The following is a 92,723-nucleotide window of genomic DNA, read 5'->3' on the forward strand; positions in this document are numbered from 1 at the left end:
TCGCGGCACACGCCGGTGGCGGGGCCGAGGAGGCGGGCCTGCGCGGCGCGCAGCCCGGGCCAGCGTTCCAGCACGCGGGCGGTGGCGTTTCGCGCTTCCCGGAGCCGGGCGATGTCGGCCTGGAGCGGGTCGGCCGGCGGGCGCGAAGGCGCGCCCGCCGCGGCGAACCAGGCGGCGAGCCATTCGTAGAGGGCCTCGTTGTCGGCGCGGCTGGGCAGCAGGTCGAGGACGGCCGGCAACTCCACGGTCGCGCCGTCGAAGCGGGGCGCCTCCAACCGCTCCGCGGCGCCTAGGCCGAGGCGCTGGCGGAAAGACAGGCGGTGGCGCGAAACGGCGTGCCCCGCCGCCATCAGCCGCACGCCGCCCGCCCCGCCGAGGGCGCGGAACATCACGCCGAGCCGGCCGCGCACCTCTTCCAGCCGCACCGCGGCGTACGGGTGCCGCGGCCAGCTCGCGGCGTCGCCGACGAGGCGGTGCCACTGCTGGCCGACCGTCTCCTCCGGCTCGAAGAAGGGCAGGGCCACGGCGCCGTGGCCCGTCAGCCGAGGGTGATCTCGGCGACGCGGAGCAGCGCCTGCTTCACGTCGGGCTCGTCGGACAGCGGCTCGATCATCGCGGCGCGGATGGCCTGGGCGGGTTTCATGCCGCCGGCGATCAGCGTGGCGCAGTAGACGAGCAGGCGGGTGGAGACGCCCTCCTCCAGGTCCTGGCCCTTGAGGTCGCGCAGCGCGCCCGCCAAGCGCACCAGGGGCACGCAGCGGTCGCGCGGCAAGCCGCTCTCCTGCGAGACGATCGCGGTTTCGGCGTCCGGCGGCGGGAAGCCGAAGTCGAGGGCGAGGAAGCGCTGGCGCGTGCTGGGCTTCAAGCCCTTGAGCACGTTCTGGTAGCCGGGGTTGTAGGAGACGACGAGCATGAAGCCGGGCGGCGCTTCCAGCAGCTCGCCGGTGCGCTCCAGCGGCAGGACGCGGCGGTCGTCCGTCAGCGGGTGCAGCACAACGGTGACGTCCTTGCGCGCCTCCACCACCTCGTCGAGGTAGCAGATCGCGCCCTCGCGCACGGCGCGCGTCAGCGGCCCGTCCACCCAGACCGTGTCGCCGCCCTTGAGCAGGTATCGCCCCGTCAGGTCGGCGGCGGTGAGGTCGTCGTGGCAGGCCACCGTGTAGAGCCGGCGGCCGAGGCGCGCGGCCATGTGCGCCACGAAGCGCGTCTTGCCGCAGCCCGTCGGCCCCTTCAGCAGCAGGGGCAGCCGGTTGCGGAAGGCGTGCTCGAACAGCGCGACCTCGTCGCCTACCGGCGCGTAGAAGGGCACGGCGGCCGGCGGCGTCCCCGCCGCCTGCCCGCTGACCGCGGCGCTCACTCCGCGGGGGCCGGGCGCGGGGGCGCCGCTTCCATGCGCGCCGGCCGCTCCTCGCGCACCGGGCCGAGGACCGCCCAGATGTAGAGCAGCGCGGCCACCACGACGATGGCGCCGGCGCCGAGGCGCATCCAGTAGAACAGCACGAGTTGCTCCTGCACCTCCATGTAGAACATGCCCATCACCCGTTGCAGGTGGACCTGCACCACCCCGGCGAAGGTCAGCACGATCGTCATGAAGAACATGGCCGAGGTCATCAGCCAGAAGCTCCACATGTTGAGCACCTGGTTGTAGGGCTGCCGGCCGCGCAGGTACGGCATGGCGTAGGTCATGATGGCCAGGTTCAGCATGACGTAGGCGCCGAAGAAGGCCAGGTGCCCGTGCGCCGCCGTGATCTGGGTGCCGTGGCTGTAGTAGTTCACCCCGTGCAGCGTGTGCATGAAGCCCCACACGCCCGCGCCGAAGAAGGCGCCCACCGTGCAGCCGAGCGCCCAGAGCAGCGCCGCCTTGTTCGGGTGGTCGCGCCGCCCGCGCCAGACCATGGTGAAGGTGAACACCACCATGGCGAAGAAGGGCGCGATCTCCAAGGTGGAGAACACGCTGCCGATCCACTGCCAGTAGCCCGGCGCGCCTATCCAGTAGTAGTGGTGCCCGGTGCCCAGCAGCCCGGAGAAGAGCGCGAGGCCGACGATGGCGTAGAGCCACTTCTCCACCACCTCGCGGTCCACGCCGGTCATCTTGATGACCAGGAAGGCGAGGATGGAGGCCATGACCAGCTCCCAGACGCCCTCCACCCAGAGGTGGATGACGTACCACCAGTAGAGCTTGTCCACGGCGATGTTCTCGGGGTTCCAGATGGCGAAGAGCCAGAACACGGCGATCCCGACCATGCCGAGCAGCAGCACGCTGGTGATGGCGGTGCGGCGGCCCTTCAGCACCGTCATGCCGATGTTGTAGAGGAAGATCCCCGCCACGGCGACGATCGCCCACTTGACCCAGAGCGGCTGCTCCAGGAACTCGCGCCCGCCGTGGATGCCCATCAGGTAGCCGGCCACCGAGGCGAGCGCCCCCGCCATCAGCAGCCCGAACTGGACGTAGGCGAGGAGCGGGCTTTCGATGTCGCGCTCCGCTTCCTCCGGCACCAGGTAGTAGGCGGCGCCGAAGAAGCCCATCAGCAGCCACACCACCAAGGCGTTGGTGTGGACCATGCGCAGGATGCTGAAGGGCAGCGTCTCGGCGAGGAAGTTCGGCATGGCGTAGACGGTGGCGGCGAGCAGGCCGAACAGCACCTGCACGGCGAAGAGCGTGAGGGCGCCGACGAAGTAGACGTGGGCGACCCTTTGGCTGGCGTATTTCATGGTGGCTCCGATCCCGTCAGCCGGCGTCGTTGGGCGGCCAGCCCTGGGTGTTGATCTTGCTGACGAACTCCAGGAAGTCGGCGAGGTCGTTCAGCTCCTGCTCCGTCAGGTTGAACTGCGGCATCTGCCGACGGCCCGGTACGCCGCTCGGCTGCGACGCCATCCAGGCGATGAAGGTGGCGCGCGCTGCGTCGCGGTCCTCGTGCCCGCCGTAGCGCTTCCACACGTTGCCGAGCTCCGGCGCGAAGTAGGCGCCCTCGCCGAGGAGCGAATGGCAGTTGATGCAGGAGTTGCGCTCCCACACGTGCTTGCCGCGCACCACGCCCTCGCTCATGGCCGACACGGGCGCGCTGGTGCTGTTCATGTACATGTGGCTGTGCACCGTCAGCGCGACGAACACCACGAGGAAGAAGGCTGACCCCCCGTAGAAGATGTTTCGCGTCGCGGACTTCGTCAGGCGCTCGGCCATCGCATCACCCTTCCTGCAAATCCGGGCGGGCGGCCCGGGGATTCGTCGGCGGCTTGGCCGCTCCGTGGGGACGGCCGGGCGCTTCGCCGGAGTCTTCGGTCACGCCGTTCGAGGGACATCAGGCGAGCCATCGCGGCGCGACGCCGGCGTCCGAAACGACGGCCCGCGCCGCGCCGGCCCGCCGCAGCAGGGCCGCGGCCTCGCCGGGCGGCAGCACCGTCATGGCCGTCGCCAGCGCGTCCGCGAGCGTGGCACTCGGCGCGACCACCGACGCGGCGCGGTCGGCGGGCGGGCAGCCGCCCGTCCGCGGGTCGATAATGTGGTGGCGGCGCGCGTCCGCGGTGAACGGGCCGCCGCGGCCGGCGGATGTCGCGACCGCCGCCTCCTCCAACCCGACTCCCAAGCCCGCTCCCGGCGCGGCCGGGTGGTCCAGGCCCACGCGCCAAGGCAGGCCGCCCGGGCCCGACCCGGAGCCGCGCAGTTCGCCGACATCCACCAGCGCGTCGGGCATCCCGGCGTCGCGCAGCAACCCGGCGACCCGGTCCGTGATGTAGCCCTGGGCGATGCCGTTCAGTGTCACGGCCATGCCTGGCCGCGCCAACCTGACACCGGCAGCGCCCACGTCGACGCCGCGGTAATCCACCAGGGCCCTCGCGGCCGCGAGGGCGGCCGGCGGCGGGTCGTCGGCGTGCCGCGCGTGGAGGAGCCAAAGCGGCTGGATCGTCACGTCGAAGGCGCCGCCCGTGAGGTCGCCCAACCGCAGCGCCTCCGCGAGCAGCCGCCGCATGTCGAGCGACGGCCGCTCCAGCCGGCCGTCGCGGTTGAGGCGCGACAGCGCGGACCAGGGGCGGAAGAGGCTGAACTCGTCCTCCAGCCGCCCGATCTCCGCGACCGCCGCGCCGAGCGCGGTTCGCGCGGCCGCCGGGTCGCTGTGCAGCAACAGCACCTTTGCTTCGGCGCCGAGCGCGGAGCCGCGCCATTCCGCGGCCGCCGGCGCCCGCCGCGTCGCGCCGCGCCCCGTCGCCGCCGCGATGCCGCCCACGGCGGCGCTCGCGGCGAGAACCCGCAACGCCCGCCGGCGCGGCAGCCGGGTGGGGGGCGCGGCGCGCGACCCAGTCACGGCCTGCCTCCGGCCCCTACGGCCGCCAATCCGCGCAGCTTGATCTGCAAACGGACCGCCGGGCAGGCCTGCTCGTCGTAGTAGAGGGTCTGGCATTTCAGGCAGTTGATGCACTCGTTGGGATTGATGCGGCCTTCCGGATGGATCGCCTGCACGGGGCAGCTCCGCGCGCACAGTTGGCACGGCGCGCCGCACTGCTTGTGCCGCTTCAGCCAATCGAAGACCCGGATGCGCGCGGGCAGCGCCAGCGCGGCGCCGAGCGGGCAGAGGTAGCGGCAGAACATGCGCTCGATGAAGAGGCCGCCCGTCAGCAAGGCCAGGGCGTAGGCGACGAAGGGCCAGGGGCGCTGGAAGTGCAAGGTGATGGCGGTTTTGAAGGGCTCGACCTCCGCGGCCGCGACGGCCGCTTCGATCGGGCCGAGGGAAAGGCCGAGCAGGACCAGGAAAACGATGTACTTCGCCGGCCACAACCGCTCGTGCAGCGCGAAGGGCACCGTCACCTGCGGCACGCGGAGGCGGCGCGCGACGAGGTTCAGCAGCTCCTGCAACGCCCCGAAGGGGCAGAGCCAGCCGCAGAACACGCCCCGCGCCCAGAACAGCAAGGAGGCGGCGACGAAGGCCCAGAGCACGAAGCCCAGCGGATCGAGCAGGAAGGGCTCCCAACTGAAGCCCGTGCTCAGCGCCGCGGCGAAGGAGATGAGGTTCACCACCGAGAGCTGCGCGCCCGCGTACCAACCGAGCCAGCCTAGCGTGAAAGCGAGCCCCGAAAGGCGGACCGCCCGCCACAGCCGCGGCCGCCGCGCCAACGGGTTCTGCAGCAGCACCACGGCGCAGACCGCGAGCAGAGCAAGGGCGAGGACGGCGAGTCGCCCCGATCGCAGTTCCCATGCCCGGTGCCACGGCGGGGCCGCGGCCCCTTCGTGGTCCTCCGGCGCCGCCTCGGCGGGCGGGGCCGGGCGGAGGTGCCGTTCCGGCAAAGCGTAGGGCAGGGCGAAGAGCGCGAGGGCAGGACCGCCTTCCGGGCGGCGCTCGGACACGGCCAGCTCCAGGCGCCAGGGCAGGGCCGGGTCGAAGCCGCTCTCGGGCGGGAGGACGAAGACCGCGGCCTCGCGCGGTTCCGGCGCACCAGCGGCGCGGATGCGTTCGACCTGTCGGTGCTGGGCGGCGACCAAGCCGATGGTGCGCTCGCCCTGCGCGATCTGGACGCGGTCGAACGCGCCGGTCCGGACCCAGGAGGTGCCCTTGAAGGAATACGCGCCCTCGCCCGCGACGAAGACGAGGTTCGACCCGGGCGCGGCGTCGGCGAGCAGCCGCGCGTGCTCCGCTTGGCCGAGGAGGTTGGCGCCGATCTGCGCCGGCGTGGCGAGCGCCGCGTAGAGCGTCGCGTAGTTCGCGTCCGGCGGCAGCAGCGCCGCCGCCGGGTTCGGCGCGCCGGCGCGCCGCAACGCTCCGGCCGCCTCGGCGGCGGTGATCCGCAGCCGCGCGACGGAACCGGCCGCGCGCAGCTCTTCCCAACCCTCCGGCCGGAAGGCATCGAGTTCGAGGCGCGCGGCGCCGCCTCCGGCGCCCAGGGCGCAAGGGAGGCCGCGCGCCCGCGCCACCGCCCGCGCGGCGCCGAGGATGGCGTCGTGCAGCGCGAAGGAGCTGATGGTGGCGCGGCTGATCGCCTGCACCGACTGGCCCTCGGGGGCGGCGCCGATGCGGACGCGGCGGGCGGCGTCGAGCCCGGCGTATTGGCGCACGAAGCCCGCGAGCGCGTCGGCGCCGACGCCGATCATCAGGATGGGCTCGTGCTGCTCCAGCAGTTCCGCGCCCGCGATGCGGCAGTCGAGCCCCAGCCCGACCAGCACATCCAGCGGCCGCGCCCCGTAGCCGCCGCCGGCGGTGACCTGCTTCGTCGAAAGGAGGTAGCCCAGCAACTCGCCGCCGCGGTACGCCGGCGCGGCGGGCGGCGCGCCCTCGGGAGCGCCGAAGCGGTCCGCCCCCGGGAAGGCGGCGCGCGGACCGGGATCGCTCGGCGCCCCGGCCCCGCCGAGCAGGAGGACCAGCAGCACCAGAACGAAGGCCCGGCTCGGTTCGGAAGCTCGGTGGTTGCGCACGCGCCGCTTCGCCGTCCTGGAACGCATTTCGGCCCGGTCCACTCGGGCCGTTGTCAGTATTGGGCAGTTTGGGCCCCGCGTATTTGCGCCAGGACAAGAACCGCCGGCGGGATTCGTGCGTAGGCTCCGTCCTCGTCGTTCGACACGCGGGGATGGAACACGATGCGCCTGCGCCAAACCCTCTGCCTGACCACCGCGGCAATCGCGCTGTCGGCCGGGCTTTCGGCCTCCGGGCTCCAGGCCCAGCAGCAGCAGCCGCGCCAAACGGCGCCGCAGGGCCCGGCGGCGGCGCCAGGGGCGCCCCCGACGCAGCCTGGCGCCGGTGTGCCGGTGCCCCCGGCGGCGGCGCAACAGCAGCAGCGGCCGCCCTTCGCGGCGGCGGCCCCGCAGGGCGGGCAACGGCCCCCGGCGTCGCCGCAGCCGCAGCAGGCGCCGTCGCAGCAGGCTGCGCCCGCCGCGCCCGGCGGCCAGCCGGGGGCGCAGGCCGGACCCGTGCCGAGCGCGCGCGAAACCCACACCACGACGCCCGGGGGGCAGTACCAGCCGAGCCTCGACATCCTACAGCAGGCGCCGATGCAGCAGCCCGGGACGGTGCCGGGCATCCCGACCCTGACCGCCGAAGAGTTCGCGGAAGCGCGGCAGATCTACTTCCAGCGCTGCGCCGGCTGCCACGGCGTGCTGCGGCGCGGCGCCACCGGCAAGGCGCTGACCACCGACCTCACCCGCGAGCGCGGCCTGGAAGCGCTGAAAGACTTCATCAACTTCGGCTCGCCCTCCGGCATGCCGAACTGGGGCACCTCCGGCGACCTGACCGACCGGCAGATCGACGTGATGGCCCGCTTCCTGCTGAACGAGCCGCCGCAGCCGCCCGAGTTCGGCATGGAGGAGATCCGCGGCACCTGGAAGGTGACGGTGCCCGTGGAGCAGCGCCCCACCTCCAAGCAGAACAACATCAACATCGAGAACCTGTTCTCGGTGACGCTGCGCGACGCCGGCCAGGTGGCGCTGATAGACGGCGACACGAAGGAGATCATCAACGTCGTCACCACGGGCTACGCGGTGCACATCTCCCGCTCCTCCGCCTCCGGCCGCTACCTCTACGTCGTGGGCCGCGACGGCAAGGTGAACCTGATCGACCTGTGGATGCGCGTGCCCGACTCGGTCGCCGAGGTGCGGATCGGGCTGGAGGCGCGCTCGGTCGAAACCTCCAAGGCGCAGGGCTTCGAGGACCGCTACGTGATCGCCGGCGGCTATTGGCCGCCGCAGTACGTGATCATGGACGGGCCGACGCTGGAGCCGCTGCGCGTGGAATCCACCCGCGGCTACACCTACGACACCCAGGAGTACCACCCGGAGCCGCGCGTCGCCTCCATCGTCGCCACGCACGGCCGGCCTGAATGGGTCGTGAACGTGAAGGAGACGGGCAAGATCCTGCTGGTGAACTACGAGGACCTGAAGAACCTCAAGGTCACCAGCATCAACGCCGAGCGCTTCCTGCACGACGGCGGCCTGGACCGCAGCGGGCGCTACTTCCTGGTGGCGGCGAACGCCCGCAACAAGGTGGGCGTGGTGGACACCCAGGAGGGCCGGCTGGTGGCGCTCGTGGACGTGAGCGTCACGCCGCACCCGGGCCGCGGCGCCAACTTCGACCACCCGCGCTTCGGGCCGGTCTGGGCCACCGGGCACCTCGGCAGCGACGTGGTCTCGCTGATCGGCACCGACCCCATCCGCTTCCCGCAGAACGCCTGGAAGGTGGTGCAGGAGCTGAACGGGCAAGGCGGCGGCTCGCTCTTCCTCAAGACGCACCCGCGCTCGCGCAACCTCTACGTGGATACGACCCTGAATCCGGAGCCGGAGATCGCCTCCTCCATCGCGGTCTTCGACCTGAACGACCTGAGCAAGCCCTACGAGGTGCTGCCGATCGGCGAGTGGTCCGGCATCACCGAGGGCCAGCGCCGGGTCGTGCAGCCTGAGTTCAACCGCGAAGGCACCGAGGTCTGGTTCTCGGTCTGGAACGCGCAGCAGCAGGAGTCCGCCATCGTGGTGGTGGACGACCGCACGCGGCGGCCGGTCAAGGTGATACGCGACAAGCGCTTGGTGACGCCGACGGGCAAGTTCAACGTCCACAACACGCAGCGCGACGTGTACTAGCGGCCGCCGCCTTGCCGAGGGCCGTCCGATCCACGCGACGAGGTGCGCCATGCCGGAGGGGATGATGGAAGCGGGCCGCATCGCCGGCGGCGCCGTACGCCTCGTGGGCGCCGGGCCCGGCGACCCGGACCTTCTGACGGTCCGGGCGCGCAGGCTGGTGGAAACGGCCGAGGCGGTGGTCTTCGACCGCCTGGTGGCCGAGGAGATCCTGGCCCTGGTGCCGGAGGGCGCGCTGCGCCTGGACGTGGGCAAGGCGCCGGGCCGGCACCGGATGACGCAACCGGAGATCAACGGGCTGCTGGTGGACCTCGCCCGCAGCGGCCTGCAGGTGGTGCGGCTGAAGGGGGGCGATCCCTTCACCTTCGGCCGCGGCGGCGAGGAAGCGGAACACCTGCGGCGCCACGGCGTCGCAGTGGAGGTGGTGCCGGGCGTCACCTCGGCGGCCGGCTGCGCCGCCGCGATCGGCGTGCCGTTGACGCACCGCGGCTTGGCGCACGGCGTGCGCTACGTCACCGGGCACTGCCAGGGCGACGCGGCGCTGGACCTCGATTGGGCGGGCCTCGCCGATCCCGACACCACGCTGGTCGTCTACATGGGCTTTTCGCAGATCGGCGAGATCGCGGCGCGGCTGGCCGCGGCGGGCTTGCCGCCGGCGACTCCGGTGGCGGCCGTGCAGAGCGGCACGACGCCGCGCCAGCGCCACGCGGTCGCAACGCTCGGGACCGTCCAGGCGGCGGCGGGGGCTTTGGGCGGCGGCGGCCCGGTGCTCTTCATCATCGGCCGGGTGGTGGCGCTCGCCCCGGCCGGGGCGCCGCGCCATGCGCTGGCCCTCGCCTAGGCGCGCCGCCTTGCCCGCCGCCCTCCTCGCGCCGCTGCTGGCCGCCGCCGGCGCTGGCATCCCGGAGGCGCGGCAGGGCGAACTGCGGCACCTGCTGCTGCACGACTGCGGCTCCTGCCACGGGTTGACCATGCGGGGCGGGCTCGGCCGGCCCCTGCTCCCCGAGGCGCTCGCGGACCGCAGCGACGCGGCGCTGGCGGAAGTGATCCTGCACGGCATCCGTGGCACCGCCATGCCGCCCTGGCGCGGCGAGCTGACACCCGAGGAGGCGCATTGGATGGTGCGGGAATTGCGCAGGGGAGGCGCGGCGCATGGCGAGTAGGAGAGGCGTCCTGGGCGGGCTGCTCGCCGCCGGCGCGTTGGCGGGCGGCGACGCGCGCGCCCTGGCGGCGGAGCGCGGCACCGGCGATCTCGGCATCGTCGTCGAGCGCGCTTCCGGCAGCGTGCAGGTCGTGGAAACGACGGGGCGCACGTCGCTCGGCCGCATCGCCGGCCTCGGCGACCTGTCCCACGCCTCGGCCGTGTTCTCGCGCGACGGGCGCCACGCCTTCGTCTTCGGCCGCGACGGGGGCTTGAGCAAGCTCGACCTGCTGCGCGGCGTCGTGGCCAAGCGCGTCGTGCAGGCGGGCAACTCCATCGGCGGCGCCATCTCCGACGACGGGCGCCTGGTGGCCGTCGGCAACTACGAACCGGGCGGCGTGCGGGTCTTCGACACCGAGGCGTTGGCGCCGGTCGCCGACATCCCGGCGGCCTACGGCCCGGGCGGCACGGCGCGGTCGAAAGTGGTGGGGCTCGCCGACCTGCCCGGGCGGGGCTTCGCCTTCAGCCTCTTCGACGCCGGCGAGATCTGGATCGCCGCCGTCCCGCCGGACGGCCCGCCAGAGGTGCGGCGCTTCCGCGACGCCGGCCGCCAGCCCTACGACGGCTTCGTCACCCCGGACGGGCGGCACTACATCGCCGGCCTGTTCGGCGAAGACGGGCTGGCCCGCATCGACCTGTGGCGGCCGGAACTCGGCGTGCGGCGCGTGTTGCAGGGCTACGGGCGTGGCGAGGAGCCGTTGCCCGTGTTCAAGATGCCGCACCTGCGCGGCTGGGCGGTGGCGGGCGAGCTGGTCTTCCTCCCCGCCATCGGCCGCCACGAGCTGCTGGCGGTGGACCGGCGGGACTGGACGGAACGCGGGCGCGTTCCCACCCACGGCCAGCCGGTCTTCGCCGTGGCGAGGCCGGACGGGCGGCAGGTCTGGGTCAACTTCGCGCATCCGCGCAACGACGTGGTGCAGGTGGTGGACACCCAGAGCCTCCAGGTCGCGCACGCCTTCACCCTCGGCCGCGGCGTGATGCACCTGGAGTTCACGCCGCGCGGCGAGCAGGTCTGGATCTCGGTGCGCGACTCGAACCGGGTGGAGGTGTTCGACACGCGGAGCCTCGCGCGCCTCGATTCGCTCCCGGCCGAGAGCCCGAGCGGCATCTTCCTCACCGCCCGCGCGCAGCGGATCGGGTTCTAGCCGTGCTGCCGCTCGACGACACCGACCGCCGCCTGCTCGACGGCTTCCAGCGCGACCTGCCGCTGGAGCCGCGGCCCTTCGCGGCGATCGCCGGCGACCTCGGTCTGGCGGAAGCCGAGGTGATCCGGCGCCTCGCCGCCTTGCAGGAGGCGGGCGCGGTGTCGCGCGTCGGGGCCGTGGTGCGGCCGAACACCGCCGGGCGCAGCACCCTGGCCGCGATGGCGGTGCCGGAGGACCGGCTGGGGGAGGTGGGCGCACTGGTCGCCGCGCTGCCCGAGGTGAACCACTGCTACGAGCGCGAGCACCGCCTTAACCTCTGGTTCGTCGTCACCGCCGCCGACGCGGAGGGTGTCGTGGCGGCGTTGGCGCGGGCGGAGGCGGCGACGGGCCTCCCCGTCCTCGACCTGCCGCTGGAAGCCGAATACCGCATCGATCTGGGATTCCCCCTGCGATGGACGTGACCCCCGGGGAACGCGCGCTGCTCGCCGCCCTCGCGGACGGGCTGCCCCTGGAGCCGCATCCCTTCGCCGCGCTCGGCGAAAGGTTGGGGCTGACGGAAGCGCAGGCGCTGGACGCCCTGCGCGCGCTGCGCGACCGCGGCGTGGTCCGCCGCTTCGGCGTGGTGGTGCGGCACCACGAGCTGGGCTACCGCGCCAACGCCATGGTGGTCTGGGACGTGCCCGACGCGGCGGTGGACGCGGCCGGGCGGGCCCTGGCCGCGGCGCCGGACGTCACGCTCTGCTACCGCCGGCCGCGCCGGCTGCCCGACTGGCCTTACAACCTGTTCTGCATGATCCATGGCCGCGGCCGGGACGCCGTGCTGCGCGCGGTGGAGCGGGCGGCGTACGCGGCGGGGCTGGCGGCCGTGCCGCGCGAGGTGCTGTTCAGCGGAAAGAGGTTCAAGCAGCGCGGCGCGGTCTTCGGCCCGGCCCGAACCGGAGGAGCGGCATGGACGAACTCGACCGCCGCATCGTGAACGCGCTGCAGGGCGGCTTCCCGATCTGCGAACGCCCCTTCGCGGCCGCCGCCGAGGGCCTCGGCACGGACGAGGCGACGCTGATCGCGCGCCTCCGGGCGATGCGGGAGGAGGGCGTCCTGTCCCGCTTCGGCCCGCTCTTCAAGGCCGAGGGCTTGGGCGGCGCCGTCACCCTCGCCGCCATGGCGGTGCCGGAGGAGCGCTTCGAGGGGGTCGCCGCGCTGGTGAACGCGCACCCGGAGGTGGCGCACAACTACGCGCGCGACCACCAATGGCTCAACATGTGGTTCGTGCTGGCGACGGAGGACGAAGCCCGCGTCGGGGCCACGATCCGCGCCATCGAGGCGGAAACGGGCCTGCCGGTGCTGAACATGCCGCGCGAGGCCGAGTACCACGTCGGCCTGCGGCTGGAAGCCTGAGCCGGATGGACGCCGCCGACCGCAGCATAGTCAGGGCGACTCAGGGAGGGCTGCCGCTCGAACCGCGCCCCTACCACGCCGTCGCGGCGGCCGTCGGCCTGGAGCCGGCCGAGGTGATGGGGCGGATGGAGCGCATGCTCGCCGAGGGCGCCATCCGCCGCATCGGCGCGGTGCCGAACCACTACGCGCTGGGCTACCGCGCCAACGGCATGGCGGTGTGGGACGTGGACGACGCGCGGGTGGACGCGCTCGGCGCCAGGATCGCCGCGCTCGGCCTGTCCAGCCATTGCTACCGGCGGCCGCGCCACCCGCCGCATTGGCCTTACAACCTGTTCACCATGGTCCATGGGCGCGAGCGCGCCGAGGCCCTGCGTGCGGTCGAGGCGATAGCCGCCGTGCTTGGCCCGGCGGCGCGGGCGCACGAGGTGCTGTTCAGCACCCGCATACTGAAGAAGACCGGGCTGCGCTTGGCCGGCTAGGAGAAGGCGATGCTGAGGCTGTCCCAGTTCATGCGAGACCTGGCCGCGCCGGAGGGCGCCGCACCGGCCGCCCCGTCCCGCGCCCGGCCGACGGCCCGGCCAGGGCCGCCGCGCCCGGTGGTGATCTGGAACCTGATCAGGCGCTGCAACCTGAATTGCCGGCACTGCTACTCCATCTCCGCCGACGTGGACTTCCCGGGGGAGCTCTCCACCGCCCAGGTCGGCGCGGTGATGGACGACCTGCGCCGCTTCGGCGTGCCGGCCCTCATCCTCTCGGGCGGGGAACCGCTGCTGCGGCCGGACATCTTCGAGATATCTGCTCGCGCCAAGGCGATGGGCTTTTACGTTGGGCTGTCCTCCAACGGCACAGCCATCGACGCCGCGACGGCCGACCGGATCGCCCGGATCGGCTACGACTACGTCGGCATCAGCCTCGACGGGCTGGAAGAGACGCACGACCGCTTCCGCCGGCAGAAGGGCGCCTTCGCCGCCTCCCTCGCCGGGGTCCGCCACTGCCGCGACCGCGGGCTGAAGGTGGGGCTGCGCTTCACCGTCACGCGCGACAACGCCGCCGAGCTGCCGGCGCTGCTCGACCTGGCCGAGGCGGAAGGGGTGCACAAGTTCTACCTCTCGCACCTGAACTACGCCGGCCGCGGCAACCGCAACCGGGGCGACGACGCCGAGCACGCGATGACGCGGGCCGCCATGGACCTGCTCTTCGAACGCTGCTGGGACCAGGCCCGGCGCGGGGTGGAGCGGGAGGTGACGACCGGCAACAACGACGCGGACGGCGTCTACCTGCTGCACTGGGCGCGCCGGCGGGTGCCGGAGCGGGCCGGGCGGCTGGAGGCCGCGCTGCGGCGCTGGGGCGGCAATTCCTGCGGCGTGAACATCGCCAACATCGACAACCTCGGCAACGTCCACCCGGACACGATGTGGTGGCACCACAGCCTGGGCAACGTGAAGGACCGGCCCTTCTCCGAGATCTGGTCCGACCTGTCGGAGCCGCTGCTCGCCGGGCTGCGCGCCCGACCCCGCGCCGTGGCGGGCCGTTGCGGCGCCTGCCTGCACCTCGCCATCTGCAACGGCAGCAGCCGCGTGCGGCCGTTCCGCGCCCACGGCGACGTTTGGGCCGAGGACCCGGGCTGCTACCTGACCGACGCGGAGATCGGGCTGGAGCCGGCGGAGGAGGGCGCGGATGCGCTGGCCCTGGCCTGACCCACGGGCGGCGGCGCTGCTCGCGCCGCTGCTGATGACGGCCGCGCCCGCTGCGGTGGCGCGGCCCGACGCGGCGACGCTTTACTCCCAGCGCTGCGCCGCCTGCCACGGGGCGGAACGGCTCGGCGGCCGGGGTCCTGCGCTGCTGCCCGAGAACATGGGCCGGCTGCGTCCGCCCCAGGCCGGCGCGGTGATCGCCCGCGGCCGGCCGGCGACGCAGATGCCGGGCTTCGCCGACACGCTCTCCCCGCCCGAGATCGAGGCGTTGACCGCCTTCATCTACAGCCCCGCGCCCCCCGACCTGCGCTGGGGCGCGACGGAGATCGAGGAAACGCGCAGCGTCCTGGTGCCGCCCGAGCGACTGCCCGCGCGCCCGGTCTTCGACGCCGACCCGCTCAACCTGTTCGTCGTGGTCGAGACGGGGGACCACCACGCCACGGTGCTGGACGGCGACCGCTTCGCGCCGATCCACCGCTTCCCGACCCGGCCGGCGCTGCACGGCGGGCCGAAATTCTCGCCGGACGGGCGCTTCGTGTACCTGATGTCGCGCGACGGCTGGGTGACGAAGTACGACCTCTACTCCCTCCAGCCCGTGGCCGAGGTCCGGGCCGGGGTGAACAGCCGCAACGTCGCGCTGTCCAGCGACGGGCGCTTCGTGGCGGTGGCCAACTACCTGCCGCACAGCTTGGTGCTGCTGGACGCGGGCGACCTGTCGGTGAAGCGGGTGGTCCCGGCCGTGGCGCTGCGCGGCGGCGCCACCTCCCGCGTCAGCGCGGTGTACGACGCTCGGCCGCGGCGCAGCTTCATCGTGGCGATGAAGGACATCCCGGAGGTCTGGGAGGTGTCCTACGACGACAACGCGCCGCCGGTCTACACCGGCCTCGTCCACAGCCACGAGAAGGGCATGGTGGAAGGGCTCGCCGCCTCCGCCGGCCTCTTCGCGCTCCGCCGCATCGCGGTGGAGGAGCCGCTGGACGACTTCATGTTCGACCCGCCCTACCGCAGCCTGCTCGGCTCCGCGCGGGAGGGCGGGCGGACGGTGGTTGTGAACCTCACCGTCGGCCGGCCGGTCGCGACGGTGCCGCTGGAAGGGTTGCCGCATCTCGGCTCCGGCATCACCTGGATGCGGGAAGGGCGGCGGCTGCTGGCGACGCCGCACCTCAAGGAGCCGCAGGTGAGCGTGATCGACATGGCGAACTGGGGCGTGGTGGCGCGCATCCCCACCGACGGCCCCGGCTTCTTCCTCCGCAGCCACGAGCGCACGCCCTACGCCTGGACCGACTCCATGATGGGCGGCCCCGGGGCGCGGGACACCATCCAGGTCATCGACAAGCGCAGCCTGGAGGTGGTGCGCCGCCTGCGCCCGGCGCCCGGCCGCACCGCGGCCCATGTGGAGTTCACGCGCGACGGCCGCCACGCCCTGGTCAGCGTCTGGGAGGACGACGGCGCGGTGGTGGTCTACGACGCCGAGAGCTTCGAGGAGGTGGCGCGGCTGCCCATGCGGCGCCCCTCCGGCAAGTACAACGTGTTCAACAAGATCACCCTTTCCGAGGGGACCAGCCATTAGCGCGAACGCGGCCACCAAGCCGGGCCTGCTGCTGGTCGGCCACGGCGCGCCGCGGTTGCCGGGGGCGCAAGCGGCGGTGGAGGCGCAGGCGGCCCTGCTGCGTCGGGGCGGCGCCTTCGAGGAGGTGGCCTGCGCCTTCCTTTCCATGCCGCCCGCGCCGGCCGACGCGCTCGCGGCGCTGCGCGGCGATCCTGTCTGCGTCGTCCCGCTGTTCATGAGCGACGGGTATTTCGTGCGCGCGGTCGAGCGCGCCTTGGCCGCGGGGGAAGGACGGGGAAGCCGCCGCCTGCGCCAGGACCGGCCGATCGGCTTGGTGCCGGGGCTGACGGAGGTGATCAAGCGGCGCGCCCTGGCCGCCTGCGCCGAAGGCGGCCTGGAACCGGGGCGCTGCGGCCTGCTGGTCGTGGCGCACGGCTACACGGGGAGCCCCGCCTCGCGGGAGGCCGCGCGGTTCCACACCGAACCCTTGGCCGCGGCGGGCCGCTTCCGCTGGGTCGACGCCGCCTTCCTGGAAGAGGAGCCGATGATACCCGACCGGCTCGCGGTGCACGCGGGCGACGTGGTGGCGGTGGGCCTCTTCGCCGCGCCCGGCGGGCACGCGGCCGAGGACGTGCCGGAGGCGCTCGCGGCCGACCCGCGCGGGGGCGAACGGCGGATCCTCTACACCGGGGCGATCGGCGCCGATCCGGCGATGGCCGGGGTGATCGCCACCGCCGTCGCCGCGGCCTCGAACGGCGGCGCGGGAGCGACCCACGGGGAGGCCGGGGCGAGCGGCCCACCGATCCCGGCGCGCCGTGCCGCGCCGCCAACGGGAGTGGAACACCGTGCGGGCTGACGCCGATGCCGACATCGCCGCTGTGGCGGAGGAGCACCCCTTCGCGGCCTACGTCCGCCCCCTCGGCCGCGGCCCCGGCCGGTCGCGCGCCCTGACGCGGGAGGAGGCGCGCGAGGCGCTGCGGATGGTGCTGCGCGGGGAGGCGGACCCGCACCAGGTCGGCGCCTTCCTCATGCTGCTTCGCTACCGCGGCGAGGACCCGGACGAGGTCACCGGACTCGTGGAAGCGGCGCGTGAGGCCGTTGGCGCAGGCCCGGTGCCCACGGGCTCGGCCCCGGTGGATCTGGACTGGCCCTCCTACGGGTCGGGGCGGACGCGGGGCGCCCCGTGGTTCCTGCTCGCCGCGCTCGCCTTGGCGCGGGCAGGGGGATACCGGGTGTTGATGCACGGTTCGAACGAGTTCTCGCGCGGCACCCCGGTGCCGGAGGCGATGGCAGCGCTCGGGCTGCGCCCGGCCGTGGACCGGGCGGACGCCTCGCGCCACCTGGACGCGGACGGCTTCGCTTACCTGCCCCTGGCCGCGATGAATCCTGGCCTGGACCGGCTGCTCGGGCTGCGCTCCCTGCTCGGCCTGCGCTCGCCGGTGAACACGGTGGCGCGTCTGCTCGACCCCTTCGACGCGCGCGCCGGCGTGGACGGCGTTTTCCACCCGCCCTACATCGCGCTTCACCTCGGGACGGCGGAGCGGCTCGGGCGGCCGCGGCTGCTCGTGGTCAAGGGCGGCGGCGGCGAGGCCGAGCGGAACGCCGCGAAGCCGATGGCCGCGCACCTCTTCGACCGCCGGGCGGGCAAGGCGGAACTCGACCTGCCGGCCACCTCCGCCGCGCGGGCGGGCGGCGCGGACCTCCTGCGCGTGTGGCGGGGCGAGGAGGACGCGGAAGGCGAGACGGCCGTGGTGAAGGCGACGATCGCCCTCGGCTTGCTCGCGCTCGGCGCCGCGGACACGGGCGCGCGGGCCGATGCGCAGGCGGCCGAGATCTGGAGCGGGCGGCACCATCCCCGGCCCGCGGCCCCGCGCGGGGATGGCGCCGCCGCCGCCTCCGTCGCGCGACGGGAAGCACCTCAGGATCGGAGCAAAGGCGGCCGCCCATCCGAGGCCCCGCGCCCGGCGCGCATCGCATAGAGGTCGGGGAGCGCCTTGTTGGAGTCCTTTCGCCGGCCTGCACGCATGGAGGACCGCCCGACGGCTTGGGCCACGGCCAAGCGCGTGGGACGGCGGCCATGGGCTGCCCAACCCGAGCCACATCGTCCCGGTGGTGGTGGGCGACCCGGCGCGGTGCAAGGCGATCTGCGACGCGCCGCTGGACGGGCACGGCGTCCACGTCCAGCCCATCAACTACCCCACCGTCCCGCGCGGGACGGAGCGGCTGCGCCTCACCCCCTCGCCGCTGCACACCGGCGGGGATGTGGACCGCTTGGTCGACTCCCTTCGGCGATCCGGTCCCGGTTTAGCTTACGGAAGGCCGCCTGATGGAAGCGCCGGGTGGCGCCCCCCTGGCGGGCAGGCACCGGGCGGAAAGGGAACCGGCCCGAACGGCGCGCGGCGGGAAGCGCCGGGCGGCTCAGAGCCAAAGCACCTTCCGCCGCAGTTCCCCGTCCTCGCGGAGCGACCGCGACGGCCCGCTCCACGTCACCGCGCCGCGCTCCAGCGCCACGGTGCTGTCGGACAGCGCCAGGGCGAGGTCCAGGTGGTGGTCCACGATCACGATCGAGACCTCCTGGCGCAGCTTGTCGAAGGCCTCGAACAGCTCCTCCGTCACCGCCGGCGACAGCCCTTCGAAGGGCTCGTCCAGCAGCAGCAGCCGCGTGTCGCCCGACAAGGCGCGCGCCACCGCCACCATCTGCTGCTCGCCGCCCGATAGGTTGTCGGCCGCCGTGGTCCAACGCTGCTTCAGGCGCGGGAAGAACTCCAGCACCTTCTCCTCTTCCCAATGCCGCCCCGCGCCGGTGATGCGCTTCAGCCGGCCGAGCGCCAGGTTCTCCGCCACCGTCATGCCGGCGAAGAGGCTGCGGCCCTGCGGGACGTAGCCGACGCCGCGCCGCGACACCGCGTCCGAGGGCAGGCCCGAGATCACGTCGTCCGCCAGCGAAATCCGCCCCGAAGCGGGCGGCGCGATGCCGATGATCGTCTTGAGGAGGGTGGACTTGCCAGCGCCGTTGCGCCCCAGCAGCGCCACGATCTCCCCTTCCCGCGCGGTGAGCGAGATGCCGTTCAGGATGTGGCTCTTGCCGTAGAAGGTGTGGACCTCCTCGACGCGGAGCAGCGGCGAATCGCCGTGGGCGGCGGACGGCCGGGGCTTCGCCGCGACCGCCGTGGCGCCGGAGCCGAGGTAGACGGCCTGCACCTTCTCGTCCGTGCGCGCGTCCTCCACCGTGCCGTCCACCAGCACCTCGCCGTCCGCCATCACCGTGACTCGGTCGGCCAGGCGGAACACGCGGTCGATGTCGTGCTCCACCAGCAGCACCGGGATGTCGGCCGAGAGCGTCTTCACCAGGTTGCCCACCCGCTCGCGCTCCGCCGCGGCGAGGCCCGCGAGCGGCTCGTCCAGCAGCAGCACGCGCGGGCGCGTCGCCAGCGCGAGGCCCATGTCGAGCAGGCGCTGCCCGCCGTAGGAGAGCGACGCCGCCTCCGCCCGCTCCGCGCCCGCGAGGCCGGTCCAGCGCAGCAGCTCCGCCGTGTCGGCGTTGATCTCCGGGATCGCGCGCGCGTCGCGGAAGGGGTGGAACCGCGCCGGGTGCCGCGCCTGCACCGCCAGCCGGATGTTCTCCTCCACCGACAGCCCGCCGAACAGGTTGGTGATCTGGAAGGACCGCCCGAGCCCCGCTTCGGTGACGGCGTGCGGCTCCAGGCCCGCGATGGAGCGCCCGTCCAGGGTGATCCGCCCCGCGTCCGGCTCGAACATGCCCGAGATCAGGTTGAAGGCGGTGGTCTTGCCCGCGCCGTTCGGCCCTATCAGCGCGTGCAACGTGCGGTCGGAAACGCGGATGTCGGCCCCGCGCACCGCGCGGATGCCGCCGAAGGACTTGCTGATGCCCTCCGCCGCCAGCACCGGCCCGTCCCCCGTGGTCTCCGGCCGCCGGATGAACCGCTCCGGCACCCGCCCGCTTTCGCCCGCCCGGCGCGCGGACATGGCCGCCGCCTCTTCCGTCTTCTTGCGGAAGGGCGCGAGCAGCCGCCCCGCGACGCCGACCAGCCCCGTGGGCGAGAACACGATGAAGCCCACGAAGAGCAGGCCGAAGACGAGCAGCCAGTTCTCCGTCCACATGGACAGGAACTCGCGGAACAGCACGTAGAACAGCGCCCCCAGCGCCGGCCCGAGGAAGCTCCGCATCCCCCCGATGACGACCATCGCCAGCAGCTCGCCGGAGAAGGCGATGGAGATCGGGTCCGCCGAGGCGAAGCGGTGGTTGAACACCGCCAGCACGCCGGCGAGGCCGGTGACGGTGGCGGATGCGACGAAGGCCAACAGCTTGTACCGGTCCGTGTCGTAGCCGACGAACCGCGCCCGCTGCTCGTTCTCCCGTATGGCGACCAGCACGGTCCCGACCGGCGAAGCGTGGAAGCGCCGCAGCGCCCAGACCACGCCGAAGGCCACGACGGCGACCAGGGCGTAATACAGGCGTGGATCGTCCAGCACCGCCCAACGGGTCACGCCGCCGAACCCGTTCTCCCCGCCCGTCAGCGCCGTCCAGCGGAAGGCCACCGCGTAGAGCATGGCGGTGAGCGCCAGTGTGAGCAGCGAGAAATAGACGCCCCGCCGCCGCAGTATCAGCGCCCCCGCGGCGAGCGCGGAGCCGCCCACCACCAACAGCGCGCCCAGGGCCGGCAGCAGCATGTCGCCGGGGAACAGGTGCCGCTGGATGATGGCCGCGGCGTAGGCGCCGACGCCGAACCAGGCGCCGTGCCCGAAGGACACCAAGCCGGTGTGCCCCACCAGGATGTTCAGCCCCATCACCGCGACGGCCATGATGGCGACGTCCGCGGAGGTCTTCAGGGTGAGGCCGAGCGCGTCCAGCGCGAAGGGCAGGACGAGCAGCGCGGCCGCGGCGACCGCCAGGTCGCGCAGCGCGCCGCGCCCCTGCCGGACGACCAGCGGCGCCTCGCTGGCGGCGACCGGGGTTTCGGGCGTGGCGGGGGTGGGCTTGTTCATGGCGCGGCGCCCCTACTCGAACTTGGCGATCCGCTCGCCGAACAGCCCGCGCGGGCGCAGCAAGAGGACCAGCAGCATCAGGAGGTAGATGGACGCCTCGGTCGCGGCCGGGGCGTAGTAGGCGGCGAGGCCGCGCACCACGCCCACGATCACCGCCGCCGCCACGACGCCCCAGAAAGAGCCGAGGCCGCCGATCACCACGACGACGAAGGCGAAGGTCAGGATCTCCGCCCCCATGGCCGGGTGGACGCCGGTGATCGGCGCCAGCATGACGCCGGCCACCGCGGCGAGCCCGACCGCGATCACCACCACCGCCGTCATGTAGGGCTTCAAGGAGATGCCGAGCGCGCCGACCATGTCCGGGTCCTGCACGCCCGCGCGCACCACCCGGCCGAAATAGGTCCGCGTCAGCAGCAGCCACAAGCCGAACACGCACAGCGCCGACACGCAGAGCACGGTGAGGCGGTAGACCGGATAGATGAAGTCGCCGACGAACACCTGCCCGCGCAGCATGTCCGGGATGGCGAAGGGCACCGGCGCGGCGCCGAACACCATCCGCAGGGTCTGCTCCGCCACCATGGCGAGGCCGAAGGTGAGCAGCAGGCCGTAGATCGGGTCGCCGCGGTAGAAGCGCCGCAGCAGGAACCGCTCGACCACGAGGCCCAGCGCGCCCACCAGCAGCGGCGAAACGACGAACGCCCCCCCGAAGCCCAGGTAAGGCGCCACCACCACGGCGAGGTAGGCGCCGATGGCGTAGAAGGCCCCGTGCGCCAGGTTGACGATGCCGCCCAGGCTGAAGATCAGCGACAAGCCGAGCGCGATGAGCAAGTAATAGGCGCCGATCAGCAGGCCGTTCAGCACCTGCTCCAGCACGAAGACGAATTCCATGGGGCGGAACTCCCCGGGGGCGCCGCCGTCCCGGCCCGGGACGGCGGCGCGCGGCCCGGATCAGGCGCGGAAGGTGCAGGTGTTCTCTTCGGGTGTCGCGGCGATGGCTTCCAGGCTCTCCTCCGGGCCGGGCACCGGCGGAGAAGAGGTGAAGATGTCCCAGCGGTTCTTCTCCTGCCCGCGCGGCAGGGCGGTGATGGCGTACATCTCCATCATCAACTGGTGGTCGCGCTGGCGGAAATGGCCCTCACGCGATTTGAGTATGTCGAACTTCGCGCCCTTCTCCAGGTACTCGACGATCTTCATCGCGTCCGTGCCGCGGGTTTCCGTCATGGCCTGCGCCATTATCTTGAGGGCGCAGTAGTCGCCCCAGGCCTGGTTCTCCGGCGGGCGGTTGTACTTCGCGCTGAAGGCCGAGACGAAGCGCTTGGTGCCGGGCGTGTCGATCAGGTGGTGCCAGACCACCGGCCAGATGCCACCGAAGTTCCCGGCGCCGGCGCCCCAGGCCAGCGCCGTGTCGAAGCCGAAGCCCGCGACGGGGAAGCGCAGCCCGTACTCGCCGTACTGCTTCAGGAAGTTGGTGATCTGGTTGCCGGCGAGGTTGGAGACCACGACGTCCGGCCGCCCTTGCCGGATCTTCAGGAGCACGGGCGAGAAGTCCGTCAGGTCGGTGGGCACCAGGTCCTCGCTCGCCACCTGGGCGCCGTTCTCCGCGGCGAAGCGGCGCGCGACCTTGGAAAGGTCGTGGCCGAAGGCGTAGTCGGCCGTCATGAAGTGCCACTTCTTGCCGCGCGCCAAGCCGTCGCGCAGCAGGCTGCGGCCGACGGTCTTCACGTACATCGAGTTCTGCGCCTCGGTGTGGAACATGAAGCGCTGGCAGTCGCTGCCGCGCAGCGCGTCGCTGTTGGCGCCGGTGTTGACGAACAGCGCCTTCTCGCGCTGCACCACCTGCGCGATGCCGAGCGCGGTGGCGGAGGAGATCTCGCCGATGATGCAGGCGACCTTGTCGCGCTGCACCAGCCGCTCCGCCTTGGCGCTGCCGGTTTGCGGGTTGACGCTGTCCTCGATCAGCAGCTCTATCTTGCGGCCGTTCACGCCGCCTGCCGCGTTGACCTCCTCGGCCGCGAGTTGCACCGCCTGGACCGCGAACTCGCCCAAGGGCCCGAGGAAGCCCGTGCGCGGCGTCAGGTGCCCGATGCGGATGGCGTCCGACTGGCCGTAGGAAATGGCCGGCATCGCCAGCGTCGCCGCCGCGGCCGTGCCGCCGAGCACGACCGCGCGCCGCCCGGCGTCGGGCAGGGTTCCCTTGGACATTCCTCTCTCCTCTTCTCGTTCCGGCGGGTGCTGCTCGGCGCCTCGCCCCGTTTGGAGCGGCTTGCCGCCCCTCTCGGGCGATGTCCAGCCCCGCGCGTCGGCACGGCTTCGACCCAACGCGCCGCGTTGCGCGTGCCGGCGACCGCCGGCCCGGCACGGCCGGAGGCGCTCCCGGACCTTTCGGCGTCCGCCTCCCGAAGGTTCGTCGCTGGCGCCGTTCTGACCGGAGCGCATCGAGCCCCGGGTGCGCCAAGCGGGGCGGTTCAGGTACGGATGGGACGGCAGCCGCATGCACAGGCGCCTCGTGCATGGGGCGTGGGGTCGGGTCCATTGTCCGCCGAGGACGTGAACCGGCGCTGGCCGAGCGGTCGGGCGAACAATCCGCGGGCGGGGCGCGCTCCACGAAGCCAGGGCGAGTCCGCACAGGGGACCGAGGGACGGGCATGCCGAAGAACCTCGTGGTGTGCTGCGACGGGACCGCCAACGAATTCGCCCGGGACCACACCAACGTCCTGAAGCTGTTCTCGGCGCTCGTGCAGGAGCCCGGCGCGCAGCTCGCCATCTACCACCCCGGGGTGGGCACCATGGAAGCGGTCGGCGCCCTCACCAGCACGGCGCGGGAGGTCACGAAGCTCCTCGGCAAAGCGATAGGCTACGGGCTGGAGACCGACATCCGGGACGCCTACGCGAGCGTCATGGAGTTCCACGAGGAGGGCGACCGCCTGTTCCTCTTCGGGTTCAGCCGCGGCGCTTACACGGTGCGGGCCGTGGCCTCCCTGCTCCACATGTTCGGCCTGATGCGGCGCGGGCAGGAACGGCTGATCCCCTACGCGATCCGGATGATGAGCGCGCTGGACCGGGAGGACGCGGGATTTCCCGACGGGTCCCGGAGCGCCGCGCGGCGCGCGTTCTTCGAGCAGGCAGAGCGGTTCAAGGCGACCTTTTCGGACAGGGTCTGCCGACCGCATTTCGTCGGCGTCTGGGACACCGTCAGTTCGGTCGGCTGGATCGAGAACCCGCTGAAGCTCCCCTGGACGGCCAACAACCCTTCCATCCGGATCGGCCGCCACGCGGTTTCGCTCGACGAGCGGCGCGCCTTTTTCCGGACCAACCTCTGGGTGCCCGCCGAGCCGCCGAAGCGGTCCGGCCCCGCCGACCTGATGCAGGTCTGGTTCCCCGGCGCGCACGGCGACGTGGGCGGCGGTTACCCGGAGGAGGAGAGCGGGCTTTCCAAGTTCGCGCTCGGATGGATGGCATGTGAGGCGCGCAAGGCCGGCCTGCTGGTCGACCGCGGCAGGTTCGACCTGGTGATGGGCCGGGCCGGCGACGGCTACGCCCCCGCCGACCCGGACGCTTGCCTGCACGAGTCGCTGCGGGGGTGGTGGCGGCTGGCCGAGTTCGTGCCCAGAAAGCGCGGCGACCGGCGGGCGGGGCGGGGCGGGCGCCGCATGAACCTCTTCCGCCGGCGCGATCCGCCGCCGGCGCCGCTCGTCCACGATGTCGCGTTCCTGCGCCGCGGCTACCGGCCGCCGCCCGGGGCGGTGCGCGTCCGGACGGACCCGATCCGTTAAGGCACGGGCGCGGGAAGGCGCGCTTCAGGCGGCCTTTCGCCGCGTGCGTCGCGGGAGGAGCGCCGCGAGCACCGCTTCCGCCACCTCCAGCCGCCCCGTCGCGTCCGCGCTCTCGCGCCGCAGTATCAGCCGGCCCTTGCTTTCTTCCAGCGGAGGCGCGGCGGGCGGGCGGGCGCCGTGGAAGCTGGCCGCGGCGGCCTGCGGGCCAACCTCCAGCCGCGCCACGTTGAGCCGCCGGCACAGGACGGCCAACCGGGCCAGCGCCAGCAGGTTGCGGAACGGCTCCGGCGGGGGGCCGAAGCGGTCCTCAGCCTCGTCCGCCATGTCCTCCAGGGCGCGGAGGTCGCCGCGGCGCATCAGCTCGCCCAACCGCGCGTGCAGTTCGACCCGCAGCGCCTCTTCCGGCACGTGCTCGGGCGGGATGAAGGCGTCGATGTTGAAGCCGAGGTGCGGCGTCCACTGCTCCGGCGCCGCCTCGCCCCGCGCCGCGGCCAGGGCGCGGTCCAGCATATGGCGGTACAGCTCGATGCCGACCAGGCGGAGGTGCCCGGCCTGCTCCTCGCCCAGGAGGTCTCCGGCGCCGCGCAGGTCGAGGTCGCGCGCGCTGATGGCGAAGCCGGCGCCGACTCGGTCCAGGGCTTCGAGCGTGCGCAGCCGCCTGTCGGTGGCCGGCGACGGGGGGTGGGCGGGGTCGGTGAGCAGGTAGACGACGCCGCGCGCGCGCCCGCGCCCGACGCGCCCGCGGAGCTGGTGGAGCTGCGGCAAGCCGAAGCGGTCGGGGCGCCAGACCAGCATGGTGTTGGCGCGCGGCACGTCGAGCCCGGTTTCCACGATGTTGGTGGAGAGCAGGACGTCGCCTTCGCCGGCCGCGAAACGCACGAGCGCCTCGTCCACCTCCGCCGGCGGCATGCCGCCGTGCGCCACCAGGAGCGAGAGGTCGGGCACCAGCTCCGCGATGCGCCCGCGCATCGGTTCGATGTCCTCGATCCGGGGGCAGACCACGAAGCTCTGTCCGCCGCGCCTCGCCTCGCGCCGCAGCGCCTGCACGAGCAGCGCGTCGTCCATCGGCGCGCGCGCCGTGCGGATGGGCTGGCGCCGGGCGGGCGGCGTGGCGATCGCGCTGAGCGACTGCAAGCCGATGAGCGCCGATTGCAGGGTGCGCGGGATGGGCGTGGCCGTCATGGTCAGGACGTGCGCGCCGCCCCCGCCCATCGCCCGGAGCGCCGCCTTCTGCTTCGTGCCGAAGCGCTGCTCCTCGTCGATCACCACCAGGCCGAGGTCGCGGAAGCGCACGCCCTTCGCCGTCAGAGCGTGGGTGCCGATGGCGATGCGGACCTCGCCGGCGGCGAGGGCGCGCTTGGTCTCCTTCGCCTCGGCCGGCGGGGTCAGGCGCGAAAGCGACCCGATCCGGAGGTTGAAGCCGGCGAAGCGCTTGCGGAAGGTCTCCAGGTGCTGGCGCACCAGCACGGTGGTGGGCGCGAGCACCGCGACCTGCTTGCCCGCCATCGCGGCGGCGGCAGCGGCGGCGCGCAGCGCCACCTCCGTCTTGCCGAAGCCGACGTCGCCGCAGACCAGCCGGTCCATGGGCCGGCCGGAGGCGAGGTCGCGCAGGGTGTCGGTGATGGCGCGCGCCTGGTCGGGGGTGAGCGGGTAGGGGAAGCGGACGCCGAAGCGCGAAAAGGCGGCCGGCGGCGGGCGCAGGACCGGCGCGGTGGCCCCTGCCCGCTCGCGCGCCAATTGGAGCAGCCGCTTGGCGGTTTCGGCGACGTGCGCCTGCGCCTCCGCACGCCGCTTCTTCCAGGCGTCGGTGCCGAGGCGGTCGAGCGCCACGTTCTCCGCCGCGGCGCCGTAGCGCCAGACTTGGTCGAGCTCGTCGAAGGGCACGAGCCGCGCGGTGTCGCCGTGGTAGGCCAGCCGCAGGCAGTCCAGCTTCGTGTCGCCGACGTCCACCGGCTCCACGCCGCGCAGCTCGCCCAAGCCATGCTCGAAATGGATGACCGCGTCGCCGGGTTGCAGGCCGGGTTGCATCTCCGCCAGCGCCGAAGCGCCGTCGCCCCCCTGCCCCGGCGCGCGCCGTCCCGGACGGATGCGGGAAACGGGCAGCACCGCTGCCGCTTCCGTGGCGAAGCCCTCGTCGAGATCGGCGTCCAGCAGGGCGAAGGTGCCCGGCGGCGCGGCGCGCAGGGCCAGCCAGCCCGGAAGGCGCCGCGCTTCCACGTCCAGCCGTTCGGCCGCGAGCCGCGCCAAGGAGGCGGCGGACCGGCCGCCCCCGGCGAGGCCGACGCTCTGCCGATGCCCCAGCGCCGCTTCGAGGAAGTCCACGAAGGCTTCTTCGGCCAAGAAGTCGGGCGTTCCCGCGTGCGGCGCTTTCGTGTCCTCCAACACGACGGCCTCCCGGCCGGCCGTTGCCACCTTCCATGCCGCCTCGTCGAGATAGAGCCGCTCCGGGGGCCCCAATGGCGCTCCGTCGGGGTCGGGCGGGCGCAGGGCGAGACGCGTGCGGAACGCCTCGGCCACATCCGCCGCGCGCTGCGGGAGCAGGTGCTCCACTTCCGGGTCGAGGACCAGCGCCGCGCCGGGCAGCAGGTCGGGCGGGGCCGCCAGGTCGGGGCAGAAGGCGGGCAGCGCGTGCTCCAGCCCCGGCCGGTGCCGCGCTTCGGATTCTTCCGGCAGCACCAGCTCGGAGGCTTGCGTCAGCGTCACGGCCTCCACCTCGTCGGCGCTGCGCTGGGTCGCGGGGTCGTAGGGGCGGAGCGAGGCGATCCGCTGCTCGTCGTGCTGGATGCGGACCGCGGCGCCGGACGCCGCGAAGACGTCCACCACCGCGCCGCGCACCGCGACCTCGCCGGGCTCGTCCGCGCTGTCGTCCAAGGCGTAGCCCAGCCGCTCCAGGCGGGCGCGCAGCGCGTCGGCGTCGAGCGGCGCGCCCGCCTCCAGCGTGACGCCTGGGTCGGCGAGGCGCGGCAGGCGCTGCGTGGCCGCCTCCACGGAGGCGACGAGCAGGCGGGGGAGCGCCGGCCGCGCCGCCAGCCGCGCAACCGTGGCCATGCGCGCGCCCATCGCCGCGCGGGAAGGCGAAACGCGGTCGTAGGGCAGGCAATTCCAGGCGGGCAGCAGCGAAACCTCGGCTACGGACCCGGCGAGGGCGGCGGCGGCGGCATGGACGCGGGCGGCGCGGGTCTCGCTGCGGGCGACGAAGATCAACCCGGCCTGCCCGGCCTCCCGCGCTCGTTCCAGCAGATGGGCGGCGAGCAGGGCTTCGGGTTCGGCTTCCATGGCCGCGCACAACGCGGCAAGGCCGGGAACGCTGCACCGCGCGGCGGGCGCCATGCCGATTTCCGTCCACGCCGCGCGGCCCGGTGAAACTTGACCCTTGTACGCGCGTCTGCGATGCCGTGCTCCCGGCCGCGCAGCCGCTAGGGAGCGAGGCGCGCGGGAATGCACTGGCACGGGGGAACGGCCGCCTGTTGACGACGACCGGGCTTGCGACCGCTCCGGCCCCCGACGCGCCCCTTCGCGCCGCGGTCGAGGCCGTCGTGCTCGACATGGACGGCACGCTGCTAGACACTGAGGGCCCGTACCGCGAAGCCTTCCTGACCTCCGCCGCGGCGCTCGGCCAAGCGGTGGACGAAGCGTTCTACGCCACGCTCGTCGGCGTTTCGAGCCGGGAGCGCGGCGCGCTCGTCCTGGCGCGTTACGGCCCTGGCTTCCCTTGGATGGAGTGCCTGCGCGACTACCGCGCCCGCAAGGCGCGGCTGCTGACGGACGGCGTGCGCGCCAAGCCCGGCGCCGCCGAGTTGCTGGCCGAGTGCGCGGCGCGCGGCCTGCCCTGCGCCGTCGCCACCTCCGCCACCCGGCGCACCGCCTCCGCCGCCTTGGGGCGGGCGGGGCTGCTCGACGCGTTCGCGGCATTGGCCGCGCGGGACGACGTGGCCCACGGCAAGCCGCACCCCGCGCTGTTCCTGCGCGCCGCGGAGGCGGTGGGCGCCGCGCCGTCGCGCTGCGTGGCGGTGGAGGACTCGCCGCCGGGCGTCCTGGCGGCGCGGGCGGCCGGGATGCGCGTGGTCATGGTGCCCGACGCGCTCCCGCCGACGCAGGAGCTGCTGCGGCGCGGCCGCGTTTCGGTGGCCGCCGACCTCCGGGAAGCGGGCGCCTTGCTCCGGCGCTTGCGCGATGGTGAAGAGGGCTCGGGTTGATGGGCCGGACGCCGGCGGACAAGGATCGCACGCGCGGTTTCGGGGGTGCGGCGGCGGGATGAGGCTGGTCGTTTTCGGGCTTTCCGTCAGCTCGTCCTGGGGCAACGGGCACGCGGCGCTGTGGCGCGCGCTGATCGCGGCCCTGCTCGCCGACGGCCACCGGGTGTCGTTCTTCGAGCGGGACGTGGATTATTACGCCGAGAACCGCGACATGCACGCGCTGTCCGAGGGCGGCGAGCTGGTGCTGTACCGCGACTGGGCGGAAGCGCTGCCTCGGGCCGGCCGCGCGCTGGCCGAGGCCGACGCCGCCATGGTCACGTCCTACTGCCCCGACGCGCTCCCGGCGACGGAGCTGGTGCTCGGCAGCAAGGCCGCCGTGCGCTGCTTCTATGACCTCGACACACCCGTGACCCTGGCGCGGCTCGCGGCCGGGGAGCCGGTGGACTACGTCGGGCCGGGGGGCCTGGGCGGCTTCGACCTCGTGCTCAGCTACACCGGCGGCGGCGCGCTCGACGCGTTGCGGGAGGGGTTGGGCGCGCGGCGCGTGGCGCCGCTCTACGGCTCGGTGGACCCGTCGCTGCACCATCCCGCAGCGCCCGAGCCGCGCTTCGCCGCGGCGCTCTCCTATCTCGGCACCTACGCCGGCGACCGGCAGGCGGTGCTGGAGCGGCTCTTCGTCGAGCCGGCGCGGCGGCGGCCGGCGGACCGCTTCGTCATCGGCGGCGCGCAGTACCCGCCGGACTTCCCCTGGACGCCGAACACCTGGTTCGTCCGCCACCTGCCGCCGGCCGAGCACCCGGCCTTCTACGCCGCGTCCCGCCTGACGCTGAACGTGACGCGCGGGGCGATGGCCCGGAGCGGCTGGTGCCCCTCAGGCCGGCTGTTCGAGGCCGCGTCCTGCGGCGTGCCCGTCCTGTCGGACTGGTGGGAGGGGCTGGACGCGTTTTTCGAGCCCGGCCGCGAGATCCTGGTCGCGCGCACGACGGAGGACGCCATGGCCGCGCTCGACACGCCGGACGCCGAACTCGCGGCGGTGGCGCGCCGCGCGCGCGAGCGGTGCCTGGCCGAGCACACGGCGGAGCGCCGGGCGCGCGAGATGGTGGCGGCGCTCGAAGCCGCCAGCGCTGGGGGCTGACCGGCGGTGTGGGGCATCGTGCCGGCGGCGGGACAAGGGACGCGCATCCAGCCCCTCGCCTTTTCCAAGGAGCTGCTGCCGGTCGGCAGCCGCTTGGACGGCAACGGCGTGGAGCGTCCGCGCGCCGTCAGCGAGCACCTGTTGGAGCGGATGGTGCGCGGCGGCGCCACGAGGATCCTGTTCGTCATCTCGCCGCTGAAGTCCGACATCCTGCGCTACTACGGCGCCTCCTACGGCCACGCCAGCATCGCCTACGCCGTGCAGGAGCGGGCCGCGGGCTTGTGCGACGCCATCTTCCGCGCCGCGCCCTTCGTACGGCCGGACGAGCCCGTGCTGGTCGGGCTGCCCGACACCATCTGGTTCCCGGAGGACGCGTTGCGCCGTTTGCCGGACGACCGGCTGTCGTTCCTGCTGTTCCCGGTGGAGCGGCCGGAATTCTTCGACGCGGTGGACACGGACGAGGCAGGCCGCGTGCGCCAGGTGCAGGTGAAGCGGCCGCGGCCGGTGACCAACTGGGTCTGGGGCGCTTTCAAGATGCCGGGCGCCGTGCTGCACGCGCTGCACGCGCTCTGGGAGGCGCGCGACCGCCAGGACGAGTACATCGGCACGCTGGTGAACGCCTGGATCGCGCGAGGCAACGCCGCTTGGGGCGTGCGCGCGGGGACGGGCTACGTGGACGTGGGCACATTGAACGGCTACCGCGAAGCCATGCAGTTGCTGGGCGGGGCGACGCCCGGAACCCCGTCGCCGGCCGCCGCCGCGCCGGAGTGGTCGCCTGGCCTTGGGTGACGGCCTGCTGGCACGCATCGGGCGGCGGGAACGAGTCGAGGAGCCCGTCGCCGTGGTGGTGGCGCACCCGGACGACGAGACCATCGGCGCCGGCGCCACCCTGCCGTTGTTCCGCCGCCTGCTGCTGGTCCACGCGACGGACGGCGCGCCGCGCAACGGGGGCGACGCGCGGGCCGAGGGCTTCGCCACGGCCGCCGGCTACGCCGCCGCGCGCCGGCGGGAACTGGATACGGCGCTCGCCGCGGGCAGCGTGCGCGCCGAACGGGCGGGCCTGGGCGCGGCGGACCAGGGCGCTTCTTCCCGCATGGCGGAACTGGCGCGGGCGTTGGCGGGCCTGCTCCGCCGGCACGGCGCGCGCGCGGTGCTGACGCATCCCTACGAAGGCGGGCACCCCGACCACGACGCGGTGGCCTTTTGCGTCCATGCCGCGGCGTCGCTCCTGGCGCGCGGCGGCGCGGACGCGCCGGCCGTGGTGGAAATGGCCTTCTACCACGCCGGGCCGGAGGGCTGGGCCGTGGGCCGCTTCCTGCCGAACGGCGCCCCGCCGACGGTTGCGGCGCTGACGGAAGGGGAACGCGCGCGCAAGCGCGCCATGCTGGCCGCCTTCGCCACCCAGGCGGCGACCCTGGCGCGGTTCCCCGCCGCCGGCGAGGCGTTCCGGCCTGCCCCGGCCTACGACTTCGCCGACCCGCCGCACGCGGGAGCGCCGCTGTACGAGCGCTTCCCGTGGGGCATGGACGGCGCGCGTTGGCGCCGCCTCGCGGCGGGGGCGCGGCGGGACTTGGCGCTCGGGACGTGAACGGCCGGCCGCTCACCGTCCTTTCCGTGGCCTACCCCCTCGCGCCGGTCGGGCCCGACGCGGTGGGCGGGGCGGAGCAGGTGCTTTCGGCGGTGGACCGCGCGCTGGCGGCGGCAGGGCACCGTTCGGTCGTGGTGGCGCAGGAGGGCTCGGTCGTCGCCGGCGCGCTGCGGCCGGTGCCGCGCCCATCCGGCGAGTTGGACGACGCGGCGCAGGCGAAGGCGCGGGCGGACACGGCGCGCGCGGTCGCCGCGGCGGTGCGGGCGGAGCGCGTGGACGCGGTGCATCTGCACGGGGTCGACTTCCACGCCTACCTGCCACCGCCGGGTCCGCCGGCGCTGGTCACGCTGCACCTGCCGCCCTCCTGGTACCCCGTCGAGGCATTGCGGCCGTCCCGGCCTGGCACTTGGCTGCACGGCGTTTCCGCTTCGCAGCACGCCGCGTTGCGGGACATGCGGGCGGGGCCCTTGCTGCCGCCCGTGTCGAACGGCGTGCCGGTGGAGGCGTTGGGCGAAGCCCGGCACGCGCGGCGTTCTTTCGCGCTCGTCCTCGGCCGCGTCTGCCCGGAGAAGGGCCAGCACCTCGCTTTGCGGGCGGCCCGCGCGGCGGATGTGCCGTTGCTGATCGGCGGCGAGGTGTACCCTTACGAAGCGCACGAGCGGTACTTCGCGGAGGAGGTCGCGCCGCTCCTCGACCGCAGGCGCCGCTTCCTCGGACCGGTCGGTTTCGCGCGCAAGCGCAGGCTGCTGGCCGCCGCGCGCTGCGTGCTGGTGCCGAGCACGGCGCCCGAGACCAGTTCGCTCGTGGCGATGGAGGCCGCCGCTTGCGGCACGCCGGTGGTGGCCTTCCCCTCCGGCGCGCTGCCGGAGGTGGTGGAGCACGGCCGCATCGGCTTCCTGGTGCCCGACGCGGCCGGCATGGCGGAGGCGATCAGCGGCGTCGGCGCGCTCGATCCGGGCGCCATCCGGTGGGCCGCCCGCGAACGCTTCTCCGACGCGCGCATGGCGGACCGGTACTTGGCGCTCTACCGGTGGCTCGCCGCGTGAGGGCGGAGGTGCTGGCGACCGACGCGGCGCTGCGCGCGCTCGCCCCCGAATGGGAGGCGCTGTGGCGCCGCGCCGGGGACCGCGCGACGCCGTTCCAGTCGCCGGCCTGGCTGCTGCCCTGGTGGCGCGCCTTCGGCACCGGCCGGGCGCGCGTGGCGGCGTTGCGCGGCGGCGACGGCCTGTTGCTCGGCCTGCTGCCGCTCTACCTGCTGGAAGAGGGGCACGAGACCAAGCTGCTGCCGATCGGTGTCGGCGTGTCGGATCACCTGGACGCCCTGCTCGACCCGGACGCGCCGTCCGGCGCCGCGGGGCGCCTGCTCGCCGCGGCGCTGGCCGACTCGCCCGAGGTGACGTCCTGCGACCTGCTCGAACTGCCGCCCGGCGCCGCGCTGCGGGACGCGCCCGCGCCGCCGGGGTGGGACGACGGCGGCGCGCAGCCGGCTGCGCCTTGCCCGGTGCTGGAGTTGCCGCCCGGCGCGGCGCTCCCGGACGTGCTCTCCCGCAAGCGCCGCGCCTCCCTGCGCAACGCGCGCAACCGAGCGGAGGCGGCGGGCGGCTTAACGGTCCAGACTGCGACCGCCGACACCTTGGACGGGTGCCTCGACGCGCTGTTCGCGCTGCACCGGGCGCGGTGGGACGCGCGCGGCGAGCCGGGCGGCGTGCTGGCCGACCCGCGCGTGCCGGCCATGCACCGGGACGCCGCGCCGGCGCTGCTGGCACTGGGCGTGCTGCGCTTGCAGGTGCTCCGCTTGGGTGGCATTCCGGCGGCCGCCCACTGCGCGCTGGTCAGCGGCGGCCGCGTCCTGCTCTACCTGAGCGGCTTCGACACGTCGCGCGCGCGCGAAAGCCCCGGTGCGATCCTGTTGGGCGAGTTGATCGCTTGGGCGGTGGCCGGAGGGATGCGCGAATTGCATTTCCTGCGTGGGGACGAGGATTACAAATACGCTTGGGGCGCCGTGGACCGGTTCAACGCCTCGCGCCGCCTGTCGCCCCCGGCGCGCGCGCCGTGAACGCCGCCGCGGCGGAGGAGGCGCTCCGGTTATGCCTCGCCGGGCGCATCTCGCCGGAGGTGGCGTTGGCGCGCATGGTGCTCGCCGGCTTGCCACCGGAGGCGATCGAGGAGCGCCTGTCCGCGCTGCCCGCGGGTAACGGCCGCGAGGGCGCGCTCGCCGGCTTGCACCGGACGAGCCGCGGCGGGCTGGAGGCGGTGCGCGCCATGCTGGCCGAGGCGCGCCTGGACCACACGGCGGCGGCGGACCACGAGTCTCCGGAGGCGCTGGTGGCCCGTGTGGCCGCGGCCTACGACCGAGCCGTGGCGGTCGCGCCGGAAGCGAGCGTCGCGGCCTATTCGCTGAACGACCCGGCTGTGCTCGCCGCCGCCACCAGAGAAATCGTCGCGTGGCTCGCGGACGAAGCGTTGATCAGGCCCGACCGCGACGTGCTGGACCTCGGCTGCGGCATCGGCCGCGTGGCCGCGGCGCTCGCCCCGCGCTGCCGGTCCGTGCTCGGTCTCGACGCGTCGCCGCGGATGGTGGCCGAGGCGCTGCGCCGGCACGGAAGCGTCCCGAACCTGCGCTTCGGCACGACGCCGGGCACCGACCTCGCCGCGCTCGCCGCCGCGTCCTTCGACCTCGTGCTCGCCGTGGACAGCTTCCCCTATGTCGTGCAGGCGGGCGGAGCGGTGGCCGACCGCCACCTCGAGGACGCGGCGCGCGCGGTGCGTCGCGGCGGAGCATTCGCCATCCTCAACCTGTCCTACCGGGGCGACCTGGAGGCCGACCGAGCGGACGCGAAGCGGTGGGCCGTTGCCGGGGGCTGGACCCTGGCGGTGGACGGTGCAAGGCCCTTCGCTCTGTGGGACGGCACGGCCTTCCTGCTCCGGCGCCCTTGAGGGCGCGAGCGTTCAGTCAGGCTGCTTCTCGGCCGCCTTCGGGTCGGAGCCCGCGTCCTCGTCCAAGTCCCGGACCACTTCCTCGAGGGCCGACTCGTCCAGCTCCTTGGCTTCCGCGATGAAGCTGTCGGCCTTGTCCTCGCGCCCCTTGGCGAGTTCGCCGAGCGCGTCCTCGGCCAAGTCCCTCGCCTTCTCGTGCCGGTCGCCGTCTTCCGGCCGCTGCCCTTCGTCCGTGCCTTTCCGTGCCATGCCGGTGCTCATGCTCCTCGCGGGATCGGGCCAGAACCGGCAACGGGGCTCCGGGTTCCGGCCGCTACGCCCGCCCGCGCAGCCGCGCCGCGAGCATCAGCGCCGCGTCGTAGGGCAGCGCCGGCGCTTCCCGCAGCCGCCAGTACCACCGCCGCAACAGGAACGGATCGGCTTCGGGCGGCGGCACGGCACGGGCCGGCAGGCCCGCCATCCGCAGCAGCATGAGGCAGCGGGGCAGGTGGTAACCGCTGGTCGCCGCGAAGACCGGGCCGGCGTGGCCGCGCCCCCGCAGCAGCGCGGCGCAGGCGAGGACAGAGGAGAGGGTGTCGGTGCCGGTGGGCTCCTCCAGGATGCGCCCCGACGCGGCGCCGAGGTCCCGCAGCAGCCCTGCCATCACCGCGCTTTCCGCCGGGCCGAACCGGCCCTTGCCGCCGGTTGGCACGTAAAGGGGCGCGCGAAGGCCCGCGCCGAACCGCGCCGCCGCCTCGACACGTCGCTGCAACGCCGGACTCGGGCTGCCGTCCGGCCGGACCGCCGCGCCGAAGATGATGATGGCTTGTTCGCCGCCAGCCATAGGGGTCACGCGGCAGGCGCGGCGAGCAGCAGGCGGTTCATGCTCTCCATCGTGCGCCGCAACGCGGCGAGGTCGCGCCAGAACGCCTCCCGCGCGACGCCGTTCGCGGCCAGCTCGTCGGCGATGGCACCGAAGGGGCGCCGCCCGTCCACCCGTTGCAGGATGGCGGCGGAAAGGCGGGGCAGCGGCATGGGGATGCGCAGCCCGTCGAAGCTCACGGGCAGCACGCCGTCCGGCGGCAGATTCCGTGCCAGCGTCGGCCCGTCCATCTCGCGCAGCACCGGCACGCTCTCCGGGTCGTCCCAGCGCGGCGGCGCCTTTGGCGCGCCGGCGGGGACGCAGTAGGCGATGTGGATGCCCATGTTCCCGGTGATCGCCTCCGCCAACGCCGCCCGTTGGATCGGGTCAAGCGCCGCCGTCCGGGCGCGCAGGCGCGGGTCGGTAAGGTAGCCGTCGGGGTCGTAACGCACCGGCTCAACCAAGCAGGCGATGCGGAGCCCCGCGGCCCGCACCAGCCCGTGCAGAGCCGGCACGGTGAAGGCGGCGTCGCGCGGGTTGAGCAGCAGGTCGTAGAGGCCGGCGTCGCCGCCCGTGAGGTGGTCCGTCAGCCACGGGTTCTTGCGAAGCCACGCCGTTTCGGGCGCTTGCCGCCAGAGGCGCCGCGCCACCTCCACCCGCGCGGCCGGCGGCTCCTCCGGCGGGGCGAGCAGGCGCAGCGCGTCCTGCATCATGTAGACGCCGGTGCGGCCGTGCGGCGCGTAGACCATGACGCCGATGCCGCCGCCGCCCGGCGCCAGCGCGCCCGCGAGCGCCCGCAGCCCGGCGAGCGGGTCGGGCAGGTGATGGAGCACGCCGCAGCAGTCGATGTAATCGAAAGGGCCGAGGTCGCTGCCCGGCAGGTCCAGTAGGGAGCCCTCGACGAAGCGGATGTTGGCGAGCTTCCGCGCCCCGGCCCGCGCCTCGGCGATCCGCCGCGCGGCGGCGCTGCGGTCGAGCCACACCACCTCGCCCGGCCGCCCCGCCCAGGCCAGGTGCTGGGCCAGCATGATCGCGCCGTCGCCGGTGCCGCCGCCCGCGACCAGCGCCCGGAGCGGAACGGAAGCCGGGCGGCGGGCGCCGAAAACCCAGTGGTCCACCTCGCGCAGGTGGCTCGGGCTGCCCACCACCAGCCGCTTCGCCTCCTCCCGCGGGTCGCGGGCGGGGTAGGGGTAGGCTTCGTACTGCGCGGCGAGGCGTTCATCGGTCGCGTCGGTCATCTGCCCGTGCTTACAGCCGAAGAGGGAGGACAGGGAATGGAGCGTTTCGACGCGGAGGAGGTGCGGCGCCGCCTGCGCCGGGCCTGGTCGGCCGCCACCAGCGGCAAATGGCGCGCGGACGCGCCGGCGCTCGGCCAGTGCTCCGTCACGGCGCTGCTGCTGCACGACCGCTACGGAGCGGAGATCCTGAGCACCCCGACGCCGTGGGGACCGCACTTCTACAACCGGATCGGGGGCGAGCGCGTGGACCTCACGGCGGAGCAGTTCGCGGCGCTCGGCGCGGCCGTCCCGGCGTACCTCGACCGGCCCTCCGGCCGCGGTGAAGCGATGGCGGACACGACACCGGAGTATTACGCCGCGCTTGCCAGGGTCTTCGACGCCGCCGAGGGCTGATTCCGCAACGCTTTCGGTTGCTGACAGCGGGCGGCGATCGTATCTAGCGACCATGCCCGTCACGCGATTCGTTGCCGTCCCGGCTTGGCCGCTCCTCGCCGCTTGCCTTTTCTGGCCCGCTGCCGACGCGGCAGCGCAACAAGGCCCGCAGCGGATCGGCGAGTTCCAGGCCTGGACCGCAGCCACCCACGCCGAGGGCGGCCAGAAAGTCTGCTACGCCTTCACCCGCGCCACCCGCAGCGAGGGTGTGCCGAACCGCGCGGCGAACAACGTGCTCCTGGTGGTGACGCACCGGCCGAAAGGGCGCGACCAGGTCGCCCTGCAATCCGGCTACGCCTACCCGCGCAGTGCCGGCGGCGACGGGGACCCGGTGAAGGTGTCCGTGGGCGGCACCAACCTCGGCTTCTACACCTCGGGCAACAGCGCCTTCGCGCGCGACAACAAGGCGGCGATCGCTGCCCTCAAGGGCGGCCGGGAAGCGGTGGCGCGCGGCCCGCTGCCGAACGGCGGGCGCGGGCAGGCCACCGACGCCTTCTCTCTCGCCGGATTCGGCGCCGCGCTCGACGCCATCTCGCGCGAGTGCCCCGCCTCCGCGCCGGCGCAGGGCGCGTCGCGCCGATGAGCGACGCCGCCGATCTCGCCACCGTGGCCGAGCGCGAGCGCGTTCTCGCCAAGTCGGCCCTGTTCAATCCGCCGCCGGCGACGCTGCCGGACGGGCGGCGGAACCTCGTCGGTCTGTCGCGCGAGGAGCTGGCGGCCGAGATGGTGGCGATGGGCGAGAAGCCCTTCCGCGCCAAGCAGCTCTGGCATTGGATCTACCACCAGGGCGAAACCGACTTCGCCAAGATGTCCACCATCGCCGGGCCGATGCGGGCGCGGCTGGCGGAGCGCTTCGTGGTGGAGCGGCCCGCGGTCGCCACCGAGCAAACCAGCGCGGACGAAACCCGCAAGTGGCTCTTCCGCTTCAGGGACGGGCAGCAGGTCGAGACGGTCTACATCCCCGACCCAGGAGAAGACCGCGGCGCGGTCTGCATCTCCACCCAGGTCGGCTGCACGCTCTCCTGCCGCTTCTGCCACACGGGGACGCAGAAGCTTGTGCGCAATCTCGGCGCGGCCGAGGTCGTCGGCCAATTCATGGCGGCGCGCGACAGCTACGGCGAATGGCCGAGCCCCAAGGACGACAAGCCGCGCCTGCTCTCCACCATCGTCGTGATGGGCATGGGCGAGCCGCTCTACAACTACGAGAACACCGCCAAGGCCCTGCGCATCGTCATGGACCACGAGGGCATCGGCCTCTCGCGGCGGCGCATCACCCTCTCCACCAGCGGCGTGGTTCCGGTGATGGACCGCTGCGGCGAGGAGCTGGGCGTGAACCTCGCCGTTTCGCTGCACGCGGTCACGGACGAGCTGCGGGACGAGATCGTGCCGCTGAACCGCAAGTACCCCATCTCCGAGCTGCTCGCCGCTTGCCGGCGCTACCCCGGCGCGTCCAACGCCCGGCGCATCACCTTCGAGTACGTCATGCTGCGCGGCGTGAACGACTCGGAGGCGGAGGCGCGGGAGCTGGTGCGCCTGCTCCGCGGCATCCCGGCCAAGGTGAACCTGATCCCGTTCAACCCGTGGCCCGGCGCCCCGTACAAGACCAGCACCCACGAGCAGACGGCGAGGTTCGCGGCCATCCTCAACGACGCCGGCTATTCGAGCCCGATCCGCCGCCCGCGCGGTCGCGACATCCTGGCGGCCTGCGGGCAGCTCAAGACGGAAAGCGAGCGGGCGCGGAAGGCCGCGACGGCGTAACCCGCGAGCCGACCTTCAATGAAAAAGCCCCGGGCAGCGCGGTGCCACCCGGGGCGTCCACGGCCCCGCCCCGCCCGGAAGGGCAAGGCGGGCGCGTCCGAAGCCCCGCCGCGGCCCTCAGACCCGGTCGGGGCCGCCGGGCGTGCGCGTGGTGCCCGTGGCGGTGCCCGTCGTGCCGGTGGTCGTCCCGGTCGTGCCCGCGGTCCGGCGCTCGTCCTCGATCTCCACCTCCGTGCGGCGCACCTTGTCCTGCACGGTCTGGACGTGCTCTTCCGCTTCCTTGCGGACCACGACCTCTTCCACCACGTGCGCCTCCTTGGCGACCACCGCCTCTTCGGCGCTTTCCGTGGCCTCGATGGTGCGCTCCTGGAACAGGCGATCCGCGTCCGTCACCGGCCGGTTCACCGCGCGGCGCTCGACGTCCACGTGCTCCTCGCGCAGCGCCACCTGCTCCTGCACAGGAGTCTCGACGACGTAGGAGCGCACGCGCACCCGGCCGCGGTCCACCTCGCGCTTGCCGATGCGGATCTGCTCTTCGACGATCGGGATGGCCTCTTCGCCCTGCCCCACGCCAGCGGCCGTCGCCGTGCCGCGCGTCTCGTGCTCCGGGTGCGCGCCGCTGATGTTGGTGCCGGCCATTTGGTCGACCGCGCGGGACGCGATGGTCCCGGGCGGGTTGCCGGGCGTGCCGTCCGGGGCCGAAGAGCCGGTGCCGGGCATGGCCGCGACGCCGGTGCGGTTGCCGTCGGACGAGGCGCCCACCACCGCGCCGGTGCCGGCGCCAGCCGCGGCTGCGCCGCTGTAGCCGGTCCAGCCTTCCTTGCGCCACGAGGCCTCGCGCTCGTCGAGGTCCACGGCGCCTTGCCGCTCCAAGACATCCATGGCGCGGTCGATGTGCGCGTCTTCCACCTGGGCGGACACCAGCACGCCGCCGCGGCGCATCCCCTCAACGTAGGAGTGGCGGTCCTCGTCCGGCACGAAGAGGTCCTTCAGCGAAGCGAAGAAGCCCTTGTCCTCGTGGGCGGACGCCGTCGCGCCGCCGGTGGTCGCATCCGCGCCCGGGTCCACCCGCACGGCCGAGCGGCTCAGGCCGACCTCCGACACGAGGGCTTGGATGGCCTGCTCCGCTTCGGCACGGTTGTCGAACATAGCGGTGATGGTTCGAGTCGCCATGTGCTTCTCTCCTGTTCGCTTATAAGGTTCCAAAGGCTTTAGACGGGCAGCGATGACGGTTCCGGGCCGGCTCATCGATCCCGTTCGGGGCCGTTTCCGGCCGGAGACGGCGGCAACCGCTCCACGGAGGCGCGCTGGCGCCTGACCGCCACCGGCTGCTCGACTGCCTCGTCGACCGCAACCAGCCGCATCCGGATCTCCTCCTTCAACACGAGGCGGCGCTCGATCACGAGAACCTCTTCCAGCACCGGCACCACCACCGTCCCGTCCGGCTCCTGCCGCATGGTGGGTGCCGGCTCGCCTTCCGCGAGTTCCCGGCCGACGGGCACCCGCTCGAGTTCCGCCCGTTCCGAGCGGAGCGTCTCGCGCACGACCTGTTCCTGCACCTCCGTGCTGACGGACACGCGCACCCGGCCCGTCTCGACCCTCCGCTTGCCGACGCGCAGGGCCTCCTCCACGAGCGGGAGCACGGCTTCGCCGGCGGTGTCCTCCAACTTCTCCACCACCGAAGCACTCCCCCACGTTCCGCCCGGGCACGCGCAACCTAACGGCCGCCGCGGCGCCGACGTTCCTTGCGGATGCGCCATGAAAGGCATCTTTTCAGAATAATTACTTTTCTCACGGCAGCGAATGCTTGCGGACGAAGCCGTTTCGGAATGCCGTCCTGTACGGTCCCGTGCCCTGCCGCTCCGGGGGAGCGGCGACCGCCTCACCCCGCGTGCTCGCGCACGATCCTGAGCACCGCGTCGGCGTAGCGTTCGAGCTTGCCCCGGCCGACGCCGGGCACCATCGCCAAGTCCTCGGCGTCCCGCGGCCGCGCCGCGGCGATCGCGTCCAGCGCCGCGTTGTGGAAGATGACGTAGGCCGGCACGCCCTGCTCTTCCGCCGCCTGCTTGCGCCACGCCCGGAGCGCGTCGAACAAGGGATCGCCGGCCATCGTGGGCTCCGCCCCGCGCCCGCCGGGGGCGCGCTCGCGGGCGCCGGACGACCGCTTGCCCGACGGCGTCAGCGACTCCTCGCGCAACAGCACCTTGGCCTCGCCGCGCAGGATCGGCCGCGCGGCTTCCGTCGGCACCAGTTCGCCGTGGCTTTCCACCGCCACGTCCAGCGCTCCGCGCGCCACGAGCTGCCGCGCTACGCCGCGCCACGCGGGGTCAGGCAAGTCCTTGCCGATGCCGAAGGTGGAGAGCGTGTCGTGGCCGAACTGCGCCACCTTCGCGGTCAGCCGCCCGCACAGCACGTCCAGCACGTGCCCGAGGCCGAAGTGCCCGCCCGAGGGCAAGCGCGTCCGCAGCACCGTGGAGAGCAGCTTCTGCGCCGCCACCGTGCCGTCGAAGAGCACGGGGGGCGAAACGCACACGTCGCAGGCGCCGCAATTCTCCGGCCCGTCCTCGCCGAAGCAGCGGAGCAGGATGCGGCGGCGGCAGGTGGCGGCCTCGGCGATGGAGACCATCTTCTCCAGTCGGTCGCGCTCGATGCGCTTCTGCTCCGCCGGGGCGGGGCTGCTCTCGATGCGGTGCCGGGCGAAGGCGATGTCGCCGGCGCCGTAGAGCAGCAAGGCGCGGGCCGGCGCGCCGTCGCGCCCGGCGCGGCCGATCTCCTGGTACCAGCTCTCCGGCGAGCGCGGCAGGTCGGTGTGCGCCACCCAGCGCACGTCGGGCCGGTCGATCCCCATGCCGAAGGCGATGGTGGCCGCCATGATCACCGCGTCGCCGCGGGCGAAGCGGCGGTGCGCGTCGCGCTTGGCCCGGGCGTCCATGCCGGCGTGGAAGCACAGCGCGTCGTGGCCGTCGGCGCGCAGCCATTCAGCGGTCTGCTCCGTCTTCTTGCGGGTGCCGCAATAGACGATGCCGGCGCCCGAGCCGTCCGACGCGGCGCGGACGAAGGCGCGGAGCTGCGACCTTTCCTGGTCGCGCGGCGCCGCGGCGATGCCGATGTTCGGCCGGTCGAACCCGCCGCGGAACACCGGGCTGTCCGCCAGCGAGAGCTGGCGGAGGATGTCGGCGACGGTGCGCGGGTCGGCGGTGGCCGTCAGCGCCAGGCGCGGCGTGCCCGGGAACCGCTCTGCCAGCACGGAAAGGCCGCGGTACTCAGGCCGGAAGTGGTGGCCCCACTGGCTGACGCAGTGCGCCTCGTCCACCGCGAAGAGCGCGATCCGCCGCTCCTGGAGCCGAGACAGCGTGCCCTCCAGGGTCAGGCGCTCGGGCGAGACGTAGAGCAGCTTCACCTCGCCTTCGGCCAGCGCCCGCCGCACCTCCCGCGCCGCGTCCTCGTCGAGGTCGGAATGGAGCGCGGCGGCGGCGACGCCCTGCTGGCGCATCGCCGCGACCTGGTCCTCCATGAGCGCGATCAGCGGCGAGACCACCACCGCCAAGCCTTCGCGGCACAGTGCCGGCACCTGGTAGCAGAGCGACTTGCCGCCGCCGGTCGGCATCAGCACGAGGCCGGAGCCGCCGGCGACCACGTGGCGGATGATCTCTTCCTGGCGGCCGCGGAAGCCCGGGTGGCCGAAGACGCGGTGGAGAACGTCGGCCGGCTCCGGGCCGGCCAGTTCGAACGTCGTGTTGTCGGGCATGTCGCTGGTACCGGCGCCCACCATGCCACGGAACGCGCCGGCCGTCAGCGGGAGTCTACCCGCCGACGTGGACCTCCACCCGCCGGGATTCGACCGGCATCATTTCGAACGGCGCGGGCGGGCGCGGCTGCACGCGGACGCGGTCGCGCGGGACGCCGTTCGCCACCAGCGCGTCGGCGACGTTCTGGGCGCGCGCCTCGGCCAGCGCGCGGCTGAAGGCCGGGCTGGCGACGCCGTCGGGCGCGGTGAAGCCGCGCACGGCGACCGGGACGCCGGGACGCGCGCGCGCCGCTTCCGCCGCTCGGGCCACGACGGCGCGGGCTTCCGGCCCCATGGCGGCGCTGTCGTCGGTGAAGAACACCACCGGGAGCGGCCCCGGCCGGGAAGCGTCGGCGCTCCGCCGCGATTGGCACGCGGCCAAGACGACCGGGGCGAGCAGCAGCGGCGCCCCCAGAATGGATCTCCGGAACACGGTCGTCTTCCCCCTTCGGCTGTGCGACGCGCGAACGCTTAGCGCGAGCAGGCCGCGCCGCCCAGCACGCAAAAGCGGGCGCAGTGCGGGTGGTTGAGCGGCACCGGCCGGGACGCTTCCGCCAAGGTCGCGCCCAATTCGAAGCGCTCGTCGTAAGGGAGCAGGGTGCAGGCGAGCACCGCCGGCCGTTCCGCGCCCTTGCGCTTCACCACCATGCGGGTGGAGGCGCACATGACGCTGTCGGGGCTCTTGCCGAGTATGCCCCAGCAGGCCTCGGTGATCTCCGGCACGTCGCGCCCGGCGTCCATCTCCGGGAACAGCATCAACGCCACCGGGTCCGCCGCGTCGACCGGGACGGCGTTGTCGGCGAAGACGCGGGCGAAGCCTTCGCGCATGGCCGCCTCGCCCTCGCGGCCGAAATCGGCGCGGCCGGCGACGTGGACGCGGAAGCCCTCGCGCGCCAGCCATCGGAGGCCGTCCAGCGCCACGGCGAAGCTGCCCTCCTGCCGCTCCAGGTCGTGCAGGTCGGCGTCGTGGTGGTCGAGGCTCACGCGCAAGGTCAGGCGGTCGGGGCCGAACTCCGCCCGCAACGCCAGCAGGGCCGCGGCGTGGTTGCGCATCGGCCTCATGGCGTTGGTGAGCACCAGGGCGCGGTGGCCGCGCCGCAAAACGTCGCGCAGCATGGACGGCAGCTCGCGGTTCAGGAACGGCTCGCCGCCGGTGAAGCCGACCTCCTCCACCGGCAAGCGGTCGCGCCCGATCTCGTCGAGGTACGCCGCCACCTCCGCCGCGGTCAGGTACGCCAGGGCGTCGTTGCGCGGGCTGCTCTCGATGTAGCAGTTGCGGCAGGTGATGTTGCAGAGCGTGCCGGTGTTGACCCAGAGCGTGCGCAGCCCGGAGAGCGCCACCGCCGCGCGCTTTTCGCCCTTCGCCGTCACCAGCGGATCGCGGAACTTGGCCGGGTCGAGGGCCGGCTGGGCGGGCTGGAGGTGCGACAAGCGGAACGGTCTCCTGCGGCCGGACGGGGCCCGCGCAAGATGTGGCCGGACCGGCGCCCGCGCCAGGGGCGGGCGCCGGTCCCGGCCGTTCGGCCCGGCCTCAGACGATGGTGTCGGACAGGGAAAGGTCGCGCACCCCGGTCAACTCGATCTCGAGTTCCGGGCGGGTAGGGCCGAGCGGGTCGCCAAAGGTCACGACCGTCCGGTCCGCTTCTTCGTCGTAGGACCACCGCAGATTGAAGTTGCTACGGTTGTACGTTGACCGCATAAGACAAATTCGTCTCCTCGCTCCGGAGCCGCGGGCTATGCGGCAGTGGTGAAGCCACGTCAGTTCATGGCGTCACATAGTGTCTGAATGCATACTACACGCTATGCTCGAAGACCCTGAACATTCCTTAATTACGTCAAATGGTCGCCCGTGAACGACAAATGTTGTTTCTCTCACTTACATGGCGGTTGCTTTGCAGCACCGACCACAGCACGACGTTCCTGCTCTTTCGGCCACCGTAGCCCTCTCCGGTGCTACAAGGTCAAAGCAGCGGGCATCCTGAAGGTGAACCGCGTTTCGCGCTCGTCGGACGACACGGAGATCGCGCCGCCGTGGGCGCGGGCGATCTCGGACGCGATGTAGAGGCCCAGCCCCAGCCCCGAGTGGGGCCGCCCGTCGGCGCGGCGCGAAAAGGGCTTGAACAGCCGCTCCATGGTGTCGGACGGGATCGGCCCGCCCGGGTTGGCCACCGAAAGCTCGAAGGAGCCGCCCTCCCCGCTCCGCGCCCGCACGTCGATCGGCCCGTCCGGGGCGCCGTGCGTGAGGGCGTTCGCCAGCAGGTTGGAGAGGAGCTGGCCGACGCGCTCGCAGTCGCAGAGTACCGGGTGGTCCAGCGCCGCCTCCATCCGGATCGTGCGCTCCGGCCAGACCGCGCGCAATTCCTCGACGACGTGGTCCAGGCATTCGGCCAGCCGGCGGCCGTCGGCGGCGCGCTCGACCGGCACGCCGCCGCCCAACCGCCCGCGCGCGAAGTCCAGCAGGTTGCCGACCAGCCCGGCCATCCGGGCGCAGCTCTTCTGGATCGCCGCGATGAGGGAGGACGACCGCTCGTCCAGCGGCTGCCTGGACAGGAGCCTCGCGCCCGCAGCGACGGCGGCCAGCGGGTTGCGCAGGTCGTGGCCCAGGACGGCGATGAATTGCTCCCGCAACTCGGCCGTCCGGCGCTCGTCGAGCAGGGCGGCCTCGCTGCGTTCCAGCCTGTCCTGCGCGTCGAGGTGGAAGCCGATGAGCTGGGCGAACAGCTTGAACATCGCTTCCGTTTGCGGGGTCCTCAAGCGGGCCGGCGATGTGTCGAGCGCGCAGAGCGTGCCGAAGAAGGTCCCGTCCGGGCGTTGGATCGGCACCGAGATGTAGCTCTCGAACCCGTACATCTTCGGCGACGGGTGGTCGCAGAACACGGGGTCCTCGGCCGCGTGCTCGATGATGACGGGATCGCCGCTGGCGCGGATCTTCTGGCAGAACGTCGTCTCGATCCGGAGTTCGCCGCCGGGCCCCAAGCCGAGGCCGAGGCCGTCGCGGACGGCGCAAGCGGTCCAGTCGGCCTCGGTCACGCGCGCGACCGCCGCGAACCGCAGCCCGGTCACCCGGCACACCACGTCCAGGATCGACGGGACGACGTCGATCCGGCCGACGGCGCGGATGTCCTCGGCGGCCGACCTCGCCGGCGGCGGACTCGTTTGGTTCCCCTTTGACATGGGGACAGGGTAGCCGGAGCCGGCCGGGGCCGTCACCCGCGCCCGCCGCCGGAGCCGTCCCTCACGCCAGCGCCTCGGCCAGCGCCAACAAGGCGCGGTCCCGGCCCGGCGCGGCGGCGAGCGAAAGGCCGATCGGCGCGCCCTCCGCCCGACCGGCCGGCACCGCCACCTCGCACAGCCCGGCGAGGCCGGAGATGGCGGTGACGCCCATCGTGGCTTCCCGCGCCGCGTTCTGCTCGGCCTGCGTAGCCGACAGGAGCGGCGCCGGGCCGGGCGAGGTCGGGAAGGCGAGCACGGCGCCGCCGGCCAGCAGCGACCGCAACCGCGCCGCGAACAATCGGCGGAAGGCACGGCCGGCTGCGGCCTTGGCGGGGTCCATGGCGCGCGCCGCGGCGAACCGCTCGGCGACGCCGGGGCCGAAGGCGGGCTTCTCGGCTTCGATCCAGTCGCCGAGCGTGGCCCAGACCTCCTCGGCGATGGCGCAGCGCGCGTGCTCGTACAAGGCGGGCAACCCCTCCGGCGTGACCTCCACCGGCACGTGCGGGCCGAGCAACCGCTCCAATGCCCGGAACGCCGGCTCCAGCGCCTCCGCCGCCTCCGGCCGCGCGTTCGCCCAGGCGGCGGCGGGCCGGAGCAGCGGGCCGAGCGCGCCGGCGCCGCCCTCCGGCAGCAGCACGCCGCCTATCCGGTCGAGCGTGGCCGCGTCCCGCGCGAACCAGCCGGCGGTGTCGAAGGACGGCGCGAGGCCGCGCGCGCCGGCCAGGCTCACCGCGCCCCAGCTCGGCCGGATGCCGAACACGCCGCAGTAGCTCGCGGGTATGCGGACGGAGCCGGCGGTGTCGGAGCCGAGCGCGAAATCCACCAGCCCGGCCGCCACCGCCGCCGCCGAGCCGCAGGAGGAGCCGCCGGGGAAGCGCCCCGGCGCCGCCGGGTTCAGCGGCGTGCCGTGCCAGACGTTCTCGCCGGTGAGGCCGTACGCGAGTTCCACCGTCTTGGCCTTGCCGCGCAGATGCGCCCCGGCCTGGAGCAGCGCGGACACGCAAGGCGCCGTGCCGCCCGCCGGCGGGTGGGTGCGCGCCCAGTCCGGGTTGCCGTAGGTGGTCGGGTGGCCGGCCACGTCGAACAGGTCCTTGGCGGCGAAGTCCAGGCCGGCGAGCGGGCCGGAGGCGGCGCCGGGGATGTCGAGGCGCGGACCGGGGACGAAGGCGCCGACCTCGTCGGCCAAGGTGTCGTCCGCCATCCGCCGCCCTCCCAAATCGGAAGGGGGCAGGCTGCGGCAGCCCGCCGCGCCGCTCAACCCCGCGCAGAGACGGCGACGGCCAGCGGCCGTCCTCGCGCTCACCCGCGGGCCGCGCCGCCGACGCGCCACCCGGCGCCCGTGCCCGACAGCACCGCCGCCCGCGCGGACAGGACGAGGCAGATCGGCACGACGAGGAGCGGGACCATGAGGAACCGCCCGCCTTCCACCGCCGCGGAAGCAGACGGCGGCAGCCCGGGGCGGAACGCTGTGCGCCTATCACGCCGATGCGAGTACACCGCGCGGCATGTACCGGCCTACCCTCCACCAGCCGCGCCAGCCAGCCGCCACGGCCGGGGGCGACGCAGGCAGGAGCGCAGATCATGCCATTCCCCTCCTTCCGCACCCCGCGCAGGCTGTCCGCTGACCCCGTCGCCCCGGCGGCCCTTCCGAGGCGCGGCCTGCTCGCCGGCGCCTGCGCCTGCTGCGCGGCGGGGCTGCTGCCGGCCGCCGGCGCCCTCGGCCAAGCGCCCGCCAACGTGCCCGCCGCGCCCGCGCGCGCGCTGCACGCGAAACTGGACGAGGCGGCGCGCGCGGTCGAAGCGCGGATGATCGAGTGGCGCCGCGACATCCACCAGCACCCGGAGCTCGGCAACCAGGAGGTCCGCACCGCCGGGATCGTCGCGGCGCACCTCAAGCGCCTGGGCTACGAGGTGCACGAGGGCGTCGCCGTGACCGGCGTCGTAGCGACGCTGCGCGGCGGCGCGGGCGACGGCCCGGTGGTCGCGCTGCGCGCCGACATGGACGCGCTGCCGGTGACGGAGGAGGTGGACCTGCCCTTCGCCTCCAAGGCCCGGACGCAGTGGGCCGGCGAGGAGGTGGGCGTGATGCACGCCTGCGGCCACGACTGCCACGTCGCCATCCTGATGGCCGCGGCGGAGGTGCTGGCGGCCCACCGCGCCGAGTTGCGCGGCGCGGTCAAGCTCCTGTTCCAACCGGCCGAGGAGGGCCTCCCCGGCGGCGAGATCGGCGGCGCCCGCCGGATGCTGGACGAGGGCGCCTTCGAGGACCCGAAGCCGGACGCCGTGTTCGGCCTGCACGTGACCAACAACTGGAACGCCGGGACCATCGGCTACCGCGCGGGTCCGACGATGGCCAGCTCGGACGGCTTCCACATAACCGTGCAGGGGCGGCAGACGCACGGCGCGCGGCCCTGGGACGGGGTGGACCCGATCGTGATCGGGGCGCAGATCGTCTCCGCCCTGCAAACGATCCAGAGCCGCCAGGTGGACGCCGGCGACGCGTCCGTGCTGACGGTGGGCGTCTTCCGCGGCGGCAACCGCGGCAACATCATCCCCGACCGCGCGACGATGGAAGGCACGCTGCGCACCTTCGACGAGAAGCGCCGCGAGTTCATGATGCGGCGGGTGAAGGAGGTCGCCGAAGGCGTCGCCAAGGCCATGGACGGCAGCGCCGAGGTGGTGTGGGGCCAGAGCGGATACGCCACGACGGTCAACGACCCCGCCCTGACCGAGCGCATGGCGCCGAGCCTGGCGCGCGTCACGGGCACGGACCGCCTCCGCCTGACTCCGCGCGCGACGGGGGCCGAGGACTTCTCCTTCCTGGCCCAGCGCGCGCCCGGCCTCTTCTTCTTCGTCGGCGTCACCCCGCAGGGCGTGGACCCGCGCACGACGCCCACCAACCACTCGCCGCGCTTCCGCGTGGACGAGTCCGGCCTGCTGCCCGGCCTGCGCGCCATGCTGCACCTGGCCGCCGACTACACCGGCAGCGGAACCGCCTGAGCGCGCGTCGGCTCGCGCCCCGCACGGCGCCCGCCGACGCGTTCAGGCGCGGGCCGGAGTCACGGTCTGGATGGCCTCGAAGCCCTCGAACTCGGGGTGCCCGAGATACAGCGGCCTGCTCCCGCCCGCGCGCTGGTGCGCCATGCGGAACGCCTCGGAGCGGGTCCACGCCTCGAAGTCGGCCCGGCTCCGCCAGATGGTGTGCGAAGCGTAGAGCACGTGGTCGTCGCGCTCCGGTCCGCGCAGCAGGTGGAACTCGACGAAGCCGGGCACCGCGCGGAGGTGGGTGTCGCGCGAGGTCCAGACCTCCTCGAACTCCCCTTCCGCGCCAGGCGCGACCTTGAAGCGGTTCATGGCAACGAACATCGCGGTCCCATCCTCCCATCGGGTCTCACGGCCCAAGCGCCCGGCCAGGGCCTTTGTTTCATCGGGCCGCCCCCGTCAGAACCTCTCCACCCAGGGACGCAACTCGACCTCCCACGTCCAGGCGCTCCGGTCCTGTTCCAGCACGTGGAGGTAGGTGCGCGCGATCGCGTCCGGGTCCAGCATGCTGTCCGGCTCTCCCGCCGCGTCCTGCCGCCGCCCGCTGCGGATGCCGCCGTCGATGACGAAGTGCGCGACGTGGATGCCCTTCGGCGCCAGTTCGCGGGCCATGCTCTGCGCCAGCCCGCGCAACGCGAACTTGCCCATCGCGAAGGACGAGGAGTTGGCGTAGCCCTTCACGCTCGCGGAGGCGCCGGTGAACAGCACCGCGCCCTGCCCCTTCGGCAGCATCCGCTTCGCCGCGGCCTGCGCCACGAGGAAACCGCCGTAGGCCGTGACCTTGATCGCGTCCAGCACGCCTTCCGGGTCGAGGTCCACCAACGGCCCGCGCACCCGCGCGCTCGGGTTGTACACGACGACCTCCGGCGGGCCGCCGAGCGCCGCGTCGGCCGCCTGGAACATGGCTTCCACGTCGGCGGGCTTGGAGGCGTCGCAGGCGAAGGTCTCCGCCCTCAACTCGGACGCCAGCGCGGCGAGCTTGCCCTTGTCGCGCGCCGCGAGGCCGATCCGCATCCCCGCGCCCGCGAAGGTGCGCGCGACCGAGGCGCTCAGGCCGTCGCCGGCGCCTACGACCAGCGCCGACCGATAGTGGTGCCGCATCGTGGTCCCTCCCTGGAAACCGGCGACCGCCACGGTGGCACCGTCAGCGCGCCCGCAGCAACTCCGGCACGCGCAGCAGCACGAACTCGTTGTCGTCCGCCCGAGTCAGGTGGCGGCCGGCGCTGAAGGGCAGGTTGTTGTCGTTGGCGACGACGATGTGGTCCGCATCCACCGCCGCCACGTTCTCGATGGTGAAGAACGGGAAGGCGAAGCGGTCGCGCGGCGCGTCCGCCGGCCGGTCGCCGCGCTGCCGGGCGACGCCTTCCGGATCGCGGATCGCCAGGAGGTCGATGTGGCCGATCTTGCGCACGAAGCCCTCCGGGTCCGGCTCGCCGAGGTCGATCAGGTACACGCGCTTGAAGCGGGCCGGGGCTGGGAAGCAGGCGGGGGGCTGCCGTCCTTCGGCGCAGGCTAGGCCCGGGTCGCCCTCGCCGTTGTCGCGCTCGATCACCAGCGCGCGGCGCTCGTCCACCATGTTGAAGTCGCCGATGGCCGTGGAGCCCTCCTCAAGCCGGTAGCGCAGCACGCGGCCGGTCCAATCGGCCGCGCGGGTGTCGAACTCCAGCACGCGCAGGAAGCGGCCTTCCGGCTCGTCCGTGCCTTGCTTGTAGAGCGGCTGTTCCAGCATGGCGTAGAGGCGCGAGCCGTCCTGGCTTGCCGCCATGCCCTCGAAGCCGCCGGAGCGGCGCGCCTCGAAGGCGGCGGGCGCCGCGGGGCTTGCCGGCACTTGCAGGGCGAAGTGGTCGGGGCCTCGCAGGGTGCGCCCGTCCATGCGCGTCTCGCGGAAGTGCGTCACGCGTCCCTCCGCGTCCGCGCGGACCAGGTAGGGCCCGAACTCGTCGCCGAACCAGAAGCCGTCGCCTACCGGCTGGATGCTTTCGATGTCGAGGTCGGCGCCGGTCAGGAACCGGGTCGGCGACGGGTCGGTGACGATGTGGAAGGGGACCACGCGGTTCGGGTCGCTGAGGAACACGGTGCGCTCGACGGCCACGGTGCCGGCGCGCCAATCCGGCCGCACGCGGTGGAACACCAGCAGCGCGTCCGGGCTGTTGCGCTTGTTGCCGAAGCCGTTGTCGGTCAGCACCCAATGGCTGCCGTCGCCGGCGGGCTTGATGCCGGAGAAGCCCTGCACCGGCTGGCCGCGGAAGGGCAGCGACAGGCCGGTCGGGCGGCGGCCGTGCGGCGCGCCGGTGTCGCCCGGCACGCTGCCCGGCTCCTCCGCGCGGCGGTTCTCCGGCCCGGTGAAGCGGCCGGACAGGGCGAAGCCGGGCGGCGCGCCCTGGGGCGGCGGCGTGAAGGTCGCGGCCGGCAGGACCGCGTGGCCGGCGAGCGTCGCCTCGAAGCGGGTGTCGGCGGCCGCGGGCGGGGCCAGGGCGAGCAGGGCGGCGGCGAGGAGGGGCACGGTGCGCGTCATGCCCCCACCCCTAGCCGCGCCGCGGTTGCGTGCGTGTGACGTTCCCGTGACCGCCCGCGGTCAGCGCGCCGCCGGCAGGTCGCCGCGTCGCGCCGCCCCGACCACGGCCAAGAGCGCCAGGAGGACGAACGCCGGCAAGGCCAGGAGCACGCCGTCCCCGGCGCGCAGGTGGCTGAAGGCGGCGCCGACCATCACGGCGCCCAGCAGCAACGCGGCCGGCGCCGCGGAGCGGCGGAACAGCAGCGCCAAGCCGGCGCCCAGCTCCAAGACGCCGATGACGTACATGAACCAAAGCGCGTAGCCGAAATGCGCGAAGCCCTGCACCTCGAACTCGATCGCGGCCAGCTTCATCAACCCGGCCGCCACGAACACGGCCGCCAACAACACGCGCAACGCCAACCCAGCGCGCGCGCGGGCGCGCCCCGGCACGCCATCGGAACCCCCAGTCGCAGTCGCAATCGCCATCGGTCAGCCCCTTCCTCTCGGGTCGGGGGCGTCTAGCCGCTTCGCTTCAGCAGGGCCGTGACGCGGCGCACAGCGCGGCTCAGGCGCCGACCCGCCGCAAAGGAGCGCGGGGCGCGCCGTCCGGGCCCCAATTGGCATCGTCCAGCCAAGCGGCGATGGCGTCCCGCCGGTCGGGCCACTCGTCGGCCAGGATGGAGAACATGGCCGTGTCGCGTTGCCGCCCCTTCACCACCATGCTCGCCCGCAACACGCCCTCCGGCACGAAGCCGAGCCGCGCGGCGGCGGCGCGCGACGGCGCGTTGAGCGCGTTGCACTTCCAGAGCAGCCGCCGGTAGCCGAGGTCGTCCATGGCGTGCCGCATCAGCAGGAACATCGCCTCCGTCGCCGCCCGGGTCCGCTGCATCCTGGGCGAGAAGTAGATGTTGCCGATTTCGATCGCCGCGTTGGCGGGCTGGATGTCCATGAGCGTCAGCCAGCCGTCGGCGGTGCCGGTGCGGTGCGGGCGCACGGCCCACGCCATCGGGTCGTGCGTGGCCGCGAAGCCGCCGAGAAAGGCGCGCAACGCCGCCTCCGACGCGAAGGGGCCGTAGCCGAGGTAGGCCCAAGCCGCCACGGCCCGCTCCTCGCCGCCGGTTCGGGTGGCCAGCCACAGCTCCGGCGCGTGGCGGACGTGCAGCGGTTCCAGGTCGACCGAGCGGCCCGGGTGCGGCACGCGCGCCGGCAGCGGCCGAGGGGTCGGGTCCACCTCGGGGCCGAGCGGGGGTGGCGTTTCGGGCGCGTCAGGCATCGGCGGCGTCCTCCCGGCGACGGAACGGGCCGCATCCTGCCCACGGCGTAGGCCGGCGCAAACCAGACCCGCGCGTCCAGCGGTTGCATCCTGTGCCGCGCCGCAGCATGTAGCGGACGCCATGAACGCCCTTTCCCCCGCCACCACCGGAGCCGCCGCGCCCAAGATTCCCGCCGCTTTCCACGGCGAGGCCGTGACCTGGGTGCATCACTGGACCGACCGGCTCTTCTCGTTCCGCTGCACCCGGAACGAGGGCTTCCGCTTCGTGGCCGGACAGTTCGCCATGATCGGCCTGATGGTGGAGGGCAAGCCCTTGGTGCGCGCCTATTCCATGGTCAGCGCGCCCTGGGAGGAGGAGCTGGAGTTCCTCTCCATCAAGGTGCAGCGCGGCCCCCTCACCTCGCGCCTGCAGCACGTGAAGCCGGGCGACACGGTGCTGATCGGCCGCAAGCCGACCGGCACGCTGCTCACCGAGAACCTGCTGCCGGGCCGGACCCTGTGGATGTTCTCCACCGGCACCGGCATCGCGCCCTTCATGAGCCTGATCCGCGAGCCGGAGGTGTACGACCGCTTCGAGCGCGTCGTGCTGGCCCACACCGTCCGCCAGGTGGACGAGTTGGCCTATCGGAATCTGATCAGCCACGAGTTGCACGAGCACGAATTCCTCGGCGAGCTGGTCGCCGGCAGGCTGCTCTACTACCCGAGCGTGACCCGCGAGGCCTTCCAGACGCAGGGGCGCATCACCGCCCTCGTCGAGAGCGGGCGGATCTTCGACGACCTCGGCCTGCCGCCGCTGTCGCCCGAGTCGGACCGGGTCATGCTCTGCGGGTCGGAAGCGATGAACGCGGACGTCTCGGCCATGCTGGAAGCACGCGGCTTCGCCGAAGGCTCGAACCACGAGCCCGGCAGCTACGTGGTCGAGAAGGCGTTCGTGACGAAGTAGGACCAATCACGGTCTCACCAGCGGCCCCCTCCCGGCGCTCCGGCGCCATTGCGGGATCGTCCTTGTGCCGTTATGTGCCCGGCGGGATCGCGACGCCCCGCCGGCACTACATGCGGCCGGGGCGCGACACGCCTGGGAGAAGACGATGTCCGAGGAAACGACCGCCCCGCGACGCCGTGGCTTGTTGAAGGCCGCTGCCGTGGGGGCTGCTGGCACCGCCGTGCTGGCCACACCCAACGTCAGCCGCGCGCAGACCGTGACCATGCGGTTCCAATCCACATGGCCGCAGCGCGACATCTTCCATGAATTCGCCCAAGACTACGTAACGCGCGTCAACGCCATGGCGGGCGGGCGGCTACGGCTGGAGTTGCTGGCGGCCGGCGCGGTGGTGGGCGCGTTCCAGTTGCTCGACGCGGTCTCGGCCGGCACCCTGGACGGCGGCCACGGCGTTTCCGCCTATTGGTTCGGCAAGAACAAGGCGTTCAGCCTGTTCGGCACCACGCCGCCCTGGTTCGGCGACGCCAACCAGCTCCTTGGCTGGTTCTACCACGGCGGCGGTGAGGCCCTGTACAAGGAGCTGATGGCCGACATCCTGAAGGTGAACGCCGTCGGCTTCCTCACCGGCCCGATGCCGACCCAACCGCTCGGCTGGTTCAAGCAGCCGATCGAGCGCCCGGAGCAGATCCGCGGCCTCAAGTACCGCACCGTGGGCTTGGCCGCCGACCTGTTCAACGAGATGGGCGCGGCGGTGGTGTCCCTGCCGGGCGGCGAGATCGTCCCGGCGCTGGAGCGGGGCGTGATCGACGGGGCGGAGTTCAACAACCCCTCCTCCGACCGCATCCTCGGCTTCCCGGACGTCGCCAAGAACTACATGATCCAGAGCTACCACCAGAAGGTGGAGAGCTTCGAGGTGCTGTTCAACAAGGGCAAGTACGACGCCCTGCCCGCGGAGCTGCAAGCGGTGCTGCGCTACAGCGCCGAGGCGGCGTCCTCCGACATGAGCTGGAAGCTGCAGGACCGCTACTCGCGCGACCTGCTCGCCATGGCGCAGCAGCAGGGCGTGAACGTGCGCCCGACGCCGCGGCCGGTGCTGGACGCGCAGTTGCAGGCCTGGGACCGGGTCGTGCAGAAGCTGGAAGGCGACAACTCCTCGCCCGCGGCCGGGCCGTTCTTCAAGAAGGTTTGCGACAGCCAGCGCGAGTGGTGCCGGCGCGTGGGCAACTTCGTGCTGCGCTACGAGGCGAGCCAGGCGGTGGCGTACAACCACTTCTTCTCCCGCCAAGGCTGACGCCCGCGGCCGTTTTGGGCACCCCGCCATCCGAGCCGCGGGTGGCGGGGTTTTCATGCACGGCTCGCGCGCCCAACGAGGGAAACCGCGCATGCAGCGCCTGCTGCTCGGCATAGACCGGCTCAGCACCGCGATCGGTCAGACCTTCGCCTGGTGCATCTTGGTGCTGACCGCCGTCGTCGTTTACGAGGTGTTCGTGCGCTACGTGTTCCGGGCGCCGACCACCTGGGGCTACGACGTGTCCTACATGCTGTACGGCACGCTGTTCATGATGGCGGGCGCCTACGCCCTGTCGCGCAACGGCCACGTGCGGGGCGATTTCCTGTACCGCAACTTCCCGCCACAGCGGCAGGCGTGGTTCGACCTCGTCCTCTACGTGCTGTTCTTCTTCCCGGCGATCTTCGCCTTCATGATCTCCGGCTGGACCTTCTTCGCCGACAGCCTCCGGCAGAACGAGCGGAGCATGTTCAGCCCGACCGGCCCGGTGATCTGGCCGTTCAAGTTCCTCATCCCCGTGGTCGGCCTCCTGCTGCTGCTGCAAGGGCTGGCCGAGGTGGTGCGCTGCTGGCGCTGCATCCAGTCCGGCGAATGGCCGAAGCGCCTGTCCGACGTGGAGGAGCTGGAGCAGCAGGTGCTCGCCGCCGCGGCCGAGCGCGACCCCGAGGAGCTGGCGCGCGAGATGGCGCGCAGCGGGCACATCCCCGGCGAGCGCGCCGGCGACCAGCAGGACGGCAGGTGACCCCCCGATGAGCGATGGCGCACTGGGCCTCACCCAGCTCTTCCTCTTCCTGTTCTTCATCATGCTGGGCTTCCCCATCGCGTTCACGCTGATGGCGATGGGGCTGTTCTTCGGCTACCTCGGCATGGGCGACCGCATCTTCGACCTGCTGATCCAGCGCACCTACTCGGTCATGTCGAACGACGTGCTGATCAGCGTGCCGCTCTTCGTGTTCATGGGCTACATCATCGAGCGGGCGAACATCCTCGACCGGCTGTTCCGCTCGCTCCAGATGGCGTCCGGCAACATCCCCGGCAGCCTCGCGGTGGCGACGCTGGCCACCTGCGCGCTGTTCGCCACCGCCACCGGCATCGTCGGCGCGGTGGTGACGCTGATGGGCCTGCTCGCCCTGCCGCCGATGCTGCGGGCCGGCTACGACGTGAAGCTGGCCACCGGCGTGATCGCCGCGGGCGGCTGCCTCGGCATCCTGATCCCGCCCTCCATCATGTTGATCCTTTACGGCGCAACGGCGGGCGTGTCGGTGGTGCAGCTCTACGCCGCGGCCTTCATTCCGGGCCTCATGCTGGCGGGACTCTACATCCTCTACGCCATGGGCATCGCGCTGGTGAAGCCGAGCGTCGCGCCGAGGCTGCCGCCGGAGGAGGTGCAAGTCCCCTTCGTCACCATCCTCTGGTCCCTGCTCACCTCCTTCTTCCCCCTCGCGCTGCTGATCGCCCTGGTGCTAGGCGCCATCCTGATGGGCCTGGCCACGCCATCGGAGGCGGCCGCGATGGGCTCGCTGGGCTCCATCGTCCTCGCCATCGCCTACCGTTCGTTCTCGATCACCAAGTTGCGGGAGAGCGTGTTCCTCACCGCGCGCACCAGCGCCATGGTGTGCTGGCTGTTCGTGGGCTCGGCCATCTTCTCTTCGGTGTTCGGCTACCTCGGCGGCCAAGCGCTGGTGGAGGAGTTCTTCAAGGGCCTGCCGCTCAACAGCTTCACCTTCATGGTCCTGGCCCAAGCGCTGATCTTCGTGCTTGGCTGGCCGCTGGAGTGGACCGAGATCATCGTGATCTTCGTCCCCATCTTCCTGCCGTTGCTGGACGACTTCGGCGTGGACCCGCTGTTCTTCGGCATCATGATCGCGCTGAACCTGCAAACCAGCTTCCTGTCGCCGCCGGTCGCCATGGCCGCCTTCTACTTGAAGGGCGTGGCGCCCAAGCACGTGCGGCTGGAGGAGATCTTCTCGGGCTGCATGCCCTTCATCTACATCGTCGTGCTCTGCATGATTTCGGTCTACGTGTTCCCGGACTTGGTGAACTGGCTCCCGGAGCGCCTCTATGGCGGCGACGCCGGCGCCCCGGCGGTGCAGGTGGACGCGCCGCCCGAGGGCGGCTTCCAAGAGGAAGAAACCCTCCGGTAGCGGCGATGTCGTCCGGGGCATCGCCCGAGCAGATCGCGGGCTGGCTGGCCGAAGCGCTGGAAACCGGCAACCCGCTCGCCCCGCTTCCCGCCGGGGCCGAGCCGGCCGGCGTCGCCGAAGGCGTGCACGTCGCGGCCTTGGTGCTCGCATCGCTCGGCCTCGTGCCCTGCGGCTTGCGGTTCGCGCCGGGGCCGGACGGCGCGATGCTGGCGGGCCCGGTGCTGGAAGGGCGCCTGCTGCCGGACGGCGCGGCGGTCGCGCTCGCCACCGCCCGGCACGCCGCGGTGGCGCCGGGCGTGATGGGCGTGCTGGCGGAGGACTTGCCGGCCGAAGCGGACGGCGGCCTCCCGGCCTTCTCCGCCCTGCACCCGATCCTCGACGTCTCCGCGTGGCGGCTGCGCGACCGGCCCGGCTCGCCCGGCCTCGCCGCCGCCGACCTGTCGGGCCACGGCTTCATCGTGGCCGGGCGCGGCAAATGCGGCATGGTCGCCGGCCCGTTGCCGGTGGGCATGGCGCCGGCGGGCGCCAAGCGCCGTCCGCAGACGCTGGACGCGGCGGCGGCGCTGCTCGCGGCGGCAAGAGCGGCTCGGTTGGCCGGCGGCCTGCCACGCGGCGCCGTGCTGGCGGCCGTGCTCGGCCCGAGCGTCGCGCCGGCGGAAGGACAGGAGATCGTGGCGGGCCTCGGCGCCCTGGGCCGCGTGCGCGCGGCGTTCCGCTGACAACCGGAGCGGGCATCCCGCGCCGCCCGCCGTCTTACATTGTCGTCAGCGCCGGACGCGCCCCCGAATGGGGGATTGACGGTCCGCTCGCGTTACGTCGAATGTGCGCCACCGGGCTTGTTTCCAGCACGCACCGAGCCGCGCCCCCATGGGCCGCGCGCCGGTCGGCGGCAGGACCATGCCGCGCAAGAACAGGGAAGACGGGATGTCCATCAGCACGGCACAACGAGCGGGCGCGCACGACGCCGCCCGCCCCATGACGCGGGAGGAGCGGAAGGTCATCCTGGCCTCGTCGCTCGGCACCGTGTTCGAGTGGTACGACTTCTACCTGTACGGCGCGTTGGCCGGCATCATCGCCGTGAAGTTCTTCAGCCAGTTCCCCGAAGGGACGCGCAACATCTTCGCGCTGCTGGCCTTCGCCGCGGGCTTCCTGGTGCGCCCCTTCGGCGCGCTCGTGTTCGGCCGGCTCGGCGACCTGGTGGGGCGGAAGTACACCTTCCTCGTCACCATCGTGATCATGGGCGCGAGCACCTTCATCGTCGGCATCCTGCCCACCTCGGACCAGATCGGCATCACCGCCGCCGTGCTGTTGATCGTCCTGCGCTGCCTCCAGGGCCTCGCGCTGGGCGGCGAGTACGGCGGCGCCGCGACCTACGTGGCCGAGCACGCGCCGAACGGGCGGCGGGGCTTCTACACCTCCTTCATCCAGATCACCGCGACGGCCGGGCTGTTCCTGTCGCTGCTGGTGATCCTGGCCACCCGCCTCACCATGGGCGAAACCGCCTTCGCCGACTGGGGCTGGCGCATCCCGTTCCTGCTCTCGATCATCCTGCTCGGCATCTCGGTCTGGATCCGGCTGCAGATGCAGGAGAGCCCGGCCTTCCAGAAGATGAAGGACGAGGGCACCCGCTCCAAGGCGCCGCTGTCGGAGGCCTTCGGCCAGTGGCGCAACGCGAAGATCGCGCTGTTCGCCCTGCTCGGCCTCGTCATGGGGCAGGCGGTGGTCTGGTACACCGGCCAGTTCTACGCGCTGTTCTTCCTGGGCTCCGTGCTCAAGGTGGACATCCTCACCACCAACCTGCTGATCGCCTGGTCGCTGCTGCTGGGCTCGGGCTTCTTCGTGTTCTTCGGCTGGCTGTCGGACAAGATCGGCCGCAAGCCGATCATCCTCGGCGGGTGCCTGCTCGCGGCGCTCACCTACTTCCCGCTGTTCAAGCTGATGAGCCACGAAGCGAACCCGACACTGGCAGCGGCGCACGCCAACATCACGGTGGTGCTGGACGCCGACAAGGCGGGCTGCTCCTTCCAGTTCAACCCCACCGGGACGGCGCGCTTCACCCAACCGTGCGACACGGCCAAGGCGGCGCTGGCCCGCGCCTCGGTCAACTACACGGTGAACGACACCCCCGGCAATCCGGCGGTGAACGTCCGCATCGCCGAACAGCCTCCGGTGGCGGCGACGGGCAATCCGCAGTTCGCGGCGCAGCTCGCCTCCACCTTGACGGCGGCGGGCTACCCGTTGGCCGCCAACCCGTCGGTGGTGAAGATGTCGGGGCCCTTCGACATCTTCCGCGAACAGCCGGCGGTGCTGATCGGCATCCTGACGATCCTGGTGATCTACGTCACCATGGTCTACGGGCCGATCGCCGCGGCGCTGGTGGAAATGTTCCCCACGCGCATCCGCTACACCTCCATGTCGCTGCCCTACCACATCGGCAACGGCTGGTTCGGCGGGCTGATGCCGGCGACGGCCTTCGCCATGATCGCGCAGACCGGCGACGTGTACTACGGCCTCTGGTACCCCATCGTCATCGCGCTCGCGACCGTGGTCATCGGCCTGTTCTTCGTCCCGGAAACCAAGGACCGCGACATCTTCGACGAGCGCCCGTCCGAAACGCCGATCGCCGCGCGGACGCGCGCCGCGGAGTAGGCCCGCCTCCCCGATCGCGGGCCGCACGGGGCGCCGGGGGACCTCCCCCGGCGCCCTTCCTTCATCCGCCGGTCGGCGGCGGCGGCCCGCCCGACCGCCTTTCGCGGGGGATGCGGACGCCGCGCGCCTTCCTGTCGCGCAGCTCCAGGTAGATCATCGCCGCCATCACCGCGTCGTTCAGCGCGTCGTGCTGCTCCAGCGGCGGGATGCCGAGGTCGCGCAGGATCGCGGCGAACCTCAGGTCGATGGCCGTGCCCGGCGGCGCGTTGCCGTACTTGCGCTCGTAGTAGAGCGAGGACACCTCGATCCGCGGGTTCGGCAGCTTGGTTTGCAGCAGCCAGAGCGCGTACTTGTCGAGCATCCGCACGTCGAAGTCGATGTAGTAGCCGACCAGCGGCCGCCCGCCGATGAAGCGGAGCAGTTCGGGCAGGACGCGGTGGATGGGCTCGGCGCTTTCCACGTCGCGCTCGCGCAGGCGGTGGACCTTGATGGCCTCGGAGGAGGAGCGCGCGTCCTCCGGCCGAACGGTGGCCTCGAACCGTTCGCTGAGCAGGATGCGGTCGCCGCGGATGCGCACGGCCGCGACCGCGATCACGTCGTCGGTGCGGGGGTCGAGCCCCGTGGTCTCGCAATCCAGCGACACCGCCTCGCCCTCCGGCCCCGGCCGGAACAGGAACTTGTAGGCGTGGTCCGCGAGCGAGGCGCGCCAGAACAGCCGCCACAGCGCCCCCCGGTGCACCGTCAGAAGGCCCCGAGGTTGTAGCGGGCGCGGATGGTGTCGCGGAAGCGGCGGACGATGCGGAGCGCGTCGCGCAGGATGTCCCGGTCGGCGGCGGACAAGCGGCTCGGCTGCACCACCGCTTCCCGCTCCACGTTCCCGCGGCGCACGGCCTCCAACTGGGACCGCAGCCGGTAGGCCATGAAGACCCGGAGCGCGCCCGTCAGCTCCTGCCCGAACCCCGGCTCGAAGGCGCCGGCCTCCGCCAGCGCCGCGATGCGGCCGGCGGTGGGCGTGGCGGCGACGCCGCGGTCCATGGCCAGGGTGCGGACGCCGTGGACGATGGGGAAGACGCCGGCCTTCTTGATGTCGATCTCGTCCGAGCCGACGCCCACCGTCACCATCAGGGCGTTCAGCACGCCCAGCGTCGGCGTGTCGAAGGTCTCGATCAGGTGCGCGAACCGCGCGAGCAGCGCCTTCTCGCCACGCATCATCCCGATCAGCGCCTCCTTCGCCTCGCGCAGCAGTTCCGGCCGGCCGGCCACCGCCACGGCGTCGAAGAAGATGCCGAGGTTCATCGCCGCCTCGGGCGTGCGCTCGAACACCCAGGCCCGGAGTTGGCGGATCAGCCCGTCCACAGGCTGCGACCAGACCGGGTTGCGGACCATCACGTTTCCCGAGCAGGGCGGGAATCCGAAGGCGTCGAGCGCGCCCGAGAACGCCTCGCGGAACCGCGCGAGGTCGGCTTCCGGCACCGGCTCCGCCAGCACCAGCCCGTTGTCCTGGTCGGTGCGCACCGTCTGCTCGCCGCGCCCCTCGCTGCCCATCAGCATGAGGCAACCCTTCTCCCGGATGGAGTCGGGTGCCAGCAGGTCGAAGAGCTTCACGAACAAACGGCGGTTGAGGTCGGAGGTGACTTCGGCGATCTGCTCCACCTTCACCCCTTGGCGGTGCAGCCGCTCCACCTGGGCCTGGATGTCGCGCGCCGGGGCGGCCAAGTCCTCCACGCTCCGGGCGCGGTCGATGCGGCCGGGGATGAGCTGCGTGTTGCCGGCGACCAGCCCGAGGATGTCGATGTCCTCCAGGAAGCCGACGTATTCGCCGTTGCGCCGCACCGCGACCCGGCGCTTGTCGTTCCGGGTCATCAGCAGCAGCGCCTCGAACACGAAGTCCTCGGCGTCCACCGACACGACGTCGAAGTGGCACACGTCGCGCACCGGCGTCTCCAGCGGCAGGCGCCGCAGCACGGCCGCCTTGGACAGGTTCATGCCGGTGACGACGCCGACCCGCTCCCCGTCCCGGACGTAAAGGACGTTGCTGCCGCTTTCCGCCATGCGGTGGCCGGCTTGCTCCACGGTGGCGCCGGCGTCGATGAACACGGCCGGGCCGGGCTTGGCCTCGCGCACGCGGGCGCGCAGCACGCTCTCCATTCCCTCCGCCCGGTGCGCCTCGGCGAAGGCGTTCAGCTTCTCGGAGATCTCGGAGTAGAAGAAGGCGGCGAAGGCGGGGTTGCGGGAGATCAGCCCGAGCACGACCGGCTTGGGGGCGAGGAAGCAGAGCGTCTCCTCGGCGGCGGTGAAGTCCTCGCCGGCGGCGCCGTGGACCAGGGCGCGGCTGTCGAAGCTGTCCTTGGGCCCGAGCACGGCGTTGAGCGTCCCGCCGTCGCGCGCCTCGACCGAACCCTTGATGACGACGTGCAGCGCCTCCGCGGCGGCGCCGCGCGCTAGGATGGTCTCGCCCGGGCGGAAGTAGCCGATGTCGAGGGCGGCGCGCAGCTCCTCGACCTCTTGCTGGCTCAGCCGGTCGAAGGGCGGGTTGTGGGCGTCGAAGCCGTCCTGCATGGCGGGGAGCGTGTGGGCGCGGGCGGGGCCGCGAAGCCCCTCCCGCGCCGGCTCTTCAGTGCTGGTGCGCCGAAGCCGCGCCGATGCCCGTCTCCGACCGCACGTACTGCGCGTCGTAGGAGGCGACCTCGTCCCGCGCCCGCTGGCTGGAATCGGCCTTGGACGCCATCCAGATCCCCACGAAGGCGATGGTCATGGAGAACAGCGCCGGGTTGTCGTAGGGGAACCAAGCCTCCCTGAAGCCGAAGGTCTGCACCCAGACCGCCTTGCTCAACACCACCATCATCACGGCGCTGACCAGGCCGGCGAACCCGCCCACCATGGCGCCGAAGGTGGTGCAGCCCTTCCACATCGTGCTCATCAGCAGGACGGGGAAGTTGCAGGAGGCCGCCACGGCGAAGGCCAGGCCCACCATGAAGGCGACGTTCTGGTTCTCGAACACGTAGCCCAGGACGATCGCCACGACGCCGATCACCACCGCGGTGATCTTGGAGATGTTGACCTCCTTCCGCTCGTTGGTGCGGCCGCGGGCGATGACCTCGGCGTAGAGGTCGTGGCTGACCGCCGAGGCGCCGGACAGCGTCAGCCCGGCCACCACGGCGAGGATGGTGGCGAAGGCCACCGCCGAGATGAAGCCGAGGAAGAGGCCGCCGCCCACGGCGTTGGCCAGGTGCACCGCCGCCATGTTGGTGCCGCCGATGAGGCCGGTGATCTTGTTGACCACGCCGCCCGCCCCCGCCGTGTAGTAGGACGGGTCGTTCATCAGGAAGGTGATGGCGCCGAAGCCGATGATGAAGGTCAAGATGTAGAAGTAGGCGATGAAGCCGGTGGCGTAGAACACGCTCTTCCGCGCGGCCTGCGCGTCGGACACGGTGAAGAAGCGCATCAGGATGTGCGGCAGGCCGGCGGTGCCGAACATCAGCGCCAAGCCGAGGGAGATGGTGGAAACGGGGTCGGACACCATCCCGCCCGGCGCCATGATGGCGTCGCCCTTCGGGTGGGTGCGCACCGCCTCGGAGAACATGGCCTCCGGGTTGAAGCCGAAGTTCCACAGCACGGCCAGCGCCATGAAGGTCGCGCCGCCCAGCAGCAGGCAGGCCTTGATGATCTGCACCCAGGTGGTGGCCTTCATGCCGCCGAAGGCGACGTAAACGATCATCAGCGCGCCGACGATGACGATCGCGTACAGGTAGTCCAGCCCGAACAGCAGCTCGATCAGCTTGCCCGCGCCCACCATCTGCGCGATCAGGTAGAAGGCGACCACGACCAGCGTGCCGGTCGCGGACAGGATGCGGATCTGCGTCTGGTCCAGCCGGAAGGAAGCGACGTCGGCGAAGGTGAACTTGCCGAGGTTGCGCAGCCGCTCGGCGATCAGGAACAGCACGATCGGCCAGCCCACCAGGAAGCCGATGGAGTAGAGCAGCCCGTCGAAGCCCGACGCGAAGACCAGGCCGGAGATGCCGAGGAAGCTCGCGGCCGACATGTAGTCGCCGGCGATGGCCAAGCCGTTCTGGAAGCCGGTGATGCCGCCGCCCGCCGCGTAGAAGTCCGCCGCCGACTTGCTGCCCTGCGCCGCCCGGTAGGTGATGTAGAGCGTGCCGAGCACGAAGGCGAAGAACATCACGATGGCCGCGGGGTTCAGCCCCTGCTTGCCGCCGCCCTCCACGGCGGGCGCCGCCAGCGCCGAGACGAGGAGGCCGCATGCCCCGATCATGGCCGTGGCGGCGAGCGGAAGGGAAAGCCTCCGCAGCATCAGACGATCTCCTTCGTCAGGTCGCGGGTGAGGTCGTCGAAGCGCGAATTGGCCCGCTGCACGTAGATGCCGGTGAGCAGGAAGGCCGAAACGATCACCGCCAGCCCGAGCACGATGCCGAGCGAGGTGACGCCCCCGCCGACCTTCACCGCCATCAGCCCCGGCGCGAAGGCCACCAGCAGGATGAAGCCGAGATAGATGGCGAGCATCGCCGCCGCCAAGGTCCAGGCGAAGCCGGACCGGGTGCGGACGAGTTCCTGGAATTTGGGGTTGCCCAATATGCGTTGATGGTCGCTTTGGACCATGGAAACGTCTCCCCGTCGTTGTCACTGGCGGGCTTCGCGGCCCGCTTCCCAAGCCGCGCGGAACGAAGCCGGCGGCACAGACCCATGCAGTAGGGTTTGTTCACAAACCTGCATAGATCGTCGTTGCCATCCTTCCGCAGCCGGCGCGACGGCGGCTGTCACGCGCGCGCGATCGGAGCCTCCTCGCGCGGCTTGCGACCGCTCCCCGGCCTTGCCACCCTGTCCGGCAACGAACCGGGTTCCGGGAGGCCCACCATGGACAGCAGCGCCAGCGGTGCCAGCGGCGGCTACGACGCGGTCTACGCCGCGTGGCGGCGCGACCCTGAGGCGTACTGGGCGGAGGCGGCGCGCGGCATCGCGTGGAGCGAGGCACCGCGCCGGGCCTTCGACCCCTCGCTCGGCGCCTACGGCCGTTGGTTCCCCGGCGGGCGCCTGAACACCTGCCACAACGCGCTCGACCGGCACGTCGCCGCCGGGCACGGCGACCGGCCGGCCCTGATCCACGACAGCCCGATGACCGGGAAGGTCGAGACGCTCACCTACGCCCGGATGCTGGAACGCACGGCGAAGCTCGCCGGCGCGCTGGCCGCGCTCGGCGTCGGCGCGGGCGACCGGGTCGTCGTCTACATGCCGATGGTGCCCGAAGCGGCGATCGCCATGCTGGCCTGCGCCCGCCTGGGCGCCGTGCACTCCGTGGTGTTCGGCGGCTTCGCGGCGGCGGAGTTGGCGGCGCGCATCGCCGATGCGCAGCCGAAGGTCGTGGTCGCCGCCTCCTGCGGGTTGGAGCCGGGCCGCGTGGTCGCCTACAAGCCGCTGCTCGACGCGGCCATCGCCATGTCGCCGCACAAGCCCGAAGCGTGCCTGATCCTGCAACGCCCCGAGCGGCCCTGCGACCTCCTGCCCGGCCGCGACCGCGACTTCCGCGAAGCGGAAGCCACCGCCCAACCGCACCCGTGCGTGCCGGTGGAGGCGACCGACCCGCTCTACATCCTCTACACCTCCGGCACGACGGGTAAGCCCAAGGGCATCGTGCGCGACACCGGCGGCCACGCGGTGGCGCTGCACCACTCCATGCGCCTCATCTACGGCCTCGGCGCCGGCGACGTGTTCTGGACCGCCTCGGATGTCGGCTGGGTGGTCGGGCACAGCTACATCGTCTATGCGCCGCTGCTCGCCGGCTGCACGAGCGTCCTCTACGAAGGCAAGCCGGTCGGCACGCCCGACGCCGGCGCCTTCTGGCGAGTCTGCGCCCAGCACGGCGTGAAGGTGCTGTTCACCGCGCCCACCGCGCTTCGCGCCATCAAGAAGGAGGACGCGGACGGCAAGCTCCTCCGCCAGCACGACCTGTCGAAGCTGGAAGCGCTCTACCTCGCGGGCGAGCGCTGCGACCCGGACACCGCGATCTGGGCCGGGAAGCTGCTCGGCAAGCCGGTGGTGGACCACTGGTGGCAGACGGAGACCGGCTGGCCCATCACCGCCGGCTTCCGCGGCCCCGGCCTGTTCCCGTTGAAGCCGGGCAGCGGCGGCAAACCCTCGCCGGGCTGGGACATCGTGGCGCTGGACGAGGACGGGAAGGAGAAGCCTCGCGGCGAGATCGGCAACCTCGCCGCCCGCCTGCCCTTGCCGCCCGCCGCGCTGCCCACGCTTTGGAACGCCGACGACCGCTTCCGCGAGTCCTACCTCCGCCGGTACCCCGGCTTCTACGACACCTCCGACGCCGGGATGGTGGACGAGGAAGGCTACGTCTGGGTGATGGGCCGCACGGACGACATCATCAACGTCGCCGGCCACCGCCTTTCCACCGGCGCGATGGAGGAGGTGCTGTCCAGCCACAAGGACGTCGCGGAATGCGCGGTGATCGGCGTCAAGGATGCCCTGAAGGGCCAAGCGCCGATGGGCTTGGTGGTGCTCAAGGCCGGCGTCCAGCGGGCGGAGGCGGAGATCGCCGCCGAGCTGGTGGCGCTGGTGCGCGAGCGCATCGGCCCCGTGGCCGCCTTCAAGGACGCGCGGGTGGTGCCGCGCCTGCCCAAGACCCGCAGCGGCAAGATCCTGCGCGCCACCATGCGCAGCATCGCCGACGGCGAAAACTACGCCGTGCCGCCCACCATCGACGACCCGGCGATCCTGGAGGAGATGGAAGGCGCGCTCAGGCCGTGACGACGTTCGGCCCCGAAAGGCCAAGGCGGGCGCAGACGTTGCGCGTGTCCACCACCAACGGCACGGCGGACACCAGCGCCGCGTAGTCCACCCCGTCGTGGTCGGCGGCGATCAGCGCCGCGTCGAAGCCGCGCAGCGCCCCCGCCGACAAGGCGGGGACGCCCCGGCGCCCCGCGAGGGCCGGGTGTTCCGGCAGCCGCGGCAGCTCGGGCACCAACGGGTCGAAGTACGCGGCTTCGGCGCCGGCGGCTTCCAGCATCTCCATCAGCCGCAGCCCGGGGCTCTCCCGCGCGTCCGCGAGGTTGCGCTTGTAGCCGACGCCGAGCACCAGCACGCGGCGCCCCGCGAGCCCCCGGCGCCCGCGCGCCGCCAGCGCTTCGCCCAAGCGGCGGAGCACGTGGCGCGGCATTTCGTCGTTGATGGCGCAGGCGAGGTCGAGGAGGCGCGTCTCCACCCCACGCTCCCGCGCGCGCCACGCGAGGTAGTGCGGGTCCACCGGGATGCAGTGCCCGCCCGGCCCCGGGCCCGGCCAGAACGGCATGTAGCCGAAGGGCTTGGTCGCCGCCGCCTCCGTCACCGCCCAAGGGTCGATGCCCATGGCGCCGAAGGCCAGCTTCAGCTCGTTGGCCAACGCGATGTTCACCGCGCGGAACACGTTCTCCGCCAGCTTCGCCGCCTCGGCCGTCTCCAGGTCCGCCACGGGCACGGCGCGGCGGACCACGGCGCCGTAGAGCATGAGCGCCACGCGCAGGGACGCCGCGTCGGCGCCGGCCACCAGCTTCGGGATGTCGGCGGTCCCGAACTCCGCGTTGCCTGGGTCTTCGCGCTCCGGCGAATAGGCCAGGAAGACGTCGCGCCCGCAGCGCAGGCCGGTGGACTCCAGCAAGGGCAGCAACCGCTCCCGTGTGGTGCCGGGCCAGGTGGTGGACTCCAGCACGACGAGCTGGCCGGGCCGCAAGCGCCGCGCCGCCTGCGCCGCCGCCGCCTCCACGCAGGAAAGGTCCGGCCGCCGGTCCGGCCCGAGCGGCGTCGGCACGCAGATCAGCACCGCGTCCGCCCTTGAGAGGTCGTCCTCGCCGCCCGGGCGGAAGCTCCCGTCACGGAGCGCCCGCTCGAGCGCTTCGGCGGGCACGTGCCGCAACGGGCTGTCGCCGGCGGAGAGCCGGGCGAGGCGCGCCGGGTCGCTGTCGAGGCCGACCGTCCGGAAACCCGCCTTCGCCGCCGCCAGCGCCAAGGGCAGGCCGACATGGCCCAGCCCGACCACCGCCACCGTGGCCGTCCGCGCGGCCAAGCGGCGCGCCAGCCCCGCCGCGGCGGATCGGTCGGGTACAGGCGGCGCGGCCGCTGCCGCCACGGAGTCGAGCATGGCGCGCGAGGTAGCAAGCGCGCGCGACGGAGGTCAACCTGAGATAGTGAAACCGAACTGCATTTCTCGCATGGCGCGCTCGCGCCGCGCTGGACAGCCGGACCGTCCGCACAATAGGAAGACCCGGCATTTCGGACGCCGGGCATTCTCTGGATGAAGTTCCTCGTCACCGGCAGCGCCGGCTTCATTGGCTTCCACCTGTGCCGGCGGCTGCTGCGGGACGGGCACGCGGTGGCCGGCCTCGACGCGATGGTGCCCTACTACGACGTTCGTTTGAAGGAGGCGCGGCACGCCATCCTCGCCGAACACGCCGCGTTCCGCCCGCGCCTCGTGGACCTGGCCGACGCCGACGCGCTCCGCGCCGCCGTGGACGCGGAAGAACCGGAGGCGGTGCTGCACCTCGCCGCGCAGGCCGGGGTGCGGTACGCGCTGGAGAACCCCGACAGCTACGTCCGCAGCAACATCACGGGCACCCACAACCTGCTGGAAGCGTGCCGCCGGCACCCGGTGCGGCACCTGCTGTTCGCCTCCACCTCCTCGGCCTATGGCGCCAACGCCTCCATGCCGTTCCGCGAGACGGACGCGGCGGCGACGCCCCTCAACATCTACGCCGCGAGCAAGCTCGCCGCCGAGCACCTCTGCCATTCCCACGCGCACCTGTGGAAGCGGCCGGTCACGGCCTTCCGCTTCTTCACCGTCTACGGCCCCTGGGGCCGGCCGGACATGGCGCCCTGGCGCTTCACCGAGGCGGTGCTGCGCGGCGAGCCCATCGCCGTCCACAACCACGGCCGCATGGAGCGCGACTTCACCTACGTGGACGACCTGGTGGAAGCCGTCGCCCGCTTGGTGGACGCCGTGCCCGAGGCCGGCCGGCGCGTCGCCGAGTGCGACTCGGTCAGCCCGGCCGCGCCCTTCCGCGTGGTGAACATCGGCAACGCCAACCCCGTGCCGCTGCTCGGCTTCATCGCAGAGGTCGAGCGCGCCACCGGGCGCCCGGCCAGGCGCGAGATGCGCGAGATGCACCCCGGCGAGGTGGTGAAGACCTGGGCCGACACCTCCCTGTTGGCGGCGCTGACCGGTTACCGGCCTTCCACGCCCATCGGCCGCGGCGTAGACGCCTTCGTCGCGTGGTTCCGCGACCACCACCGCATCTGAGGACCCGATGAGCGGCCAGCTCCGATTCCTGACCGGCTACGAGCAGTTGGTGAAGAACCTGCTCAAGAGCCTGCCCGAGGACGACGCGGCGGCGCAGGCCGTGGGCGGCAGCTTCGAGTACTACGGCGTGCTGGAGCACGCGCTGCTGCGGGGCGAGGGCCTGCGCGACGGCTCGACGGTCATCGACGTCGGCTGCGGCTCCGGCCGGCTCGCCACCAAGCTCGCCCGCTACCCGAAGCTGCGCTACCTCGGCCTCGACGTGGTGCCGGAGCTGCTGGACTACGCGCGCCGCAAGGCGGGCCGGCTGGACTTCCGGTTCGAGAAGGTGGACGCGGTGCGGCTGCCCTTCGACGCGCTTGCGGCCGACTTCTGCGTCTTCTTCTCGGTCTTCACCCACATCCTGCCGGAAGAATCCTACGTCTACCTGGAGGAGGCGCACCGGGTGCTGAAGCCGGGCGGCAAGGCGGTGTTCTCCTTCCTGGAGCACGCCTCCGCCGCGAGCAAGCCGGTGTTCGACGCGAACCTGGCCTGGGTGCGGGAGCGGCACATGGCCGGCCACCTCAACACCTTCCTGCACCGCGCCGACCTCCGCCTCTGGGCGGGGCGCATCGGCTTCGAGGTCGCCGCCCTGCACCTGGGCGAGTCGAAGTTCATCGAGGTGGACGCGGACTGCGCCGCGCCCCCCGCCGTCGCCGAGGGCCTGTACGCCCTCGGCCAGTCCGTCTGCGTGCTGCGGAAGCGCGGCGGCTGACAGGCCGCCGCCGCGCCGCGACCGCCCCCGGCTAGAGCCGGAGGTCGGTCGCCCCGTCGAAGGTCGCGAGCGACTCCCCGACGAGGTAGAGGTTGTCGCCGCCGCCGAACGCGATCACCAGGTCGCTGCCGTACTCGAAGATCGTCGGCGCGAAGTTCGGGTCGGCCGCGGCGTAGGCGGTGGCGTCGATGACGTCCACGCCGCTCTCGAAGCCGAAGATGGCGTCGTAGCCGTCGCCGTCGCTGTAGACGATGTAGTCCGCCCCCGCGCCGCCGGTGACAGTGTCGTTGCCGTCGGCGCCGAAGAAGGTGTCGTCGCCGGTGCCGCCCGACAACCAGTTCGCGGCGGCGTCGCCGACGAGGGAGTCGTTGGCGAAGCTGCCGATGACCGCCTCGATCGAGTTGAGGGTCGTGCCGGTGCCGGCCTCGGTGCCGGCGCCCAGGTCCACGACCACCGACCCGGCCGCGCCGCCGAAGTCGGCCAGGTCGAAGCCGGCGCCGCCCGCGATCGTGTCGGGCCCGAAGCCGGCGGCGATGGTGTCGTCGCCCGCGCCGCCCGTGACGGAGTCGGCGCCGAGGCCGCCGAAGAAGTAACCGTCTTCGTCCGCGCCCGTGATCGTGTCGGCCGCCGCCGTGCCGATCACCGCCTCGATGCCCGTGAGCGTGTCGGACACGCCCGCGCCGGCGGCCGTGCCCGCGGCCAGGTCAACCACCACCGGCCCCGCCAGCCAGTCGTACCGCAGCACGTCGTCGCCCGCGCCGCCGTCGATGGCGTTGGCGCCCTCGCCGCCGATCAGGGTGTCGGACGCGTCGAACCCGTGGATCGTGTCGTTCCCGCCGCGGCCGTCCAGCCAGTTGGGGTTCTCGTCGCCGTCGATGAGGTCGTCGAAGCCGCTGCCGACCACGCCCTCGATCGACAACAGCACGGAGCCGGTGCTGGATTCGACGCCGGTATCAAGGTTGAGCGACACGCCGGCCGTGGCCGAGGTGAAGTCCACGAAGTCCACGCCGTCGCCGCCGTCCAGCGTGTCGGCGCCCTGGCCGCCCACGACAGTGTCGTTGCCGCCGCCGCCGGAAACGTCGTCGTCGCCGGCGCCGCCCTGCAGGTGGTTGGCCGCCGTGTCGCCGGCGATGGTGTCGGCGAAGCCGCTGCCGACCAGGTGCTCCACGCCGAGCAGCGTGTCCGTCCCGCCCTCGTGGGTGACGACGCCGGTCGCCAGGCTGGCCTGGATGCCGGCCGTGGAGGACCAGCGGTAATCGGCGACGTCCGCGCCCTCGCCGCCGTCGAGCCGGTTGTCGCCCGTGCCGCCGAGCAGCGTGTCCCCGCCGCCCAGGCCGAGGATCGTGTCGTTCCCGCCGCGGCCCTCGAGCCAGGTCCACTGGCCGTCGCCGGTGATCGAGTCGGCGCCGGAGCCGCCCAGCACCGCCTCGATGGCCGACAGCGTGCTGCCGGTCGCGGTTTCCGTCCCCGCGCCGAGGTCCAGCACCAGGTCGGCCGTGGCGGCGGAGAAGTCGGCGGTGTCGAAGCCGTCCTCGCCGAAGATCTCGTCCGCGCCCTGGCCGGAGACGAGCGTGTCGTTGCCCGCGCCGCCGAACAGGTCGTCGTCCCCGCCGCCGCCGAAGAGGAAGTTGAAGCCGGCGTCGCCGACGAGGGTGTCGTTCTCCGCGCCGCCGATCACGTGCTCGATGTTGGACAGCGCGTCCGCCGCCGCCGGCTCGGCCGCCAGCGGGTCGTCCGCCTCGGCGAAGCCGTCCGCCAGGTTGACCAGCACGGCGCCGGTGGACCAGTCGTAGCGCAGGATGTCCTGGCCGGCGCCGCCGTCGATCGTGTTGGCGCCGCGGCCGCCGATCAGCGTGTCGGAGCCGTCGCGGCCGTTGATGCTGTCGTCGCCGCCGCGCGCCTCCAGCCAGTTGGCGTTGGCGTCGCCCGCCAGCGCGTCGTCGCCCGCGCCGCCCGTCACGGCCTCGATGGACAGGAGGGCCGCGTTGGTGACGGCCCGCTCGACGCCCTGCTCGAGGTCCACGTCGAGGTCGCCGGAGACGGCGGTGAAGTCGGCCGTGTCGAACCCGGCGCCGCCGTCCAGCACGTCCCTGCCCTGGCCGGCGAAGAGCGTGTCGCTGCCGCCGAGGCCCGAGAGGCTGTCGTCGCCGCCGGCGCCGGCCAGGGCGTTGCCGGCGCCGTCGCCGATGATGGTGTCGTTGCCCGCGCCGCCGGTCGCGTCCTCGATGTTCAGGAGCGCGTCCACCGCGGCCGGCAGGGGGCCCGAGGGGTCGTCGACCTCGGCTGTACCGTCGGCGAGGTTGATGAGCGCCGCCCCGGTGGCCCAGCCGTAGTCGGCGGTGTCGCGGCCCGCGCCGCCGTCCAGGACGTTGCCGCCGCGTCCGCCGGCCAAGGTGTCGTCGCCCCCGGCGCCGTCCAGGCTGTCGTCGCCGTCGCGGCCGTCCAGCCGGTTGGCCGCGGCGTCGCCCGCGATGGCGTCGTCGCCGCCGGCGCCGTTCACCGCTTCGATGGAGACGAGGTCCGCGTTGGTGACGGCGGTCTCGGTCCCCGCCGCGAGGTCGACGTCGAGGTCGCCCGGCGTGCCGGCGAAGTCCGCCGTGTCGAAGCCGGCGCCGCCGTCCAGCGAGTCTCTGCCGCCGCTGCCGATGAGGGTGTCGTCGCCGTCGAACCCGAGGATGGTGTCGTCGGCGGAACTGCCCGTCAGGGTGTCGGGGCCACTGCTTCCTGGAATAACCGGCATGTAATGCGTCTCCGAGAACGCCCGCGCTGAGCGAGGCTTGCCTGCGGCGGGGCGTGGCCGCGTCGGCGGCCGAACCCCGTTTGAGGCGATTTATCAACTTTTGGTAGATCACACACTAGTTTTCTTTTGCGTTTCCGATGAGCTGTCTGGCTGGTCGTGCCGGAAGCACCGCGCAGGATCGGTATACGGTATTGTAAGAAAATGTCGCCAGGAACGCGCAAAGTTTGACCGCAAAACAACTTCTAGTTAACAAACATCCTTGAGCGGGCGGCCCACGCCCAAAACGTCTCGGGGTACGCAGGATGTCTGATTTCGCATCGATCATGGGCGGGTCGCCCGACAGCCTATTAGGCCAAACCGTCGGGCTCACCGACGTCGCCCCGAACTGGGACGCCTACTATTCCATCCAATCCGAAAACGTCTTCCTGGACCGCTTCGGCAGCGCCGGCGACAGCATCGTCGACGCCAGCGGCAGCCTGGGCGGCGCCCGCATCGAAGTCGGCAGCGGGTCCGACACCGTCACCGGCGGCGGCGGCGGAGACTCGGTCTGGGCCGGCGCCGGCACGGACACCGTGGACGGCGGCGACGGCAACAACACCATCTCGGGCGCGGCCGGCGACGACCTGATCGTCAGCGGGGCCGGCAATGACAGCCTCAGCGGCGGCGAGGGCATGGACACCATCCGCGCCGGCGCCGGCAACGACCACGTCACGGGCGGCTCCGGCAACGACTCGCTCCGCGGCGAGGCCGGCGAGGACAGCCTCTTCGGCGGTTCGGGCGACGACTTCCTCCACGGCCAGGACGGCGCCGACATGCTGGTCGGCGGCTCCGGCGGCGACGAGCTGATGGGCGGCGCCGGCGACGACACGCTCTTCGGCGGCACGGGCGCGGACGTCTTCGCCTTCGACGACGGCTTCGGCCGGGACGTCATCAGCGACTTCGGCAACGGCGACCAGATCAACCTGGCCGCGAACCTCAACGGGACCGGCATCGCCACCGCCCAGGACTTGGTCACTATGGGCATGGTGTCCGGCGGCACCACCGCCGCCGGCACCAAGTTCACCGTCATCACCATCGGCACCGACACGATCCGGCTCGAGAAGGTCGACCACAACGACTTCATCAACCAGATCGGCACGCACGTCCAAGTGGGTTAACCAACGGTTAAGGAATGCCCGCTACGCGTCCAGAGGACGAAGGAGCATCCTGCACTGCCCATCCTCGAAGACACGGTGGCGCCCGCTGACGGCGCCACTTTTTCGTTCCAGGCAGGCTTGGTCTCCCTGTCGGACGGAATCGTCCTCCTCGGCGTGGAAGACCCGGCCGGTCGCCTCGACCCCGCCCGGGTCGTCGCCTCCGGCGAGACGGGGCCGATCCGCCCGCCCTTCTCCTGGCACCGGGTCCGGACCCGCGGCGGCGCAGTCCTCCTCCTGATCGCCCACGCCCAGGCGCCGCTCGCCGCTGGCGCCGTGCTCCGGCTGGCGCAGGACGGCGACGGCGAGTCGACGACGCCCGCCGCCACGGCCTCCATCGCCGCGCGGGACGGCATCGCGGCCCTGCTGGGCACCACGGAGCCGGCCGCCCTGCTGGCCGCCCTCCGCTTCGTGTCCTCCAAGGCCCTCGGCACCTTGCGCCGCGCCGACGACGCCGGCCTGGCCCGGCACTGCCACCGCCTCGCTGCGGCGCTGCTCGACCCGGCGCGCGCCGCGCGCCCGGTCGCGCGGGCCGGCGAAGAATTGGTGCTCTGGAGCCTGCCCGACGACGGCCCGCCGGCGCGGCGCACGGCGCCGCAGCACACGCTGCTCGGCCCCGCGCGCCTCCACCGCGCCCCGCTGGCGGCGGGCCGCGCCGTCCTCCTCCCCGCGCGCCACGCGGCGACGGCCGGGACCATCCTGCTGCCCGCCGACGGCGGCGGGCCCGTCCGCCTCCTGCCGCCGCCCCCCGCCCCGTTGCCCAGCCTCACCGACCTCGGCCGCCGGACGGAACCGCAAGCCCGCGCCCTCCACGCCGACGCTCTGGCCGCGCTCGCCGCCGGGGACGACGCGGCGCGGCGCCTGCTCCGGGACCTGCGCTTGGTCGGCGGGGGCGAGCCGGCGCGGGCCTGCGCGGCGCCGGAGCACCCCTTCGGCGGCGCCCTCGACATGGCGGTCGCCGACGGCGAGGGCGGCGTCTTCCTCCGCGGATGGCTGCGCGATCCGCTCGGCCTCGTCGCCGGCCTGACCCTGCGCGGCCCCGCCGGCGGCGGCGATCGACCGCTGCCCTTGGACGCGCTCCACCGCTTCGCCCGGCCCGACCTGACCGACACCTACGCGGACGCGCCGCACGGCGGCGCCGGGCGCGAGCCCGGCTTCGCCGTCCATCTGCCCGACGCCGGCGGCCCGTGCACGGGCGGGCAGTGGAGCCTGCGCCTGCGCCTCACCACGGGCGACACCGCGCATCTGGTCGCCCCCCCGGGCCCGGCGCAGCCCCGCGCGGCGCGCGACGCCGTGCTCGCCGCCGTGGCGCCCAAGCACCTCACCCAGGCCCTGATGCGCGGCTGCATCGCCCCCGCGACCGGGCGCCTCCACCGCGCGGCGATGGCGCTGCGCGGCGCGCCGGAGGAGGTGCGGATCGGCGGAGGAGGCCCCGCGCGGCCGCAAGCGGCCCTGGTTGTGCCGCTCTACCGCAACCTGCGCTTCCTGCGGCACCAGTACGCCGCCTTCGCGCGCGACCCGTCGCTGCGCGAAACGGCGGAGCTGGTCTACGTGCTGGACTCGCCGGAGCAGCGCGAGGACGTGGAGCACATGCTGCGCGGCCTCCACGCCGTTTGCGGCATGCCGCTCACGCTGGTCGTCCAGGCCGCGAACCACGGCTACGCCAGCGCCTGCAACGCCGGCGCGGCCGCCGCCACGGCGCCCGTGCTGGCCCTGGTGAACTCGGACGTAGTGCCGGCCGCGCGCGGCTGGCTGCGGCCGCTGCTGCGCGAACTGGACCGGCTCTCGACCGGTGGCCGCCCGGCCGCGGTCGGGCCGAAGCTGCTGTTCGACGACGGCTCGCTCCAGCACGCCGGCCTGTTCTTCGAGGCCGGGCCCGGCGGCGAGTGGTACAACAACCATTATTGGAAGGGCTACCCGCGCTTCCACCCGCCGGCGCAGGCCGCCCGCCCCGTGCCCGGCGTCACCGGCGCGCTGCTCTGCCTGCGGCGGGACGCCTTCGAGGCCCTCGGCGGCGTCTGCACCGACTACGTGGTCGGCGACTACGAGGATTCGGACCTCTGCCTCCGGCTGCGCGCCGCCGGCGGCGAGATCGCCTACATGCCCGAAGCGGAGCTGTACCACTTCGAGCGGCAGTCCATCCGCGAGCACGGCGGCTACGCCCGCACCGCGGCCTGCGCCTACAACCGGCACCTGCACCACGCGCGCTGGGCGCCGGCGATCGAGGCGCTGATGGCGCGCTTCCCCGACGCCCCTTCCACCCTGGCGGCTTGAGGCGCGGCGGCACCGATGCGCATCCTCCACCTCTGCCACAACCACCCCGACCTCCAGCCCGGCGGCTCCGAGGTGCTGGCGCGCGGCCTGTTCCGCGAGCTGCGCGACCGGCACGGCGCCGAGGGCCTGTTCCTCGCCGCCGTCACCGCCGCGCACCGGCAGCGCCGCCCCGGCACGCTGCTGCAAGCGGTCGGCGGCGCCGCGGACGAGATGCTGGTCTGGCTCGGCCACTTCGACCGTTTCGCCCTGTCCCAACCGGACACTTACGGCCTCGCCGCCACCCTCGCGCCGCTGGTGGCGTCCGTGGACCCCGACATCGTCCACTTCCACCACCTGCTCCAATTCGGCGCCGAGGCTGTGGACGCCATCCGCCGGGCCGCGCCCCGCGCGCGGCTGGTCTTCACCGCGCACGACTTCTTCCCGATCTGCCCGCAGGAAGGCCAGCTCCTCACCACGGACGGGCGCCTCTGCCGCGGCCCCTCGCCGGACGCCTGCCGGCGCTGCTTCCCCGGCAAGCCCGCCGAGGACTTCGTCATGCGCGACCTCCAGATGCGGGACGTTTTGTCCGATTTCGACCGCATCCTGCTCCCCAGCGAGTTCGCCCGCGGCCGCTACCTCGCCGCCGGCTACCCGGCGGAGCGCCTGGCCCTCATGCCGAACGGCATCGCCTGCGACGGCCCCGCGGCCCCGCGCCGCCGCCCCGCCGCGCCGGATGGCCGGCGCGACCGCTTCGGCTTCTTCGGCCACATCAACCGCTTCAAGGGCGGCATGGTCCTCCTGGAAGCCTCCCGCATTTTGTCCGAAGACGGCACCGCCCACCGCCTCACCCTCCACGGCGGCACCGCGTACCAGCCGGACGCCTTCCTGGAACGGTTCAACGCCGCGCTGGAAGCCGCGCCGATGGCCCGCCACCACGGCCCGTATACCGGGGCCGACCTCGGCGGGCTGATGGCCGAGGTCGATTGGGTGGTGGTGCCCTCGGTGTGGTGGGAGAACGCGCCCCTGGTGATCCTGGAGGCGTTCCGGCACGGCCGGCCCGTCATTTGCGGCAACGCCGGCGGCATGGCCGAGATGGTGCGCGACGGGATGGACGGGCTGCACGCGCCCATCGGCGACCCGGCCGGGCTCGCGGCCGTGCTGCGCCGCGCCGCGGAGCGGCCGGAGCTGTGGGACCGTTTGGCATCCGGAATCCTGCCCCCGAAAACCATCGCACAGGTAGCAGAAGACCATATATCGCTCTATCAAGAGCTTCTGGACCGAAGCGTCCCGGGGAGCCGCGCACCGGCCGAAGCGGCGGTGGCGGCCTGAAACCGGCACGCCGGCGCGCTGGAGGACGAGCGACGACATGACCCAGCCAGGGCAGAACACCCGGCCGGCCGAGGCGCCGACCGCCGCCGCCGTTGCCGAGCCGGTGACGACGCCTTCGGTGGCGCGCCCGGGCATCCGGGCGCTGATCGACAACGCCACCGCCGACCGCCTCTACGGCTGGGCGTGGAACTCGGCAGAGCCGGACCGGCGCCTCGCGGTCGAGCTGCGCCTCGCCGACGAAACGGTCGCCGCCACGACGGCGGACCTCGCCCGCCCCGACCTCGCCGGCAACGGCATCGGCGACGGCTGCCACGCCTTCGAATTCGCGCTGAAGCGCGAATGGATCGCCCGCCGCGGCGAGCTCTCGGCCGTGGTGCGCTGCGAGGACGGCTCGGAGGTCCCGGTCGCCGTCCGCGTGCGCCGACCCGACGACGCGCAGGTCTCCACCCGCCTCCAGCGCGCGGTGGAGGGCCTCACCGCCGAGCAGGCGGCGCTGCGGAAGGAGTTGGCGGCGCGGCCGGACGCGGCCGCGGCCCTGGAACAGCGGCTCGGCCAGCTCGAACTGTGGGTCGCCCGCCTGGACGCGCGGCTCGGCGAGGGCGCCGACGCGCCGGCGAAGGCGGGCGGCGGGTTCGACCCGTGGCAGGTGGCGCTGGCGGCGGTGCTGGCCGGCGCGGCCAGCGCGGCGCTGGCCCTCGCCGTCGCGCACGGCTTGGGCTGAACGGAATGGCCGAGCCGGCGACGGCGGCGGGGCGCGGGGCCGGGTCGCCGCTCCAAGCCGCGATCGAGGACGTGCTGCGGGCGGCGTCCGGCTGGCTGTGGCTGGTGCTCGCCATGGGCGTCGTCGGCCTGCTGCTCACCTACGGGCTGATGCAGGCGAAGATGCACATCGTGGGCGACGTCGCCCTCACCCGGAGCTGGGACTCGCTGCGCTCGGTCGCGGCCTTCTGGATGGTCGTCGCCGCCATGTCGGTGGCGTTGAAGTGCTTCCAAGACGCCGCCGTGGCCGCCGTGTCGGGCTACGCCGCGCGGCGGCTCGCGGTTCCGGCGGTGCTCGCCACCGCGCAGCGGCCGGGCCGGCCGGAAACCCTGGCGAGCGGCGCGGTCGGCGACATCGAGACGCTCCGCACCTCGCTCGCCGGCCCGGTCAGCGCGGCGGTGGTGGACCTCCTCACCACGCCGCTGCTCGTCGCGCTCGCCTTCACGCTGCATTGGGCGTACGGCGCCGTTTGCGTGTTCTTCTGCATCGCCGCCGGCGTCCTGAGCCTGCTGGCGGCCCGCGCCGCCGGCCGCGCCGCGCGCCTCGGCGGCGACGCGAAGATGCGCGCCTACGGCTTGGCCGCGGACGCCATGCGCTCCGGCGAGGCGGTGCTGGCCATGGGCATGCTGCCCCGCCTGGCGCGGCAGTGGACCGCGGTGGGCACGGAAGCGGCGGGCGAGGCCTGGCTGGCCGAGCGGCTGGCGGCGCGGCTGCGCTCCCTCATGGAACTGGTGCTCGGCCTGTTCCGCGGCGCGGTCCTGATGACCGGCTCGGCGTTGATGCTGGCGGGCGCCAGCGTGCCGGCGGTGCTGGCGGGCGCCCTGTTCCTCCTGTATCGCGTGACCGCCCCCTTCGTCGGCATCGGCGCCCACGCGCGCGACTTCGCGGAGGGCATGGCGGCGTGGCGGCGGCTGCGGGCGCTCGCCGAGGGCAGCGCCGTCCCGCCGCCGGGCATTGCCTTCCCCTGCCACGAAGGCCGGCTGGTGGCGGAACGCCTGGCCTACGGCTTCGGCGGCCCGTCGCCGCCGCTGCTGCGCGGCGCGGACTTGGCGGTGAAACCGGGCGAGGTCGTCGCCCTGGTCGGCGCGTCGGGCAGCGGCAAGTCCACGCTGCTGCGGCTGCTGCTCGGCACCATGAAGCCGATGGCCGGCGGCGCCTACCTCGACGGCCACGCGACGCACCAGTGGGACCGCCGCGCGCTCGCCCGGCACATCGGCTTCCTGCCGCAGGACCACCTGCTGTCGCGCGGCACCGCGGCCGAGGTGATCGCCCGCCTGGAGGAGCCCGACATGGCCCTGGTCCTCGACGCCGCACGCCGCGCCGGCGCGCACGAGGCCATCGTGGCGCTGCCGCAGGGCTACGCGACGCCCCTCGCCGGTTCCTCCTGGCAGCTTTCCATGGGCCAGCGCCAGCGCATCGCCCTCGCCCGCGCGCTTTACGGCCGCCCGCGGGTGCTGCTGCTCGACGAGCTGGCCGGCTCGGTGGACGCGGAAGGCGAGGCGGAGATCGCGGCGCTGCTGGGCGCCCTGCGCGAGGAAGGCTGCGCGGTGGTGTTCACCACCCACCGGCCGGGCCTGCTGGCCGCGGCCGACCGGGTGCTGGCGCTGCGCAACGGCACGCTGGCGCCGGCGGCCCCGGCGTTGGGCGGAAACGCCGCGGCGACGCGGACGCCGCCCGGCTTGGACGCGCCCGCGAGGCGGATCACGGCATGAGCGCCGCCGCCGCCGCTTCCACGTCCGACGCCCCGATGGGCGCCGCGTCCGTCCCCGGCGCCGTGCCCCGTTTGCGGGACGCCGGGGTCACGCCGCTCTTCGTCGCCACGGCCTTGGCGCTGACCCTCGGCGCGCAGCTCGGCACGATCGGCTTCACGCTCACGATGATGCACGTCACGGACGGCGTGGCGGAAGCGCGCAACCCGGACACCTTGACGGGCTTCGCGCTCGTGCTCCTGCTGCTGGTCGTCCTGTCGGCCGCCTACAACCACCTGCGCGGCGCCATGCTCCGCGCCGCGGCCGAACGGTTCGGCCTCCGCTTGCAGGCGGTGGCGCTGCAAGCGGCCATCCGCAACGCCGTGCGGACCGACCCCGGCGGCGGCCTCGCGGTGGTGCAGGACATCCACCGGGTGCGCGGCTTCCTGGCCGGCGGCGCGCTCGTGGCCGGGCTGGAGCTGGTCTCCGCCTTCGTCGCCCTCGCCATGCTCTTCGTCCTGGACACGGGGCTCGGGCTGATCGGCACGGCCGGCGTGGCGCTCGCCGTCCTGCTCGGCTTCACCATGCACCGCGCCACCGCCCGCCCGGTCGCCGAAGCGCGCGAGCGGACGCACGAGACCGCCGCCGAACTCGGCGGCCAGCTCGTCCACCCGGACCTGTCGCGGGGCATCGGCCTCCTGCCCGCGACCATGCTGCGCTGGCGCGGCCGCTACGAGGAAGCGCTGCGCTGCCAGGCTCGGTCGCAGGGCCGCGTGGGGGCGTTGCTCGGGTTGGAAGCGATGCTGGCGGACGTGCTGGAGCTGTCCGCGCAGGTCTTCGCCTGCTGGCTGATCTTCGAGCGCGGCGGCACGCTCGGCCTGTTGATGGGGGCGTACCTGTTCACCGGCGCCGCCATGCGACCTTTCACCGCGCTGTTCCGTTCCTGGGAAGCCTGGGCGTTCTCCATCCAGTCCTGGCGCCGGCTGCGCACGACGCTGCGCCGCGACGGCGCCGCGCCCGCCCTGCCGCCCGACCCGGACGCGCCGCGCGGCCTTTCCGTCGAAGCGGTCGGCTTCCACCCGCCGGGCCGCGAGCGGCCGGTCCTCGACGGCGTTTCGCTCCATCTCGCGCCGGGCACGGTCGCGCTGGTGGAAGGGCCGAACGGCGTCGGCAAGAGCACGCTGCTCCGCCTCGTGCTGGGGCTGATGCCGCCCACCGCCGGCCGGGTGCTGCTCGAGGGCCAGGACACCTGGTTCTGCGACCGCTCCGCGCTCGGCGCCCGCCTCGGCTACCTGCCGCAGGACGTGCAACTGCTGGACGGCAGCGTGTTCGACAACATCGGTCGCGGCCCCGGCGCGCCGGCCGAGGCGGTGGTGGCCGCCGCCCGCGCCGCCGGGGCGCACGAGATGATCGGCCGCTTGCCCATGGGCTACCAGACGCCCGCGGGCGCCTCGTCCGGCCTCTCCGCCGGGCAGCGCCGCCTGATCGGCCTCGCCCGCGCCCTCTACGGCGACCCGGCCCTGCTGGTGCTGGACGAGCCGGAATTGGGCCTCGACGGCGCGGCCCGGGGCGCCATGCGCGCCGCGGTGGAAGCGGTGCGGCGCCGCGGCGGCGTGGCGCTGGTGGTGACGCACGAGCCGGCCAACTGGCTCGCCGAGGCCGACCTGCGCCTGCGACTCGCGCCCGGCGGCGCGTGGCGGGTGCGGCCGGCGTCGGCGGAGCCGGACGCGGCGGAGGAGGACAGCCTTGCAGCAACTGGTTGAACGGCGGCGGCCGGAGCGGGCCCCCGTCCCGCCGGAGCCCGTGGAAAGCCTGGAAGCGCAGCTCGAAGCCTCCATCCGCACGCCGCCCGTGGGGCGCATGGTGCGCGCGGCCCTGCTCACCCTCGGCCTCAGCCTGGCGCCGCTGGCCTGCTGGGCCACCATGACCACCATGGAGCGCGCGGTGATCGCCGGCGGGCAGCTCGTGCCGGAGGGGCGGCGCAAATCCGTCAACCTGCTGGAGCCGGGCATCCTCCGCCGCCTGGAGGTGCGCGAAGGGCAGGTGGTGCGCGCGGGCCAGACCCTCTTCCAGCTCGACGTGACGCAGGCCGAGGCCGCCGCTGGCCAAGCCCGCGCGCAGGTCTGGAGCGGGCGCGCGCGCCTCGCGCGGCTCAAGGCGGAGGCGGCGGAGGAGCGCGCCTTCGCCGTCCCGCCCGACCTCGCGCGCGAAGCAGCGGCCGACCCGGCGGTGCGGACCTTCGTGGAGGCCGAACGCGCGCTCTTCGCCGCGCGCTGGAGCGCCTTCGACGGCCAGGTGGCGGTGCAGGAGCGGCAGGTCTCCCAGTTCCAGGAGCAGGTCGCGGGCGTCCGGGCGCAGCGCGACGCGGCGCAGTCTCAGATCCGCTCCACGCGCGACCAGATCTCCTCCCTCAGCCAGCTCCTGAAGGACGGCTTCGCGTCGCGCTTCCGCGTGCTGGAATTGCAGCGCATGGAGGAGGGCTACCGCGCGGCCTTCGGCCAGGCGCAGTCGCAGGAGATGCAGCTCCGCGAGGCGGTCGCCCAGGCGCAGCGCCAGCTTTCCGCCCTCCGCCTCAACCGCCTTTCCGAGGTCGCCACCGACACGCAATCGACGGAAGCGACGGTCGCGGCGGCGGAGCAGCAACTGCGCGCGGCGGCGGACGTGCTGGCGCGGCGCGAGGTGGTGGCGCCCGAGGACGGCAAGGTGACGAACATCCGCTCGTTCACCCCCGGCGCCAGCATCTCCGCCGGCGAGCCGGTGCTGGACCTCGTCCCGGCGCACGACCGCTTCGTGGCGGAGGCGCACGTGCAGCCCACCGACATCGAGCAGGTGGAGGTCGGGCAGCGGGTGAACGTGCGCCTCTCCTCCTACCGGATGCGGACGCTGCCGCTGGTGCCGGGCCGCGTCATCCAGGTGGCGGCGGACGCGCAGACCACGCAGAGCGGCCAAGCCTTCTACGTGGTGCGCGCGGAGCTGGACCTCGACGCGATCGGCCCCGCCGCCGAGGGCCTCGCGCTCAGCGCCGGCATGCCGACCGAGGTCTACGTGCTGGGCGAGCGGCGCACGCCCTTCGACTACATCTGGTCGCCGCTCCGCAACTCGGCGCGGCGGACCTTCAGGGACTGAGGGCGGCGTAGAGGACGATGCGGCCCCAGCCGGTCGCTCGGCCGCTCCCAACCGACGAGCGGGATCGCGTGCTGTCGGATGACTTGTGGAGGGTCGGGCGGGAGAAGAGCATCGGCTATCTGCCGCTCTACACGGTCCGCGACGTCTTGGGTGCCGATGCCGAAGTCCTTGCCGCAGAAGCGGCGTCGAGAGGGCTTTCCGCGCTGCGGCTCGGTCCTTGCGAATGCTGCATCAAGAGCGGTGCGCTCTACGTCTTCGACCGCCGTGGTCTGGCGGCGCTTCTGGCAAGCGCAAACGACGTGCTCACGGGCGCTGGATGGCCGGTAAAGCCCGAAGCGTTTGCGCGCGCCGTCGCGTCGGATTGGGTCGAACCGGACGATCCTGTCCTGCCGGTCATTCGCCGGGCCTTCGGTGACGCGCTCGGCGGGTGATCGCGGGACAGATCGCGGTGCGGGCCCGCCCGGCAGGACTGCCGGCGCGAGGCTCCTGTTGCCGTTGGGCTTCCGCCTGAGCACCAAGCGCCGGGGCGTCGCCCGGCATCCAGGAGGCGCGGCGAGTTCGGCGCCGGCGCGCCCCGCATCCGCGCGATCCGATGAACGGCCTGGAGCCCAAGTCGTTACAAGGCGAGACCTCGGGCCGGATTAGGGCCGGGGCGCAACGAACACGGAGGACACAGGGATGAGCGGTTTCCTTTCCGGCCGGGGCGGCGGCGGCTTGGCCGGTGGACTTTCGGGCGGCGTGAAGTTGGCGGCGGTGGGGCTGCTGGTCCACCAGCTCATGAAGCACGCGCAAGGCGAAAGGGCCGGCGGCGGCGCCGCGCCCGCCCGCGGCGAGGAGCCGACCACCGGGGGCGGGCTCGGGGGCATCCTGGGCGGGCTCTTCGGCGGCGGAGGAACCCCGGCGGCTTCGGCCGGCGGCGGTTCCGCGGGCGCCGGCGGGCTGGGCGCGCTGCTGGGCGGCGGCGGCCTCGGCGGGCTGCTCGGCGGCCTGGGCGGGATGCTCGGCGGCATGCGGGACAAGGGCCTGGGGCACCACGTGGACTCCTGGGTGTCGCCCGGCGCCAACCAGCCCGTGTCGGCGCGGGAGATCGAGGCCGCGTTCGATCCGCAGGAACTCGACGAAGCCGCGCGCCGGGCCGGGACCGACAAGGAAAGCCTGCTCAACGAGCTGAGCCGCCTCCTGCCCCAGTTCGTGGACCGCGCCACCCCGCGCGGCCAAGTGCCGCAGCGGGAAGAGGATTTGGGCGGCGGCGGGTTCGGCGGCCTGCTGGGGTCCTTGTTCGGCGGCGACGGGGACCGCCAGCCGGGCGGCCCCGCCGGCTCGGGGGGCCCTTACACCCGGCCGCGCTGACCGGGCGGGGCGGCGGAGGAGGGCGGCGCTCCAGCGGGGCCGCCCGCCGCGCCGGCCAGACAGCGCCGCAGCACCAGGGCGTCGGCGCCGTCCGAGTAGTAGCGTCGGCGCCGCCCCACCTCGGCGAAGCCTTCCCGCGCGTAGAGCGCCAGCGCCGGCGCGTTGCCCGCCGCCACCTCCAGGAACATCGCGCCCGCGTCCCGCGCCCGCGCCGCCGCCAGCGCGCCCCGCAGCAGCGCCGCGCCGTGGCCCCGCCGCCGCGCGTCCGGGACGACGCCGAAGGTGAGGATCTCCGCCTCGTCCGCGGCCATGCGGGCGAGCACCAAGCCCGCCCCTTCCCGCCACAGGCCGAAGGCGCCCGGCAAGGCGAGCAGCATCTCGATGGTGCCCGCGCCCCAGGCCAGCGCCGGCGGGAAGGCCGCTGCGTGCAGCGCCGCCAACGCCGGCGCGTCGGCCACCGAAGCGTCGCGCTGCGGGGTCACGCCGGTTCCGACGCCCCCGCGGAGGGGGGCCGGCGCACCGCGGGCGGTTCTGCGTAGAGCGGCCGCGCGGGCAGCGGCGGCAACCGCCCGGCGAGGCGGAGTTCCGCCACGAAGGCGGCTTCGGCGGCGTCCGGCCGGCGCACGGCCGAGAGCAGCGCGTCCACCCCGCCGCGCGCCGCCAAGCGCCCGGCCACCGCCTCGGCGGCGTCGCCGGCCACCGACACGCGCCCGCCCTCGGCCGGCGGCAACTCGTCCAGGTCGAAGAGCTCGGGCGGCGCGGCGGAGGGGCCGCCCCCGCCGCCGTTCCGCGCCGGGAAACGCTCCAGCACCACCCGGCCGCGGCGCGCGTCCACCGCCGCCCACACGGCGCGGCCCGCGCGCTCGTCCGGCGGGATGGCGGCAAACAGGGCCTCGCCCGTGGTCACGCCGATCACCGGCAGGCCGGCGCCGAGCGCGATGCCGTGCGCCAGCGCCAGGGCGGCGCGCAGCCCGGTGAAGCCGCCCGGCCCCACCACGGCCGCCACCGCGTCGAGGTCCGCGGCGCGCAGCCCGGCCTCGGCCAGCACGGCGGCCGCCATGGGCGGCAGCGCGGCGGCGTGGCCGCGGTCCCCTTCGCGCGAACGACGCGCGAGCGGCTTGCCGTCGCCCCGGAGGGCCACGGAACACCACGACAGCGAAGCGTCGAGCGCGAGGATGAACACGGGACGTTTTCCGCGGGGGCCGCTGTGGCCGCCTCTTTCCGGGATCGTATCTCCCATCGCCGCAACAATTCTAGCGCGGAAACCGTGCGCGCGGACACGTCACGGCGCGATCTCCACCATCACCGGAACGTGGTCCGACGCCCGCTCCCAGCCGCGCGCCGCCTTCAGCACCTCGTGCCGGACCAGCCCGCCCGCGAGGTCGCCGCTGACCCAGACGTGGTCCAGCCGGCGCCCGCGGTCGGACGCCTCCCAGTCGCGCGCGCGGTAGGACCACCACGTGTAGAGCTTGCGGTCGGCCGGCACGAAGTACCGCAGCGCGTCGTGCCACGCCCCGGCGCGTTGCCAACGCCCCAGCGCCTCCACCTCGACGGGCGTGTGCGACACCACGTCGAGCATCTGGCGGTGGCTCCAGACGTCGTGCTCCAGCGGCGCGATGTTGAGGTCGCCCACCAGCACGCTCCGCCGCGCCGGGCCGCGCGCCGCGTTCCACGCCGCGGCCTCCGACACGAAGTCGAGCTTGTGCGCGAATTTCGGGTTGGCGTCGCGGTCCGGCACGTCGCCGCCCGCGGGGACGTAGAAATTGTGCAGCTCGATCGGCCCGCCCGGCGCGTCGAGGTCCACGCCCAGGTGGCGGCAATCGCCCTTGCCGCACCAGTCCGGGTCGTCGTGGCGCACCTCGAAAGGCAGGCGCGAGAGCACCGCGACGCCGTTGTAGCCCTTCATCCCCCGGTGCGCGACGTGCGGGAAGCCGAAGGCGCGCAGGTCCTCCATCGGGAACAGCTCGTCCGGGCACTTCGTCTCTTGCAGGCACAGCACGTCCGGATCGAGCGCGCGCACCAGCTCCGCCAGCAACGGCCGGCGCAGGCGGACGGAGTTTATGTTCCAGGTGGCGACGCGGATCGGCTTCCGCGCCGCCGCCGTCTTGGCTTTTCGCACGCGAAGGGCGTCAAACGATGCGGCAGCGCACCCCGCCGACGCCTTCGACAGTGCCCTCCAGCAGGTCGCCGCGCTTCACCGCCGCCACGCCCTCAGGCGTGCCCGTCATGATGAGGTCGCCCGGCGCCAGCCGCACGAGGTGCGACAGGTTGGAGATCACCTCCGGCACGCTCCAGATCAGCTTGGACAGGTCGGAGGTCTGCCGCACCTCGCCGTTGACGCGCAGCTCGATCTTGCCGCGCGAGGGGTCCACGCCCTTGGCCGGCACCAGCTCGCCCATGGGCGCGGAGAAGTCGAAGCCCTTGCCCATGTCCCACGGGCGGCCGGTCTTCTTCGCCTCGTTCTGCAGGTCGCGCCGCGTCATGTCCAAGCCGGCGCAGTAGCCCCAGACGTGCTTCAACGCTTCCGCAACGGGGATGTCCGAACCGGCCGAGCCGATGGCGACCACCAATTCCATCTCGTGGTGCAGCGAAGACGTGGCCGGCGGGTAGGGCATGTCCGCGTCGAGCACCACCACCGCGTCGGCGGGCTTGGTGAAGTAGAAGGGCGGCTCTCGCGTCGGGTCGCTGCCCATCTCGATCGCGTGCTCGGCGTAGTTGCGCCCGACGCAGAAGACCCGCCGCACCGGGAACATCTGCGCGCTGCCGCGGATCGGCAGGGCGGCGGGGACCGGCGGCGCGATGACGTAATCGGACATGGTCGGGACGGACTCCTCGGGGCCGCGCCGGGGCCGGCGCGCGTGCCGCCGGCCTTAGCCCGTGGCCGCCCCGAGTGGAACCTCCCGCGGCGGCGCGGCCCGCCTCAAGGCCCCCTTGGCGTTTCGCCCAACGCCCCGTCCACCGCGCGGTCGAAACGTCGGCGCGCTTCGGCGACGAGGGCTTCCAGGCTGCGGGGCGCGTTGCTGCGAATCACCTCGGCAAACGCGTACCTGTGATTGCGGCGAGAAGGGAAATCACCACCGACCACCCGGAGCGCCTGTCGTCGCGCAGCTCGGGTCTGAAACTGCGGTAAGTGCGGGCTTCCACGCCGCTCCAGCGGACCATGCCGTTTTCCGCTCCCGTGCCGTGGCGAGGAGCGGCAAAGCCGGCCCCCGAACCGTCATTGCTGCACGGCGGCCGAGGCGATCAACGGGTTTGGCGGAACGACGGGGCGCGCCAGCATCGCCGCGCAAAAAAAGCGCCCGGACAGGGGGGTGTCCGGGCGCCATTATTGTAGTTTCCGATCGGAAAGGTCGGGCGAGCCGGTAGGGGAAACCGGAACTCGTCCACCCACCACTGTTAGTGGCAGGCCCAAAGAAGATACCCTCTCTCCGATCAGAACGCAAAAGGCGTTTGGGGCGCGCGGTCATGCAACAGGCCCGAAAGCGGCCTGTTCACGAAAGGGTGATGCTGCCGGCGCGTTATTCCGCTGCTTGTGCCATGTGGAGCCTGGCGGCCCAGTCCTTCGCGGCGCGACCGAACGTCTCGAACAGGCCCCGGCTGACCGCGTCTTGTGACCAATCGTATTCCGGATGCCACTGGACGCCAAGGGCGAACCCCGGAACGTCCCGGACGCGCACCGCTTCGATCGTCCCGTCGGGCGCCCAGGCTTCCGCGACCAAGCGCGGCGCCAGCTTGGCGATCCCTTGATTGTGAAGAGAGTTCACCGGGAGCGTTTCGCCGCCGGCCAGCTTGGCCAGGGCGCTGCCCGGGGTGAGCCGCACGGCGTGGGCCTTCGCCACCCGCAGGCTGGCCAGCTTCTGATCCGATGGCGTGGAGTGGTCGAAGCGGCCCGGCAGGTCCTGGATGCGTTGATCGAGCGTGCCGCCGAGCGCCACGTTCAGCTCTTGGAAGCCGCGGCAGATCGCCAGCAGCGGCACCCCGGCCGCGAGCGCGGCGCGAATCAGCGGCAGGGTGGTGGAGTCGCGCGCCGGGTCCTCCGGCGTGCCTTCCGCGTGGGCGGGGCCTTGGTAGTGGTCCGGGCAAACGTTGGAACGGCTGCCGGTCAGGATCAGCCCGTCCAGCCGCGGCAGGATGCCCGGCACCAGCGCCTCGCCGGCCGCGGGAAGGAGCACGGGGATGCCGTCCACCGGGCCGAGCACCGCGCGGACGTAGCTGTCGGAGGCCGCGTGGTTGGGCGTGTTGAACACGCCGAACGCCTTCACGCAGCAGGAAATGCCGATCAGGGGCTTCATCGTGCCGTCAAGATCGCGGACCATCGTGGCCGCTTCAAGGCCGGAGCACCGGCATCGTTACGCTTGTGGCGCATGGTTGCCCCGCGGTCACGGTATGCCCAGTTCCTCGCGGAAGCGCGGGTCGTTGAAGTCGAACAGCAGGTTGGGGAAACGGCCGCCGTACTCGGGTTGGTACAGGCTCACGCGCGTTTCCCGCGCTTGAGCGTCAACCACCACCCACTGCTTCAGTTCCGTCGGCTGGTCGCTGAAGACCAGCGTGAGCCGACCCTCGGCCGCCTGCCCGGTGCGGAACAGGGTGATGGCGGTGAGGCCGCCGCCGCGCTCCACGCGGCTGACCGTCACCTCGCCGGACAAGCGCAGGTTCTCGCGGAGCAGGATGCCGAGCGGCGTGGAGCCGAGCGGCAGTGTCGTCGCCTGCTTCATCGCCTTGTCGTAGAAGAAGAATTGCCCGTGCGCGGCGACCAGCAACAAGGGTTCGGGCGGGTCGTACTCGAAGCGCATGCGGCCCGGGCGTGAAATCCACGCCGTCCCCTCCGCCGCCGCGCCCCCCTGCGCGATCTGCAGGAAGCGGGCCTTGAGGTTGCGCAGGTTGTTCAACCAAGCCTCCGCCCGCGCGATGTCGGCGCGGTCCGCGGCCGAGAGCGTCTGGGCGGCGGCGGGCGATGCGGCGAGGAGCAGGGCGGGGGTGGCGAGGACGGAACGGCGGCGCATGGCGGCACTATCTGGCCCGGCAAGGACTTGCGGGAAAGGTCCGGGAGGTGGCGACGGCGTTAACGATGGGCCACTGGCAGGCCCGCCGGGCCGCCCCGCGCCGGCGCGGACACCGTTCGTTTCCGTGCGTCACGTTTGCTGACTGGTCCGGTTCCGCCCGAGCGCCCAGGCTATCCCTGGACGGCGCGGCCCGGCGACCCGCCGCGCGATGATTCCGTCCCGGAGGGAAGTGGAGATGCCGTTCCCGATCACCCCCCGCCTCGTCGGGCGCCGCACGGCCCTCGGCTCCGCTGCCGGCCTCGCGGCGGCCTCGCTCGCCCGGGGCGGCTTCCCCGGTCCCGCCGCGGCCCAGCCGTCGGCGCCGCCGCTGCCGGCCACGCCGCGGCAGACGCCGGGGCCTTTCTACCCCGCCGATTGGTCGGGCGACGCCGACGCGGACCTGGTCCGGGTCGCCGGCGAGGAAGCCCGGGCGCTGGGCACCGTGACGCACCTGAGCGGCCGTGTGCTGGACGTCCGAGGCCAGCCCGTGGAGGGCGCCGTGGTCGAGATCTGGCAGTGCGACGCCAACGGCTTCTACCGCCACCCGCGCGACCGCCCAGGCGCGCGCGACCCCGGTTTCCAGGGCCGCGGCCGCGCAGCCACCGGCCCGGACGGCGGCTTCGCCTTCCGCACCATCCGCCCCGTGCCCTACCCGGGCCGGACGCCGCACATCCACGTCTTGGTGGCGGCGCCCGGGGCGCGCCAGCCGCCCCTCGTCACCCAGTTCTACGTCGCAGGCGAACCGCTGAACGAGCGCGACGGGCTGTTCAACGCGCTGCGCGATCCGCGCGAACGCGAAGCGGTGCTGATGCGCCTGGAGCCCGCCGACCGCATCGAGCCCGGCGCGCTGCTGGCCAGGCGCGACATCGTCCTCGGGTGAGGCGCCGCCGCCGGCGCTCTCAACGGCCGGGCGGCGCCGGCGCCGGCGCCGCCGGCGGCTGCACCACCCGGTAGCCTTCCGGCCGCCGGAACCGCGCCGGGTCCTGCGGCCCGTAGTCCACCCGCACCGCTTCCACCCCGCCCGTCCGGCCGTCCTGCGTGCCGACGCCGCGCAGCATCACCCCGTCGGCGGTGATGCACGCCTCGCCGGTCTGCTTCTCGTCCTCGTAGCGCCAGACGGTGCAGGGGAGCCCGGCATAGGCCGCGGTGCCCGTCCGGGTGAAGCGGCCCGCAGGGCCCGCGCCGCCGGGCAGGCCCATCGAAGCGCCAACGCGCCCGGGCAGCGGGATGACGACCCGCTGCTCGTCGGCGACGATGAAGCTCGCGCCGAGGTCCTTGTGGTCCACCACCGTCGCGCGCCCGCCGCCCGGCACCTCGATCCGCTGCCGGCCCTCGCCGGCGAGCCACGCCATGCGCATCTCCGGCACGGACGGCGGGCCGCCGACCACGCGGTACACCACGGCCACGTCGCGCTCGGGCAGGAGGAGCGGGCGGTCCTGCGCCACGGCTGGCCCGGCGGCAATCTCTGCCGCTACGGCGATCATCAAGAAGCGCCTCACCGGTTCAACGCCCCTCTTCCGTTGCGGACCGCACACGGCAACGCCCCCGAACCGCAGGGCGTTCAACCAGCCGCCGCGCTCACCGCTTCGCGGGGCCGTCGCCCGCCGGTGCTTCGATGACTTCGTAGCCCTCCGGCCGCCGGAACCGGGCCGGGTCCTGCGGCCCGTATGCTACCCGCGTGGCTTCCATCCCGCCCGTCTTGCCTTCGTGCGTACCGATGGCGCGCAGCAGCACCCCGTCTTCGGTGATGCAGGCCTCCCCAGCCGCCCGATGTCCATCCTCGTAGCGCCAAACCGTGCAACTCAGGCCCGCGTAGGCGGCATTGCCAACGCGGGTGTAACGTCCCGTGGAGTTCGTGCCGCCAGGCATTCCAGCGATGACCTCGGTACCGGCCGGTAAAGGCATCACCAAGCGCTGCGCGTCCAGAACCACGAAGCTCGTGCCAAGGTTCTCGTGGTCCACCACCGTCCAGCCGAAACCGTCCGGTAAATCCAAGCGCAGTCGGTTCTCTGCCGTCGACCAAGACACATGCATCTCGGCTTGGGCCGGCGGAGTGCCAATCCTGATGTAGGTGACGGCAAAATCGCGCGTCGGCCGCTCGGGCGGGCGGTCCTGCGCCAAGGCCAAGCCAAAGCTGGCGGCCGTGGCGAACAGTGCCGCCGACAATGTGCTACCGCCTGAGCGCCGGGGCGCGTTCCGCACGGAGTTCGCGCCGCTCACTCGTCGTCCCCGCCCGTCCGCCGCGCCAGCACCTCGCGCTTGCCGACGTGGTTCGCCGGGCCGACCACGCCCTCCTTCTCCATCTGCTCGATGAGCTTGGCGGCGCGGTTGTAGCCGATGGCCAGGTGGCGCTGGATGAAGGAGGTGGACGCCTTGCCCTCGCGCGAGACCAGCGCCACCGCCTGGTCGAACAGCCCCTTCTCGCCGTCCGACGCCCCCGCGATGCCCGACAGCGACAGGCCCTCGCCGTCGCCGCCGATGTCCTCCTCCGCCTCCGTCACCTCCTCCACGTAGGCGGGCTCGCCTTGCTCGCGCAGGAACTCCACCACTTTCTCCACCTCGGTGTCGGACACGAACGGGCCGTGGACGCGCGACACGCGCCCGCCGCCGGCCATGTGCAGCATGTCGCCCTGTCCGAGGAGTTGCTCGGCGCCCATCTCGCCGAGGATGGTGCGGCTGTCGATCTTGCTCGTGACCTGGAAGGAGATGCGCGTCGGGAAGTTGGCCTTGATCGTGCCGGTGATGACGTCCACCGAGGGCCGCTGCGTCGCCATGATGACGTGGATGCCGGCCGCCCGCGCCATCTGCGCCAGGCGCTGCACCGCCGCCTCGATCTCCTTGCCGGCCACGATCATCAGGTCCGCCATCTCGTCGATGACCACCACGATCATCGGCAAGGGCTCCAGGACCAACGGCTGCTCCTCGAAGGAGGGGCGGCCGGTTTCCGGGTCGAAGCCGGTCTGCACGCGGCGCGTCAGCACCTGGCCGGTCCGGCGCGCCTCCACCACCCGCTCGTTGTAGCCCCCGATGTTCCGGACGCCGAGCTGCGACATGGCGCGGTAGCGCCGCTCCATCTCGCGCACCGTCCACTTCAGCGCGCCGATCGCCTTGGAGGGCTCCGTCACCACCGGCGCCAGCAGGTGCGGGATGCGGTCGTAGACCGACAGCTCCAGCATCTTCGGGTCGATCATGATGAAGCGGCACTCCTCCGGGCTGAAGCGCCAGAGGAGCGACAGGATCATGGTGTTGATGGCGACCGACTTGCCCGAGCCGGTGGTGCCCGCGATGAGCAGGTGGGGCATCCGCGCGAGGTCGGCGATCACCGGCGCGCCGCCGATGTCCTTGCCGAGCGCCATGGGCAGCCGCCCCGCGTTGCGCGTCCAGTCCTCGGAGCCGAACATCTCGCCGAGCAGCACCGTCTCGCGCTTGGCGTTGGGCAGCTCGATGCCGATCACGTTGCGGCCCGGCACGGTGGCGATGCGGACGGCCGTGACGTGCATGTTGCGCGCTATGTCGTCGGCCAGGCCGATCACGCGCGCCGACTTGGTGCCCGGCGCCGGCTCCAGCTCGTAGAGCGTCACCACCGGGCCGGGATTGATGGCGGCGATCCGGCCGCGCACGCCGTAGTCCTCCAGCACCTGCTCGAGCAGGCGGGCGTTGGCGGCCAGGGCCTCTTCGCTCGGCCGGGACGTGGCGCGCCGGGCGGAGGGCTCGGCCAACAGGGAGAGCGGCGGCAACCGCCAAGGGCTGTCGGCGAGGTCGAGCTTCTGCTGCCGCACCGCTTCGCTGCGCTTGGGCATGGCGGGGGTGCCGATCCGGGGCGCCATCGCCGCCCCGGTGGACGCGGCTGCGTCCGGCCGTTCCGGCTCCGCCGGGGGAGGCTCGCGGGACGGCGTCGCAACCGGCGGCTCCACCGCCGGCTGCGGCGG

General features: G+C 73.2%; 84 protein-coding genes and 1 pseudogene. 44 read left to right on the forward strand and 41 right to left on the reverse strand.

The genetic code is table 11. The features are described 5' to 3' along the window. The 6 genes from ABD067_RS18080 to ABD067_RS18105 all read right to left on the reverse strand — a co-directional run. Positions 1-524 (reverse strand): hypothetical protein (locus ABD067_RS18080; RefSeq protein WP_456305257.1); only part of this gene is annotated, 524 nt, incomplete at its 3' end. 14 nt (positions 525-538) lie between these two features. Next, complete coding sequence (locus ABD067_RS18085; RefSeq protein ID WP_343896764.1) at positions 539-1,357, reverse strand: CbbQ/NirQ/NorQ/GpvN family protein; 819 nt, start codon at positions 1,355-1,357, stop codon at positions 539-541. Further along, positions 1,354-2,712, reverse strand: a complete 1,359-nt coding sequence (locus ABD067_RS18090; RefSeq protein ID WP_343896765.1) for a cbb3-type cytochrome c oxidase subunit I — start codon at positions 2,710-2,712, stop codon at positions 1,354-1,356. Before ABD067_RS18090 ends, ABD067_RS18085 begins: the two co-directional genes overlap by 4 nt. Before the next feature lie 16 nt (positions 2,713-2,728). Next, on the reverse strand, positions 2,729-3,181 hold the full coding sequence (locus tag ABD067_RS18095) for a c-type cytochrome (RefSeq protein ID WP_343896766.1): 453 nt from the start codon (positions 3,179-3,181) through the stop codon (positions 2,729-2,731). A 118-nt stretch (positions 3,182-3,299) separates the two neighbouring features. Then, positions 3,300-4,301 (reverse strand): FAD:protein FMN transferase, encoded by a 1,002-nt coding sequence (locus ABD067_RS18100; protein WP_343896767.1) that lies wholly within the window; start codon positions 4,299-4,301, stop codon positions 3,300-3,302. After that, positions 4,298-6,400 (reverse strand): 4Fe-4S binding protein, encoded by a 2,103-nt coding sequence (locus ABD067_RS18105; protein WP_343896768.1) that lies wholly within the window; start codon positions 6,398-6,400, stop codon positions 4,298-4,300. Before ABD067_RS18105 ends, ABD067_RS18100 begins: the two co-directional genes overlap by 4 nt. 162 nt (positions 6,401-6,562) lie before the next feature. On the opposite strand from ABD067_RS18105, the gene ABD067_RS18110 reads away from it, so the two are divergent. The 13 genes and pseudogenes from ABD067_RS18110 to ABD067_RS26565 form a co-directional block, all read left to right on the forward strand. After that, entirely contained in the window at positions 6,563-8,551 is a 1,989-nt protein-coding gene (locus ABD067_RS18110; protein ID WP_343896769.1) for a cytochrome D1 domain-containing protein, read from the forward strand. Between the two features lie 49 nt (positions 8,552-8,600). Beyond that, positions 8,601-9,389 (forward strand): uroporphyrinogen-III C-methyltransferase, encoded by a 789-nt coding sequence (gene cobA, locus ABD067_RS18115; RefSeq protein ID WP_343896770.1) that lies wholly within the window; start codon positions 8,601-8,603, stop codon positions 9,387-9,389. Between the two features lie 10 nt (positions 9,390-9,399). Next, positions 9,400-9,711, forward strand: a complete 312-nt coding sequence (locus ABD067_RS18120; RefSeq protein WP_343896771.1) for a c-type cytochrome — start codon at positions 9,400-9,402, stop codon at positions 9,709-9,711. Beyond that, complete coding sequence (locus ABD067_RS18125) at positions 9,701-10,894, forward strand: cytochrome D1 domain-containing protein (RefSeq protein ID WP_343896772.1); 1,194 nt, start codon at positions 9,701-9,703, stop codon at positions 10,892-10,894. Before ABD067_RS18120 ends, ABD067_RS18125 begins: the two co-directional genes overlap by 11 nt. Positions 10,895-10,896: 2 nt before the next feature. Further along, entirely contained in the window at positions 10,897-11,355 is a 459-nt protein-coding gene (locus ABD067_RS18130) for an Lrp/AsnC family transcriptional regulator (RefSeq protein WP_343896773.1), read from the forward strand. Then, positions 11,346-11,870: a siroheme decarboxylase subunit beta gene (ahbB, locus tag ABD067_RS18135; RefSeq protein WP_343896774.1), complete on the forward strand. Its 525-nt coding sequence runs from the start codon at positions 11,346-11,348 to the stop codon at positions 11,868-11,870. The genes ABD067_RS18130 and ahbB (ABD067_RS18135) overlap by 10 nt, the downstream gene beginning before the upstream one ends. Further along, a complete protein-coding gene (locus tag ABD067_RS18140) occupies positions 11,843-12,289 on the forward strand; it encodes an Lrp/AsnC family transcriptional regulator (protein ID WP_343896775.1) in 447 nt (148 codons plus the stop codon). The genes ahbB (ABD067_RS18135) and ABD067_RS18140 overlap by 28 nt, the downstream gene beginning before the upstream one ends. Positions 12,290-12,294: 5 nt before the next feature. After that, a complete protein-coding gene (ahbB, locus tag ABD067_RS18145) occupies positions 12,295-12,768 on the forward strand; it encodes a siroheme decarboxylase subunit beta (RefSeq protein WP_343896776.1) in 474 nt (157 codons plus the stop codon). 9 nt (positions 12,769-12,777) lie between these two features. Then, a complete protein-coding gene (gene nirJ / locus ABD067_RS18150; RefSeq protein WP_343896778.1) occupies positions 12,778-13,986 on the forward strand; it encodes a heme d1 biosynthesis radical SAM protein NirJ in 1,209 nt (402 codons plus the stop codon). Then, positions 13,967-15,553: a cytochrome D1 domain-containing protein gene (locus tag ABD067_RS18155; protein ID WP_343896780.1), complete on the forward strand. Its 1,587-nt coding sequence runs from the start codon at positions 13,967-13,969 to the stop codon at positions 15,551-15,553. The genes nirJ and ABD067_RS18155 overlap by 20 nt, the downstream gene beginning before the upstream one ends. 31 nt (positions 15,554-15,584) lie before the next feature. Then, positions 15,585-16,388, forward strand: coding sequence for a CbiX/SirB N-terminal domain-containing protein (locus ABD067_RS18160; protein ID WP_343896981.1), 804 nt, complete (start codon positions 15,585-15,587; stop codon positions 16,386-16,388). Then, on the forward strand, positions 16,378-17,511 hold the full coding sequence (locus ABD067_RS18165) for a glycosyl transferase family protein (protein WP_343896781.1): 1,134 nt from the start codon (positions 16,378-16,380) through the stop codon (positions 17,509-17,511). Before ABD067_RS18160 ends, ABD067_RS18165 begins: the two co-directional genes overlap by 11 nt. After that, positions 17,411-17,758, forward strand: a pseudogene (locus ABD067_RS26565) (hypothetical protein); the annotation flags it as partial. The gene ABD067_RS18165 and the pseudogene ABD067_RS26565, both read left to right, overlap by 101 nt. A gap of 192 nt (positions 17,759-17,950) precedes the next feature. Here ABD067_RS26565 and ABD067_RS18175 read toward each other — a convergent pair. From ABD067_RS18175 to ABD067_RS18185, 3 genes are read right to left on the reverse strand one after another with little or no spacing between them, the layout of a single operon-like run. After that, positions 17,951-20,539 (reverse strand): branched-chain amino acid ABC transporter ATP-binding protein/permease, encoded by a 2,589-nt coding sequence (locus ABD067_RS18175; RefSeq protein ID WP_343896782.1) that lies wholly within the window; start codon positions 20,537-20,539, stop codon positions 17,951-17,953. Positions 20,540-20,551: 12 nt separating this feature from the next. Beyond that, positions 20,552-21,427 (reverse strand): branched-chain amino acid ABC transporter permease, encoded by an 876-nt coding sequence (locus ABD067_RS18180; protein ID WP_343896783.1) that lies wholly within the window; start codon positions 21,425-21,427, stop codon positions 20,552-20,554. Between the two features lie 60 nt (positions 21,428-21,487). Further along, positions 21,488-22,741, reverse strand: coding sequence for an ABC transporter substrate-binding protein (locus tag ABD067_RS18185; protein ID WP_343896784.1), 1,254 nt, complete (start codon positions 22,739-22,741; stop codon positions 21,488-21,490). Positions 22,742-23,184: 443 nt separating this feature from the next. Between ABD067_RS18185 and ABD067_RS18190 the strand changes: the two genes are divergently transcribed. Then, positions 23,185-24,312 (forward strand): T6SS phospholipase effector Tle1-like catalytic domain-containing protein, encoded by a 1,128-nt coding sequence (locus ABD067_RS18190; RefSeq protein ID WP_343896785.1) that lies wholly within the window; start codon positions 23,185-23,187, stop codon positions 24,310-24,312. Positions 24,313-24,336: 24 nt separating this feature from the next. Here ABD067_RS18190 and ABD067_RS18195 read toward each other — a convergent pair whose 3' ends face one another. Further along, positions 24,337-27,588 carry a DEAD/DEAH box helicase gene (locus tag ABD067_RS18195; protein WP_343896786.1) on the reverse strand — a complete coding sequence of 1,084 codons (3,252 nt, stop codon included), beginning with the start codon at positions 27,586-27,588 and terminating at the stop codon, positions 24,337-24,339. Between the two features lie 191 nt (positions 27,589-27,779). On the opposite strand from ABD067_RS18195, the gene ABD067_RS18200 reads away from it, so the two are divergent. From ABD067_RS18200 to ABD067_RS18230, 7 genes are read left to right on the forward strand one after another with little or no spacing between them, the layout of a single operon-like run. Next, positions 27,780-28,508: an HAD family hydrolase gene (locus ABD067_RS18200; RefSeq protein ID WP_343896787.1), complete on the forward strand. Its 729-nt coding sequence runs from the start codon at positions 27,780-27,782 to the stop codon at positions 28,506-28,508. Positions 28,509-28,566: 58 nt separating this feature from the next. Next, entirely contained in the window at positions 28,567-29,643 is a 1,077-nt protein-coding gene (locus ABD067_RS18205) for a CgeB family protein (protein WP_343896788.1), read from the forward strand. An 18-nt stretch (positions 29,644-29,661) separates the two neighbouring features. Next, entirely contained in the window at positions 29,662-30,432 is a 771-nt protein-coding gene (locus tag ABD067_RS18210; protein ID WP_343896789.1) for a nucleotidyltransferase family protein, read from the forward strand. Beyond that, positions 30,425-31,231: a PIG-L deacetylase family protein gene (locus tag ABD067_RS18215; RefSeq protein ID WP_343896790.1), complete on the forward strand. Its 807-nt coding sequence runs from the start codon at positions 30,425-30,427 to the stop codon at positions 31,229-31,231. Before ABD067_RS18210 ends, ABD067_RS18215 begins: the two co-directional genes overlap by 8 nt. Next, on the forward strand, positions 31,228-32,277 hold the full coding sequence (locus ABD067_RS18220; protein ID WP_343896791.1) for a glycosyltransferase: 1,050 nt from the start codon (positions 31,228-31,230) through the stop codon (positions 32,275-32,277). Before ABD067_RS18215 ends, ABD067_RS18220 begins: the two co-directional genes overlap by 4 nt. Then, the gene (locus ABD067_RS18225) at positions 32,274-33,287 is read left to right on the forward strand and encodes a GNAT family N-acetyltransferase (protein WP_343896792.1); all 1,014 of its coding nucleotides are present in this window, start codon (positions 32,274-32,276) and stop codon (positions 33,285-33,287) included. Before ABD067_RS18220 ends, ABD067_RS18225 begins: the two co-directional genes overlap by 4 nt. Then, positions 33,284-34,168, forward strand: a complete 885-nt coding sequence (locus ABD067_RS18230; RefSeq protein WP_343896793.1) for a class I SAM-dependent methyltransferase — start codon at positions 33,284-33,286, stop codon at positions 34,166-34,168. The genes ABD067_RS18225 and ABD067_RS18230 overlap by 4 nt, the downstream gene beginning before the upstream one ends. Positions 34,169-34,180: 12 nt before the next feature. Here ABD067_RS18230 and ABD067_RS18235 read toward each other — a convergent pair whose 3' ends face one another. From ABD067_RS18235 to ABD067_RS18245, 3 genes are all read right to left on the reverse strand, one after another. Next, positions 34,181-34,417, reverse strand: coding sequence for a hypothetical protein (locus ABD067_RS18235; RefSeq protein ID WP_343896794.1), 237 nt, complete (start codon positions 34,415-34,417; stop codon positions 34,181-34,183). 64 nt (positions 34,418-34,481) lie between these two features. After that, positions 34,482-34,991 carry a YdcF family protein gene (locus ABD067_RS18240; RefSeq protein WP_343896795.1) on the reverse strand — a complete coding sequence of 170 codons (510 nt, stop codon included), beginning with the start codon at positions 34,989-34,991 and terminating at the stop codon, positions 34,482-34,484. 5 nt (positions 34,992-34,996) lie between these two features. Next, positions 34,997-36,247, reverse strand: a complete 1,251-nt coding sequence (locus tag ABD067_RS18245) for a class I SAM-dependent methyltransferase (RefSeq protein ID WP_343896796.1) — start codon at positions 36,245-36,247, stop codon at positions 34,997-34,999. A 36-nt stretch (positions 36,248-36,283) separates the two neighbouring features. Between ABD067_RS18245 and ABD067_RS18250 the strand changes: the two genes are divergently transcribed. From ABD067_RS18250 to rlmN, 3 genes are read left to right on the forward strand one after another with little or no spacing between them, the layout of a single operon-like run. Continuing rightward, positions 36,284-36,640 (forward strand): YunG family protein, encoded by a 357-nt coding sequence (locus ABD067_RS18250; protein WP_343896797.1) that lies wholly within the window; start codon positions 36,284-36,286, stop codon positions 36,638-36,640. 52 nt (positions 36,641-36,692) lie between these two features. Next, positions 36,693-37,262, forward strand: coding sequence for an invasion associated locus B family protein (locus ABD067_RS18255; protein WP_343896798.1), 570 nt, complete (start codon positions 36,693-36,695; stop codon positions 37,260-37,262). Further along, positions 37,259-38,437, forward strand: a complete 1,179-nt coding sequence (gene rlmN, locus ABD067_RS18260) for a 23S rRNA (adenine(2503)-C(2))-methyltransferase RlmN (RefSeq protein WP_343896799.1) — start codon at positions 37,259-37,261, stop codon at positions 38,435-38,437. Before ABD067_RS18255 ends, rlmN begins: the two co-directional genes overlap by 4 nt. A 117-nt stretch (positions 38,438-38,554) precedes the next feature. On the opposite strand, the gene ABD067_RS18265 is transcribed toward rlmN, so the two are convergent. The 8 genes from ABD067_RS18265 to ABD067_RS18300 form a co-directional block, all read right to left on the reverse strand. Next, positions 38,555-39,610: a YsnF/AvaK domain-containing protein gene (locus ABD067_RS18265; protein WP_343896800.1), complete on the reverse strand. Its 1,056-nt coding sequence runs from the start codon at positions 39,608-39,610 to the stop codon at positions 38,555-38,557. 71 nt (positions 39,611-39,681) lie between these two features. Beyond that, positions 39,682-40,113: a DUF2382 domain-containing protein gene (locus tag ABD067_RS18270; protein WP_343896801.1), complete on the reverse strand. Its 432-nt coding sequence runs from the start codon at positions 40,111-40,113 to the stop codon at positions 39,682-39,684. Positions 40,114-40,319: 206 nt separating this feature from the next. Further along, on the reverse strand, positions 40,320-42,185 hold the full coding sequence (gene recQ, locus ABD067_RS18275) for a DNA helicase RecQ (RefSeq protein WP_343896802.1): 1,866 nt from the start codon (positions 42,183-42,185) through the stop codon (positions 40,320-40,322). 55 nt (positions 42,186-42,240) lie between these two features. Next, the gene (locus ABD067_RS18280; RefSeq protein ID WP_343896804.1) at positions 42,241-42,657 is read right to left on the reverse strand and encodes an OmpA family protein; all 417 of its coding nucleotides are present in this window, start codon (positions 42,655-42,657) and stop codon (positions 42,241-42,243) included. 38 nt (positions 42,658-42,695) lie between these two features. Further along, positions 42,696-43,655, reverse strand: a complete 960-nt coding sequence (locus ABD067_RS18285) for a radical SAM protein (RefSeq protein WP_343896806.1) — start codon at positions 43,653-43,655, stop codon at positions 42,696-42,698. Between the two features lie 100 nt (positions 43,656-43,755). Continuing rightward, positions 43,756-43,923 (reverse strand): hypothetical protein, encoded by a 168-nt coding sequence (locus ABD067_RS18290; protein ID WP_343896807.1) that lies wholly within the window; start codon positions 43,921-43,923, stop codon positions 43,756-43,758. 254 nt (positions 43,924-44,177) lie between these two features. Further along, entirely contained in the window at positions 44,178-45,398 is a 1,221-nt protein-coding gene (locus ABD067_RS18295) for a GAF domain-containing sensor histidine kinase (protein ID WP_343896808.1), read from the reverse strand. A 61-nt stretch (positions 45,399-45,459) separates the two neighbouring features. Continuing rightward, positions 45,460-46,638 (reverse strand): amidase, encoded by a 1,179-nt coding sequence (locus ABD067_RS18300; RefSeq protein ID WP_343896809.1) that lies wholly within the window; start codon positions 46,636-46,638, stop codon positions 45,460-45,462. A 380-nt stretch (positions 46,639-47,018) separates the two neighbouring features. Here ABD067_RS18300 and ABD067_RS18305 point away from each other — a divergent pair, with 380 nt between their 5' ends. After that, positions 47,019-48,437, forward strand: a complete 1,419-nt coding sequence (locus ABD067_RS18305; protein ID WP_343896810.1) for an amidohydrolase — start codon at positions 47,019-47,021, stop codon at positions 48,435-48,437. A gap of 42 nt (positions 48,438-48,479) precedes the next feature. Here ABD067_RS18305 and ABD067_RS18310 read toward each other — a convergent pair whose 3' ends face one another. The 5 genes from ABD067_RS18310 to ABD067_RS18330 all read right to left on the reverse strand — a co-directional run bounded on the left by ABD067_RS18310 (position 48,480) and on the right by ABD067_RS18330 (position 52,246). Further along, positions 48,480-48,803, reverse strand: a complete 324-nt coding sequence (locus ABD067_RS18310) for an antibiotic biosynthesis monooxygenase family protein (protein WP_343896811.1) — start codon at positions 48,801-48,803, stop codon at positions 48,480-48,482. 75 nt (positions 48,804-48,878) lie between these two features. Beyond that, positions 48,879-49,580, reverse strand: coding sequence for an SDR family NAD(P)-dependent oxidoreductase (locus ABD067_RS18315; RefSeq protein ID WP_343896812.1), 702 nt, complete (start codon positions 49,578-49,580; stop codon positions 48,879-48,881). Between the two features lie 43 nt (positions 49,581-49,623). Continuing rightward, positions 49,624-50,994 carry an esterase-like activity of phytase family protein gene (locus ABD067_RS18320; RefSeq protein ID WP_343896813.1) on the reverse strand — a complete coding sequence of 457 codons (1,371 nt, stop codon included), beginning with the start codon at positions 50,992-50,994 and terminating at the stop codon, positions 49,624-49,626. Positions 50,995-51,054: 60 nt separating this feature from the next. Next, complete coding sequence (locus tag ABD067_RS18325) at positions 51,055-51,459, reverse strand: DoxX family protein (RefSeq protein WP_343896814.1); 405 nt, start codon at positions 51,457-51,459, stop codon at positions 51,055-51,057. 79 nt (positions 51,460-51,538) lie between these two features. Further along, positions 51,539-52,246 (reverse strand): GNAT family N-acetyltransferase, encoded by a 708-nt coding sequence (locus tag ABD067_RS18330; RefSeq protein WP_343896815.1) that lies wholly within the window; start codon positions 52,244-52,246, stop codon positions 51,539-51,541. A 121-nt stretch (positions 52,247-52,367) separates the two neighbouring features. Here ABD067_RS18330 and ABD067_RS18335 point away from each other — a divergent pair, with 121 nt between their 5' ends. The 6 genes from ABD067_RS18335 to ABD067_RS18360 all read left to right on the forward strand — a co-directional run bounded on the left by ABD067_RS18335 (position 52,368) and on the right by ABD067_RS18360 (position 59,267). Then, on the forward strand, positions 52,368-53,189 hold the full coding sequence (locus ABD067_RS18335; protein WP_343896816.1) for a ferredoxin--NADP reductase: 822 nt from the start codon (positions 52,368-52,370) through the stop codon (positions 53,187-53,189). 145 nt (positions 53,190-53,334) lie between these two features. Continuing rightward, complete coding sequence (locus ABD067_RS18340; RefSeq protein ID WP_343896817.1) at positions 53,335-54,477, forward strand: TRAP transporter substrate-binding protein; 1,143 nt, start codon at positions 53,335-53,337, stop codon at positions 54,475-54,477. Between the two features lie 91 nt (positions 54,478-54,568). Further along, complete coding sequence (locus ABD067_RS18345) at positions 54,569-55,216, forward strand: TRAP transporter small permease subunit (protein WP_343896818.1); 648 nt, start codon at positions 54,569-54,571, stop codon at positions 55,214-55,216. A 7-nt stretch (positions 55,217-55,223) separates the two neighbouring features. Then, a complete protein-coding gene (locus ABD067_RS18350; protein WP_343896819.1) occupies positions 55,224-56,618 on the forward strand; it encodes a TRAP transporter large permease in 1,395 nt (464 codons plus the stop codon). A 5-nt stretch (positions 56,619-56,623) separates the two neighbouring features. Further along, the gene (locus ABD067_RS18355; RefSeq protein ID WP_343896820.1) at positions 56,624-57,337 is read left to right on the forward strand and encodes a hypothetical protein; all 714 of its coding nucleotides are present in this window, start codon (positions 56,624-56,626) and stop codon (positions 57,335-57,337) included. 205 nt (positions 57,338-57,542) lie between these two features. Continuing rightward, positions 57,543-59,267: an MFS transporter gene (locus ABD067_RS18360; RefSeq protein WP_343896821.1), complete on the forward strand. Its 1,725-nt coding sequence runs from the start codon at positions 57,543-57,545 to the stop codon at positions 59,265-59,267. Between the two features lie 61 nt (positions 59,268-59,328). Here ABD067_RS18360 and ABD067_RS18365 read toward each other — a convergent pair whose 3' ends face one another. The 4 genes from ABD067_RS18365 to ABD067_RS18380 are packed head-to-tail and all read right to left on the reverse strand — an operon-like array spanning position 59,329 to position 63,884. Beyond that, positions 59,329-60,006: a 3'-5' exonuclease gene (locus ABD067_RS18365; RefSeq protein ID WP_343896822.1), complete on the reverse strand. Its 678-nt coding sequence runs from the start codon at positions 60,004-60,006 to the stop codon at positions 59,329-59,331. A gap of 2 nt (positions 60,007-60,008) precedes the next feature. After that, positions 60,009-61,826 (reverse strand): DUF294 nucleotidyltransferase-like domain-containing protein, encoded by a 1,818-nt coding sequence (locus ABD067_RS18370; protein WP_343896823.1) that lies wholly within the window; start codon positions 61,824-61,826, stop codon positions 60,009-60,011. A gap of 55 nt (positions 61,827-61,881) precedes the next feature. Further along, entirely contained in the window at positions 61,882-63,579 is a 1,698-nt protein-coding gene (locus tag ABD067_RS18375; RefSeq protein WP_343896824.1) for a cation acetate symporter, read from the reverse strand. Then, entirely contained in the window at positions 63,579-63,884 is a 306-nt protein-coding gene (locus tag ABD067_RS18380) for a DUF485 domain-containing protein (RefSeq protein ID WP_343896825.1), read from the reverse strand. The genes ABD067_RS18375 and ABD067_RS18380 overlap by 1 nt, the downstream gene beginning before the upstream one ends. A gap of 255 nt (positions 63,885-64,139) precedes the next feature. Here ABD067_RS18380 and ABD067_RS18385 point away from each other — a divergent pair, with 255 nt between their 5' ends. Next, complete coding sequence (locus ABD067_RS18385; protein WP_343896826.1) at positions 64,140-66,041, forward strand: AMP-binding protein; 1,902 nt, start codon at positions 64,140-64,142, stop codon at positions 66,039-66,041. Here the strand turns inward: ABD067_RS18385 and ABD067_RS18390 are convergent. Next, a complete protein-coding gene (locus tag ABD067_RS18390; RefSeq protein ID WP_343896827.1) occupies positions 66,031-67,407 on the reverse strand; it encodes a nucleotide sugar dehydrogenase in 1,377 nt (458 codons plus the stop codon). The two genes, ABD067_RS18385 and ABD067_RS18390, sit on opposite strands and share 11 nt — an antisense overlap. Before the next feature lie 153 nt (positions 67,408-67,560). Here ABD067_RS18390 and ABD067_RS18395 point away from each other — a divergent pair, with 153 nt between their 5' ends. Both ABD067_RS18395 and ABD067_RS18400 read left to right on the forward strand, forming a co-directional pair. Continuing rightward, positions 67,561-68,562, forward strand: coding sequence for an NAD-dependent epimerase/dehydratase family protein (locus tag ABD067_RS18395; protein ID WP_343896828.1), 1,002 nt, complete (start codon positions 67,561-67,563; stop codon positions 68,560-68,562). A gap of 7 nt (positions 68,563-68,569) precedes the next feature. Next, positions 68,570-69,313 (forward strand): class I SAM-dependent methyltransferase, encoded by a 744-nt coding sequence (locus ABD067_RS18400; protein WP_343896829.1) that lies wholly within the window; start codon positions 68,570-68,572, stop codon positions 69,311-69,313. Between the two features lie 31 nt (positions 69,314-69,344). On the opposite strand, the gene ABD067_RS18405 is transcribed toward ABD067_RS18400, so the two are convergent. Then, entirely contained in the window at positions 69,345-72,053 is a 2,709-nt protein-coding gene (locus tag ABD067_RS18405; RefSeq protein ID WP_343896830.1) for a beta strand repeat-containing protein, read from the reverse strand. 302 nt (positions 72,054-72,355) lie between these two features. Here ABD067_RS18405 and ABD067_RS18410 point away from each other — a divergent pair, with 302 nt between their 5' ends. The 9 genes from ABD067_RS18410 (at position 72,356) to ABD067_RS18450 (ending at position 83,752) form a co-directional block, all read left to right on the forward strand. After that, positions 72,356-73,210: a calcium-binding protein gene (locus ABD067_RS18410; protein WP_343896831.1), complete on the forward strand. Its 855-nt coding sequence runs from the start codon at positions 72,356-72,358 to the stop codon at positions 73,208-73,210. A gap of 75 nt (positions 73,211-73,285) precedes the next feature. Then, the gene (locus ABD067_RS18415) at positions 73,286-75,520 is read left to right on the forward strand and encodes a glycosyltransferase (RefSeq protein WP_343896832.1); all 2,235 of its coding nucleotides are present in this window, start codon (positions 73,286-73,288) and stop codon (positions 75,518-75,520) included. Positions 75,521-75,535: 15 nt separating this feature from the next. After that, the gene (locus tag ABD067_RS18420) at positions 75,536-76,828 is read left to right on the forward strand and encodes a glycosyltransferase family 4 protein (protein ID WP_343896833.1); all 1,293 of its coding nucleotides are present in this window, start codon (positions 75,536-75,538) and stop codon (positions 76,826-76,828) included. A 37-nt stretch (positions 76,829-76,865) separates the two neighbouring features. After that, on the forward strand, positions 76,866-77,549 hold the full coding sequence (locus ABD067_RS18425; RefSeq protein WP_343896834.1) for a hypothetical protein: 684 nt from the start codon (positions 76,866-76,868) through the stop codon (positions 77,547-77,549). 5 nt (positions 77,550-77,554) lie between these two features. Further along, positions 77,555-79,300, forward strand: coding sequence for an ATP-binding cassette domain-containing protein (locus ABD067_RS18430; protein ID WP_343896835.1), 1,746 nt, complete (start codon positions 77,555-77,557; stop codon positions 79,298-79,300). Then, positions 79,297-81,039 (forward strand): ATP-binding cassette domain-containing protein, encoded by a 1,743-nt coding sequence (locus ABD067_RS18435; RefSeq protein ID WP_343896836.1) that lies wholly within the window; start codon positions 79,297-79,299, stop codon positions 81,037-81,039. Before ABD067_RS18430 ends, ABD067_RS18435 begins: the two co-directional genes overlap by 4 nt. Beyond that, positions 81,023-82,402: an HlyD family type I secretion periplasmic adaptor subunit gene (locus ABD067_RS18440; RefSeq protein WP_343896837.1), complete on the forward strand. Its 1,380-nt coding sequence runs from the start codon at positions 81,023-81,025 to the stop codon at positions 82,400-82,402. The genes ABD067_RS18435 and ABD067_RS18440 overlap by 17 nt, the downstream gene beginning before the upstream one ends. 68 nt (positions 82,403-82,470) lie before the next feature. Next, a complete protein-coding gene (locus tag ABD067_RS18445) occupies positions 82,471-82,833 on the forward strand; it encodes a hypothetical protein (RefSeq protein ID WP_343896838.1) in 363 nt (120 codons plus the stop codon). A gap of 247 nt (positions 82,834-83,080) precedes the next feature. Further along, the gene (locus tag ABD067_RS18450; protein WP_343896839.1) at positions 83,081-83,752 is read left to right on the forward strand and encodes a YidB family protein; all 672 of its coding nucleotides are present in this window, start codon (positions 83,081-83,083) and stop codon (positions 83,750-83,752) included. Here ABD067_RS18450 and ABD067_RS18455 read toward each other — a convergent pair. From ABD067_RS18455 to ABD067_RS18480, 6 genes are all read right to left on the reverse strand, one after another. Then, entirely contained in the window at positions 83,734-84,234 is a 501-nt protein-coding gene (locus ABD067_RS18455) for a GNAT family N-acetyltransferase (protein WP_343896840.1), read from the reverse strand. The genes ABD067_RS18450 and ABD067_RS18455 overlap by 19 nt on opposite strands. Continuing rightward, a complete protein-coding gene (gene tsaB / locus ABD067_RS18460; protein ID WP_343896841.1) occupies positions 84,231-84,935 on the reverse strand; it encodes a tRNA (adenosine(37)-N6)-threonylcarbamoyltransferase complex dimerization subunit type 1 TsaB in 705 nt (234 codons plus the stop codon). The genes ABD067_RS18455 and tsaB overlap by 4 nt, the downstream gene beginning before the upstream one ends. 99 nt (positions 84,936-85,034) lie before the next feature. Beyond that, a complete protein-coding gene (locus ABD067_RS18465; RefSeq protein WP_343896842.1) occupies positions 85,035-85,871 on the reverse strand; it encodes an exodeoxyribonuclease III in 837 nt (278 codons plus the stop codon). 10 nt (positions 85,872-85,881) lie between these two features. Beyond that, positions 85,882-86,568 carry a fumarylacetoacetate hydrolase family protein gene (locus tag ABD067_RS18470; protein ID WP_343896843.1) on the reverse strand — a complete coding sequence of 229 codons (687 nt, stop codon included), beginning with the start codon at positions 86,566-86,568 and terminating at the stop codon, positions 85,882-85,884. Positions 86,569-87,270: 702 nt separating this feature from the next. Continuing rightward, positions 87,271-88,044 (reverse strand): gamma-glutamyl-gamma-aminobutyrate hydrolase family protein, encoded by a 774-nt coding sequence (locus ABD067_RS18475; RefSeq protein WP_343896982.1) that lies wholly within the window; start codon positions 88,042-88,044, stop codon positions 87,271-87,273. Positions 88,045-88,131: 87 nt separating this feature from the next. Further along, complete coding sequence (locus ABD067_RS18480) at positions 88,132-88,755, reverse strand: LolA family protein (protein WP_343896844.1); 624 nt, start codon at positions 88,753-88,755, stop codon at positions 88,132-88,134. A 235-nt stretch (positions 88,756-88,990) separates the two neighbouring features. On the opposite strand from ABD067_RS18480, the gene ABD067_RS18485 reads away from it, so the two are divergent. Next, positions 88,991-89,674, forward strand: a complete 684-nt coding sequence (locus ABD067_RS18485) for a dioxygenase family protein (RefSeq protein ID WP_343896845.1) — start codon at positions 88,991-88,993, stop codon at positions 89,672-89,674. 19 nt (positions 89,675-89,693) lie between these two features. On the opposite strand, the gene ABD067_RS18490 is transcribed toward ABD067_RS18485, so the two are convergent. From ABD067_RS18490 to ABD067_RS18500, 3 genes are all read right to left on the reverse strand, one after another. After that, a complete protein-coding gene (locus ABD067_RS18490; protein ID WP_343896846.1) occupies positions 89,694-90,278 on the reverse strand; it encodes a hypothetical protein in 585 nt (194 codons plus the stop codon). 94 nt (positions 90,279-90,372) lie between these two features. Then, entirely contained in the window at positions 90,373-90,960 is a 588-nt protein-coding gene (locus ABD067_RS18495; protein ID WP_343896847.1) for a hypothetical protein, read from the reverse strand. Between the two features lie 50 nt (positions 90,961-91,010). Then, positions 91,011-92,723 (reverse strand): DNA translocase FtsK (locus ABD067_RS18500; RefSeq protein WP_343896848.1); only part of this gene is annotated, 1,713 nt, incomplete at its 5' end.

Origin of the sequence: Craurococcus roseus (genome assembly GCF_039523795.1) — a bacterium.
Classification (GTDB): Bacteria; Pseudomonadota; Alphaproteobacteria; order Acetobacterales; family Acetobacteraceae; genus Craurococcus; species Craurococcus roseus.

Bases quoted from the DNA above. Each gene is read 5' to 3' on its own strand.
- ABD067_RS18090 (WP_343896765.1), bottom strand. From the start codon at position 2,712: ATGAAATACGCCAGCCAAAGGGTCGCCCACGTCTACTTCGTCGGCGCC.
- ABD067_RS18095 (WP_343896766.1), bottom strand. From the start codon at position 3,181: ATGGCCGAGCGCCTGACGAAGTCCGCGACGCGAAACATCTTCTACGGG.
- ABD067_RS18110 (WP_343896769.1), top strand. From the start codon at position 6,563: ATGCGCCTGCGCCAAACCCTCTGCCTGACCACCGCGGCAATCGCGCTG.
- cobA (WP_343896770.1), top strand. From the start codon at position 8,601: ATGCCGGAGGGGATGATGGAAGCGGGCCGCATCGCCGGCGGCGCCGTA.
- ABD067_RS18125 (WP_343896772.1), top strand. From the start codon at position 9,701: ATGGCGAGTAGGAGAGGCGTCCTGGGCGGGCTGCTCGCCGCCGGCGCG.
- ahbB (WP_343896774.1), top strand. From the start codon at position 11,346: ATGGACGTGACCCCCGGGGAACGCGCGCTGCTCGCCGCCCTCGCGGAC.
- ABD067_RS18140 (WP_343896775.1), top strand. From the start codon at position 11,843: ATGGACGAACTCGACCGCCGCATCGTGAACGCGCTGCAGGGCGGCTTC.
- ahbB (WP_343896776.1), top strand. From the start codon at position 12,295: ATGGACGCCGCCGACCGCAGCATAGTCAGGGCGACTCAGGGAGGGCTG.
- nirJ (WP_343896778.1), top strand. From the start codon at position 12,778: ATGCTGAGGCTGTCCCAGTTCATGCGAGACCTGGCCGCGCCGGAGGGC.
- ABD067_RS18155 (WP_343896780.1), top strand. From the start codon at position 13,967: ATGCGCTGGCCCTGGCCTGACCCACGGGCGGCGGCGCTGCTCGCGCCG.
- ABD067_RS18175 (WP_343896782.1), bottom strand. From the start codon at position 20,539: ATGAACAAGCCCACCCCCGCCACGCCCGAAACCCCGGTCGCCGCCAGC.
- ABD067_RS18180 (WP_343896783.1), bottom strand. From the start codon at position 21,427: ATGGAATTCGTCTTCGTGCTGGAGCAGGTGCTGAACGGCCTGCTGATC.
- ABD067_RS18185 (WP_343896784.1), bottom strand. From the start codon at position 22,741: ATGTCCAAGGGAACCCTGCCCGACGCCGGGCGGCGCGCGGTCGTGCTC.
- ABD067_RS18190 (WP_343896785.1), top strand. From the start codon at position 23,185: ATGCCGAAGAACCTCGTGGTGTGCTGCGACGGGACCGCCAACGAATTC.
- ABD067_RS18195 (WP_343896786.1), bottom strand. From the start codon at position 27,588: ATGGAAGCCGAACCCGAAGCCCTGCTCGCCGCCCATCTGCTGGAACGA.
- ABD067_RS18205 (WP_343896788.1), top strand. From the start codon at position 28,567: ATGAGGCTGGTCGTTTTCGGGCTTTCCGTCAGCTCGTCCTGGGGCAAC.
- ABD067_RS18235 (WP_343896794.1), bottom strand. From the start codon at position 34,417: ATGGCACGGAAAGGCACGGACGAAGGGCAGCGGCCGGAAGACGGCGAC.
- ABD067_RS18240 (WP_343896795.1), bottom strand. From the start codon at position 34,991: ATGGCTGGCGGCGAACAAGCCATCATCATCTTCGGCGCGGCGGTCCGG.
- ABD067_RS18245 (WP_343896796.1), bottom strand. From the start codon at position 36,247: ATGACCGACGCGACCGATGAACGCCTCGCCGCGCAGTACGAAGCCTAC.
- ABD067_RS18250 (WP_343896797.1), top strand. From the start codon at position 36,284: ATGGAGCGTTTCGACGCGGAGGAGGTGCGGCGCCGCCTGCGCCGGGCC.
- ABD067_RS18255 (WP_343896798.1), top strand. From the start codon at position 36,693: ATGCCCGTCACGCGATTCGTTGCCGTCCCGGCTTGGCCGCTCCTCGCC.
- rlmN (WP_343896799.1), top strand. From the start codon at position 37,259: ATGAGCGACGCCGCCGATCTCGCCACCGTGGCCGAGCGCGAGCGCGTT.
- ABD067_RS18265 (WP_343896800.1), bottom strand. From the start codon at position 39,610: ATGGCGACTCGAACCATCACCGCTATGTTCGACAACCGTGCCGAAGCG.
- recQ (WP_343896802.1), bottom strand. From the start codon at position 42,185: ATGCCCGACAACACGACGTTCGAACTGGCCGGCCCGGAGCCGGCCGAC.
- ABD067_RS18290 (WP_343896807.1), bottom strand. From the start codon at position 43,923: ATGCGGTCAACGTACAACCGTAGCAACTTCAATCTGCGGTGGTCCTAC.
- ABD067_RS18295 (WP_343896808.1), bottom strand. From the start codon at position 45,398: ATGTCAAAGGGGAACCAAACGAGTCCGCCGCCGGCGAGGTCGGCCGCC.
- ABD067_RS18300 (WP_343896809.1), bottom strand. From the start codon at position 46,638: ATGGCGGACGACACCTTGGCCGACGAGGTCGGCGCCTTCGTCCCCGGT.
- ABD067_RS18305 (WP_343896810.1), top strand. From the start codon at position 47,019: ATGCCATTCCCCTCCTTCCGCACCCCGCGCAGGCTGTCCGCTGACCCC.
- ABD067_RS18310 (WP_343896811.1), bottom strand. From the start codon at position 48,803: ATGTTCGTTGCCATGAACCGCTTCAAGGTCGCGCCTGGCGCGGAAGGG.
- ABD067_RS18315 (WP_343896812.1), bottom strand. From the start codon at position 49,580: ATGCGGCACCACTATCGGTCGGCGCTGGTCGTAGGCGCCGGCGACGGC.
- ABD067_RS18320 (WP_343896813.1), bottom strand. From the start codon at position 50,994: ATGACGCGCACCGTGCCCCTCCTCGCCGCCGCCCTGCTCGCCCTGGCC.
- ABD067_RS18325 (WP_343896814.1), bottom strand. From the start codon at position 51,459: ATGGCGATTGCGACTGCGACTGGGGGTTCCGATGGCGTGCCGGGGCGC.
- ABD067_RS18330 (WP_343896815.1), bottom strand. From the start codon at position 52,246: ATGCCTGACGCGCCCGAAACGCCACCCCCGCTCGGCCCCGAGGTGGAC.
- ABD067_RS18335 (WP_343896816.1), top strand. From the start codon at position 52,368: ATGAACGCCCTTTCCCCCGCCACCACCGGAGCCGCCGCGCCCAAGATT.
- ABD067_RS18340 (WP_343896817.1), top strand. From the start codon at position 53,335: ATGTCCGAGGAAACGACCGCCCCGCGACGCCGTGGCTTGTTGAAGGCC.
- ABD067_RS18345 (WP_343896818.1), top strand. From the start codon at position 54,569: ATGCAGCGCCTGCTGCTCGGCATAGACCGGCTCAGCACCGCGATCGGT.
- ABD067_RS18350 (WP_343896819.1), top strand. From the start codon at position 55,224: ATGAGCGATGGCGCACTGGGCCTCACCCAGCTCTTCCTCTTCCTGTTC.
- ABD067_RS18355 (WP_343896820.1), top strand. From the start codon at position 56,624: ATGTCGTCCGGGGCATCGCCCGAGCAGATCGCGGGCTGGCTGGCCGAA.
- ABD067_RS18360 (WP_343896821.1), top strand. From the start codon at position 57,543: ATGTCCATCAGCACGGCACAACGAGCGGGCGCGCACGACGCCGCCCGC.
- ABD067_RS18370 (WP_343896823.1), bottom strand. From the start codon at position 61,826: ATGCAGGACGGCTTCGACGCCCACAACCCGCCCTTCGACCGGCTGAGC.
- ABD067_RS18375 (WP_343896824.1), bottom strand. From the start codon at position 63,579: ATGCTGCGGAGGCTTTCCCTTCCGCTCGCCGCCACGGCCATGATCGGG.
- ABD067_RS18380 (WP_343896825.1), bottom strand. From the start codon at position 63,884: ATGGTCCAAAGCGACCATCAACGCATATTGGGCAACCCCAAATTCCAG.
- ABD067_RS18385 (WP_343896826.1), top strand. From the start codon at position 64,140: ATGGACAGCAGCGCCAGCGGTGCCAGCGGCGGCTACGACGCGGTCTAC.
- ABD067_RS18390 (WP_343896827.1), bottom strand. From the start codon at position 67,407: ATGCTCGACTCCGTGGCGGCAGCGGCCGCGCCGCCTGTACCCGACCGA.
- ABD067_RS18395 (WP_343896828.1), top strand. From the start codon at position 67,561: ATGAAGTTCCTCGTCACCGGCAGCGCCGGCTTCATTGGCTTCCACCTG.
- ABD067_RS18400 (WP_343896829.1), top strand. From the start codon at position 68,570: ATGAGCGGCCAGCTCCGATTCCTGACCGGCTACGAGCAGTTGGTGAAG.
- ABD067_RS18405 (WP_343896830.1), bottom strand. From the start codon at position 72,053: ATGCCGGTTATTCCAGGAAGCAGTGGCCCCGACACCCTGACGGGCAGT.
- ABD067_RS18410 (WP_343896831.1), top strand. From the start codon at position 72,356: ATGTCTGATTTCGCATCGATCATGGGCGGGTCGCCCGACAGCCTATTA.
- ABD067_RS18420 (WP_343896833.1), top strand. From the start codon at position 75,536: ATGCGCATCCTCCACCTCTGCCACAACCACCCCGACCTCCAGCCCGGC.
- ABD067_RS18425 (WP_343896834.1), top strand. From the start codon at position 76,866: ATGACCCAGCCAGGGCAGAACACCCGGCCGGCCGAGGCGCCGACCGCC.
- ABD067_RS18430 (WP_343896835.1), top strand. From the start codon at position 77,555: ATGGCCGAGCCGGCGACGGCGGCGGGGCGCGGGGCCGGGTCGCCGCTC.
- ABD067_RS18435 (WP_343896836.1), top strand. From the start codon at position 79,297: ATGAGCGCCGCCGCCGCCGCTTCCACGTCCGACGCCCCGATGGGCGCC.
- ABD067_RS18450 (WP_343896839.1), top strand. From the start codon at position 83,081: ATGAGCGGTTTCCTTTCCGGCCGGGGCGGCGGCGGCTTGGCCGGTGGA.
- ABD067_RS18470 (WP_343896843.1), bottom strand. From the start codon at position 86,568: ATGTCCGATTACGTCATCGCGCCGCCGGTCCCCGCCGCCCTGCCGATC.
- ABD067_RS18475 (WP_343896982.1), bottom strand. From the start codon at position 88,044: ATGAAGCCCCTGATCGGCATTTCCTGCTGCGTGAAGGCGTTCGGCGTG.
- ABD067_RS18480 (WP_343896844.1), bottom strand. From the start codon at position 88,755: ATGCGCCGCCGTTCCGTCCTCGCCACCCCCGCCCTGCTCCTCGCCGCA.
- ABD067_RS18485 (WP_343896845.1), top strand. From the start codon at position 88,991: ATGCCGTTCCCGATCACCCCCCGCCTCGTCGGGCGCCGCACGGCCCTC.
- ABD067_RS18490 (WP_343896846.1), bottom strand. From the start codon at position 90,278: ATGATCGCCGTAGCGGCAGAGATTGCCGCCGGGCCAGCCGTGGCGCAG.